Origin of the sequence: Promicromonospora alba, assembly GCF_042654905.1 — a bacterium.
Lineage (GTDB): Bacteria > Actinomycetota > Actinomycetes > Actinomycetales > Cellulomonadaceae > Promicromonospora > Promicromonospora alba.
In genome coordinates this window covers 488,224-603,566 of record NZ_JBHSFI010000005.1, presented here as the reverse complement: position 1 = coordinate 603,566, position 115,343 = coordinate 488,224, and the positions used below count along the sequence as shown (strand labels likewise).

The following is a 115,343-nucleotide window of genomic DNA, read 5'->3' as shown; positions in this document are numbered from 1 at the left end:
GGCGGCGTCGGCGACTGCGCGGGCTGCTGTCACCAGGGTGTTGCCCCCGACGGTGGCGGCCTGCCCGATGGCGGCGGGGACCTGTTGCAGGAAGATGATCGCGGCGATCCCGAGGGTGAACCCCTCGACCACCGGCCACGGGATGAAGGTGACCACCCGCCCGAGCCGCAGCAACCCGGCAGCCAGGACGATCAGCCCGCCGAGCATCGTGACCAGGGCGACAGAGGGCAGCCCGTACGCGGCGACGACGGGCGCCAGGACGACGGCCATCGCGCCGGTCGGGCCGGAGACCTGGAACCGGGAACCGCCGAACACGGCCGCGACCACACCCGCAAGGACAGCGGTCACCAGCCCGGCGGCCGGTCCGACACCGGAGCTGACACCGAACGCCAGAGCCAGTGGCAGTGCGACCACGCCCACGGTCAACCCGGCGAGCAGGTCGGCACCGATCGCCCGAGGGCGCAGGTCGTAGTCATCACGCCCGGGCAGCAGGTCGCGAACGTCCAGCCGGACCAGCACGTCACGGAGCGTCACGGCTTCGCCGTCCTCTCGACCGGGTCACTCTCAGCCAGGGCGGCCTCGAGCACGGACCGGACGCTCGCGCCGGGCAGCGTCGGCAGATGCTGCGCGACCGCGAGCCGTCCGGCATCCGCGTCGTGGCCGGCCAGGCGACGCAGCAAGAAGGCACGGGCGACGATGAGCAGGTCTGCGACCAAGGGCTCGGTCAGCCGGTACACCACGGCGTTGCCGGAGCGGGTCGAGTCCACGACCCCCGCGCGTTTCAGGACCGCCAGGTGCTGGGACAGTGCAGAGGGTTCAGCACCCGTCACGTCCAGCAGGCGAGAGACCGGGGCGGCCAGGTCCGGGTCGGCCGCGATCACCTCCAGCAGCCGGATTCGGACCGGATGGGCCAGAGCCTTGAACAGCTCTGCCTTGATCGCGTAAAGGGGCTGCGTATCCACCTCACGACTTTAGCATTCGCTAAAACCACTGGGGATCGTGAACGGGCTCCTCCGAGACATATCGACGTCGTGCCGAGCTCACAGCGCCGGCAACGGGGGGACGACCGCCACCGGGCAGGCGGCGTGCTGGATCATGGCCTGGCTGGTCGATCCCAGCAGGAGCCCACGGAATCCACCGCGTCCGCGCGATCCGACCACGACCAGCTGGGCGGTCCTGGTGTGCTCGAGAAGCACGTGGGCCGGGCCGTCGCGGACCACCACCTCTTCGACGGGAACGTCCGGGTGGTGTGCGCGGCCCTCGGCGAGCCACTGGCTCAACGCCTCCGACTCGTTCTGCTGGACCAGGTGCCAGTCCGTCGTGAGTTCCCAGACGGTCACGACAGGCAGGTCGCTCCACGCGTGCACGGCTGTCAGGGGCGCACCGCGGAGGGCTGCCGCCTCGAACGCGAAGTCGAGCGCGGCTCGGCTGTTCGGTGACCCGTCCACGCCGACCACTACCGGCCCGTCCTGCCGGGGCACGGTATCCGGATCGGCTCCGCGTACGACCACGACGGGGCAGTGCCCGTGGGTGGCGAGCGCCACGGCGATCGACCCGACGACGAGCCCGGCGAACCCACCGAGCCCGCGTGAGCCGAGCACCAGCAAACCGGCCGAGGCTGATCGGTCGATCAGCCGGCCGGCCGCCGAGCCACTGACCAGCTGGGTGCTGATGACGACGTCGGGCGCCACTTCCCGCGCCGCCGCGGAAGCCTCCCTGAGCCACAGGCCGCCCTGCTCGACGAGCGCGTCGTGGTACGGGACGAGCGATCCCACGTGCAGAGGTGCGACGGGGATCGGCGTCCACACGTGGACCAGCACCAACGCAGCGCCACGGCGGCCGGCTTCCCGGGCGGCCCAGAGCACCGCCTGCGTGGCCGAGGTCGAGCCGTCCACACCGACCACCACGGGGTCCTGCACTGTCTGGCTCATGGGGATCCTCTCCTCATCTCGGTCGGGGATCAGCGGTGCGCGTCGTGATGCGCGTGCACGACCACGACCGGGCACGGCGCCGAGCGGAGCAGGGCGTCGGGAACGCTGCGCAGCATGCGGCCGATCAGCGGCTGGTGCCGGCGGCCGCCCACCACGACCAGGTCGTCCGGGGTGAGCCCGTACCGCAGTACGGAGGCCGGGTCCCCGCGACGCATCACGATCGTGCAGGCGACCTGCGGGTACTTCTCCGACCACCGCGCCACCCGGTCGGCCAGGTCGGCCTTGGCTGCCTCGCGCCACGAAGCGGCGACGGGGTCCATCTCCGGGAGAGCCGCGGAGATCGCGTCGTTGTCCGTCACGTGCAGCACCTCCAGTGCGCAGTCACGTGCGGCTGCCTCGGCGAACGCGGCGCCCAGCACGTCTGGCTCGTCGTCGCGGTCCACGCCCACCCGGATCCGCCTCGGGTCGCCGGGGGCCGCGCCGGCCGGGACCACGGCGACGGCTCCTGGAGCGGTCGCCGCCAGTGCGGAGGAGGTCGAGCCGAGCACCATGCGGTCGAACTTCCCGAGGCCACGGCGTCCGACCACGACCAGACCGCAGGTCCTGGACCGCCGGCTCAGCTCGTAGGCCGCGTCGCCGGACATCACGACCACCTCGACGTCCTGCTCGCCCGGACGATGCTCCGCGAGCCAGGTGCGTGCCGCCTCAGCGGCCCTGTAGGCATGATCGCGCATCTCGCCGATCAGACCGCCGATGCCCGGGTCCTGGGTGATCGGCACGCCATAGGTCGCCACGACCGTCAGGCGGGCCTCGTGCAGATCGGCGGCGCGCGCTGCCCAGGCCAGGGCGGCCAGGCTCTCGGCCGACCCGTCGACCCCGACGACTATGCCGTCGTACCAGGTGATGCTCATGATCGTCCTCCTTCGTCTCTCCCAGGACACCAGGCGGCCGATCTCGTCCGGCAGAGACCGGGGACCCGCGGGAGCAGGACCAAGGTCCCAACCGGCTACCCCCGGTCCGGGCGCGCTACCGTGGCCCCGGGAGGCACACATGGGCTCAGCCGACACCCCACGCGACCGCACCGACCTGCTGCTGGAAGCGGTCGTCACGGTCAGTCGTGGCCTGGATCTGGAGACGGTGCTGCACCACATCGTCGAGACAGCCATCAAGCTCGTCGACGCGCGGTACGGCGCGCTGGGCGTGCTGGGTGACGACGGCAGGATCGCCAGGTTCCTGACCGTCGGGCTGTCCGACGAGCAGATCGCCGCGATCGGTCCCTACCCCACGGGGCACGGTGTGCTGGGCGAGCTGATCCGCCACCCCGTGCCGCTCCGCCTGCACGACCTGTCCGCCCATCCCGTCTCGGTCGGTTTCCCCGCGCACCACCCACCGATGCACACCTTCGCGGGGATGCCGCTGCAGGTGCACAGTGCGCCGTTCGGCAACCTCTATCTCACGGACAAGCGCGGCGGGGGAGACTTCACGGCCGAGGACGAGCGGGTGCTGGAAGCGCTCGCCTCGGCTGCGAGCGTGGCCATCGAGAACGCGCGCCTGTACGACGTCGCGCAGCTGCGCGAACGCTGGGCGCGCGCCAACGACCGGATCTCCCGCCAGGTCCTGGCCGGGTCGTCGCCCGACGAGGTCCTGAAGCTCATCGGCAGCCAGGCACGGGAGGTCGCCAACGCGGATCTCACGGCCGTCTCCCTGCCGGATCCGGACACCGGTCGTCTGCTGGTGCAGACGGCGTCCGGGCTGGGGGCGGAGGACCGGGTGGGTTCGGTCCTGTCGGCCGACGGGACGTTCGCCGCGCTCACGTTCCGCACCGGGGTGCCGATGGTCACCGACGACGCCACGAAGGACGAGCGCGCCGAGTTCGCGCTGGACCTGCCGGTCGAGCTCGGCCCGCTGGCGGTGTGGCCGCTCGGCGAGCACGGTCGCGTCCGTGGTGTCCTGGCTGCGGCACGCGTGCGGGGCAGCCAGCCGTTCTCGTCGGTGGTGGTGGAGGCGCTGAGTGCCTTCGCCGCGCAGGCCGCCGTCGCACTGGAGCTGGCAGAGGGGCGGGCGGACGCCGAACGGCTCGTCCTGCTCCGTGATCGCGAGCGGATCGCACGGGACCTGCACGACCTGGCGATCCAACGGCTGTACGCGACCGGACTCTCGCTGCAGCGAGTGGCGCGTACCGCGCCGGCGGAGGTGGCCGCGCAGCTGACGGCGGCGGTCGAGGAGGTCGACGAGACGATCGCCCTGGTACGGACCACGATCTACCGGTTGCAGCCGGGTGAGCGGTCCGGCGGTGCCGACGCCCGCCGGATCGGTCTGCGCTCACGCGTCATCACCGAGGTCGATGCCGCTGCGGTTCCGCTCGGGTTCGCGCCCCGGCTGCGCTTCGAGGGCGCGGTGGACACCATGGTGCCGTCGGACGTCGCCCACCACATCATCGCGGTCGTGCGCGAGGCGCTGTCGAACGTCGCCCGGCACGCGTCCGCTTCCCGGGTGGAGGTCCGGCTGGCTGTGGCTGACGACCTTGTGCTCGTGGTGAGCGACGACGGCACGGGCATCCCCTCGACGGCCGCACACAGCGGGCTACGCAACCTCGCGCAGCGTGCGGACGAGCTCGGCGGATCACTCCTCATCGAACCCGCGGACCCGAGCGCTGACCGGGCTGGGACACGTCTGGTGTGGCGCGTGCCGATGCCCACCGACGACTCCCTGGAGACCTGACTCGAGCGTCTTCTCCGGCGCCGTCAGGGCCGTCCGGCTCAGTGTTGTCGGCGATCGTCCTGTTCGAGGCGGTCGGCGAGGACGGCGGCTTGTGCCCGCCGTTCGAGGCCGAGCTTGGCGAAGATGCTGGAGACGTAGTTCTTGACGGTCTTCTCGGCGAGGAACAGCTCGGCGCCGATCTGCCGGTTGGTCAGGCCGTGCCCGATCAGGCCGAGGATGCGGCGCTCCTGGTCGGTCAGGCCGGAGAGCGGGTCGGGCTCGTGGTGGGCGCCCTCGCGGATACGTTCCATGACGCGGGCCGCGGCGCGTGGGTCGAGCATGGACCCGCCCGAGGCGACGGTCAGCACGGCCTGGACGAGGTCGGTGCCGCGGACCTGTTTGAGGACGTAGCCGGCGGCTCCGGCGAGGATCGCGTCGTAGAGGGCCTCGTCGTCGGAGAACGAGGTGAGCATGAGGCAGGCCAGGTCCGGCATACGGGAGCGCAGCTCGCGGCAGACGGTGACGCCGTCGCCGTCGGGCAGCCGCACGTCCAGCACCACGACGTCAGGGGCGAGGGCGGGGATGCGGGCGAGCGCCTCGCGGGCGGTACCCGCTTCACCGATGACGCGCACTCCTGGCTCTGACTCCAGCAGGTCCGCGACGCCGCGGCGCACCACTTCGTGATCATCGACGAGGAATACGCGTACGTCCATGTGACCTACGGTAACGGTGGGCCCGGCCGTGGCGGTGCCCGTCCCGGGGACTACCGGGACGGGCACCGCGGAGACGGGCACTGTGAGGTGCTGTGTCATCGCAGGACGGGGAACCGCTTGACGAGCGGCAGCCGGGCCCACTGCTTGCCGAGGCCGATCGTGTCACCGGCCAGGAAGGCGGCGAGCCCGATCAGCAGGACCGCGTCGACCAGGTGGTAGTCCACGAAGGGGTTGTTCTCCAGCGGCAGCGAGGCCATCCACATCAGGAGCATGAGCAGTGCACCGGCGCCGGCTGCGATCCGCATCCCGATGCCGAGTGCCAGGGCGAGCCCGATGCCGAGCAGGCCGAGCATGAACAGCCAGTCGATGACGGCGTTGCCGGCCAGGGAGCCGAAGAACCCGGCGAACGGGCCCTCGACACCGCCGAGGTAGCCCTCGGTCGGGGAGCCGCCGTTGATCCAGGCGCGCTCGGTGGGCGTGCCCAGGCCCCAGCCGAACAGCTTGTCGCCGAACGCCCAGAGGAACTCGACGGCGAGGAGCAGCCGGACGCCCGCGAAGCTGTACCGGGCGACCGCTGTGCTCGTGACGGTCGTGGCGGATGTGGTGGCGCGCTCACGCGCTACCGGCCCGTGCGCCAACGGTGCGGAGTGGTGGCTGATGGAGCTCATGATCTTCCTCCTGGGGGTGCGCCGGAACGGTTCCGGCTGCCTATGACCACGGTCCCGCGAACCATGTGGACGGGTGCAGGGTCACCTGGCTCCTGTCGGTAGGACCTTGGTCCCGCGCCGGGACGGGCCGATGGCCCTGGGCGGCGGCTACCAGGTGGAGTCGCCGCGGATGACGGCGTCGGACCCGCCGTCGACGAAGATGACCTGGCCGCACAGGTGCGAGTTCTTCTCGCTGACGAGCCAGGTCAGGAGGTGCGCGGGGACCTCGGGCCGCATGAAGCCGTTCAGCGGCATGGGTACCAGGGCGGACATGGCCGCGCGCTGGATCTCCGTACCGATCATGCTCGCGACCATGGGAGTCTCGACGACTCCCGGCGCGATGGCGTTGAGCGGGATCCCCGCGCCCGCCCACTCCTTCCCGGAAGCCGCGCGGCGCAGCCACCGGCACAGGGCCGCCTTGCTGCTGGCATAGATCAGGTCGTTCTGCCGCGCCTCCACGAGCTTGGCGGCGCGCTCCAGCGCGCCGGCCTCGTCGCCGGCCAGGCACAGGTCCACCAGCTCCGCGTCCGACGGCATGAGGCTGGCCATCGATGCCGTGGCGACCGCGCGCGGGGCTCGTGAGGCGGCGAGCAAGGGCCGCAGTCCCTCCAGCGTCGCGACCGTGCCGAAGAAGTTGACCGCGACGTCGTCCGGGGTCTGGTGTGCCACTCCCGCGTTGGCGACGACGCCGTCGATGTGGTGGCGGCGTGCCCGCAGCTCCGCGACCATCGAGGCCCGGCCGTCCTGGGTGCGGAGGTCGGCCTCGATCTCGGCGTCGTGGAGGTCCACGCCGATGGCCCGGTCGCCGCGCTGCTCGAGCAGCCGCAAGGTCGCGCGGCCGATTCCTGAGGCCGAGCCGGTGACGACGATGGTGCGCATGATGGGTCCTCCGTGTCGTGCGTCGTGCCGATCCCGGCAGCTCGCCGGGGCGTTCTTCACGCTAGGCAGCCAGTTCCGGCACCGTCCTGTGCCGTCGGTCCCGATGCCTCGGGCCGTTGGTCCCTGGTGTGTGCGCACACACGCGCGCGACGCTGGGAGCACGCTCGCCCTCCCACGACGGGAGGGGAACCGATCGACAGGAGCACTGCCATGACCCACACCTGGAAAGTCGCCATCCGCCTGTTCGACGCGGACGACGTCGAGCGGGACGGCACTCTCACCGCCGCGCACGCCGTGCTGACCACGTCGAGCGGGACGTCGCTCGAAGGCCATGGACGCGCCCGGCGCAACCCGGACGACCCGCAGGTCCGCGAGATCGGCGAGGAGCTGGCCGCCGCGCGTGCCTTGCGGGACCTGGCAGACCGGCTGCTGCGGGCGACGTCGGACGACATCGCGCAGATCGAGCACCGCCCGGTCCGGCTGCACCTGTGACCTCAGGTACGTCGTCCCGGCCCAGCCGCCCGTCGTCCGTCTCGGCGCCGGCCGCCGATGATCCGTCCGATCCGTCGCTGCGGGAGGCGGCTGACGTCGCTCGCGAGCTCGGCGTCGATCCCGTCGTCGGGCTGGACGACGCCGAGGCCGCGCGCCGGCTGGCCACCGACGGGCCGAACGAGCTGCGGTCCAGGCCGCCCGTGCCGCTCTGGCGCAAGGTCCTCGAGCAGTTCCGCGACCCGTTGGTGGCCCTGCTGCTGGTCGCCGTGGCCATCTCGGTCACCGTCTGGTGGGTCGAGGGTGCCGACGGCGTGCCGGTCGACGCGGTGGTGATCGCCGCCATCGTCGTGCTCAACGCGGTGCTCGGCCTGGTCCAGGAGAGCAAGGCGGCGAACGCCGTCGCGGCGCTCCGGTCCATGACGGAGGCGAGCTCCACCGTGCTCCGGGACGGTCGCCAGGTCACCGTGCGGTCGGCCGAGCTGGTCCGCGGGGACGTGCTCGTGCTGACCGAGGGCGACGCCGTCGGCGCCGACGCGCGCCTGCTGAGCGCGACGGCCCTGCGGGTCCAGGAGGCGTCGCTGACCGGCGAGTCGGAGGCGGTCCTGAAGGACGCGGCGGTCCTGCCGGCCGCCGCGCCGCTGGGCGACCGGTTCGACATGGTCTACAAGGGCACCGCCGTCGCCCAGGGTGTGGGCCGGGCCGTCGTGGTGGCCACCGGCATGGGCACGCAGATGGGCGCGATCGCGAGGCTGCTCGACGCCACCGAGGAGGAGGTCACGCCGCTGCAGCGGGAGATCTCGCGGGTGAGCAAGGTGCTCGGCCTCACGGTGATCGGCATCGCCGTCGTGGTGATGGTCCTCGCGGCAGTGGTCAACGACGTCCGCACGGCGGAAGATCTCGTCACCGTCCTCCTGCTCGGCGTCTCGCTCGCCGTGGCCGCCGTGCCCGAAGGCCTGCCGGCGATCCTGTCGGTGGTCCTGGCCGTGGGTGTACAGACCATGGCGCGCCGGAACGCCGTCGTGAAGAAGCTGCACTCCGCGGAGACGCTGGGCTCGGCGTCGGTCATCGCGTCGGACAAGACCGGCACCCTGACCAAGAACGAGATGACCATCCAGCGGGTCGTCACCGCCTCCGGCGAGGTCGCACTCACCGGCGTGGGCTACCGGCCCGACGGCGAGGTGCGCGCGGGGCCGGACGGCGACGGGGGACCGCTCACGAACGAGCCGCTGCTCCGGGAGGTGGCCATGGTGCTGGGCGGCGGCTCGCTCGCCAACGACGCCCAGCTCGTCGAGGACGACGGCGAGTGGGCCGTGCAGGGCGACCCCACCGAGGCGGCCTTCCTCGTCGCCGCGCACAAGCTCGCCGGCACGGTCGATCGCGTCGCCGAGTTCGAGCGCCGTGGGGAGGTCCCCTTCACCTCCGAGCGCAAGCTGATGTCCGCGCTCGTGGACCCACCGGGCGACGGCGCCTGGGCGCTGGTCACCAAGGGCGCGCCGGACGTGCTGCTCGGGCGCTGCACCGCCGTGCAGGTGGGCGAGGGGACCGTGCCGCTCGACGACGACCGGCGCGGAGCGGCGCTCGACGCGGTCGAGCGGCTGTCGGACCGGGCGTACCGCACTCTCGGCGTCGCCTATCGCCGGGTCGCGGAGGGCCTCGGGTCCGAGGGCCTGGAGGAGCACGAGTCCGACCTGGTCTACCTCGGGGTGGTGGGCATCATCGACCCGCCACGGCCCGAGGTCACGGCCGCGGTGGCCGAGGCCCACCGAGCCGGCATCCGCGTCATCATGATCACCGGTGACCACCCGGTCACGGCGACCCGGATCGCGACCGACCTGGGCATCGTGGAGCCTGGCGCGCGAGCCGTCACCGGCACGGAGCTGGACGGTCTGGACGGACCGGACCTGCGAGAGGCCACGCGCACCGTGTCGGTGTACGCCCGTGTGGCCCCGCAGAACAAGCTGCAGATCGTCGATGCGCTCCAGGCCGACGGGCACGTGGTCGCCATGACCGGTGACGGCGTCAACGACGCCCCCGCCCTCAAGACCGCCGACATCGGCGTCGCCATGGGCATCACCGGCACGGAGGTGACCAAGGAGTCGGCCAAGATGATCCTCGGTGACGACAACTTCGCCACCATCGTCGCCGCCGTGCGCCAGGGCCGGGTCATCTTCGACAACATCAAGAAGTTCCTGCGCTACCTGCTCTCCTCGAACATGGGCGAGGTATTCACGGTGCTGCTCGGCGTGCTGTTCGCCGGGGTGGTCGGACTCGAGGGCGCCGCCGGCGGCGAGGCCGTGGTCGTGCCGCTGCTGGCCACGCAGATCCTCTGGATCAACCTCGTCACGGACTCGGGTCCGGCGCTCGCGATGGGCGTGGACCCGGAGACCGACGACGTCATGGCCCGGTCACCGCGGGGCATGCACGAGCGGATCATCGACGCGCGCATGTGGACCGGCGTCCTGAGCATCGGTCTTGTCATGGGCGTCGCCACCCTGCTGACCATCGACATCTTCCTGCCCGGCGGCCTCGTCGAGGGCACCGACTCGCTCGCCGTGGCGCGCACCGCCGGGTTCACCACCCTCGTCCTGGCCCAGCTGTTCAACGTGTTCAACTCCCGGTCGGAGACGACCAGCGCCTTCCACCGGATGTTCGCGGGCCGCTGGCTCTGGGGCGCGATCGGGCTGGGCGTGCTGCTCCAGGTCGCCGTCGTCCAGGTGCCGTTCCTCCAGGTCGCCTTCGGCACCGCGAGCCTCGACCTCGCGCACTGGGGTGTCGCGGTCGCGATGGCGTCCTCGGTGCTCTGGTTCGACGAGCTCCGCAAGCTGCTGTGGCGGGCGCGGCACCCCGGTGCGGTCGCCTAGGTGCGCCGGGCGACGCCTACGCGAGGGACAGGAAGAGCTTCTCGAGCTTCTGCAGGTCGGCCGTGCCGTTCTCCTCGTCGGTGAGGCACTGCTTCAGTCCCGACGAGATGACGGCGAACCCTGCCCGGTCGAGGGCCTTCGAGACGGCGGAGAGCTGGGTCACGACGTCCGCGCAGTCCGCTCCGTCGTCCACCATGCGTATCACTGCGGCGAGCTGGCCCTGGGCGCGCTTGAGCCGGTTGGAGACCTTCCGCATCTCGTTCGGATCGAGTTCCACGATCAGCCCTCTCGGCGTCCGAAGATCCGGGACAGGAACGAGCCCTTGGCGGGCTCCTCGGCGTGTCCCTCGCACTGGTCACGGCGCGGCACGCCGGCCATCACCTGGTCGACGTGCTGGCCGCAGCCGGCCCACGTCGTCCTGCCGCACTTCTCGCATGTCACAGCTCTGCACACGGTGATCTCCCTCGCTCGGTTGTTCCAGAGAATACCCCCTGGGGTATTGTCGGTGTCAAAGCCAAGGAGGACCACATGAAGATCGTCATCGTCGGGGGAGTCGCCGCGGGCATGTCGGCGGCCACCCGGCTACGCCGCCTGGCCGAGGACGCGGAGATCGTCGTCCTGGAGGCGGGTGAGCACGTCTCGTACGCCAACTGCGGGCTGCCGTACTACGCGGGCGGAGTCATCCAGGACCGCGAGGCGCTGCTGCTGCAGACGCCGGAGTCCCTCGCGGCGCGGTTCCGCCTCGACGTGCGCATCCGCAGCCAGGTGACGGGTGTCGACGCCGCAGCGCACACCGTGACCGTGCGTGACGTCGGAACGGGCGACGAGTACGTCGAGACCTACGACCACCTCGTGCTGAGCCCTGGCGCCCGACCGGTCGTACCGCCGGTTCCCGGCATCGAGCGTGCGCTCGTGCTGCGTGACGTCGCCGACGCCGACCGGCTCGTGGCCGCGGTGGACGGCGCGCGCACGGCCGTGGTCATCGGTGGCGGCTTCGTCGGCCTGGAGGTCGTGGAGAACCTCGTCCGCATCGGTCTGACCGTCACCCTCGTGGAGCTCGGCGACCAGGTGCTCCCGCTGCTGGACCCGGAGCTGGCCGTGCGCGTACGCGACGAGCTCGAGGCGCACGGCGTCGACGTCCGCACGTCCACGCAGGTCTCCGCGCTCACGCCCGACACGGCGGTCCTTGCGGACACCGCGGGGACCGACGTCGGCAAGGTGTCCGCAGACCTGGTCGTGGCCGCGGTCGGTGTCCGGCCCGACACGGAGCTGGCGACCCTGGCCGGTGCCGCCCTGGGCCCGCGCGGCGGCATCCTGGTGGACGAGGACCTGCGCACCTCGGTCCCGGACGTCTTCGCGGTCGGTGATGCCGCGGTGAAGCGCGACGCGTTCGCCGTTCAGGGTGAACCCGAGCCGTTCGCGCTCATCCCGCTCGCGAACCTCGCCAACCGGCACGGTCGGCACGTCGCGGACGTGATCCTCGGCCGGACCGGCATGCGACCGTCGATCGGCACCGCCGTGGTGGGCGTGTTCGGCCTGACGGCCGCCGCGGTAGGGCGCAACGAGAAGCGGCTGCGGGCCGAGGGCCGCCCCTACCGGGCGATCCACACCCACCCGAACCAGCACGCGGGCTACTACCCGGGCGCGATGCCGCTTGCGCTCAAGCTCCTGGTCGACCCGGAGACCGACCAGATCCTCGGCGCCCAGGGGGTCGGCCACGACGGGGTCGACAAGCGCATCGACGTGATCGCGACTGCCGTCGTCGGAGGCCTGACCGCCTCCGATCTCGCGGATCTCGAGCTCGCCTACGCACCCGCCTACGGGTCCGCCAAGGATCCGGTCAACATGCTCGGCTACGTCGCGGACAACCTCCGCGCAGGCGACACCCGCAGTGTCCAGTGGCACGAGCTCGACGAGCTCGTGCGCCGCGGTGCGACGCTCGTGGACGTGCGGACCCCCGCCGAGCACGCGCGCGGCACCGTCGAGACCGGCATCGAGACCGGCATCGAGACCGGCATCGGGACCGCGAGCGACAGTGCACGCCACCGGGCGCGCAACATCCCGCTCGACGAGCTCCGTGCCCGCGCGCGCACCGAGATCCCGACCGGAGCACCGGTCGTCGTGCACTGCCAGGTCGGGCAGCGCGGACACACTGCCGCCCGGCTGCTCACCCAGCTCGGCTACGACGTGCGCAACCTGGACGGCGGCTACGTCACCTGGCTGGACGCCGTCCGAGCGAAGGCGGCACCAGCGCGCGACGATGACGAGGTACCGCACGAGCCAAGCACCACCATGAGGAGCACACGATGAGCTATGGCATCACCACCCGTGTCCGACGACCTTTCGAGGACACCGTCCGAGCGGTCCGCGAGGCGCTCGCCGAGCAAGGTTTCGGCATCCTGACCGAGATCGACATGGCAGCGACCATGAGGAAGAAGCTCGATGTCGAGATCAGGGCCCAGGTCATCCTGGGCGCCTGCAACCCGCCCCTGGCGTACCGCGCCCTCCAGGCCGAGGAGTCCGTGGGACTGCTCCTGCCGTGCAACGTGGTCGTGCGGGACGAGGGCGACGGCACGACGACCGTCGAGGCCCTCGATCCGCAGATCATGGTCCGCGTCACCGGCAACCCGGCCCTGTCCGGGGTCGCGGACGAAGCGGGGGAGCGTCTACGAGCGGTCGTCGACGTGATCACGGAGGGCTGATCTCGCGACGGGACGCCGACAGCGACCTTCGGCCCGCGCCCGGGGGACCAATGCCCCTGCACGTCCCGACGGCGCCCCCGAAGACTGGGAGCATGACAGAGCGCATCGTGATCCTGGGTGGAGGTACCGGCGGCACGCTGTCGGCGAACCGGCTGCGGCGCAGGCTCGGCGACGACGTCGAGATCACCGTCGTCGACCGCGACGACGACCACGTCTACCAGCCTGGCCTGCTGTTCGTGCCCTTCCAGCAGGCCGGTCCGGGTGGCCTCGTCCGATCGCGTCCACGCCAGCTGCACGCCGGCATCGGCTACCACCGGGCCGGCGTCCGGCGGGTCGACGTCGACCGTGACCGGGTGCAGCTGGACGACGGCGAGACGCTGCCCTACGACGTGCTGGTGATCGCCACCGGCGCCCGGCTGCTGCCCGAGGAGACCGAAGGTCTGACGGGTCCGGGCTGGGGACAGTCGGTGCACACCTTCTACGACTACGCCGGCGCCACCGCGCTCGCCGGCGCGCTGTCCCGCTTCGAGGGCGGCCGGCTGGTGGTCAACGTGGTGGACCTGCCGATCAAGTGCCCCGTCGCCCCGCTGGAGTTCTGTTTCATCGCCGACTGGTACTTCCGGGTCCGCGGCATCCGCGACAAGGTCTCGTTGACGTACGTGACCCCGCTGGACGCGGCGTTCACGAAGCCGGTCGCGGCGCGGGCCCTGGCCGGCCTGCTGGCCGAGAAGGGCGTCGAGCTGGTGACCGAGTTCAACACCGGCACCGTGTACGGCGCGGACGGCGATCCGGGCCGTCGTCTGGTGTCGTTCGACGGGCGCGAGGTCCCCTTCGACCTGGCGGTCGTCGTGCCGCTGCACGGTGGGGCGGCCTACGTCGACGCCTCGCCAGGCCTGGGCGACGAGCTCGGCTTCGTCCCTACCGACCCGCACACCCTGCAGTCCACGGTGCGGCCGAACATCTTCGTCATCGGCGATGCCACGGCGCTCCCCGCGTCCAAGGCCGGTTCGGTGACCCACTTCGAGGGCGAGACGCTCGTGCGGAACGTCGCCCGGTTCCTCGCCGGCCAGGAGCCCCTGGCCGAGTTCGACGGGCACGCCAACTGCTTTGTCGAGACGGGCTTCGGCAAGGCGCTGCTCATCGACTTCAACTACGACACCGAGCCGCTGCCGGGTCACTACCCGGCAGCCGTGGGGCTGCCCCTGCTGAAGGAGTCGCGGCTCAACCATCTCGGCAAGCTGATGTTCGCCTGGCTGTACTGGCACAGCCTGCTGCCCGGGAGGGACATCCCCGGAGTCGGCTCCGCCATGCCGCTGACGGGCAAGCGCGATGCCGTGACCACCGGCTGACCAGCCTGAACCGGTCGGACGACGACGAGAAGGAGGAGACGCGACATGCCGAACGTGACCTACGCGGGCACCCAGGTGTCCGTGAACGACGAGGGATTCTTCACCGACCCCGGGCAGTGGCGCGAGGACATGACGCCGGAGATCGCTCGTGAGGCGGACATCGACCCGCTGACCGAGCAGCACCTGCGCGTCGTCAAGCACGTGCGCCACGAGTACGAGGAGAAGGGCTCCGGCCCGACCGTCCGCGCACTGGGCAAGAGCTCCGGCGTCAGCGTCAAGGAGCTCTACGAGCTCTTCCCCAAGGGTCCGGCCAAGCTGGCGGCGAGGATCGCCGGCATCCCGAAGCCCCGCGGCTGCATCTGAGAACCACGAGAACCGATCAGAAGGACGGTGTGCCATGGCAGGCGACGGCAAGATCGAGAAGGTCTCGATCATCATCTCCAAGGGCTCGCTCGAGGGCATCTACCCGGGGCTGATCATGGCCAACGGAGCTCGCGCCGAAGGAATGGAGGCGAACCTGTTCTTCACGTTCTTCGGTCTCGACGCAATCCACAGGGACCGGTACGAACACATCAAGCTGGCCACGGTGGGCAACCCTGGTCTCCACCTGCCGACCTGGTTGGGCAGCGTGCCCGGCGTCTCTGCTGCGATGACCCGGTACATGGCGCGGAAGATGGACAGGCTCGACATCCCGCCGATCGCCGAGTTCGTCGAGATGATCGCCGACACCGGCGCGGGACTGTACGCCTGCCAGGCCTCGGTCGACCTGTTCGGATTCGCCAGGGACGACTTCATCGGCCAGGTCAAGGACGTCATCACCGTCGGGGAGTTCTACGACCTCGCGGCCGGCGGCCAGATCGTCTTCACGTGACCCGATCTCAACGGAGGAAACCGCCATGCGTGCCCTGATCGTCTACGAGTCCATGTTCGGGAACACCCGGGCTGTCGCGCGAGCCATCGCGGAAGGGATCGAGGCGTCGATGCATGCCGACATCCTCGAGGTGGGCGCGGCGCACGACAGCGTGCCCCAGGACGTCACCCTGCTGGTCGTCGGCGGGCCGACGCATGCGTTCAGCATGTCCTGGCCGTCGACCCGGCGGGACGCCGCCGGTCGAGCACCCTCCGTCATCTCACGCGAGCGTGGGATCCGCGAGTGGCTCGGGGCGCTTCCGGGTGTGATGGCCGGGTCCAGGACCGAGGCCACCACATTCGACACACGGACGACGTCACACCTCACCGGTTCTGCCGCACGAGCGGCCAGCCGCCGGCTCGACCGGCTCGGCTACCCCCTCGTCGCCGCTCCCGTGAGCTTCCGGGTCGCCAGTCTCACCGGTCCCCTCGCGGGCGGGGAGCTCAATCGAGCTCGAACCTGGGGCGGGGCACTGGGCTCGGAGGTAGCGGCCCGCCGGGCCAGCAACATCTCCTGAGCCTCGGTACGTCGTGGCGCGGCCGTCCGGTACCTGCCACGACGCGCTGCCGACGTGGCTACCCGGGATCGTGGGCGGCCACCCCTGGAACGGACCGGCGAGGCGTGTGCTTCGGCATCGAGCTGTACCCCAGCCGCATGAGCATCTGCGGTGCCCCGTCGAGCGACAGGACGTGGCGCAGGTCATGGCGAGTCGTCGGGTTCTCCAGGACCGTGGTCGCGAACGACGCGTGGACGAAGTAGGTGGTGGCGACCAGCAGAACATGCTGCAACGCCTGGCCCGCCGTCACCCAGTCCCGGGGGGAGTCACCGGCGGTCGAGAGAACCGCCAACGTCGACCGTTGCTCGAACTGCACGCTGCCGGTGCTGGCGTGGAACCGCCGCACCGGAGCCCGGTCGTCGCTCGCGCCCGGACCGAGCAGGTCCTGCGGGATGCCGTCGTCACGGCCAGGATCGGTGGTGGTCCACGCCTCCTCCTCCGCGCGCGCCGCGGGGTCCTCGGCGGCGAGTGCCTCCGCTCTGCGGACCAGCCCGAGCACGTCCTCGCGTACCGGCTCCGAGGGCTGGATCAGCCGCAGCTCCGCTCCCTCGTCCCGAGCCGCCTGCAGGATGGACATCAGCACGTCCGTGAACAGCGGCTGGTCGTCGAACGGGACCCGTGACGTCGTACGCCGCTCGATTGCTACGGACAGCTCGAGCTCGTCAGTGTTCGGGACCGGGCCCGGTTCGAGCTCGATCTCGGCCACCAGGAGCTCGTCGTCCGGGACCGGCAGGACCTTGACGACGGCCGTCAGCGAGTCCCGCCGAGCGGCCGTCCTCGCATTGAACAGGAATGCCCCGCAGCTGATCAGCATCTCCCTGCCGTGCGGATCGGAGTGCCGCAGCTGACGCGCGGCGTCCGCGCGCAGAAGCACGGTGTTGCCCGTGACGTCCACCTGCCACGGCTGGGTGTTGTAGACGCTCGGGGCCCTCGCCGCTGCCCTCAAGATCCGTTCGACCCGCGAGTCGACGATGCTCATGATGTCTCTCCCTTCAGCTGACCGTCCGGATCGCACCGGCCCGGGCTGCCCTTCCCGCAGGATCGCGTTGGGGCTCAGCGGGCGATGTACCCGCCGTCGACATAGAGCTCGGCGCCGGTGACGAAGGACGCGTCGTCGCCGGCGAGATATGCCGCGGCGGCCGCGACCTCCTCCGGCCGGCCCAGGCGGCCCATCGGGGTCAGATCGACCATGGCGGTCTCGAACGCGGTGCCCCTGGCCGCGTCGAGGATCGGTGTGTCGATGAACCCGGGGTGGATCGAGTTGACCCGGACCCCGGCTCGTGCCCAGGCAAGCGCCACGTTCTTGGTGAGAGTACGTACCGCGCCCTTCGCGGCGTGGTACGCCGGCGAGGTGCCCAGCCCACCGCTGGTGCCGAAGATCGAGCTGATGTTGATCACCGAACCGTGACCCGACGCCTTGAGGTGTTCCGCGGCGGCCTTCGTCCCGAGGAACACGCCGGTCTGGTCCACCGAGATCGTGCGTTCGTACTGGTCCAGGGTCGTGTCCTCGATGGTGCCGAGGTCACCGATGCCGGCGTTGTTCACCAGCACGTCCAGCCCGCCGAACTCGGACACCGCACGTTCCACAGCGGTGGTCCACGCACTCTCGTCGGCCACGTCGTGGTGCATGAAGATCGCTCGGCCGCCCTTCTCGACGATCTCGTCGGCGACCTTCTGACCCTCGTCGTCCTGGATGTCGGTGACCAGCACCGCAGCGCCCTCCGCGGCGAGCCGTAGCGCGATCGCGCGACCGATGCCGCTGGCACCACCGGTGACCAGAGCAGTTCTGTCGTTCAGGCGATTCATGACCGATCACTCCCTTGGGCCGCTCGACCGCGGTTGCGGCCGGCAACCTCAGTCTTCGTCGTGCGGTTCACGCGAGGCAGGGCCGAACGTCCCGCCGCCCGGGGTCGGACGGCCCTGATGCGCCCGGGCCTGGGCGAGGAAGGTGGACTCAACAGGCACAGGAGGTAACAGCGATGCGTGCACTCGTGGTCTATGAGTCCATGTTCGGCAACACGGAAGAGATCGCGCGGGCGATCGGACAGGGGATCGGGGCGTCGATGCGCGCCGACGTCGTCGAGGTGGGTGCGGCGCCCGACACGGTGCCGGCCGACGTCACACTGCTGGTCGTCGGCGGACCCACCCATGCCTTCAGCATGTCCTGGCCCACGACCCGGCGCGACGCCGCCCAGCGGGCCACGACCCTCGTCTCCCGCGACCGCGGCATCCGCGAGTGGCTCGGCGGCCTTCCGGCCGCGCCGGCGGACACGGCGGCGACGGCGTTCGACACCCGGGTGACCTCGCGGGTCACCGGTTCCGCCGCGCGTGCGGCGAGCCACCGGCTGGACCGGCTGGGCTACCGCCTCACCGCAGCCTTCACCAGCTTCCGGGTCGCGGACGTCGCGGGTCCTCTCGTCGACGGCGAGGTCGATCGCGCTCGAGACTGGGGGAGGGCACTGGGCGCCGAGGTCGCGGCGCGCCGGCCCAGCAGACCGATCTCCTGACCTCGCCGGCGAAGGGAGACGACATGGCTGCGCCGCGCCCCGCCGTGCTGGACCTCAGGGTCATCGACGCCGTGGTGCTCGACACGGACGGCGTCATCACCGATACCGCCCGCACGCATGCCGCCGCCTGGAAGCGTGCGTTCGATGAGCTCCTGCGGGAACGTGGCCGTCGAACCGGCACCGACCTGCCACCGTTCGACATCGGCTCCGACTACCCGCGCTTCGTCGACGGCCGGTCACGCGAGGACGGCGCTCGCGGCTTCCTCGCGTCACGCGGGATCGTGCTGCCGGAGCAGGCCGCCGACGGCACCGAGTCGCTCGAGTCGCTCCTTGAGCGGAAGAACCGATACTTCCTCGACGAGGTCCGCCGCGGAGTCCATGCGTTCCCCTCCACCGTGGCCCTCCTGCGCGCGCTGCGGGACCGTGGCTGCGGGATCGCGGCTGTCTCGGCCAGCCGCAACTGTGGGCCGGTGCTGCGCGCCGCTGGTGTGGACGTCCTGGTCGACGTGCGGGTGGACGGCCTCGACGCAGCTCGGCTCGGGCTCCCCGGCAAGCCGGAACCGGCTCTGTTCCTCGAAGCCGCGCGGCGCCTGACGGTAGCCCCGCGCCGGTGTGCGCTGGTCGAGGACGCCCTGGTCGGGATCGAGGCCGGCCACCGGGGCGGTTTCGGGCTGGTGATCGGGGTGGACCGGCACCACCGGATCGGCGACGACATGGCGGACAGGGGAGCGGACTTCGTGGTCGCCGACCTCGCCGACCTCACCGTGATCGGGAGGCACGATGGAGCACGCAACCCTGTCGTATGAGGGCTTCGACCCGGGGGCAGAAGGCCTGAGGGAGGCCTTGTGCACCCTGGGGAACGGCTACGTCGCGACCCGTGGCGCCGCACCGGAGTCGCATGCCGACGGCGTCCACTACCCGGGCACCTACTTTGCCGGCTGCTACGACCGTCTGACGTCGACCGTTGCCGGGCGCACCGTCGAGAACGAGGATCTCGTCAACGCGCCGAACTGGCTGCCGCTGACCTTCTGCACGCCAGGACAGGACTGGCTGGGTCTCACTGCGGAACAGGTCCTGGACCACCGGCAGGATCTCGACACCCGGCGCGGGTTGATGACAAGGCGGACCCGGTTCCGTGACCCGCTCGGCCGCGTGCTCGCGGTCACCCAGCGGCGGCTGGTGTCGATGCACGACCCCCACGTGGCCGCCCTGGAGACGACGTTCGTGGCGGAGAACTGGTCAGGAACCCTCGAGGTGCGTGCGAGCCTCGACGGGCGGGTGACCAACGCCGGGGTCGTGCGCTACCGAGACCTGGACGGCGCACACCTCGTCCCCGTGGCGGAGGGCTACGACAAGGACGAGGGAGTGGCCTGGCTGCAGGTCCGCACCGCCACGTCGCAGATCCGGATCGCACAGGCGATGACGGTGGCGGTCACGGCCCCGTCGGTGACCGCCGCGTACGAGCACGACGTCGGTGAGCCGGCCGTGCGGCTGTGGCCCGACCTGGCCGAGGGCGTGCCCCTGACGGTCGAGAAGCGGGTGGCGATGTACACGTCGCAGGACCGGGCGATCTCGGAGCCCCTCGACGCAGCGCGCCGGCACGCGGCACTCATCCCGCCCTTCGAGGAGCTCCTGGCGGACCACGTCCGCGCCTGGGACAGGCTGTGGCAGGAGAGTGCCGTCGTCGTCGTCCCGGGTGAGGCGCAGCAGGCGCTGCACCTGCACGTCTTCCACCTGCTGCAGGTCCTGTCCGAGCACACGGCGCAGCTCGACGTCGGCATGCCCGCCCGTGGACTGCACGGCGAGGCGTACCGAGGGCACGTCTTCTGGGACGAGCTGTTCGTGTTCCCGTTCCTGCTGCTCCGCCTGCCGCACGTCGCGCGGTCGCTGCTCATGTACCGGTGGCGGCGTCTGCCGCAGGCACGCCGCGCGGCGTCCGACGCCGGGTACCGGGGTGCCATGTATCCCTGGCAGAGCGGGAGCGACGGCCGGGAGGAGACGCAGCGGATGCACCTGAACCCTGCGTCGGGCCGGTGGCTCGAGGACCACACGGATCTGCAGCGGCACGTGGGGATCGCCGTGGCGCACAACGTCTGGCAGTACTACGAGGCCACCGAGGACCTGCGGTTCATGCGCGAGCAAGGCATCGAGATGCTCGTGGAGATCGCCCGGTTCTGGTGCAGCCTGTCGACCTACGACGCCGGGTCGGACCGGTACGACGTCCGCGGCGTCGTGGGGCCGGACGAGTACCACGACCGCTACCCGGACGCCGACCGGCCCGGGATCGACAACAACGCCTACACGAACGTCATGGTCACCCGGGCACTGAGGCACGCACTGGACGCGCTCGCGCTGCTGCCCGTGCCGGAGCGGGAAGCACTGCGCCGGCGGCTCCAGCTGGACGAACGCGAGACGGACCTGTTCGACCACGTCAGCAGGCGGATGCGCGTCGTGTTCCACGCCGACGGTGTGATCAGCCAGTTCGAGGGTTACGACGAGCTCGCGGAGCTGGACTGGCCGGCCTACCGGTCGCACTACGGCGACATCCGGCGGCTCGACCGGATCCTCGAGGCGGAGGACGACTCCGCCAACCGCTATCAGGTGTCCAAGCAGGCGGACGTCCTGATGCTGGTGTTCCTGCTCGGCGAGAACGGCCTGCGCGAGGCGCTGGGATCGCTCGGGTACGAGCTCGACCATGCCGCGCTCAACCGCACGGTGGACTACTACCTGGCCCGCACCAGCCACGGGTCGACGCTGAGCGCGGTCGTGCACGCCTGGGTCCTCGCCAGCCGGGACCGCAAGGCCTCGTGGCGGTTCTTCCGCGAGGCGCTCGACAGCGACATCGCAGACGTCCAGGGAGGGACGACCGCCGAAGGGATACACCTCGGCGCGATGGCCGGCACCGTCGACCTGGTCCAACGCTGCTACACCGGCCTGACTCTCACCGGGGGCGTGCTCCGGCTGGACCCGCGGCTGCCCGCGGAGCTCGACGCCCTGGAGCTCCGGCTCCGTTACAGGGACCACTGGGGCGTCACTGTGCGGTGCGACCACGACGGCGCACGTATCGGTCTGTCCCGGTCGCGGCAGCGGCCGATCACCGTCGCGCTCGACGGCGGGGAACGTGCGCTGGCGCCGGGGGAGACCTGGGCGGTGCGCTGGAGCGATCTCGATGAGCACGACGCAGCGGAGGAAACATGACCATGCGGGTATTCCGCGGCTTGCGGCTGTATCCAGGGATCACGGGCGCGATCGTGGCGCTGGTGGCGGTGCTCCTGCTCCGCGCGGCAGGCGAAGGCGGCGTCGCGCGATGGGTCGCCACCGCGTACGTCGGCGCGTTCATCGTGTGGACGCTCGTCGGGATGGTGCGCGACGTGCTTCGCGGGCACGTCGGGCTCGACGTCCTCGCGGTCGTGGCGATGGTCGCGACCCTGGCCGTCAGGGAGTACGTCGCAGCGCTGATCATCGTGCTGATGCTCTCGGGCGGCAGAGCGCTCGAGGACTTCGCCGGGCGGCGTGCCAAGCGTGACCTGACGGCCCTGCTCGATCGCTCGCCCCGAGTCGCGCACGTGCTGCGGCCCCCGGGCGCATCCCGGGCCGAAGAGCTGGAGGACATAGCCGTCGACGACGTCGCCATCGGGTACGTGCTGCTCGTGCGGCCCGGCGAGATCGTGCCGGTCGACGGCGTCCTGCTCGGTGACGGCGGGACGTTCGACGAGTCCTCGCTGACCGGGGAGAGCCTGCCGGTTACCCGCGGGGTCGGCGAGGAGGCGCTGTCGGGCGCCGTGAACGGGACACGGGCGGTGCGGATCCGGGCCGTACGCCGCAGTGCGGACAGCCAGTACCAGCAGATCGTCGCGCTCGTGCGGGCCGCCGAGGAGTCACGGGCGCCGGTCGTCCGGCTCGCCGATCGTTTCGCGGTCCCGTTCACTGCCGTCGCGCTCGTCCTGGCGGGCGCGGCGTGGACGATCTCCGGGGACCCGACCCGCTTCGCCGAGGTGCTCGTGCTGGCGACCCCGTGCCCGCTCCTCATCGCGGCACCGGTCGCCTTTCTCGGCGGGCTCTCGCGTGCGGCCAGGAGCGGGGTGATCATCAAGAGCGGCACCGTCATCGAGCAGCTGGCACGCCTGCGGTCCGCCGCTTTCGACAAGACAGGAACCCTGACGCAGGGCCGTCCGGACCTCGTCGCCGTCCGGCCCGCCGCCGGGTTCGCCGACGACGAGCTGCTGCGGCTCGCGGCCTCGGCCGAGCAGTACTCGTCGCACGTGTTCGCCGGGAGCATCCGCCGAGCAGCCACCGAGCGTGGCCTCGACCTGCTGACCGCCACCGATGCGGCCGAGGTCGCGACGAACGGTGTGACCGCCGTCGTCGAGGGCCGGACCGTCGTCGTCGGCAAGCCCGCCTACGTCGCGTCGATCGCGCCGGACACGTCCCAGGTAGCCCTTGGCCCCGGCGAGGCCGCGGCCTACGTCGCCGTCGACGGACGGTTCGCGGGCGCTGTCGTCCTCGCAGACGACGCGCGTCCCGAGTCGCCCGCGGTCGTCTCCTGGTTGCGGGAGAACGGCATCGAGCACATCACGATGCTGACCGGGGACGCCCGGCCGACGGCGGAGTCGATCGCCCGGGAGGTCGGGATCGACGACGTCCACGCGGAACTCCTTCCTCCCGAGAAGGTGCGGCTCGCCGCCGAGCTGCGCCCGCGGCCGGTGATGATGGTCGGCGACGGGGTGAACGACGCCCCGGTGCTGGCGGCGTCCGACGTCGGCGTCGCCATGGGCGCGAAGGGCGCGACCGCGGCGGGGGAGGCCGCGGGTGTGGTGCTCCTCGTCGACTCGCTCGCCAAGGTCGTCGACGCCGTCTCGATCGGCCGGCACACGCTGCGGGTTGCGCTCACGGCCATCTGGATCGGCATCGGGCTGAGCGTCGGTCTCATGCTGGTGGCCATGACCGGAGCGATCCCCGCTGTGGCCGGCGCCCTGGTCCAGGAGCTCGTCGACCTGGCGACGATCCTGTACGCCCTCCGTGCGCTGGGCGGCCCGCCCAGCGGGCTCGCCGTTGGAGACGTTCGGGCACCTTCGGCGGGTGCTCGTCTCGACCGGTCGCTCCGCCGGTGAGGTACTGCTTGCGTCCCAGGGAGCTCGCGGACCGCCGCCGCACGGGCCGAAGGTCCCGTGAACCGAAGACCCTCGACCCTGCAAGGTGCATGGCCGCACCCGACAGGCTGAGCGCGAGCGACTCAGGAACAGCACCACTCGAACAGCACCGAGAGCACAGGAGAAGGAGATCGTCATGGGAACAACCTGGCAACCTGCCCCGATCGTCGTGGCTGTCGACGGCAGTGAACGCAGCGCCGGTGCCGTCCGGTACGCGGTTCGTGAGGCCCGCGCCCGGAAGCGCACCGTCCGGCTGGTGCATGTCGCCCCGACCCTTCTTCCGGAGGGTGGTCTCTGGCCTGCGGCGGGGCGTGACGTCGAAGACCTGCGGACCTCAGGAGAACGGATCCTGGAGCGAGCTGTGGCGGAGGCGCGCTCGGCTGCGCCCGACATCAGATTCGAGTCGTTGCTCGGCCGGGACCAGCGCGTGGCGGAGCTTGCCGCGGCGGCGGCGACAGGTGAACTCATGGTGCTCGGCAGGGAGACCCGCAGGGGAGCGGAACGACTGCTCGCGGGAACGACGACCGCTGGAGTGGTTGCCCGTGCGGCAGTTCCCGTGGTGGTCGTTCCGGCGGACTGGCGGGAGAGCGAGCACGGACGGATCGTCGTCGGGATCAAGTCGGCAGTGCCTGACGGCGAGCTCCTGGCTCGCGCGTTCTCGATGGCGTCCGCGCGGCACGCCGCCCTGCGCCTCGTGCATGTCGTCGTGATCCCCGAGCTAGCGGCAGAGATCGGCGTCGCCGACGCCTACGCGGACGAGTCCCTCAGTTCCGGCAGACGGATGCTGGAGAGCGCTGCTCACGAGTGGCGGGACGCCTTTCCGGACGTGACGGTGGAGATGACAGCGGTCGAGGGCCGCCCGGCCGACGCCCTCGTCGACGCCTCGGCCGACGCGGACCTCCTGATGCTCGCCCGGCCGCACCGCGACCTGCGGCACCCGGTGCGCCTGGGACGGACGCCGCGCGCCGTGCTCGGTGTCTCGGACACGCCGGTCGAGGTGGTTCCGTTGAAGCGTGAACCGGCCACGGCACCGCTCGTGCTCGAGAGCGAGGGCGAGATCCTGAAGAGCTGACGCGATCGACGCCAGCACTACAGACGTCGGCAACCGCCGATGCAGGCATCAGCGGTTGCCAGGATTCCGGGTGCGCGTCAGCCGCCGAGCGCGGAGAACGCCTCGTACACCATGAACGCAGGCCAGAAGATGCCCTGCAGGATGGCCCAGACGAACTCCCAGAAGCCGTCGGCCTGCTGCCAGAAATAGACCCAGGCACCGAAGATGCCGAGCCCGTAGATCGCGCCGCCGCCCGCGGCAGCACCCGTGTTCCGGTCTCCCATCACGTCACCTCCTCTGCCGGGTCGTGTCCGCAGGATGCGGTCGTGGTCCGGTCGTGTTCAGGACGTGTAACCGCTGGGTGTACTCGTTCTCGTCGATGTCGCCCTGGGCGAACCGCTGGGCCAGCACCTGCCGCGCGGACGTGCCTGCTTCCGGCGTCCCAGGCGAGCTGTCGGGGCCTCTGAGGTAGTGGGCCGCGGTCACCACACCGGCGACGATCAGCCCCCACAGCAGCAGCCCGCCGACGACCATGAAGACGACCATGAGCAGGGCGCCCCACATGCCCGTCCCGTAGCTTCCGTACATCATCGTTCTCTCCTTCCGCTCGAATCCGGTCCGGTCAGCCGACCGGATGACGGTGCGCGTGCACGACCAGGACGGGGCACGGCGCGCCACGGACCACGGAGTCGGGCACGCTGCGCAGCAGGCGCCCGGCGACCGCCGAGTGGCTGCGTCCGCCGACCACCAGGAGGTCGTTCCGCACCAGGCCGTGGAGCAGGGTGGCGATCGGGTCGCCGCGACGGATCACCACGGTGTACGTGACAGTCGGGTACTTGTCCGACCACCGCGCCAGCCGGTCAGCAAGGTCGACCGCTGCGGCCTCGTGCCACGACGCGGCCACGGGATCCATGTCGAGCAGGGCCGACGAGATCGGGTCGGTCCCCGTCACGTGCAGCACCTCGAGCGGGCGCCCGCGCGCGTCCGCCTCCGCGAACGCCGTACCCAGGACGTCCGGCTCGTCGACCGGGCCCACTCCGACCCGGATCTTCCGGGGTTCGTCGGTCGCTGCGCCGGCAGGCACCACCGCGATCGTCCCGGGTGCACCGGCCGCCAGCGCCGAGGAGACGGACCCGAGCAGCGCGCGGTCGAACGCGCGCAGCCCGCGGCGCCCCACCACGACCAGGTCGTCGGCGGTCGACTGTGCGGCCAGCACGCGGGCCGCACTACCCGGCAGCGCACGTATCTCGATGTCCCGACCACCGGGACGCCATCCGTGGAGCCGCTCCCGGGCGGCACGGGCCGCGTGGTGCGCCAGCTCGCGCGCCTCCTCGACGAGACCTGCCGCAGCCGGCTCGGCGTCGACCTCCACGGGGTGCGCCGCAACCACGGCGAGACGGGCCCCGTGCAGGTCTGCGGTAACGGTCGCCCAGCTCAGCGCCGCCAGGCTCTCGTCCGAGCCGTCGACTCCTACGACGACGCTCCGGTACCAGGTGTTGTTCATGATCGTCCTCCTCTGCTCACTACCAGGACACCAACTGGCTCGTCCCGGCGGCAGAGACGAGCGGCCCGCACGAGCGGGACCAACGTCCCCCGATCGCGAGGACCGAGACACGTGCCCTCCCGGCGGAGGGTCACGCGCTCGGGCGCACCAGCTCTTCGGCCATCGCGCGTGCGAACACGGCACCGGGCACGTTCGCCGCGTCGAAGTGGACGCTGCAGGAGAGCCGGCCCGCGTACGAGACCGCCGCCACGCCCAGCCGGACGTTCGCGGCGAGCACCGCAACCGGCCAGATCGCAGTGACAGGGGCGCCCGCGAGGCGCAACGTGCGGGCCGGACCCGGCACGTTGGTGACGAACCCGCCGACGAGGTGCTGCCGCCGTGCGACGCGGTCCATGAGGCGCGCTCCGACGGGACCGCGCATGAGCTCGAGCGTGCCCTGCTCCCGCGCCTGCACTTTCTCCGCTCGGGTCTGCTCCGCGATCAGCCGAAGGCGATCGCCCGGCGCGGGCACGTCGAGCGGCAGCCGCACGAGCATGACACCGACCTGGTTGCCCGACGTGCCACGCCGGCGCAGCGCGACCGGCACGGAGACGGGCAGCCGCGCCGGGATGCGTTCACCGGCGGCGGGCAGAGCAGCCCGGTAGCCCGAGGCGACAGCCGCGAGCAGCGCGTCGTTGACGGTGGCGCCGAACGGCCGCACACGCGCCTCGAGCGCTGCGAGGTCCACGTCCACGAAGGCGACGCCGCGGCACCGGTTGCGCTCGCCGAGCAGCACCGTGGACCCCAGCTCGCGGCTCGTGAGCGTCTTCCGGATGCGACGAGAGCCGTGGTCGAGTCTGCGGAGGAGGCGCCGCAGATCACGTCGTGGTCGTGGCTGCGTGCTCGGCCGGGACCGTGGAACCGTGGCCTCCCACGCAGAGGCCGTCCCTCGTTCGGAGGGATCGAACAGCTCCTGCGCGATCGCCACCGCGGCCATTCCATCCGCGACCGCGTGGTGGATGCGGAGCACGAACCCCGTCAGTCCGGGGCTCGCGCCCGGGACGACCAAGAGCTCCCAGAGCGGACGATCGAGCGGTAGTGGCGCGCTCATCAGCTCGGCGCACAGCCGTTCGAGGCCCGACAGGCCATCGACCGGAGCGACGAGCCGAACGTGCTCGCCCAGGTCGGGTGACCTCTCGTCCCAGCGGTGCCTGCGACCGGCGACGACGGGATATCTGCGGAGGGGCGGCAGCTCGGTGACCCGTGTGCCGAGCGCGGAGCGCAGCGCCGCGAGGTCAGGGGTGGTGCCGGGACCGACGAACCCACCCGCGCCGAGGAGACCCGCGACGAGGAAGACGTTGACCTGGCCGGCGTGGTCGAGCACGAGGTTCGCCTCGTCGACCGCGGCGAGCCGCTGCCTTGCTGGGCGCATGTCAGTCACCCGGCTCTCGGCCGGATTCCCGGCCGACCCGGTGAGTCGCGCCCGGAAGGAAGAGCGAACCTGCGACGCCGGCGGTGAGCGACGCGAAGGTGACGGCCATCAGCACCCCCGCTGTCACGTAGAGGGCAGCGACCACGACGATCGGGCTCTGCTCATCGATGAACGGAGACGGTGCGAAGGTCCAGAGGATCGCGACGAGCCATGCCCCCGCGTTCACCGGCACCCAGCGGAACGTGCCCGGTCGCGCGAGCACCAGCCATTGTGCGACGGGGATGCTGGCGAGCAGCACGATCCCGCCGACCGCGAGCGCGATCAGCGCGACCGGTTCGCCGAGGTCCATGCCAAGGGTGCTCGGCATCATCCCGAGCGCCCAGGCGAGTGCCGCCGCGAGTGCCGTGGCGCCGATCCACCGCCATGCGACGGGGCGACCCGCGGGCATGCCGAGGTACTGCCCCGACGCGAGTGCCGCACCCTCCAGTGCGCCACCGACCATCGCGAGCGCCAACCGGCCCGGACCATCGATCCCGGCGACGAGGCCGAGGACCGCCAGGGACGTCGCGATCGCGAAGCCGATGCCCTCACCCACGGAGACCGCCAGGATCCACCGGCGCCGATCGAGTCGATCCGGTCGGCGTCGGTCCACGCCACGGCGGGCGGCTCGTTCGTTCGGTGGGCGCATGGTCGCTCCTCAGGCTTCGATCGCCGTCCAGCGCTCCGCGTGTTCCCGGATACCGCGGAGCATCCGTTGCGACATGAGGAAGCTCACCATCTCGACCGGTTCAGCGAGCATGGGCGCCCAGCCGGCCAGGTACGCGTACCGCTCACGGACGATGAGCCGGGTGATGCCCGGGGTGTCGTCGGTGAGGACGAAGGCCCACGTGAAGTCGTAGGGGGCAGGGGTGTTCGTGCCGCCCCCGGCGACCGCGCCACGCAGCACGAGGTGGTACCCCTCCTTCAGGGCGACCACCCTCAGCGCTGCGGAAGGGGCGAGCTTGACCTCGTCGCCGACCGCGCGGATGCGGAGCTCGGGCACGATGACGTCTGACGTGTGGATGTCACAGCCGGCGAGGTTCTCGAGCCAGTCGTACGTGTAGAAGCCGCCGCGGTTCTGGCCGAGCTGGGCGATCCATCGCCACACGTGCGGGCTCGGGGCGTTGATCGTGATCGCTCGAGTGGCCTGCAGGTCAGGCGCGGGAAGCCAGGCGTCACCGGGCAGCAGCATGGCAAGCTCCCCGTCGCTTGCGCCCCAGCGCAGGGATGCCCGGCGCGCGGCCCATGTGGCCGCGACCGCAGCTACCGCAGCGCCGACGATGACGCCCCGGTACCGGTTCTTGTTCACGACCGTTCTCCTCTGCTCGTCACCAGGACACCAACCGGTCGCCCCTGGGTGGCAGAGGCGATCGTCCGGCCGATGCGGGGCCTTGGTCTGTCCCATCCGGGACGAAGGTCAGGTGAAGCGAGGACCACCTACCCTGCCGGGCCCGCGGAGCGGGTGATGTCCTGGTCAGGAGCACGAGTCGGTCCCCGCCGGGACGGCGGTTCCGGACCCGGCGGGTCGGGCCGACGCCCGAGTGAGCAAGAACCGAGGAGACGAGAAATGGATGTCGTCGACGCACGGATCGAGAGGATCCTGAAGGCAGCCGGAGATGCCCCGAGTGTCTTGAACACCCAGCCCTGGCAGGTGGCGGTCACGGGTTCCAGCCTGACCCTTCGTGCCGACCCGTCGCGACGGCTGCGGCACAACGACCCCCAGGGCCGTGAGATGTTCATCAGCTGCGGGGCGTTCCTGTTCAACGCCAGAGCTGCAGCCCGTCGTGAGTCGCTGACCGCGGTCGTCACGGTGCTGCCCGATCCGGAGGACGAGCTGCTCGTCGCCGAGCTCGTGTTCGAGCCGGGTGGCGACCCGAGTGCGGCCGAGCTCGAGCTGTCCCTGGCGATCGAGCACCGTGCCACCTCCCGCACGCCCTTCGACGACCGGCCCCTTCCCGGGGACGTCCTGGTCGTCATCCAGCGGGCTGCTCACGCAGAAGGGGCGAGCCTGCGCACGATCCAGCCCTCGGACCCCTCGCGCGCCGAGGTGCTCGGCCTCATGCGGAGGGCGGAGGCTATCGCGGCAGAGGACATGGCCGGCCGCGGTGAAGAGGCGGCGTGGACGACCGGCTGGCCGGGGCGTGACGACGGCGTACCCGCACATCTCCTGGGGCGTGCGCCGAGCAACCCCGACGCGCCTGTGCGCCGATTCCCCGCCAGCGTGGGCCGCGAACAGTTCGAGCGGGACTCGACACTGGCGGTCCTGAGCACATCCGGCGACTCACCCAGGGAGTGGATCGCGGCCGGCCAGGCGCTGGAGCACGCGCTGCTGGCTGCCACCACCCACTTCGTCCACGCGTCGTTCGCGACCACCGTCCTGGAGAACCCCACGACGCGTCACGACCTGCGCAAGGCCTTGTCCCTCGGCGGCTATCCGCAGATGCTCATGCGGCTCGGGAACAGCCCGAGGCCGACGAGCGCACCCCGCCGGGCCAGCGTGCTCCGAGACGTCGTGCCTCGTCGCGCCGAGTAGCCGGCGTACCAGGCAGCCGTCAGCCCCGCGGTCCTCACCGCGGGGCTGACGGCCGTGACGGTCACTTCTCGTCGCGCACTGCGTCGTCGAGCCTGACGAGCGCGGCGGCCAGGCGAGCGATCGGGACGCGGTAGGGCGAGCAGGACACGTAGTCGAGGCCGAGTCCGTCGAACGCGGCGATCGACGCGGGGTCGCCGCCGTGCTCGCCGCAGACGCCGGTCTCGAGGTCGGGCCTGGTGCGCAGCCCGCGTTCGACGCCGATCCGGACGAGCTCGCCGACACCTTCGACGTCGAGGGACGCGAACGGGTCGGCCGACACGATGCCCGCCTCGAGGTAGGCGGCGAGGAAGGACTCCTCGGCGTCGTCGCGAGAGATCCCGATCGCCGTCTGGGTCAGGTCGTTGGTGCCGAACGAGAAGAAGTCGGCGTGCTCGGCGATCCGGTCCGCGGTGAGGGCGGCTCGCGGCAGCTCGATCATCGTGCCGACCCGGTAGTCGAGCTCCGGCTCCCCGGCGCGGTCCAGCTCGTCGTCCGCGGTGGCCACGACGATCTCGCGCGCACTGCGCAGCTCCTCGGCGAACCCGACGAGCGGCACCATGATCTCCACGCGCGGGTCCAGGCCGCGCTCGCGCACGGCGAGCGCCGCGCGGATGATCGCGCGGGTCTGCATGACGGCGATCTCGGGGTACAGCAGTGACAGGCGCACGCCGCGGGTGCCCAGCATGGGATTCGTCTCGGACAGGCGCGTGATGCGGGCGAGGAGCGCTCGCGCGCTCTCCAGCTCCCCGGGCGTGCCGTCTGTCTCCAGCCGCTGCACCAGCAGGGACTGCTCGACCAGGTCGGGGAGGAACTCGTGCAGCGGCGGGTCGATGAGCCGGACCGCTACCGGCAGGCCGGTCATCGCGGTGAAGATGTCCTCGAAGTCGGCCTGCTGCATGGGCAGCAGCTCGTCCAGGGCGGCCTGCCGGGACGCGGTGGAGTCCGCCATGATCATGCGCCGCACCACGGGCAGGCGGTCAGTGGCCATGAACATGTGCTCGGTGCGGCACAGGCCCACGCCCTCGGCTCCCAGCTCGCGGGCCTTCGCGGCGTCCTCGCCGGTGTCGGCGTTGGCGCGCACGCCCAGGCGGCGCACGTCGTCGGCCCAGCCCAGCACGGCCTGGAAGTCGTCGGTGATCTGCGGCGGCATGAGCGGGAGCGCGCCGGCGTAGACGAGGCCCGTGGTGCCGTCCACCGTGATCGTGTCCGCGTCGGTCAGGACGGTGTCGCCGATCGTCAGCGTGCGGGCGTCGGCGTCGATACGCAGGTCGCCGACGCCGGCCACGCACGGCTTGCCCATGCCGCGTGCGACCACCGCGGCGTGCGACGTCATGCCGCCGTGCGCGGTGAGCACGCCCTGGGCCGCCGCGACGCCGTGGATGTCGTCCGGCGTCGTCTCCCAGCGCACGAGCACCACGTGCTCACCGGCTCCGCCCCGCTCTGCCGCGGTGTCGGCGTCGAACACGATCGTGCCCACCGCCGCGCCCGGGGACGCGTTGAGGCCGTGCGTGAGGGGGGCCGGGGCCCGGGCGGTGTCGAGCGTGGGGTGCAGGAGCTGGTCCAGCTGGGCCGGGTCGATCCGGCGCAGCGCGGTCTCCTTGTCGATCGCGCCCTCCGCGACGAGGTCGCGCGCCACCTTCAGGGCCGCTGCGGCGGTGCGCTTGCCGGTGCGTACCTGCAGCAGGTATAGCGTGCCGTCCTCGACGGTGAACTCGATGTCCTGCATGTCCTTGTAGTGGTGCTCCAGCAGGTCCATCGCGGCCATGAGCCGCGCGTACGCGTCGGGCAGCACGGACTCCAGCTCCGGCAGAGGACGCGGCGTCCGGATGCCCGCGACCACGTCCTCGCCCTGTGCGTCGAGGAGGAACTCCCCGTACCGCTCCTTGGCGCCCGTGGCCGGGTTACGCGTGAAGCACACGCCTGTCGCGGATGAGTCGCCCTTGTTGCCGAACACCATCTGCATGACGTTCACGGCGGTGCCCAGGTCGTCCGGGATGTCGTTCAGCCTGCGGTACACCTGCGCGCGCGGGCTGTTCCACGACCCGAACACGGCGTCCACCGACCGGCGGAGCTGCTCGCGCGGGTCGGTCGGCAGGTCGTGGCCGGTGCTCCGGCGGGCCACGCTCCGGAACGTCGCCACCAGCTCCCGCAGGTCGTCCGCCGTCAGGTCGGTGTCCTGCGCGACTCCCCGGCGCTCCTTGAGCGCTGTCAGCTCGTCCTCGAAGACCTGCCCCGGCACGCCCTCGACGACCTCGCCGTACATCTGTACGAACCTACGGTAGCAGTCCCAGGCGAACCGGGGATCGCCCGACTCGGCCGCCAGTGAGTCGGCCGCCTCGTCCGAGATGCCGAGGTTGAGGATCGTGTCCATCATCCCCGGCATCGAGCGCACGGCGCCCGACCGCACCGACACCAGCAGCGGCCGCTCGGCCGCGCCCAGCGTGCGGCCCGTGCGCCGTTCCAGGGCGTCCAGGTGCGCCTGGATCTCGTCCCACAGCTCCTCGGGCCAGGTGCCGCCGTTCCTCATCGTGGCGACGCACGCGGAGGTGGTCACCGTGAAGCCGTCCGGGACGGGCACGCCGATGCGCGTCATCTCGGCGACGCCCGCACCCTTGCCGCCGAGCAGCGCACTCATCCCGGCGTTCCCCTCCGACAGGTCGTAGACGTACCGCTCGCCCGCCGGTTCTATCGGTGTGGTCGGGGTGAGGGCTCCGGTTCGGCTGTCCGCTTGCGTGGTCATTGCGCCTCCATCGGTCTGCGCGCGCGATCGCGTGCTCGTGCGATGACTCCACGGTCGTGCCGGCGGTTGGCCGGAGCGACCACGTGGCCAGCCTCCCCGGCCCGCGGACGGTCGCACCAGGGACGAACGGCCCGGAACCCCAGGACGAAGTCCCCGAAGACGACGGCAGGGGCGCAGGTCCCGAGGTTCGCACCGAAGGTCCCGTCGAAGCGTGACGGTCGACCCTGTCGGGTTCGGGGCCGTGACCACAGGCTGGAGGGGCACAGAGCGAATCGCGTCGGGAGTGACGATGGAGACGGTCGGGACAGCTATGTCGGACGTCGAGGCACGTGCGGGTCTGTCGTCGTCCGATGCGGCCCATCGCCTCCTTGAGCTGGGGCCGAACCTGGTACCGAAGGCTCGGCCACGGTCCCCGGTGCGGCTCCTGCTCGGGCAGTTGCTCCACTTCTTCGCGCTTCTGCTGTGGGCCGCGGCGGTCCTCGCATGGATCGCCGACATGCCCGAGCTCGCGGTCGCCATCGCGGTGGTGGTCGTCGTCAACGGGGTATTCGCGTTCCTACAGGAGTACCGGGCCGACAAGGCCGGCCAGAAGCTCCTCGAGCTCATGCCGGCCCTGGCGACCGTCCTGCGCGACGGGCACCGCCGGCAGATCCCGGTGGCGGACGTCGTCGTCGGGGATCTGCTTCTCCTGGAGGCCGGCGACGGCGTCGCAGCAGACGGCAGTGTGGTCTCGGTGACCGGCCTCGCGCTCGACGAGTCCGCTCTGACCGGCGAGAGCAGCACGACCCATCTATCGCCGGGCGACGACGTCCACGCGGGGACCTATGTCGTCGAGGGCGAGGCAACCGTCGAGGCCACCGCGACAGGACCGGCGACAGAGCTGGCCCACATCATGGCCCTCACCCGGACCGCGAGCCGTTCCGCGAGCCCGCTCGCGATCCGGCTTCGTCGCGTCGTGCGCATGATCGCCGGGATCGCCGTCGCCGTCGGCGCCACGTTCTTCGTCCTCGCCCTCGTGCTCGGTATGCCGGTGTCGGACGGGTTCCTCTTCGCCGTCGGCATCATGGTCGCGCTGGTCCCGGAGGGCCTGCTGCCGACCGTGACCCTCTCGCTGGCCCGGGGGGCGCAGCGGATGGCGGCCCGCAACGCGCTCGTGCGCCGCCTCGACTCGGTGGAGACCATGGGCTCCACGACGTTCATCTGCACCGACAAGACCGGCACGCTCACCCGCAACGAGATGTCCGCCGTCGAGGTATGGACGCCCCGGGGGACGGCGTCGGTCGTCGGGCACGGGTACGCACCCACTGCTCGCATCGATGCCGAGAACGGTGTGGCTCCGGCCCTCCGCAACGTCGCACTGGCGGCTGTGCGGTGCTCGACCGGGCGGATGGTCCGCAGTGGTGAGCTGTGGACGGCGCACGGGGACCCGATGGAGGTCGCCCTGCACGTCCTGGCCTTGCGGGCAGGCATCGACGTATCCGCCGAGGAGACGGCGCGACCGTTGCTGCGGCGACTGCCGTTCGACTCACGCCGCCGTCGTATGTCGGTCGTCGCAGGAGACCAGGTCTACGTCAAGGGCGCACCGGACTCGGTCCTCGCACTCACCTCCGCGGGCGACTACGCCGTCCGTGCCGTCGCCGAGATGGCGGCGAAGGGCCTGCGGGTCCTGGCTGTCGCGCGCCGCGCGGCCGCCGTGGCAGACCGGGACGCCTCGATGCCCGATGTGGAGAGGGACCTGGAGCTGCTCGGTCTCGTCGGCCTGGAGGACCCGCCGCGCGACGACGTCCACGCCGCTGTGGCCGCGTGCCGCACCGCGGGCATCAGGCTCGCCATGGTCACCGGCGACCATATCGGTACGGCGACGGCGATCGCCCAGGAGGTCGGGCTGCTGCGGGACGGGCCGGTCCTCGAAGGTTCCGACCTTCCGGCGGACGACGCCGCGCTCGGTGAGCTGGTCGACCGGGACGGCGTGGTCATCGCCCGGGTCACGCCCGAGGACAAGCTGCGGATCGCGCGCGCCCTCCACGCTCGGGGACACGTGGTCGCCATGACCGGCGACGGGGTCAACGACGGCCCGGCCCTGCGCGAGGCCGACATCGGCATCGCCATGGGGCGCAGCGGCTCCGACGTCGCCCGCGAGGCCGCGGACGTCGTGCTCCTGGACGACAACTTCGCGACCATCGTCGCCGCGATCGAGCTGGGCCGCGCGACGTTCGCCAACATCCGCCGGTTCCTGACCTATCACCTGACCGACAACGTCGCCGAGCTCACGCCGTTCCTCTTCTGGGCACTCAGCGGCGGAGAGATCCCACTGGCCCTGACCGTGCTGCAGATCCTCGCCCTCGACATCGGAACCGACCTGTTGCCTGCCCTCGCGCTCGGTGCGGAGCCACCCAGCCGTACGACGATGCGGCAGCGGCCGTCGACCGGCGCACTGATCGACCGTGGCGTGCTGGGGCGGGTCTTCGGCGTTCTCGGCCCGGCCGAGGCAGCCGTCGAGATGGCGGCGTTCTTCGTGGTCCTCGGGCTGGCCGGCTGGACGCTCGGCGCAGAACCCTCCGCGCAGACGCTGGCAGCGGCGTCCGGCGCCGCCTTTGCTGCCGTCGTGCTGGGTCAGCTCGGCAACGCCTTCGCCTGCCGGAGCGAGACCCGCTGGGCCGGCGCGCTCCGCATGACTGGCAACCCGATGCTGCTTCTGGGCGGTCGCCGTCGAGATCGTGCTGCTGGTCGTGTTCCTGTCGCCCCCGCTGGCAGGCCTGCTCGGTGGCAGCTCCCCGCCCCTGGCGGGCTGGGCCCTCGTGCTCGCCGCACCGGTCGTCGTCGTGCTGGCGGACGCTGCCGCCAAGGCCGTCCGAGCTCGCGGCGGCAGTGGGGCAGTGCCCTCGGTCTCCGATCGAGGCTGACACCCACAACAGACGGAGATGCGTTGTCATGTCGAGTCCTACGAGCTCGCCGAAGCCCGTCGAGCCGGGGATACCCGATTCAGCTCGGTGGTTCCTCCGGGCGGGATGGCTGTTGCTTGCCCTGCTCCCGGTCACCCTGACCGCCGCGATGTTCCTGTGGAGCGGATCGCTGGCAGCGCAAGGATGGTATCTGCACGCTGACCTGGACATGCCCTTCGGGGTCGCGCTCCGTGCCGGCGTACCCGCACTCGCGGTGCTCGTCGTTCCGCCCGCCGTAGCGGCCTGGTGCGGATGCAGGGCCGAGCGGCTCGGAGACCCGGCGGGTCGGGACCTGCGTGTCATCGCGATCGTCGTGACGGCCGTGTCCATCGCCCTCAACCTGGCCCCGCTCCTGGTGGTCTGGGGCCTGCACCCCTGAACCCGTGGACCCTGCGGTTCCCGCGGGCCCCGGGCAGGACCAGAGGCACGGAGCGCTCAGGACCTTCTCTGCGGCACGGGGGACCTTCGTCCCTGCCCCGCGCGGGCCGCGCGGAGAGATGTTGGAGCTACCGCCGCACCCGGCGGTCGCCAGTCCAGCATCACCGCCCGAACGGAGCTGTCATGAGAGCCGCAGTCGTCACCGACTTCACCGCCCCGCTGGAGATCCAGGAGATCCCCGTCCCGGAGCCGGGCCCGGACGAGGTCCTGGTCCGGATCGAGGCGAGCGGGCTGTGCCACACCGACATCCACGCCGCCCACGGCGACTGGCCGGTCAAGCCGACCCCGCCGTTCGTCCCTGGGCACGAGGGCGTCGGCCGCATCGAGAAGCTCGGCTCCGGTGTGACGAGCCGCTCCGTCGGCGAGCGTGTGGCGATCGCCTGGCTCGGCAGCGCGTGCGGCGAGTGCCGTTACTGCGTCGCCGGCTGGGAGACCCTGTGCGAGCAGCAGCAGAACTCCGGCTACTCCGTCAACGGCGCGTTCGCCGAGTACGCCGTGGTCCGGGCAGACTTCGCCGTGCCCGTCCCCGACGGTGTGTCCTCCGCGGACGCCGCTCCGCTGAGCTGCGCCGGTGTGACCACCTACAAGGCGATCAAGGTCGCCCGGGTGTCGCCCGCGGAGACGGTGGTCGTGTTCGGCATCGGCGGGCTGGGCCACCTCGCGCTGCAGTACGCGCGCATCGCCGGCGCTTTCGTGATCGCGGTCGACGTCGAGGACCACAAGCTGGAGCTGGCCACCCGCCTCGGTGCGGACCACGTGGTCAACGCCGCCCGGGAGGACCCGGTCGAGGCCATCCAGCGGCTCGGCGGCGCGGACGTCGCGGTGGCGCTGGCCGCGTCGTCGGCCTCGTTCGACCAGGCCTTCCACTCGCTGCGCCGGGGTGGCCGGCTGGTCTGCGTGGCGCTGCCCGCCGAGGGCAGGATCCAGCTGCCGATCTTCGACACGGTGCTCAAGGGCATCTCGGTGATCGGCTCGATCGTCGGCACCCGCAACGACCTCGCCGACGTGTTCGCGCTGCACGCGGCCGGACGTACCGAGGTCGTGGCGGTTGAGCGCAAGCTCGAGGAGGTCAACGAGTCCTTCGCGGACGTGCTGGCCGGCCGGGTGCCCGCCCGCATCGTCTTCGGCTTCTGAGCCCGACTATCACGCAGGAGCGAACCATGACCACCGTCCATGACGCGCCGGCCGTCCCCGCGCCGGGTACCGAACCGAGCTCCGCATGGGCGGGATTCGTCGGCGGACCCTGGCAGGAGGAGGTGGACGTGCGCGACTTCATCCAGCGCAACTACACGCCGTACGAGGGCGACTCGAGCTTCCTCGCCGGACCGACCGCCCGCACCACGCACGTGTGGGACACCGTGAGCGCCCTGTTCCCGGAGGAGCGCGCCAAGGGCGTGTACGACGTCGACCCGCACACCCCGGCGGCCATCACCGCCCACGCGCCGGGCTACATCGACCGCTCCGCCGAGCTGATCGTCGGTCTGCAGACCGACGCGCCGCTGAGGCGCGCGATCATGCCGAACGGCGGCTGGCGGCTGGTCGAGACCTCGCTGTCCACCTACGGCTACGACGTGGACGAGTCCGTCAGGGAGACGTTCACCAAGTACCGCAAGACCCACAACGAGGGCGTCTTCGACGCGTACTCCCCGGATGTCCGTGCCGCCCGCAGGAGCCACATCATCACCGGCCTGCCGGACGCCTACGGCCGGGGCCGGATCATCGGCGACTACCGCCGGGTGGCCCTGTACGGCGTCGACGCCCTGATCGACGCCAAGAAGGCGGACAAGCTGAGCCTGGACACACAGCCGTTCACCGAGAAGGTCGTTCGCGAGCGGGAGGAGCACGCCGAGCAGCTCCGGGCGCTGGACGAGCTCAAGGAGATGGCCGCCTCGTACGGCTACGACATCTCCGGACCGGCCAGGACGGCCCGGGAGGCCGTGCAGTGGCTCTACTTCGCGTACCTGGGCGCGGTCAAGGAGCAGAACGGCGCCGCGATGTCGCTGGGCCGCACCTCGACCTTCCTGGACGTGTACTTCCAGCGGGACCTGGCGGCTGGCCGCATCACGGAGGAGCAGGTCCAGGAGCTCGTCGACGACCTCGTCATCAAGCTGCGGATCGTGCGCTTCCTGCGCACCCCGGAGTACGACACGCTGTTCTCGGGCGACCCCACCTGGGTCACCGAGACCGTGGGTGGCATGGGCGACGACGGACGGACCCTGGTCACGAGGACCTCGTTCCGCTACCTGCAGACCCTGTACGACCTGGGCCCGGCCCCCGAGCCCAACCTCACCGTGTTCTGGAGCCAGGAACTGCCCCGCGGGTTCAAGGACTTCTGCGCCCGCGTCTCGATCGACACCAGCGCGCTGCAGTACGAGTCCGACCGGCAGATCCGGACCGCCTGGGGAGACGACGCGGCCATCGCGTGCTGCGTGTCCCCGATGGCGGTCGGCAAGCAGATGCAGTTCTTCGGCGCTCGCGTGAACCTGGCCAAGACCCTGCTGTACGCGATCAACGGCGGGCGTGACGAGGTCAGCGGCGAACAGGTCTCGCCGGCCTTCCCGCCGGTCCCCGCCGGCCGCCCGCTGGAGTACGAGGACGTCCGCCGCCGTCTCGACACGACGATGGACTGGCTCGCAGCGACCTACGTGGAGGCGCTGAACGTCATCCACTACATGCACGACAAGTACGCGTACGAGCGTCTGGAGATGGCGCTGCACGACCGCGACGTGCTGCGCACCATGGCCTGCGGCATCGCCGGGCTGTCGGTGACGGCGGACTCGCTGAGCGCGATCCGGTACGCCCGTGTCACGCCGGTGTTCGACGAGCGCGGCGTCGTGGTCGACTACGAGGTCGACGGGTCGTTCCCGACCTACGGGAACGACGACGACCGGGCCGACGCCATCGCCGTCGAGCTCGTCGAGTCCTTCATGGACAAGATCCGCCGCCGGAACACGTACCGGGACGCGCTGCCCACCCAGTCGGTCCTGACGATCACGTCGAACGTCGTCTACGGCAAGGCCACGGGCAACACGCCTGACGGGCGGCGGGCGGGGGAGCCGTTCTCACCGGGCGCCAACCCGATGAACGGGAGGGACACGCACGGCATGCTCGCCTCGGCGCTGTCGGTGGCCAAGCTGCCGTACGACCAGGCGCAGGACGGGATCTCGCTGACCAACACGGTGGTTCCGGCCGGTCTGGGCCGCACGCGCGAGGAGCAGGTCGCCAACCTGGCGGGCCTGCTGGACGCCTCGGTCGGCCTGGACGGCTATCACATGAACGTCAACGTGCTGAACCGCGAGACGCTCGAGGACGCCATGGAGCACCCCGAGAACTACCCGCAGCTGACGATCCGGGTCTCCGGGTACGCCGTCAACTTCGTCCGGCTGACACGCGAGCAGCAGCTCGACGTGCTCAGCAGGACCTTCCACGGGTCACTCTGATGACCCTCCAGGCGCCGGCGCCAGTCACCGCCACCCTGCGCTCGCAGCGGCTGGCGGCGATGCGGTCCGGCGAGCTCGGTTCCGTGCACTCCTGGGAGCTGGTCACCGCGGTGGACGGGCCAGGCGCGCGGCTCACGGTGTTCCTGTCGGGCTGCCCGCTGCGCTGCCTGTACTGCCACAACCCGGACATGCTCGAGCTGAAGGACGGCGAGCCGGTCGTGGCCGAGCAGATCCTCGCGCGGGTGCGCCGCTACCTTCCGGTGTTCCGGGCCACGGGCGGCGGTCTGACCCTGTCCGGCGGCGAGGTACTGATGCAGCCGGCCTTCGCGGCCCGCCTGCTGCGCGGGGCCAAGGAGCTCGGCGTCCACACGGCGCTGGACACCTCCGGGTTCCTGGGGGCAGATCTCACGGACGGGATGCTTGCCGACACCGATCTGGTCCTGCTCGACGTGAAGTCCGGTGACCCGGACACGTACCGCCGGGTCACCGGTGGGGAGCTGGCGCCGACGCTCGCGTTCGGGCGGCGCCTCGCCAGGGCGGGTCTGGCCGGGGGCCACGCTCCCGAGGTCTGGGTCAGGTTCGTCCTGGTCCCTGACCTGACCGACGACGCGGACAACGTCGAGCGGGTCGCGGCCTACGTGGCGGAGCTGAACGAGATCAGGCCCGGCACCGTCACCCGGGTCGAGGTGCTGCCCTTCCACCAGATGGGCCGCTACAAGTGGGCAGCGCTCGGGCGCACCTACGAGCTCGAGGCGACCCGGCCGCCGTCGGCCGAGCTGACCGAGCGGGTGCGGGACCAGTTCCGGGCGCACGGCCTGACGACGTACTGACGGCCAGCGTCAGTTCTTCAGGATCGTGCCCGAACGTGTGAGCACGAGCGGTGCCGGGGTCGGTGCACCGGTCAGCGGAACGACCTCGACCGGGACGTCCGAGGCCCCGAGGACTGCCCGGGGCACCGGCCCGAGGCGGGCCAGGTGCCGCAAGTCCCGCTGGTGCCGGGCGATCATCAGGAGGTCCGCGCCGGTCGCGGCGTCGATCAGGATGCGCGCCGGCTGCCCGTGGGCGAACGACGTCTCCACCGCGACGCCGGGAAAGACGTCGGACCAGTCGCGCACGAGCGTTTCCAGCGACCTGACCTCGGACCCGTGCCGGTCGCCCGGGCGGACGTCGACCCGGGCGACGGCGGCGGGATCCGCGGTGTCACACACGTGCACGATCTCCAGGGCGGCACCCCGTGCGAAGGCCTCCGCGAACGCACGCGCGAGCAGCCCTCCGGCGTTCGCGCACGACTTGACCCCGACGACAATCCGGTGGTGGTGCCGTGCTCGCCAGTCGGCGGGAACCACCACCAGGGCGGCCACCGTGCGCGCGGCGACTTCCGTGATCACAGCGCTGACGCCGGGCCGTTCCGGGCTCCACGGTGTCGTCTGTCCCAGGACCAGGAGGTCGCCGGCTCCGGCGGCCGCGACCAGTTCGTCCGCGAGTGGGCCGCGCCTGAAACGCCAGTGGAACTCGACGTCGGGCGCGGCGACGCACGCCTCCGTCATGTACGGGTCCATGATCTGGCCCGTGTCGTCGCGGTCCAGGACATGGGCCATCCGCACACCGGTGCCCCGGGCGCGGGCCTCGTCAATGGCGAACCGGAGCGCTCCCAAACCTTGTCCCCTCCCGTCGACGGCGACGACGACGACAGGAGCCGATCTCTGCGTGGTACCCATGACGAACCGTCCTCTGACTCGAAGTTTCCTTCGAGACTGCCCGCATGCGAGCCGTCGTCGCCAGGGCTGAGGGTCACGGATCGACGGGACCTTCCCCGTAGTGCCGTGGGACCTTCGTCCCTTTCCCGCGCTGAGCCTTCGGAGCACTGTTGGAGCGCCTGCCATCAGCCGGCACGGAGCCCGCACGTTACGCGCAACCAGGAGCAGATGCGATGACGACAATCACTGTCCCCGACTCCACGGCCACGACGTGGCGCGCCACGGGCGTCGCCGAGCTGGAGCCCGCCGAGCTGGAGCGCATCGATGCGTGGTGGCGGGCGGCGAACTTTCTCTCGGTCGGGCAGATCTACCTGCTCGATAACCCGCTCCTGCGCGAGCCGCTCGTCCCGGAGCATGTGAAGCCGCGGCTGCTGGGGCACTGGGGCACCACGCCGGGGCTGAACTTTCTGTACGCGCACCTGAACCGGGCGATCAAGGAGCGGCAGCAGCAGACCGTGTATGTGACGGGTCCCGGGCACGGCGGTCCTGGCCTGGTCGCCTCGGCCTACCTGGACGGCACGTACTCCGAGGTGTACAGCGACATCACGCAGGACACCGAGGGTGTCAAGCGCCTGTTCCGGCAGTTCTCCTTCCCGGGTGGCATCCCCAGCCATGTCGCGCCGGAGACCCCTGGCTCGATCCACGAGGGCGGCGAGCTCGGTTACGCGCTCAGCCACGCCTACGGTGCGGCGTTCGACAACCCGGATCTTCTGGTCGCGGCGGTGGTGGGCGACGGCGAGGCGGAGACCGGTCCGCTGGCCACGTCCTGGCACTCGAACAAGTTCGTCAACCCCGCGCAGGACGGCGTCGTGCTGCCGATCCTGCACCTCAACGGCTACAAGATCGCCAACCCGACCGTCCTGGCGCGTATCCCGGAGGACGAGCTGCGCGATCTCATGGTCGGGTACGGGCACAAGCCGTACTTCTTCACCGTAGAAGACGGCTCGCAGGAGGCGCCCGCCGAGTTCCACGCACGGTTCGCCACCCTGCTGGACGAGGTGCTCGACGAGATCGCCGCGATCAAGGCGCGCGCCGCGCAGGGTGACCTGAGCCGTCCGGCCTGGCCGATGATCGTGTTCCGCACCCCCAAGGGGTGGAGCGGCCCGGCCGAGATCGACGGCAAGAAGACGACCGGTTCGTGGCGCGCGCACCAGGTGCCGCTCGCGAACGCCCGCGACACCGAGGAACACTTGAAGGTCCTTGAACAGTGGCTGCGGTCCTACCGCCCGGAAGAGCTGTTCGACGACGACGGTCGGGTGCTGCCCGAGATCGCCGCACTGGCGCCGCAGGGCGAGCTGCGGATGAGCGCGACCCCGCACGCCAACGGCGGCCTGCTCCTGAAGGACCTCCGGCTGCCCGACTTCCGCAAGTACGCGGTGGAGGTGCCGGTGCCCGGCGGGTCGGCGTCCGAGGCGCCGCGCGTGCTGGGCGAGTGGCTCACCGACGTGATCCGGCTCAACCCGCACAACTTCCGTATCTTCGGGCCGGACGAGGTCGCGTCGAACCGACTGCAGGCCGTGTACGACACGACCGACAAGCAGTGGAACGCGCAGTACATCGGCCCGGAGGTGGACGACCACATGGCCCGCGCGGGCCGCGTCATGGAGATGCTGAGCGAGCACCAGGTGCAGGGCTGGCTGGAGGGCTACCTCCTGACCGGCCGGCACGGGCTGCTGACGAGCTACGAGGCGTTCATCCACATCATCGACTCGATGTTCAACCAGCACGCCAAATGGCTCAAGGTCACCAACGACATCCCGTGGCGGCGGCCGATCGCGTCCCTGAACTACCTGCTGTCCAGCCACGTGTGGCGGCAGGACCACAACGGGTTCAGCCACCAGGACCCCGGGTTCATCGACCACGTCGTGAACAAGAAGGCCGAGATCGTCCGGGTCTACCTACCCCCGGACGCCAACACGCTCCTGTCCACGTACGACCACTGCCTGCGCAGCCGCCAGTACGTGAACGTCGTGGTCGCGGGCAAGCAGCCGGCGCCGAACTTCCTCACCATGGAGTCCGCGATCGAGCACTGCACGCGCGGCCTGGGCATCTGGGAGTGGGCAGGCACGGAGGTACCGGGCGAGAAGCCGGACGTGGTGCTCGCGGCGGCGGGCGACGTGCCGACCTTGGAGGTGCTGGCCGCGGCCGACATCCTGCGCCGCGAGCTGCCCGACCTGAAGGTCCGCGTCGTGAACGTCGTGGACCTGATGCGCCTGCAGGACGCGTCCGAGCACCCGCACGGCCTGAAGGACTCCGAGTTCGACGGCCTGTTCACGAGCGACCGGCCGGTCATCTTCGCGTACCACGGGTACCCGTGGCTCATCCACCGCCTCACCTACCGCCGCGCGGGCCACCCGAACATCCACGTGCGGGGGTACAAGGAGGAGGGCACCACGACCACGCCGTTCGACATGGTCATGCTCAACGATCTGGACCGCTACCACCTTGTGATCGATGTCATCGACCGGGTTGCGTCGCTCGGCAGCGCCCAGGCCGGGCTGCGGCAGCGCATGCAGGACGCGCGACTTCGTGCGCGTGCCTGGACCCGGGAGCACGGCGACGACATCCCCGAGGTGCGCGACTGGGTCTGGCCCGACGCCCAGGACCTGGCCGACGGCGACCAGGTTGACGCTACGCTCGGCACCGGCGGGGACAACGAGTAGAGGGACCGAACGCGGAGCGGCCTGCCCGTCGGCTGACCAGTAGCTGCTGCACCTACGCAGTACGCCACTCGACCCCGACAGAAACCCGACAGATTCAGCCGTCACTGACCGTCACTTTGGTGTCTCGGGAGTTCGTCCTGCGACATGGTTCGCAGAGCGGCCCGGCCGCGGCACGACCGAAGGTGGTGACTCTTCAAGTTCCTCGCGACGGCGACGTACCGACCCGTACCATCGGGTAGGGCTCGAGGAGGTTGTCCTTGTGAGGAGCGACGATTTCGACCGCTGAGTTCCGGGTCCTCGGACCGCTGGAAGCCATCATCGAGGGCACCTCTGTCCCGCTCGGCGGGCCGCGGCCGCGTGCCCTCCTAGGCGTACTCCTCGCCAACGCCGGAAGACCCGTCTCCACCGACCGCCTGATCGACCAGCTGTGGGGCGAACGGCCACCGGCGACCGTGCGTACCTCCCTGCAGGTCCACGTCTCCGGCCTGCGCAAGGTCCTGGGGGATCGCCTGGTGACCGCACCGAGCGGCTACCTTCTGGACGCCGAACCCACCGAGGTCGACGCGCTCACGTTCGAAACGCTGGTCTCTGCCGCCCGATCTGCCCGGACCGATCACCCGGCACGCGCCGCCGCCGACCTCGCGACCGCACTCGACCTGTGGCGCGGTGAGCCGTATGCAGGCGTTCCGGACGGGCCGGAGGTGCTGGCCGCCCGCACCCGACTGGCCGAGCTCCGCCTCGTGGCGCTGGAGGATCGGCTCGACGCCGACCTCGCCATCGGCAGGCACGCGCACCTGATCTCCGAGCTGTCCGGGCTGGTCGCCGAGCATCCGACGCGGCAACGCCTGGCGAGCCTGCACCTGCTCGCGCTGTACCGCTGCGGCCGGGTCACCGAAGCCCTGGAGAGCTTTCGGCGGCTGGAAGCCAGACTGGCATGCGAGTTCGGCGTCGAACCCGGCAGCGAGCTTGCCGCACTCGCCCGGGCGATCGAGCGCCGTGACCCCACCCTCGACCCGCCGTCCTCGATACCGGTCTCGGCCAGCCGCTTCATCGGGCGGCGCCACGAGCTGGAGCACCTGGCCGACCGGCTCAGCCATACCCGGCTGCTCACCTTGACCGGCCCCGGTGGCGCAGGCAAGACGCGGTTGGCGTTCGAGCTGGCCCGCGACACCGAAGCAGACCACCGCGACGGCGTGCGTGTCGTCGAGCTGGCGACGTCCGCCCCTGGCAGCCCGGTCGCCGAGCGGGTCGCGGCCGCGTTCGGCATCCGCCCTCGCACCAGCGAGCCGATCAGCCAGGTGCTGGTCGCGCAGCTCCGCAGCAGCCGGGCGCTGATCGTGCTGGACAACTGCGAGCACCTGGCCGACGACTGTGCCCGGCTGGCCGCCGACCTGCTCGCGGGCTGCCAGGGCCTGCGCATCCTGGCGACCAGCCGCGAGCCGCTCGGCGTACCCGGTGAACAGGTCTGGCCGGTATCCGGACTGTCTCGCACCGAGGCGATCCGGCTGCTGGCCGTACGCGGCGCGGAGGCGCGCCGCGGGTTCACCATCGACGGCGGCAACGTCGGCGCTGCCGCCGAGCTGTGCCGACGGCTGTCGGGCTTGCCGCTGGCGATCGAGCTGGCCGCCGCCCAGCTGCGCGCGTTGTCGCTCGCAGAGATCGGCGACGGTCTCGGGCTGTCCGACGCCCGCTCGCGCACGGCACCGGACCGGCACCGGACCATGCGCGCGACGATCGACTGGAGCTACCAACTGCTCACGCCCGACGAGCAGGCAATGCTCCGCGGGCTCTCGGTGTTCGCGGGCGGGTTCGGGAGGGACGCCGCCGAGGCGGTCACCGGGCGGTCGCACGACGTCCTGGTCCGGCTGGTGGACCAGTCGTTGATGAGCGTCGAGCTGTTGGCGGACGGCGCCCGCTACCGGATGCTCGACCTGGTCCAGCGGTACGCCGCCGAACGGCTGGAGCGATACGAGCCGGACGAGTCACTACGGCTGCGACAGCGGCACGCCGCTTGGTATGCCGCGCAGGCCGAGACCGCCAACCGCGAACGGTTCGACCCGACCTGGCTGCCCCGGCTCACGCGGGAGATTCCCGACCTCCGTGCCGCCGTCGGCTGGTGCCTCGGCGAGGGCGACGACGTCGAGCGCGCGCTGCGGATCGCCGCGTCGCTGTGGTGGTTCTGGGGTGATCACGGTCTGGCCGTCGAGGCATGGGACTGGCTCCGGCGCGGGCTGACGGCGGCCGACTCGCTGCCCGGTCGACTGCGGGCCGAGACCTACCGAGCGGCGTCGGCACTGGCCCGGGCCAACGGGGACGATCCCGCTGCACGGCGGCTCGGTGAGCAGGCGTTGCGGGTCTGCCGGGAGCTGCCCGACCCGCTCGGAGTCGTGAGCGCGTTGAACGGGCTGGCGTTCACAGCGCTCGCCCAGGCCGACAACGAGGCGGCGCTCGAGTACGCCCAGGAGTGCCGGCAGCGGACCGAGGCGATGGGTGACGCGCTCCGCACGGCGTCGGCGTTCAACCCGCTTGGGATGGCGTTGCGTGGGCTGGGCCGGCCCGACGAGGCAAGGGCCGCCTTCAGCTCGGCCCGCGAAAGGTCCGAGGCGCTCGGGTACACCACGGGTGAGGCGTTCGCGCTGAGCAACCTTGCCGGCATGGCCCGGACGGAGGGCGACCTCGCCGGGTCGCGCGCGCTGTACCTGAGAAGCCTGCGGCTGTACCGCGGGGCCGAGCTGGAGACCGGGCAGCTGGACGCGCTGGACGGTCTTGCCGGGCTGGTGCTCGCCGAGGGCAGGGCGGACGAGGCCCTACGGCTGTTGACGATCACCGATCGCGAACGGGAGCGGCTGGACGCTCGGCCGTTCTCCGTCGACCGCGAAGCCGACCGGGAGGCGACCCGCTCCGGTGCACACGCGGCCCTCGGCGAGCGTGCGGGTGCGGTCACCGCGTCGGCTTCTGTGCTACCCCTCGGCGCTGCGGTCGACGAGCTGCTCTGACCGGCCTTTAGTCGACCTTTAGCGCAGTCATCCAGCGTTGTGCGCATGAACCAACTGCACAACACGACATGGGGGATCGCGGGCCGGCGGCTCGTGATCGTGCTGGCGGCGGCCGTGCTGGCAACAGCAGGCTGTGCGGCGACGGACTCCGGCGTTGGGGGTGAGCAGCAGGCTGGATCGGTGGCCGAGCCGACTGCCGACGCCGGGGAGCGCCCGCCCGAGGGTGAGCCGGGGGAGTCCGAGGAACGTGCGCCGGCGGACTCCGGCGGCGGCACTTTCTGCGTGAAGCTCGAAGAGAGCGGTGACGCGTTCTCGATGGAGTCCCTTGACGGGGATCCTGGCGAGATCGACGAGCTCGTGAACTCGATGCGTGAGCTTGCGGCCGTGGCGCCGGGTGAGATCAAGGCGCCGATGGACACGGCCGTTGATTTCTACGAGAAGGTGGCCGACGTCTACGTGACGAAGGACGAAGACGCCATCGCCGAGATCCAGGGCGAAGCGGAGGCGATGGTTCTGGCCGCCGAGGAGGTCGGCGACTGGGTCGCCACGAACTGCCCGGACCTGGACGTCGATCTCGCGACCGGAGGCGGTTCCGGTGAGTGAGCCCGTGATTCACAGCAGACAGGGGTGGAAGTCAATGAAGGCTCGCGGCATCACCGTCATGTGCACGGTCGGGCTCTTGCTCACCGCGTGCGGCAGTGCACCCGACGCCAGTCAGCCCAGCGTCGACGATCCGGTCTTCCAGTACGGTCTCGGCCCGGTGCGCGACCCCAACACCATCTACCAGGACGATGTCGTGCTCATCGACGACGGCCCGCAGGCGATCAAGGCGGTCAGCGACGACGGCTTGGTCTGGACGATGGACGGCAATGCCAAGGGAGTCGACGAGGTACGGCCCGGCAAGATCATGTTCGCCACCAACAACGCGGTAGGGCGGGTGGTCGAGGTCGAGCCGGCCGGTGACGACGTGGCCGTGACCCTCGCTCCGGCAGACATCACCAGCGTCGTCAAGGAGGGCGAGCTCGACATCGACCGGCCGTTGAACCTTGACGACTTCGTCTTCCAGGAGATTCCCGGGCTCACCAGGCTCGTCGACGCCGGCGACTCGCAGCCGTCCGGCGAGCCTGCCGAGTCCGAGGCGCAAGGGGAGCCGGCGGTCGTCGAACCAGGAGGTCTCAGGATCGTTGGCGCGTCGCAGCTCGGCCAGCCCGCACGGCCCAAAGCCACGCCCATGCCGTTGCCCAAGTCCGGGGATGCCTACAAGGTGTCCGCCGGCGACCTCGAGGCCGAGATCAGCCGCGACACGGAGTCGATCACACTCAAGATGGCGTACGCGGCCGCCGGCAAGGGGGGCGGTGGCAAGCTGAAGGGCGGTGCCACCATCAAGCTGCTGGTCGACAACCCGAGGTTCAACGGCAGGATGAGCGTGCGTGACGGTCAGGTGGACAGCTCGTCGGCCTCGATCCGCGGGCTCAAGGCCATCGACGTCAAGGTCGACGTGGGAACCAGCGGAACGTCGGTGGACAACGAGAAGCAGCGTGTCGAGCTTCCCATCAAGCTGCTCAGCGCTCCCTTTGCGACGCCTGTGGGGCCGATGGTCGCCAAATGGGAGTTCAAGTTCATCATCACGCCTGGGTTCACCCAGAAGGGCACCACGGTGCAGACATCGGCGACCTATCCGCTGCGCGGCCACCTCGGATTCGAGAACGGCAAGCTGCAGAAGCCGACTCTCGACAAGTCTCGCAGCCTGGTCGAGAACCTGTTCGGCCCGACCATCGGCGTGACAGGACTCACGGTGGCCGTCGAGACCAAGGTATCGGTCGGGTACGGCGTCCCACTGGCGTCGGCAGGTCCCTACGCGAAGCTGCAGTTCGCGGCAGGTGTCACCGTCGGCTCGTCGGCAGGCATCGCCGGACAGTGCAAGGAGACGACTGTCGTCGTCACCGGCGGAATCGGCTTCGGGCTCGACATATCCGAGAAGCTGGCGGACGGCTTGACAAAGGTCCTCGGCGACCGCTTCAAGAAGGTGTTCGACGCGGAGAACAAGATCAGCTCTAACTACAAAGAGGTCAAGATCCACAACTGGAGCGACGCCGAGCCCAATTCCAAGATGTGCAAGACCTAGTACCAGCGCCGTCCGGTGAGTGGGGGAGCACCCAACAGCTGGTGGAGGTGCGGCCTCACATGCCGAGCGTGAGCTTCGACGGACACACCATGGAGGGCAGAGGAGATGAAGAGACCATCGCGACGTTCGATCCAGGCCGTAGCAGACGGCGTGGTCACGGTGGCCGGGTTGCTGGTCAGTGGCTGCGGTGCAGCCGGTACGACGTCGACCGGTCGAGGCGACCAGAGCGACGCCGGTGAGGTGGCGAACGACGCACCGGGCGGCTGCGAACCTCAGCAGGTGGTGTCGCTGTGCCAGACCTATGAGCTGTCCGGGGCAATGACTGCGAAGGACACGGTCGTCGCCATCCCCACGACCGGAAGCCTCACCGACGCCACCGAGGAGTTCAGCTGCACCAAGCTCGCGGGCAACGCCGACGGGTTCGCCTTCGCCCCGCTGGACGGCGAACCCGCCAGGATCGGCGGCGAGGACCTGCCGGTGTACTTCGCCGCCGAGGGGTATGCCGGTCCCGGCGAGTACGAGCTCGGCCCGGGATCGAGTATCGGCCCGTTCGTGCCGGGGCTGGGCAGCCGCCCGACGATCGAGGTCGCGGCCGACGGATCCGGGAAGATCACGGTCGACAGCTTCACGTCACCGACTCCCGGTGAAGAGCTCACCGGCACCATCAGCTGGACGTGCGTCGATCCCAGCAGCTAGACAGCGTGATCCAGGGGCCTGGATTTCAGCTGGTGCAGGGCCTCAGCCGGATGGGAGCGTACCGCTACGGCGCGACGCGGGGCAGCGCCGGCAACCGACGTGGAAGGGCAGCACATGATCGACCTTGACAGGCTGGACGCCTCGGCGCGGGAGCGATCGTTCAGCGGGATCGTGACGGTCGACGTCGGCGATCGCAGAGTTCTGGAGCGCTCCTACGGGCTCGCGCATCGTGCTCTGGCGGTGCCGAACAGCCCGACCACGCGGTTCGCGATGGCGAGCGGCAGCAAGAGCTTCACTGCCCTCGCGATCATGCAGCAGGTCGTGTCCGGGACGCTGCGCCTGCAGGACCCGGTGCGCCGGTTCCTCGGTGACGATCTCCCGTTGATCGACGACGACGTCACGATCGAGCAGCTGCTCACCCACACGTCAGGGATCGGCGACTACCTCGACGAGGACAACGACTGGGACCCCGCCGACTACGTCCTCCCCGTCCCGGTGCACACACTCGAGACCGCCGAGTCGTTCCTCCCGATCCTGGACGGCTTCCCGAGCAAGCATGCGCCTGGTGCGCGGTTCACCTACTGCAACGGCGGCTACATCATCCTGGCGATCGTGCTCGAGCGGATCACCGGACGGCAGTTCCAGGACGTCGTGGACACCGACGTGATCCGGCCCGCCGGGCTGACCAGCACGGCATACCTGCGATCGGACGAGCTGCCCGGGGACGCCGCCCTGGGCTACCTGTACCCAGACGGTGATCGCAGCAACGTGCTGCACCTGCCGGTGCGCGGCAACGGTGACGGCGGCGCCTACACGAGCGCCGCTGACATGCACCAGCTCTGGCGAGCGCTGCACGCCGGTGCGATCGTGCCCCCGGACATGGTGACCGAGATGACGCGCCCGCGATCATCCGTGCCGGACGAGGGCCTGCGGTACGGCATCGGCTTCTGGCTCCACCCGGACGATCCCGCGATCGTGATGGGCGGCTTCGACGCAGGCGTCGCCTTCCGCTCGACGCACGACCCGGCGACCGGTACGACCGTGACCGTGCTGAGCAACTGCACCTTCGGGTCGGGTGCCATCGTCGCGCTGCTCCAGAACTCCTGGCCAGACGTGCTGACGATCGCGTGACAGCCGTGCCGCGGCCGGTGACCTGACAGCGCCCGCTGCGGCGGGCCAGGACGTCGGTGGTTGGTGGTGGCTGGTCAGACGATGCGGGCTCACCGGGCATCACCCGGCGCGGTCGTGTGCAGCGAGCCTTGGCGTGCGGAGCAGGCCGAGGACCTCAGCCTTCGCCAGCGCCTCCTTGCGGTGCGAGACCCGGAGCTTCTGGTAGATCCTGCGGATCTGGGTGCGCACCGTGGTCACCGAGACGCCGAACTGAGTGGCAGCCTTCTCAGCGGTCTGGCCGGCGCTCAGTGCGCGGAGCACCTCGCGCTCACGGGGGGTGAGGTGCACCAGAGGGACCGATGGTGGCGCGTTGTACCGGGCGTTGACGGTCGTCTCATGCAGCGGGTTGGCCACGCGTGCCAGTCGGGCGAGCTCGTCGATGTCGGAACCTTGCAGGGCCAGGAACGGTGAGACGTGAGCCCGGCCCGCGCGCAGACTGATCGCCGATGAGAACGCGGCCCGGGCCCGCTCATCCTGTCCCGTCCGCAGAGAGGTGGCGGCCTGGACCAGGTGGAGCCCGATCTGATCATTGAGAGGCAGCTCGTTGTGCTGGATCGCCTCTGCGGCCAGCCTCATCGCCTCGTGATGTTCTCCGGCCAGCAGGTGCGCCCAGGCGGCATACAGCGTGAGCGAGTGGAACTCGGCATGCTGGTCGGACAGATGAAGGACGCGGGTACCGGCCCCTGCCCGCAGGAGCAGCTTCGCCTCGGCGCGCAGCACCAGCTCTCCCGCCATGGTCGTCGGGTCAGGGCTGAGCGCTCCGTGCCGCTGGCGAGCGGCGTCGAGCGCACGAAGGCCCCGGTGCGGGTCGCCGAAGTACGCCTCGTAGCTCGCGTTGGCGAAGGCAACGAAGGGCCACAGCTCCACGCGCCGCGTCGCGGGCCCGATCCGGCCCAGGAGATCTGCCGCTGTATCCGGATCGCCCTCGTCGATCGCGATGAGCGTGCGGGCCGTCGCCGCGCCGGTGCCGCACTGGTGCTCGATCCAGTCGGGTAGCGGGGCCGAGCGCTCGAACGTCTCGAGCCAGCTGCGGGCGAGGTCGAGATGGCCTCGCCAGGCGGCAAGAAGCGAGAGGTTCGCCGCTGCGCTCGCTCCGGCGTAGTGGGCGTACGGTGGTTCGCCCGCCTCGGCGTGGGCGCGAGTGAACAGCAGTGTTGCCTGGTCGAGCGAACCCGCCAGCATTGCCGTGAGACCGCGTTCGACGGAGAGCCAACCGGGGCGGGTGGCCGCTGGGGTCGTCGTCCATGGCGGTACGGGCTGTGCGGTGCCGAGTGTGACGTGTGCATCGGTCCACGCGCCGATGCGCTCGGACCCGTGGTAGTCGCCGCGCAAGCGCCCCGATATGACGGCGGCGGTACCGGCCGCGAGGAGGTCACCGGACCGGTTGAACGAACCGAGCCGCATGCCGTAACGCTGTCCGACCACTACGTAGAACTGCAGCGTCCGGTGCAGCTGACGATCGTCACCCGCTGCGTGGCTCGCACGCAGGTAGGCGAGGAGAGCGGCGTGCAGCAGTCGAGGGCGGCTCTCGAACACCTCCGCGGGGATCTCTTCGACCATCCGCAGCACCTCAGGGCCGAATCTGGTCGGTAGGTCATACCAATGGGCGTCGAAGAGAGCCTCGACCCGGTCTATATCACCGGAAAGCAGCCCTGAGCGGACCATTCCGTCATTCAGCGAGTCCGGTTCATTGGATGAATTGGGCACTCTCGGATCATGCCTTTCCAACGTTGTTACCGCACAGCCGGTGAGGGTGAAATTTGCCTCAAAACTGATGACAGCGTTGATGATCTTTGCCGTTTCATCGCTTGGTGGTGGGCATATCGGCGTCTCATGGGAAGCGCAAGGGGCACGCGAGGGGCGCGTGCGGGAAAGAAGGGAAGCTCATGCACAGTCCGTCAGAGGGTCACCGAATGGGCAGTAGGAGAAACAAGCACCACTTCGAGCGGAGGCCGGGGGCAAGGGGCATCGGGCCTCGACTGCGGACCCGACTGATCGGTGGTGCGGTGGCCGTCATGACGGCTGGCGCCGGACTCGTCGTGGCGGCGCCGCAGCCCGCGTTCGCAGACACCGTCTACGAGATCACCGGCGAGTGGGAGGAAAACACGCCGTCCGTCGTGGCGTCGGGCGACGTGGTCACCGGCATCTGGCGCGTGAACGTCAACGACGACGCCGCCGCACCCTCGAACGAGCCGGTGGACGACGTCACGTTCAGCGTCGTGATCGACAACGGCGTGTTCGGCGAGCTGCCTGATGTCTGTCTCACCGACGGTGTCGACCCGGTCTCGGCGATCTCGGAGGACGGCGCGACCCTCACGTGCAACCTCGGCACCAAGGACCAGGGCACCGCGGCCGTGATCCAGACGCCGATCGAGGCGGACGGGCCGACCGGGGGCCAGCTCACGGCGTCGGGCACGATCGCGGGGCAGACCGTCGAGCTGAGCCCGATCGACGTCGAGAACCCGTTCGGCATGGACATTCGCTGGGGCACCGGTACGTCGTTCTTCACGCGAGGAGCCGACTACTTCGAGATGGACCTCCAGTGGACCCTGAGCAAGGCCAAGGGGAGCGACCCGGGTCCACAGACTGTCACCTACGACCTGACGATCGCCTCGGAGCAGGGGAGCGCCATCCAGGTCGCGCCGCAGCAGTGCGCGCCGTTCACGGCGCTGGCCGCCGACGGCCACCCGTGGTCCGGTGGCGATCGGCCCGCGAACCAGCTGACCTCGTTCGTGGACAGCTGTGAGATCGTCCAGACCGGCGCCAACACCTTCCGGCTCACCCTGACCGGGATCGACTACGAGCCGGCGAACCCGCCGACGCTGGACTCCGCCGGCAACCGGCTGCCGACCGACGAGGTCGCCCTGGCCAGCGGATCGATCTGGATCCGGGCGGTGACCGACGCCGCCGGCTCGGTGCAGCTCACGTCCGACGCGCCCACCTACACCTCGGCGACAGGGGCGACCGCTCAGGACGATCCCGCGAACAACACCGAGTCGAAGGCGTGGACCACACCCGGCCTCTACTCGTCGGGCTGGGGCCGGGGCTGGACCGGCAGCGGCGGCACTACCTGGGACAACACCTACAACGTGTCGGCCGGGACCCAGGTCCGGCAGTACATGCATACGCTCTACCAGCTACGCAGCGGCCGGGCCGACGACCTTCCGGTCGGCATGTGCGCTCCCCTGGACACCAGGTACGTGACGTTCGACGCGTTCGAGCACCAGGTCCCCGTGGGCGGGGTGCCAGGCTCCGTCGTCGAGTACTACACCGGGAACGACGCACATCTGGACCCGACGAGCGCGGGCTACGACCCCTACAACTTCGACTGCGGCGTCGTTGACGGGTGGAGCACGACACCACCGGCCGATCCGTCCCAGGTGAAGGCGGTTCGATACACCATGACGCAGGGCCAGGCCGAGGTCGTGGCGGAGGAGAACATCGTTCCCCACGTCGTCGTGACCATCAAGCCGGACACCCCGGCCGGCACGGATGTGTGGAGCTTCATGACCGTCCAGTACGACACTCCTGAGTGGTCCGCCCGCGACTTCTGCAACACGCCGATCCCCGGCGGCCGTTACCCCTGCACCACGGGGTACGCCGACGTCCTGCACGTCCTGACCGCGAGCCCGGCCATCAGCAAGTCGGTCGACCGCAGCGTCGTCACCCCGGGTGTGCCCGCGACGTACACGCTGACGTACTCCGCCAACGGCGCCGGTGCGATCCCGGCCACCATGGACGACTTCGAGATCGTCGACACCCTGCCGGTGGGGATCACCTACGTCGCCGGTTCCGCATTGCCGGAACCGGCCGTGACGACCAACGGCGCGGGGCAACAGGTTCTGACCTGGACCCTGGACGGGGTGGCGACCAACACCGATCACCCGCTCACCTACCAGGCCGTCGCCGACGCCACGACGACCCCGGGTCAGACCCTGACCAACGAGGCGGTCGCATCCCTCGGTGGGACGAGCACGGCACCGGCCAGGGCGCAGGTCACCGTCAGCACGAACGGCTACACGACGATCGGCAAGGCCGCTGACACGCCGTACATCCCGAACCTCGCGGGCGACGGCGTCGGTGCGGGCTCGTGGACGGTGACGCTGCGGTCGTTCGACCCGCTGCCGCAGTCGTTCACGGACACGATCGACATCCTGCCGTTCAACGGTGACGAGCGCGGCACCGAATTCGCCGGCGACTACTTGCTGACCGGCGTGGGTGCCGTCGAGGGCGGCACCGTCTACTACACGACGGCGGACCCGGCCTCGCTCAGCGACGACCCGGGCGACGAGTCCAACGGTGCCGCGGGCGACATCGCCGGGAACACGGTGGACTGGACCACGACGTTCAGCCCGGACGCGACGGCGGTGCGGGTGATCGGGCCGGAGCTGGCGCCGGGTGCGACACAGGCGTTCACCGTCGAGATCGAGACGGACGGCGTCGAGGGTGGGGACACGCTGGTCAACCGCGCCCAGGCGCGCGACGGCCACACCGAGCTCGTGATGCGCACGTCGGCGCCGATCGAGGTCGCGAGCTATTACTCGGCGTCGCTGAAGAAGTACGTGCAGGACGCCGAGGGCACGTGGCGCGACGCGAACACCGTGGAGGACTACCCGAGCTACCGGCCGGGGGACACGGTGCCGTACCGGATCGTCGTCGAGAACACCGGGCAGGGCACACTGACCAACCTCGTGATCACGGACGACCTGTTCCCCGAGGGTTCGTTCACGGTCGACGAGCTGGCCCCCGGCGACAGCGAGACGCACGAGTTCGAGATCGTCCTGGAGGAGGGCGGCCCGGGCACGGTGGTGAACACGGCGTGCGGCACCGCGGACGTCCCCGAGGACTCCGACGTACCGCCGACGATCAACTGCGACCCGGCGGGGATGGAGGTGGACGGAGACCCGACCCACACCAAGGAGCTGGTCTCGGCCACCCCGATCGGCGACGGCCGGTGGGAGGTGGTGTACGGGATCGACGTGAGCAACACCTCGACCGTGCCGACGTCCTACGCGCTGGACGACGAGCTGCACTTCGCCGAGGAGGCAACCATCGTCTCCGCCGAGGTGACGTCCTCGCCGGACGGGGTGACGCCGGCCGAGCCCGCCTGGGACGGTCAGAAGAACGTGACCGTCGCCTCCGAGGTGCCGCTGGCCGGCAACGAGGACGATGACTACGAGCCGCACCGGTACGAGCTGACCGTGATCGCCGACGTCCCGCTGCAGGTGCCCGGTGCGGGCACGGCGGACGACCCGACCGTATGCGGTTCGGAGGGAGATGACTCCGACACGGCGTTCAACAACACGTCAGCGATGACCGACTCGGCCGGTCAGGTCGAGAACGACCAGGCGTGCGCGCCGATCCCGTCGATCGACATCACCAAGTCCGTGGTCGGCGACCCGGCGGCCGGCAAGGACGGGAGCTGGACGGTCACGTACGAGATCAAGGCCACCAACAGCGGTGACGCCGACGGCACGTACACGCTCACCGACCGCCTGCGGTTCGGTGCCGGCATCGACGTCACGTCCGCGGAGGTGACGGCGACGCCCAAGGGTGTGACCGCTGCGAAGACATGGACCGGTCAGGGCACCGAGGGCGACGACGCGAACGTGGTCGCCACCGACGTGGAGCTGCGAGCGGGAGCCACCCACACGTACCGGGTCAAGGTCCAGGCCACCGTCGACGGCGACGCAGCTGACGAGTCCACGTTCACGTGCCCCGAGCCCGGTTCCGGCAAGCCGGGCGGGTTCGCGAACACTGCCGGCATCGGTCACAACGACCTGGCCGACAGCGCGGACGCGTGTGCCACTCCGAAGGAGCCCGGCAAGCCCGGTGACCCCGGCACACCGAACGAGCCCGGCAAGCCCGGCATGCCTGGCGGGCCCGGCGTGCCAGGCGGGCCTGGTACGCCGAGCGACTCGCCGCCCCTCGCGATGACGGGCGCCAACATCGGGTGGATCGCCGGGGGAGCAGCACTGCTGATCCTGCTCGGTGCCGCCGCGATGGTCATCTCGCGTCACCGCCGCGCCGTCGGCTGACGTCATGACACCAAAGGCCCCGCCCACGGACATCCTGTCCGTGGGCGGGGCCTTCGGTCGCCGCCCCCACGCCGTCGCCAAAAACTGCCAAACGCATACGGTCTCTTGACCGTCCATGATGTCGGCTTCTATGGTCGGACCGGTCGGACGTGCCAAATCCTTTTGGCTTCACCGTGGCAAAGGAGCCCACAACGATGGCTGACGCGAGTTCTTTCCCGTCGAGCGAGATGTCCCGCAGAGCATTCCTCTTCGCCAGCTCGGCCGTGGCGGCCGCGGGATACGCCACCCTCCCTTCGACGCACGCGTACGCCGCGTCGGAGTCACCAGCGACAGCAACCGCCGAGCCGCCGCCCACCCGCGACCACCGGACGCTGCTCGGGGTTCTCTGAGCCCACTCTTCCAGCCACCTCAGACAACGAGACGGGACAGCCATGCCTTCGACGATCTATGACGTGACAACGTGGACCATTCCGGGAAGCCCGGCGACGACCGCGGAAACTGACATCGGCGCGATCATCAACAGCATCATCGCCGACATCAAGGCCGCTCAGCCGGCACAGGGATCCAAGCCGGGCGCCGTGATCTACATCCCACCGGGCGACTACTCGCTGAAGACGCGCATCCTGATCGACATCAGCTACCTGCAGATCAAGGGCTCCGGGCACGGATTCACCTCGTCCAGCATCCGGTACAACTCCGGGAACACGTCCTCCTGGCACGAGATCTGGCCCGGCGGGAGCCGCATCCGGGTCGAGAACACCGACGGGAACGCCGAAGCGATCCTCATCCACAGGGATGGACTTCCCCGGCAGAGCTCGATCGAGCTGGTGGACTTCTGCCTGGACGGCGTGTCGTTCACCCCCGACCAGAACAGCTACCGCAACGGGAAGATCGGGATCCGATCGACCACACCCACCGACTCCCTCCGGATCGTCGGCATGGGGATGGTGTACCTCGAACGGGCCATCGTGGTCGTGGAGGCTGATGCGCTCCACATCACGAACAACTTCCTCTGCGAGTGCGGCAGCTGCGTGGAGCTCGTCGGCTCGGGCCAGGCGAGCATGGTCAACGACAACCTGATCGGCGCCGGTCCGGCGGGCTTCTCGATCTTCGCCGAGGACCACTTCGGGCTGATCATCTCGGGCAACAACATCTTTCCTCGCGGAAAGAGCTCGGTGCACCTCAAGAACGCCACGAACAACATGGTCTCCGCGAACCGCCTGCATGCCTTCTACTCCGGCATGATCACGATGGAGGGGGCCTGCCACAACAACCTCGTCTCGGCGAACCACTTCCTGCGCAACAGGGAGTCGTTCCCGGCGTTCCAGAACACTCCACACCCCCAGGACGACCTGTTCGGCCTGGTCCACGTCCGGGGCAGCGGGAACACGATCGTCTCGAACCACTTCTCGTTCGATGTCCCCAGCAACGCCATCACCCCTGCGGGCGCCAAGCCGACCATCGTGCTGGTGAGGTCCGGCGACAACAACTACGTCGCCACGAACCATCACGCCGCGAACGTGGCGGTGAACGCCGTCTTCCTCGATGGAAGCACGACCAACACCAAGGTCCTCGACTGCGGATCCGCGTCCGAGTTCCAGGCTGCGAACGGCGCGACGTTCGGATTCCGCGCGACGCCGTAGCCCCGCACGACCGCACCTCCATCCGCGCCCGACAACGACGTCAGTACGGAGGCAAGATGTCTGTTCGACACGCCCGCAGACCGCCCACGATCGCAGCGCTGGCTCTCGCGCTCAGCCTCACCTTCGCCGGGACCGCGCTCCTCGCCCCGGAACCGACGGCAACAGCCGGGGAGCCGGCCGACTATCCGGAGTCGCCCTACGCGATCACCGACTACAGCGAACCCTTCCGTGGACAGTTCCACTTCAGTCCGCAGAACGGCTTCATGAACGACATCAACGCGCCGCTCTACTACCGAGGCGTCTACCACCTCTTCTTCCAGCACAACCCCCACGGTCTCGCCTGGGACACGGTGCACTGGGGTCACGCGACGAGCACAGACCTCCTCCACTGGGAGCAGCAGCCGATCGCACTCGAACCAGGAGTCCATCCGGGCAATCTCTGGTCCGGCGCGGGCTGGGTCGACGTCGACAACGTCACCGGGCTCAAGACGGGAAGCGACGATCCGATCCTCCTGTTCACGAACACGGAGGGCGTCAGCATCGCGTACTCGACGGACGGCGCGAAGACCTTCCAGATGTACAACAACGGCGCCAAGGTCATCAACAACCCGGTGGAGAGCCGCGACCCGAAGGTCCAGTGGGATCCAGCCCACAATCGCTGGGTGATGGTCACGTTCCAGGCCGGCGCCGGCGCCGTGTTCTACACGTCGACCAACCTGCTCGACTGGACCCACCGCGGAATCTATTCGGCGAGCTGGTTCTCCGAGTGCCCGGATCTCTACAAGCTCCCCGTCGACGGCAGCTCGTCCGACGAGAAGTGGGTTCTCCAGGATGCCAGCGGCGAGTACGTGATCGGATCTCTCGACGCGTCAGGCATGTTCGTCTCGGACTGGACGAGCCCGCAGCGGATGGAGTGGGGCATCTCAGGGGCCGCCTTCGCGCCCTCCACCTGGTACGCGCCGCTGACCTTCAACCAGCTCCCCGGCGGGAGGGTCGTGCAGATGGGGTGGCAGCCGAGCAATGCCGGCGTCACGTGGACCGGCAACGCATCGTTCCCTGTCGATCTCGCACTCAAGACGTATCCCGAGGGCATCCGGATCACGCGTACCCCGATACCCGAGATCTCGACGATCCGCGCCACGACCCGAACGTGGGGGCCGCGCACCGTCACTACCGACCCCGCGAGCGATCCGTTCATCGGCGAGCTCGCGGACACCTACGAGATCAACGCGGTCTTCGACATCGGGAACACGACCGCCTCCGAGCTCGGATTCCGGCTGCACGTGCGCCCCGATGGTTCGAGCGATCGGACCGTCTCCTACTCGGTCGGCGGACAGCGGCTCTACGGGCAGTCGATGCCTCCGATCTCAGGCCTGGTGACGATCCGGCTTCTCGTCGACCGGGGGCAGCTCGAGGTCTTCGGGAACGACGGCAAGACCGTCGTGAGCGACAACGTCTCGTTCGACTCGTCCGCAGGGAGCCAAGGAATCCAGCTCTACGCGTCTGGGGGCTCGGCGTCGCTGGTCTCGCTCAGCTTTTCGCGCATCGCGTCCACCTGGACGCCTGCTCCCGCGGGGAGAGCGCCCGACAACGCCATCGCGTCGACCGCCCGGCAGGACAAGTGCGTGGACCGCGACGTGGCCTCGGGGCGAGTACAGCTCTGGGACTGCCTCGGGAACACGCAACAGTCCTGGGAGCTGGACGATCAGGACCGGCTCACCACCGGGGGAGTCTGCGCCGAGGTTCCGCCAGGGCAGACCGCCAACTTCACTCTGGTCAACGTGGCGCCGTGCACCGGAGCGACCAACCAGCGATGGCGGCAGGGCAACTTCGGCTCGCTCGTCAACCTCGCGTCCGGACGTTGTCTGGACCTCCCGGAGGCCAACTTCAGCAACGGCCGTCAGCTGCAGATCTATGACTGCGTCGGCACGCGGAACCAGAGCTGGGTCGGCCCGGCCTACGCCGCGTCGAGGCCGCTCTGGACCGGGTCGGCCTGAGCGGCCGCGTCAGACGCCGGCCGGGTCGGAGCCGGCCCGGCCGGCGTCGCGCTACGAGCCGATCGTGGGTGTGGCCCGCACCGCGTTGACACGCCTGTCCGCGACGACCTGTGCCTCGGTCCCGGAGTCGAGGACCGTGTTCCGAGCTGATTCGGGATCGACCATGACCGTCGTGACGACAAGGCCGTCCGAGGCATCGGTCGCGAGCAGGGCATCCACCTGCGCCGCGAAACAGGAGTCGCTCGTCGCGGCATGCACGTCCAGGGCGACGACGTGGTTGCTGGCGACGTAGTTGCCGGATCCCACTGCCACCCGGATGATGACCGGCGTCGAGCCGACCGGCCGGATGCCCTGCGCATCGACGATCTCCGAGAAGTGGTTGCCGATGACGGAGTTGTTGCTGCCGCTGACGCGAAGAAGCCCGTAGGTGTCTTCCCGTCCGTTGTCGATCCCCAGGAAAGGCGTCCAGGGCTCGTGGTCCCGCAAGAAGTGATTGGCGGACACGAGGTTCTCCGAGCTCGTCGACTCAAGGACAACCATCCCCGGGTAGAACGAGTGCAGACGGTTGTTGCTGATGCTCGAGCGGGTGACTCCGCTGAGGTGAACACTGCTCGCTCCGCGGGGAAAGACGTTGTTCGCGGTGATCAGCAGCCCGCCATGGTTTTCGGCGTAGATCGAGTGCCCCTTGAAACCGGCTCCGATCAGGTTGTCGGTGATCTTGGATGCTTGCCCCCACCCGCGCAGCTCGACGCAGCTGCCGCACTCGGCGATGAAGTTGTCGTGGATCGAGAGCGCGTCCGCGTTGTGCATCACAAGAGCGTGCTCGAGATACACGAACCCCATGCCGTTGACGCGGAACGAGTCGTTGGCGCTCGCGACGTGGATGCCCGTCTTGCCGTTGACGTAGGTGTTCTCCGGTTGCAGGTCCGAGCCGTCGGGCTCGAAGTGCAGTCCGTCGATAAGGAAGTTCGCGAACTCGAGCGAGCTGATACGTGGGCTTCCATCGCGCTCGACGTAGAAGGCGGCGCCCCTGGACTCGTCCACTCCTGCGCCAGGGGCCAGATCGACGAGAACGCGGCTGCCTCCGGGCCACAGCTCGTGCAGGTCCGGCCACTCGTCCTCGGGGACGTTGAACCGGATGCTCGAGGACGTGAAGCCGTGCCCGGCCCCTTCGATCCGGAGGAAGCTGATGTCGATCACGACCTGCGTGCGCAGGCGGTAGTCACCCGGCGGGATGTAGATGACGGCGCCGGGCCTGCCGCCGTCGGCCGTGACTGCCTGCCGTTGCTTGACGTCCGCGATGATGCTGTTGATGACCTGGCCGATGTCCCAGGCCGGATCCCCGACGGGCCACGTCGTCACGTCGTAGTGGTTAGGACCTGGCAAGAGCGCTGCCCTCCAGGATCGTGAGGCGTCCGTCGATCCACGCGACGGGCTGTGGGTCGGTGATCTCTCCCACCCAGCCGCCGTGTCCGTCGTCGTTGCGGAAGGCGAGGAACTGCCAGCGCCCGGCCCGGTCCTCCACCAGCCGCCCGACGTACAGGTGCTCGTCGGTGACCCGGTACGACTCCTCGGTCCTGAACGGCCCGGCGAGCGTGTCCGTCGGGAACGCCCAGATGCCGCCGACCGGATCGTCCCCGCGCCGTGCGCGCGAGAGCTCCGGTCCGAGGCAGGAGAACAGGCCGACCGGCCGGCCGTCGACGTTCACCGTCTGCACGACCTCGATGTGACCGAAGCCCGCACCGGGTCGAGAGAGCGGCGGCTGAACGGTCCACGCCGTCAGGTCGGGCGACGTGGCGTGACCGATCACCCCTCGGTCGTCGGCGTCGCCGTGGTTCGCACGCGCGGTGATCAACATGTGCCAGGTCTCACCGTCGCGGAAGACCCATGGATCACGCCACGCCTGATCTGGCCACTGCCGGGTCTCGGCTGTCTCGTACCACTGCGGGTCCGGTACGAGAACCTGCCGTCCGGGCTCACGATGCCAGGTGAAGAGATCGGCCGAGACCACGGAGCTGATGCGCTGACTCAAGCCTCCTTCAGCTCGGCTGACCGCCGTGTAGAACATGCGCCACATCCCGTCGTCCTGGTGCACCACGGACCCGGTCCAGGTCGCGAGGTCGTCGAACGCCGGCGAGTCGTCGGGAAGGACTGCGTCCGCGTGCTCGGTCCAGCTCGACAGATCCGTCGACGTCGCATGCCCGATGGTCGCCCGCCAGTGTCGCCGGTCGGGATCGACGAGAGCGCGTGATGCCTTGAGGAAGAAGAGGTGATAGCGGTCGCCGTCGTCGGCTGTCCAGAAGTCCCAGACCCAGGAAGAGGCAAGTCGAAGCATCGTGCACCTTTCAGTCGGCGTGTGGCGCGGCGACTGAACCTCGAATGACGAGTGGGCAGTCGAGAAGCGTGGGTTCGTCGGCGAGCAGCTTGCGGTCGGCCTCGCCGTGGAGGAGACGTACGAGGGTTTCGACCGCCCAGGCGCCCATCTCGTAGTGCGGCAGGGCGACCGTGGTCAGTCCGGGGAAGAGGTTCGCCGCGATCAGTTCCTGGTTGTCGAACCCGACGATCGAGAGGTCGTCCGGAATTCCGAGGCCGAGCTCTGTCGCCGCCCGGTAGGCGCCCATCGCCATCCGGTCGTTGTAGCAGAACAGGGCTGTCGGGCGGTCGCTCCGGCCCAGAATCTCCCGGGCCAGCTCGTAGCCCGGAAGCGTCTCCGACGGCCCCGACAGGACGAGCGAAGCGTCGTAGGGAATCTTGTGCTTCTCCAGCACGCTTCGATATCCCTCGAGCCGGCCATGGGTGGCCGGCACGTCGTCATCGTTGTTCAGAAAGCCGATCCGGGTATGCCCGGCTTCGACGAGATGCGTGACTGCGGCGATCGCGCCACCCACCTCGTCCGGAACGGCGGCGGGGACGATCCCCGCCCTGTCGGTCGAGTCGATGAGGACGGTGGGGAGTCCTTGCAGATTCGGCGGCAGGGACACCATCCGGTGGTACATCGTGGCGTACAGGACGGCGTCGACCTGCCGGTCGATGAGCGCCTGGACGTCGTCCTTGTGGGCATTGGGGCCGGACTCCCGATCCGTGTTGATGATGACCAGGGTCAGGTCATGCTCCCGTGCCGCATTCTGAGCGCCGAGAATGATCCGGCCCGCATGCGGCGTGGTCGCGATCTCCTCGCTGAGCAGGCCGATGAGCCCGGAGCGGTTCGTGCGCAGCGCCTGCGCCGCACGGTTCGGTCCGTATCCGAGAGCCTTGGCGGCTTCACGCACGCGTACCCGCGTCTCTTCGGCGACCCGCGTGTGAGGAGTGTCGTTGAGGACGTGCGAGACCGTCGTCACCGATACGCCGGCCAGCTTGGCGACATCCCGGATTCCTGTGCCTTTCACGGCCATAGTTCTTCCTCCTCCGTCGCAAGGGATTGGTTAATGCGCCGAGTGTCTATATGCATTCTCGTGTTTCTCATAGGTCGCGAATTATCCCTTGACCGCGCCGAGGGTGAGCCCTGCGACGATGTGCCGCTGGAGGAAGAGCGTCAGCAGGATGACGGGGATCGAGTAGACCGCTGCGAGGGCCGTCATCCCGCCCCAGTCCAGCCCGAACTGGCTCTGGAAGTTCGCGATCACGACAGGAGTCGTCTGGGCACGCACGGAGGTCAGCAGGAGTGCGAACAGGAACTCGTTCCAGGAGGCCAGGAAGGCGAAGATCGCCGTCACCGCGAGCCCTCCGGACACGAGAGGCAGGACGACACGCACCATCGCCTGCGGACGGCTGCAGCCGTCGATCTGCGCGGCTTCGCCAAGCTCGTCCGGTACCGCCTCGAAGAAGCTCGCCATCAGCCAGATCGACAACGGGAGCGAGATGGTGGTGTGCGCCAGCGCGAGCCCGAAAGAGGTGTCCGTCACCCCGAGGCTGCGCATGATCTCGACGAGCGGCGCACCGACCGCGATCGTGGGGACCATGCGCGTGACAAGTGCGGCGACGACGAATACCCGACCGCTCGGTGTGCGGAACCGCGTGATCGCATAGGCGGCGGGCACGGCGAGAACGAGCGAGAGCGCAGTCGAGATGACCGCTGTCACCACGCTGTTGATCAGCGCGGCCGGCACACCCTCACGAGCGAGCGCGGATACGTAGTTCTCCAGAGTCAATACCTCGGGGAACACGCTCGGCGGCACTGCGATCGCATCGAGCGGCGTCTTGAAGGACGTGAGAAGAAGATAGACGAACGGAAAGCCGTAGAGGATGATCGCGGCCGCAAGAAGAAGCCAGAGGACGATGCGGCTGCGTCCGCGGGTTTCAAGTGGATTCATCGTGCACTGCTTCCTGGACGCCAGATGAGGGTGATTGCGGCGATGGCGACTGCCAGCATCACGACGAGGTAGACGGTGCCCATCGCACTGGCGAGACCCGGATCGCCGAATCTGGTCATGGTCCGGTAGATCAGAAGGCTCAGCGTCGTCGTGCTTCCCTGCGGCCCTCCATCGGTCTGGATGAGGATGATGTCGAAGGCCCGAGCCGCATCGATGCCGCGCACGATGAGGGCGACCGCGATGACCGGTCGCAGCAGCGGGATGATGATGCTGAACAGGATGCGCGGGTACTTGGCGCCGTCGATCCGGGCAGCCTCGATCACGTCTCCTGGGATGTTCTGGAGACCGGCGAAGAGCACGAGGGTGATGAACGAGGTCGTGAGCCAGATGTCCGGGATCGCGACCGAGAACAGCGCGATGCCGGGGTCGCTCAGCCACTGGACCTGATCCGGCCTTGAGAGGATGCCCGCCTCGAAGAGCAGCTGATTGACGATCCCGAAGTTGTCGATGAGAAGGAAGCGCCACAGGAGGCCCGCCACGACGGGGGCGATCATGAGCGGATACATGAACACCGTGCGGAACACGGCCGAGCGCTGGCCGAGCGCGGTGAACAGCAGAGCGATGGCGAGTCCGAGGACGAACTCCATGCCGACGACGACGAGCGTGTACGCCACCGTTCGAACCGACGCCGACCGGAAGGCGTCCGAGGCGAAGGCCTCCGCGTAGTTCGCGAGCCCGACGAATGTCCTCGGTGCGCCGGCGAACGGAGAGATCTCGAAGAAGCTGTCGTAGATGAATCGCGCGAGCGGCCACAGTACGAACGCCGCGAGAAACAACACTGCCGGTGTCATGAGCAGCAGGGCGAACCGGCGATCGCCTAGTTCCTTGCGGCCTGTTCGCGGGCGGCCCGAGGCCAGAACGGTGTGCGCCGTCCCGGCCCCGGCGTGGCGGGAAGAGGTGTCCACGGGTGATGTCTCCTGAGCTCTGGATCGCCTACTCGACGATCGCTTCGATCTGACCCTTGGCCTCTTCGAGGAGCTTGCTGGTGTCCGCGCCGGGCTCGACCGCCTTCTGCAGCATCGGCACGAGCGCCGAGTCGACGATCTCCTGCCAGTTCTCGGTTGCCGGACGAGGCAGCGACCGGGGCGACTCGAGCGTGGCGACCAGCGCTGGATAGTTCTCGTATCCGGCCGTTCCCGCTTTGCTCTCGAAGGCGCTCTTGCGAGCGACGAGGCCCAGCGACGTGTCGGCGGAGAGGTCGTTGTGCTCGTAGGCGAACTGGATGAAGTCCTTCGCCGCCTCCGGGTTCTTGCCGGTGGACGGCGCCGAGAGATACCAGGCGCCCGGGACGCCGGCCACGCCGCCCGGTCCGCCGATCATGGGCGCCACGCCGATGTCGTCCTTGACGGGCGAGTCGTCAGGGGTCTGCCGGTAGGCATGCCCCCAGAACCGCATCATCGCGAGCTGCCCCTGGTAGAAGAGATTCTGTGATCCCGCCCAGTCCAGCTGAGCAGCCCCGGAGGGGGCGTACGGAAGCAGACTGACGTAGTAGTCGAGGGCAGCCTTGTGCGCTTCGTCGTCGATGGTGATCTCGTTGGTCTCGGCATCGAGGACCATGTGCTCCTCGCCGGCCTGGGACACGGTGGCCAGCCACTCGGTCTCCACCGCAGCCTTGACGTCGGTGCCGTAGAGATCGGTCTCGCCGTCGTCGTCGGTGTCGCGCGTGAAGAACTCGGCGGCATCCTTGTACTGCTCCCACGTGGTGGGGGGAGCGAGCGGATACCCGTACTCCGCCTCGAAGTCGGCCTTGTTCTTCTGGTCCTCGAAGAGATCGGTGCGGTAGAAGAGGATCTCGGAGTTGGTCCATACCGGCATCCCGACGAAGTGGCCGTCCACCTGGGCCTCGGTCACGAGACCACCGAACAGGTCCGACTGCACGTCGTCGGTGACGATGTCGTCGATCGGTGCGAGTCCCGGTGCGAAGGCCGTCAGCCAGATGGCGTCGAGCGCGGCGACGTCGAACGACGGCTCTCCCGCCTTCAGCTCCGACGACACCCGGTCGTAGAGGCCGGCGTACGGGAGCTCGACGAGCTTGACCTCTGTGCCCGTCTCCTCCCGGTAGAGGTCGGCCACAGGCTGAAGCTCGGCCTTGCCACCTCCTTCGACCACGACGGTCAGCGTCTTGCTGCCTGCGGTCTGCTCGGCTGTGCTCCCTCCGCCGACGCCGCAGCCGCTCAGCACGAGGACTGTGGCGCCGACTGCTGCGGCGGCAGCGGGGGCGCGCCGGGCGCGGCCCTCTGCGTGCATACGAAACTTCATCTCCGGACTCCACTCGTCATTGAGGTTGCGGTGCAGACTCTCGGTCGCCAAAACGTATTGGCAAATCGTCTTGGCATGAGACTAGCGGGGCGGTCCGCATCGTGCAACGTTCGGATCTCTGGCTGCTGGCGGACGGCGGGAATTGGGTCCGCGATCGCCAGGTCGCGGGCCCGGCTGATCGCGGAAGTCATCCCTGGGCGTAGGGTGCCGAGCGGGATATGGCGCATCAGCGCAGGAAGGTTCGGGTCGAACGGGATGGCGCCCGGCTTGGCCCGGCTCGGTTGGGGACCTGTCATTCTTCAGCGGGAAGTTGGCGTCGCCTGTTGGTCGTCAACCAAGGGGCCTAGGTTCGGTGGTCACGGGCTGCGGGTGAACCCTGACCGCAGGTGGCGAGAAGGCAGGGCCTGGCTGCTGGGACTGCCGCCGCCAGGTTCCCGAGGGGGCATAGTCATGCAGGCCTGGACGAGACGGATGTGGTCTGCGGGCGGTCGTCGAACCGCAGGCGGTCTCCCGTCAGGCTTCGAGCGCTCTCCGGATGAACTCGTCCCGGGTCGCTATGGAGGCCTGCGAGACGGCCGCGTGTGTCGCCATGTCGGAGCCGTGGAACGCGCCGCCCCACATGTGCAGGTCGACGCTGACTCCCGCCTGGGAGAGCCGGGTCGCGTAGTCGACGGCCTCGTCACGGAACACCTCGACCGAGCCGGTGTCGATGTAGGTGCGCGGCAGGCCGGTGAGGTCCTGGGCGCGCGCCGGAGCGGCGTACTGCGAGACGTCCAGGCCACCGCGCCGCTGACCGAGCAGGCTGGTCCAGCCGAACAGGTTGGCGTTGCGGTCCCAGACGCCCTCGCCGTCGAGCATCTGGCTGCTGTGCGTCACGAAGCGGTCGTCGAGCATCGGGCAGAGGAGTACCTGGTGGCTGAGCGCCGGGAACCCGCGGTCGCGGGCCAGGAGCGCGGTCCCTGCGGCGAGGCCACCACCGGCACTGCCGCCGAGGAGGATCAGCCGGTCCGGGTCGATACCGAGCTCGACCGCGTGCTTTCCGGTCCAGACCAGCCCGGCGTAGCAGTCCTCGACGGGTGCGGGGTCGGGGTGTTCCGGTGCGAGGCGGTACTCGACGGACACCGCGACGGCGTTGCCCTCGGCGACGTACGGCAGGAGCAGTTCCATCCCGGTCCTGCGGTCGCCGCTGATCATGCCGCCGCCGTGGATGTTGAAGATGCCGGCCACGGCCCCTTGTACGCCGGTCGGGCGGAGGATGAGCAGCGTGATCTCCGGTTCGCCGTCGGGTCCAGGGACCTGGCGCTCTTCGACGTGGACACGGCCACCCGCTGTCAGGTCCGATGAGCAGGCTGATCCTGCTCCCCATCCTTGACGCTCCCCGCCGGACCCGGCACCCGCAGATGGCGGGAGATCAGAGGACTGGACCCGCCATATGGCTGGCTACCAGGTAGGGCTCGCCAAGGCTGAGCTTCCGCTCGGCTGGGTCATCCAGCACCCAGGCATCCGCGCCTGCGATGAAAATCTGCAGGATCCGAGCACCGGACTGTGCCAAGTGTCTGTCCAGACATCCCGACGAGGTTTCAACACAGCCGAAGGCGCGTGAGAGTGCTCGGGTGCAGATAAAGCTGAAGGTCAACATCGCGAGACGGTAGACGTGGTCCGTGGCGCAGCAGGGAAGCATCTGGCCCGAGCGACGATCCTGCCGTCACGACGTCAGCGAGCCGTCGTACCTGGTTGTCCCTAGGATCGAGCGGTGCTCGGATCCTTCGCCCTCGCCCTCGTCTTCGCTGGCGCCGGTCTCGTGCTCGCCCGTCGCGATCCTCGGCGGCTCCTGCCGGGGGTGCTGCTCGGCCTCGCGGCGACGTCGCTCGTGGCCTGGCTGGTAGGGGGTGTGCTCGAGCTCGGCGCCGCGCTCGCGGGGCTCGATGACGGGACAAGGAACCTGGCCGGCGGTCTGCTCATGCTTGCCGTGCCGCTCGTGGCGGGTGTCGCGCTGGGCGTCGCGCTCGTGATCAACGGCATGACGATGCGACGCCGCGAACGCCGGTCTCTCGCGAACGCGCTCTCGCTGCTGGTAGGTGTCGCCATGCTCGGTGTGCTCGCGGTCGGCGTGCTTGCGATATGGACGGGCTGGCTGCAGCTGGCAGTCGTGCTCCTGCTCCTGATCGCGCCGGTCGCCTACCTCGGGTCGGCGTTCGCCGCGTACCTCGGCTGGTCGCTCGTCTATGCCCGGCTCGCGCGTCGAGCAGCCACGCCGGCCGCCGTCGTGGTTCTCGGCTCCGGGCTTGTCGGAGGGCGGGTGCCACCGCTGCTTGCTCAGCGTGTCGCGCTCGGCGTCGAGGTCCAGGGCAAGCAGCACACGCCGGTACTCGTGCTCTCGGGCGGCCAGGGCGCCGACGAGCCGCGCAGCGAAGGGGAGGCGATGGCCGAGTACGCGCGCGAGCTCGGTGCTCCTTCCGAGCGCATGCTCGTCGAGAGCGCGTCGAGGACGACCGAGGCGAACCTCGCGCTCTCACGGACGCTGCTCGCCGAGTCCGGTGTCGAGGGACCGCTGCTGGCTGTCAGCAACGACTATCACGCGTTCCGTGCGGCCACGTTGCTCCGCAGGCTCGGCATCGACGGGCATGCCATCGGTGCACGCACCGCGCGCTATTACCTGCCGAGCGCGTTGCTGCGCGAGTTCATAGCGTTGCTGCGTGATCACCGTGTGCTCAACGCGACGGCGCTCGGCATCCTCATGCTGCCGGTCGTGGCGTTCGTCGCCTTCTCGCTCGTCCGGCTCCTGAGCAGTATCTGACGTCACCGGTTCCTGGCCGAGCCTGGCCGGGTGCTATCACCGGAGAAGTCTGTGGCGATCGCTCGACTGCTTTCGTCTCAGGTGGCTTTGTCGGGTGACAGCAGCCGGAGTCAGGCCGTCAGGGACAGCACGTCGGGGCCGATCACCGGGACGCTGCCCTGTCCGCTCCAGGAGCCGCAGGCTGTCGTGAGTGGGCGTGCCGGGCTCAGCGGTCCAGGCCCACGGTGCGCGGCTCGGCCCATACCGCTACGGCGGCGCGGAAGCTCTGCATGATGGGCGCCCGGCGGCGCAGGTCCGAGCCGGGTTCCCGGCCGGCCGCCGGTGCGAGGTTCCGCACGAGGAAGACAGCCGCACCAGCCGTGAGCACTGCGACGGCCGTCAGGTGGGCGGCCACCGGAAGCCCCACCGTGCTCGCGGCCAGCCCCAGCAGGCCACCGATCGCGATGCCCAGGCTGTAGGACCCGTGCAGGCCCGGCACGACCACTCTGCCGAGCGCGGTCTCGACGTCGACGCCCTCGACGTTCTGGCCGATCTCGCCCGATCCCATCCCGTACCCGAAGGACGCGAGCCCGACGGCGACGAGCCAGCCGAGCCCGGTTCCCGAACCGACCGCGACGGTCGCGCCACCGGCGACGATCGCGACCATGCCCCACAGCACGACGAACCGCGCGCCGCGCTGGGCCACCAGCGTGCCGGCAGCGGCGATGCCGACCATCGAGCCGGCGGACAGCCCGGCGATGACCAGGCCCATCTCGGCAGTGCTCGCATCGATCGCGTCCCGGATCGCGGGTGTGCGCGAGACCCAGGACGCCATGGACAGGCCCGTGACGAAGAACGCGATGAACAACGCGGTCCGACGCCGTTCCGCGGTCGGGCGCACGGTCACCGGGCCTCCTCCGCCGGAACCTCGGCGCGAGAGATCGCCGTGGGTTCGATCAGGCGGTACACGGCGCTGCGGACCCGGTCGACGTCGAACGGCTCGGTCGAGATGTGGCTGTGCAGCACCAGGCCCTCCTGCAGGGCGTCGATGACCGGTGCCGCCTCCGCGGGGAAGTGCCTGCGCAGCGAGGCACGGGACCGTTCCATCCAGGACTGGATGAGCACCCGGTAGCGCTCGTCGCGTACCGCCAGCGCGTACAGCTCCGCCGACAGCACCATGTCCCGTCCGTACCCGGCGCCCTGGGTGACGATGAGCTGGACGACCCGCTCGCGGGGGTCCTCGCCGTCGAGCGGCTCCGCCATGATCTGGTCGAAACGCCCGTGCATCTGGTCCGCCAGCCGCTCGAACGCTGCCAGCAGCATGTCGTCACGGGTCGGGAAGTGATAGGTCATCGACCCCATCGGCACGTCGGCGCCCTCCGCCACCGACCGGTAGGTCGCCCCGGCGGAACCGTCCCGGGCGATCAGGTCCAGCACCGCGTCCAGGATCCGCTCCCGCCGGCCGGGGTCGGTCCGCCGGGGCCGGTTCACAGGACGGCCGCGAGCTGTTCCAGCGCGGCGAGCGGGTCGGGACCGGCGGGTATGAACACGTTCGACGTCACTCCCGCCGCGGCCAGGCCGTCGATCCGCGCACGGACCTGGTCAGGCGTACCGGCGAGCGCGAGCTGCTGCACCCACGGCGCGGGCAGTCGTTCGACGAACTCGTGCCGCGTGGCGCAGTCCGCACGCAGCGCCGCGAACTCCGCCGCGAACGGCAGCGGAGCCAGGTGCGGAGCCCAGTCCGGTTCCCCGATCCACTCGAGGCCCGGCCGTGCGGTGGCGATGGCGACGTCCGGGTCCTGGTCGACGGCGGCAAGGTTGTACGCGACGACGCGGTGCGCGCCCTGGGCCGCGATCTGCTCACGCGCCGCGACCGCGTACTCGGGCGTGACCGGCTCCGCCAGCACCGTGCCGTCCGCCACCTGCCCCGACGCCGCGAGCGACCGCGGCCCACGAACACCGAGCAGGAGCGGCGGCACGGTCTCGGGCAGCGACGACTGCTCCAGCCGGACGCCCTCCACGCGCGAACCCGCGACCGTGCCGTCCAGGGTGTCTCCACCAAGGAGGGCACGCAGCCCCTCCGTGTACTCGCTCAGGAACGTCAGCGGACGCTCCGGCCAGCACCCGGCCTGCCGCATCCAGCCCGGCATGCCGTGCCCGATCCCGACCACCGCCCGCCCGGGGAAGAGCTGAGCGAGCGTCGCGATCTCCATCGCCGCGAAGGCGATGTTGCGCGACGCCGCGGGCAGGATCCCAATACCCACGTCGATGCGTTCGGTGGCGGCCAGCACCGCCGCGGCCTGCGTGAAACCACCACGGAAGCCGAGGTCCTCCACGACCCACAGCTCGTCGAACCCGATGCGCTCGGCCGCTCGGGCGTAGTCCAGTACCTGGTGCGCGGGAAGGTCGCGCGGCAGCATCACGCCGATGCTCGATGTCGAAGTCATGGGGCATAACTATCAGAACGCTCGTATATGGACAAGGCTCCACCCACCCAGGGCCGCGGCGGGGAATAGCTCCCCACCGCGCCCCCAGGGCACCCTGTGTCAGACGCACCGTCCCGCCCGCGCGAGGATGTCGGCGGCCGCCGGGTCGGCCTTGATCGCCTCGTCGAAGCTCTCCTTGGGCAGCACCGTGTTCCCGGCCACCGTCACCGTCTTGGGCGGGTCGTCGTAGCCGTCGGGCAGGACGTCCCAGAAGTTGCCGACGAAGGCGACGTTCTCCAGCGGCGGGCCCACCTGCAGCACGATCGGCGTGTCGGCCCGGCACACGATGTTCCCGACGACAGTGATCCACGCGGCGCCGTAGTCGGCGTAGAGCCCGAAGTTGTACGACGTCAGGACATCGCGGATCACGTTGCCCCGGACCACCGCCCCGCCGGCGAACGACGAGCCCTGCGGCGCGGACAGGTAGATCCCGCCGCCGTCCATCAGCGCGCTCATGCTCCGTTCGACGAGGTTCCCGATCACCTGGGTGCCCCTGGCCCGCTCGCCGCCGGTGATCACTATGCCGTTGTGCGGTATGTCGCGGATCTCGTTGTGCGCCACGGCCGTCTCTTCGGAGGCGATGACCAGGATGGCGGGCGAACCGCGGTACTCGCTGCCGATGTGATGGACGAGGTTGTCCTCGACGGTCACGCGGGTGGAGCCGTCGACGGCGATCCCGCTGCCCGAGATCTCGTCGAAGACGTTCCCCCGGACCGAGACGGCGGTACTGCCGTCGATCGCCAGTCCGCCGGCGCCGAGGCGAGTGAAGTGGTTGCCCTCCAGGACCATCCGGCTGACCGAGTCGAGGACGACGTTCGCCGGTAGCTGGGTCGGCGTCGCCGGAACGTGGACGTAGCCGACGTCGGCACCCATGTCGATCTTCTGGAACCCGCCCCGCTCGTGACGGGCGTTGCCGTGATAGTGCAGGTAACCACCGGAGCGGGTGGGGCCCGACCAGTGCGCGTCGGCGAAGGTGAGGCCGCGCAGCGCGATGTCGTGCACGCCCTGCCCGCTGACGATCGTCTCGAGCACCGGCACGATCACGGTGGTCCTGCCGATCTCCTCGCCGGGGCGCGGCCGGTAGTGGAGGACGTGTCCGCCCGCCTCGGAGCGGTCGACGGCGAAGGTGCCCGGCTCGCCGAGGAAGGCCACGTTGTTCTCGAGCACGGCCGGTGCGGCGAGGCCGTCCCAGGTCCCGTCGCCCTCCGTGCCGTACCACTTCGCGTCGTAGAGGGCCTTGGCGTTGTCGAAGGCGGGCTGGGCCATGGTGATGGTGGTCGAGGAGCCGTCTCCGGAGATCCCGGCGACCGCCAGGCGAGCCTCTGCCCACGGATAGACGCCCGGGTAGACGAGCTCCAGTCCTGACGGATCCGGCCACGACTGTGGCTCCACGCTGTCTGTGACGTAACCAGTGTGTGTTTTCGTCACGTTTCCGGGAAGTCCGGTGCGGGCCGCCCGGGCCGCTGAGCGGCCGTCGACAGAGAGCCGCCGTGGCTCCAGCTCGCCGATCGGAGCCGTCCAGACGCCGTCGGCACCGGCGGACCAGCCGTTGACCTCGCGGCCGCCGCTGAGCACGACCTTCTCCTGGTCGGCCGTTCCGTAGCCGTGTGCCTGGTAGGCCACCCGGAGGCCGTTCGTCCCGGAGTCGGCCTGCGCGTCGTCGAGTGCGAGCGGTTCTTCGAGGTGGTAGACACCGGCTCGGAAGGTGACGACGATGTCGCCGGCCATCTCGGCGGTGAGAGCGCGGACGGCTCCCTGCGCCGCGTGCGGGGTGGCGAACGGCCGATCGAAGGTTCCCGGCCAGTCGTCCTGGCCGTCGGGGGACACGTAGAACCTGTTTTCGGGCATGATGAAGCGACTCCCACGAGTTGATTTATGGAATATACTGAGGTTTATCAGTTAAACAGGATCGTGTGACGAGCGTCAAGGGAGTTGTGGTGGCTGAAGACGACGTGCAGCCGGATCCGGAACGTGCGATCGAGCTCTTGTGGGGCGCGCGCGAACCGGCCCGGCCGGGGTTGAGCCTCGGCCGGATCGTCGCGGCGGCGATCGAGGTCGCGGACGCCGACGGGCTGGGGGCGCTGTCCATGCGCAAGGTCGCCGAACGGTTCGGCACGACGACGATGTCGCTCTACCGCTACGTTCCCGGCAAAGCCGAGCTGGTGGAGCTCATGCGGGACGCCGTCTACGGGGAGGTGCCCCTGGAGCCCGCGGACGGGCTGGGCTGGCGTGCGGGCCTCGAGCGCTGGGCGCGCCGGGCGTGGGTGATCCACCAGCGGCATCCTTGGCTGGTTCACAGCGCGGGAAGCCGCCGTCTGCCCGGTCCGAACATCATGGCCGGGTACGACCACGCGCTCGATGTCGCGTCACGCGGCGGTCTGGCGCCGGCTCAGGTGATCGCGGTAGTGAATCTCGTGGGCGGGTTCGTCGAGTCGGTCGCTCGCCAGGCGGGGGAGACCGCGGAGCTTCAGCGCCGCACCGGGATCTCCCACGAGCGCTGGTGGAGCGAACGCGAGTCCCTGTTCGAGCGGATGGACGCCTATCCGGCCCTGGGAAGGCTGTGGGAGAGCGGCGGTATGGACGAGCCGATCGACCCGTTCGAGTTCGGGCTGCAGCGCACGCTCGACGGTGTCCAGGCGCTCGTCGAGAGCCAGGGGAGTGAGGTAAAGCGTGACGAAAATAGCGCCGCGAAGTGCGTGATGTGCGGGAAGCCGTTGGGCGAGGCAGGGCGGGGGCGGCCACGGGACTACTGCTCGAGAGCCTGTCAGCAGCGTGCCTATCGTCGGCGCCAGTCGGCCGGCTGACCCGCGATCTGCAGGAGGGACCACACGACACGGATCGAGAGTGTGCTGGGCGACTGAGAATGGCTGGGGGATAGGCTCGCTCGGCCGCAGCACCCATCTGCTCGAAGGAGAGAACGGTATGCACCTGGCCGCCGCCGCGGGCGTCGCACGGAGCCGGTTCCAGGCGTGGACCGCACCGCTCGCGCCGTCCGAGGCGATCACCGCCACCAACGGGCGCCTGGTCGCAGGGCCGAGGTACCTCAGCAGGGACGGCCGTCCGGTGATCCCCGTCTCCGGTGAGCTCCACTTCTCCCGGGTGCCCCGCTCCGACTGGGACCGCAGGCTCCGGCTCATGCGCGCGGGCGGCGTGACGGCGGTCTCGACCTACGTCATCTGGATCCATCACGAGGCGCAGCGGGGCGAGGCGTCGTTCGACGGCGGCCTCGACGTCGCCGCGTTCATCGACACGGCTCAGGCCGCGGGGCTGGACGTCGTCCTGCGCATCGGCCCCTGGGCCCACGGCGAGGTCCGCAACGGCGGGCTGCCCGACTGGCTGCAGCGCCTCGACGTCCGGCACCGCACCGACGATCCCCGCTATCTCGACGTCGTCCGCACGTGGTTCGGCGCGCTCGGCGCTCACCTGGCGGGTCGCGTCCGACCGGGCGGGCCCGTGGTCGCGGTGCAGATCGAGAACGAGCTCTACGACCAGCCCGGACACATCAGGACCCTGATCGGTCTGGCCCGCGAGGCCGGGATCGAGGCACCGATCTGGACGGCGACCGCCTGGGGCGGCGCCGAGCTGCCGGACGAGGTGATCCCGCTGTACGGCGGGTACGGCGACGGGTTCTGGGTGCCGTCCGACCACCCGTGGGACGCCAGCTTCCGGGCGCACTACTTCTTCGGCCACGTCTGGGACGATCCCGGTATCGGGTCCGACCAGCGCGAGGACGCCGGCACACCGGCTCCGGCGACGTCGTCCGGGCACCGCGGCCCCGCGGCGACCTGCGAGCTCGGGGGCGGCATGGCGGCGTCCTACCACCGACGGCCCGTGCTCCAGCCCGCGGACGTCGCGGCGATCGCCCACACCAAGATCGGCAACGGCTCCGTCTGGCAGGGCTACTACATGTACGCCGGCGGCAGCAACGTCTGGCGTGGCCCCGGCCTGCAGGAATCCCTCGCCACCGGGTACCCCAACGATCTCCCGGTGTTCGACTACGACTTCCACGCGCCGATCGGTGCGGCGGGTTCGAGGTCGCCGTCGTTCGACCTGCTGCGCGACCAGCACGCGTTCCTCGCCGCCTTCGGTGACCGCGTCGCGACGATGTCGGCGTCGATGCCCGAGACGCTGCCCGCGGACCTGGACGACGCGAGCACGCTGCGGTGGGCGCTGCGCAGCGACGGGACCAGCGGGTTCGTCGTGATCGGGCAGCACCAGCCGTACGTCGAGATGCGGGACGCCGAGCCGACCCGGTTCGCCGTCGAGCTCACGGACCGTGTCGTCGAGCTCCCCACCGCGCCGGTGACGATCCCAGCGGGCACGATGGCGCGCTGGCCCGTGGGCTTGCGCCTCGCGGGCGCGCCGGAGATCGAGTGGGCGACCGCTTCGGCGGTCACGATCCTTGATGGGGGCGACGGCGGCGGCGGCCGGCCGACCCTCGTGCTCCGTGCCGAACGAGGCATCGACCCGGCGCTCGCGTTCGCCGATCCCGGGGTGGAGGTCGTCGCGCGGACGGGAGCGGTCGCTCTCGTCGACGGAGCCTGGGTGGTGACGGCGGACGACAGCGCGCTGCTGGAGGTTCGCGCCGGCGGGACGGCGCTCGACGTCCTCGTTCTCGGGCCGGACCGGGCGGCACGGACCTGGGTGCTCGACCGCGGCGGCCGTCGCACGTTGCTGATCGCGGACGACGATCTCTGGACCGCGGCGGACGGTTCGCTCGCCGCGCGGACGACCGGCGCGACGGCGGGTGTGGTCGAGCGCTGGGAACCGGCGTCAGGCCAGTTCGTGCGGTTCGCCGGCCCGGGCGCGGAGCCGCGTTCGGGTGCGTGCGCCGTCGTCGCGGAACGTGCGCCCGGCGAGGTGCCCGCGAGCTATGGCGGCACGAGCACGCGCGGCGCGGCCCCGAGCCACGACCTCGTGCGCCGGACGGGCGCCGTCTGGACCGTCGAGCTGCCTGAGTGGACGGCGGAACCGGGCGTGGACGCCGTCATCGATCTGGAATGGGCGGGCGACGTGGCGCTGCTCGAGGTCGACGGGACGGTCGTCGCCGACAGGTTCTGGGACGGCACGCCGTGGCGGCTCGACCTGGGGACGCTCGGCAGCCTGCCGGCCGAGCTGCGCCTCGTCGTGCTGCCACTGCATTCGGACAACCCCGTCTGGCTGCCGGCGGCGGCCGAGGCACGACGGCGCGAGTCCGACGGGCAGCTCGCGGCGCTCGACTCGATCGCCGTCACCGAGCGCATCACCTGGACGGCCGCAAGGGAGTAGAGGGGGATCAAGAGGCCGTGGATGCCGCCGGTTGACGCGGCTTGGATGGCTGCATGACCGTTTCGAAGAGTGTCTCGTCCGTGCCCGAGCGAGCCGTCAATCTCGCTGCGGCCCGGGACCGCCACGGCGACCGAGTCGACAGCATGCTGCGGGCGTTGCAGGTGGGCGACCCGCTCGCCGACGCCGTCGTCGTCGAGCTCGACGAGCTCGGCCGTTCGGCCCGCGCCGCGCTACAGCGGGGCCTCGCCGAGGGCCGGGCGAGCGTGCCGGACGCCCCGCCGGCCGTCGACGCGCTGCTCGCCCACGCCGAGACCGTGCCCGGCTGGGTCGCGGCCGAGCTGCTGGACGAGGGCGACCTGACCTCGCTCGCCGTGCCGCCGCACTGGCGCGGCCTCGCCTTCGCCGGCGGCTCGCTGGCTCACACGTACCGCTCGCCGTCGATCGCGCGACTGCTCGTGGGTACGGGCCGGCTCACCGCGACGGCGCCACGTCGTCTGGCCGAGACCGGACTGTGGAACGCCTCCGTCGTCCTGCCCGGCGGCCTGCGTCACGGCGCTCCTGGCTACGTGCAGACCGTGCAGGTCCGGCTGCTGCACGCCCGCGTGCGGGCCTCGGCCACGGCGCACGGCTGGGACACCGAGCGATGGGGCGTGCCCATCAATCAGGCCGACGTCGCGCGCACCTGGCTGGACTTCACCGTCGTGCCGTTCACGTTCCTCGAGGGCATCGGCTACCGGCTCACCGACCAGGAGCAGTCCCGCCTGTACCGCTACTGGTGGTACGTGGGGCACCTGCTGGGCCTGGACGAGGAGTTCTTCCTCGGCACGGAGAGCCACGAGCAGGCCGGCGAGCTCCTCGACCTGCTCGATTCGACGTCCGCCGCACCGGACGAGAACAGCAGCGCACTGGTCGGCGCGCTGTTCGAAGCGGCGACCACCAACCTCGCCGCTCTGCCGCAGTCGCCCATGGACGCCGCGGGCTGGCGCGACCTGCTCAACGCCCTGGCCGGCCGCTATCACGGCGAGGCGGCCGCGGGGCTCGGCATCGCGGAGTCGCCCGTCAACCCCGTGCTGCCGCTGCTCGCGGCGGGGGAGGCGAAGGCGCGTCGCTACCAGCTGCAGGTCCCCGGAGCGGTGCGGGAGTCGGTGGAGGATGGCGTCCGGGCGTTCCGCGGCCTCATCGCCGCCCTCGACGACGGCAGAGCCGCCTACCAGGACCACGTCGCGGCGACCTGAGCAAGCCATGACCTGAGCAAGCCATCAAGCATGAACCAGGAACGGCTCCGGACCACCCGATGGTCCGGAGCCGTTCCGCTGTCCGATGGGCCTACAGGCGGTCGATCAGCTTGTCGAGGGTGATGGGCACGTCGCGCACCCGGATCCCGGTGGCGTTGTAGACGGCGTTGCCGATCGCGGCCGCCGAGCCGACCGTGCCGATCTCTCCGAGGCCCCGGGCGCCGAGGCTCTGGGTGCCGACGTCCTCGCTGCCGTCGCCGAGTGGCCCGGTGAGGACGGGGTCGGGCCGGTCGAGCATGACCACGTCGATGTCGGGGACGTCGGCGTTCACGGGCACGAGGTAGTCGGCCAGCGTGCTGTTCGCGAGGCGTCCAGTGCGGAGCTCGAGGTGATTCTCCTCCAGGAGGGCGTGCCCGATGCCGAAGATGACGCCGCCGACGAGCTGGCTCCGGGCCGCCTTGGCGTTGATGACCCGGCCGACGTCGGCGACGGTGGTGAACCGGGTGACCCGGGTCTCGCCGGTGAACCGGTTGACGCGTACCTCGCAGAAGTGGGCACCGAAGCTGTGATGCACGTATCCGGGGACGGGCTGGCCGCCCGGCGCGGACTCCATGTAGATGCCCGGCGACCCGGTGACGGTCAGCAGGCGGCCGAAGGTCATCGAGTGGCCGAGGCCGTGCAGGATGCCGCGCTCGTAGCGGAGGTCCTCGACCGCCGCTCCGTGCCAGGGCGACCGCTCCGCGGTGACGGCGACCCGCTTGAGCTCGGCGATGACGTTCCGGGCGGCGTCCACGACCATCGGCACGGTGGCATGCGTGCCGCTGGAGCCGACCGCGGGCGCCCCCGGAGGCAGGACGGTGTCACCGATCTCCGGGGTGACCCGCTGCACCGGGATGCCCAGGGCGTCGGCGCCGGTGACCGCCACCATGGTCCACGAGCCGGTGCCGAGGTCCGACGTGGCGGTGGACACGACAGCGGTGTCGTCGTTGCGCAGCTGGACCCGGACGACGACCCCGAGCCGGCGGTGTGCCGGATAGATGGCTGTGGCCATGCCGACCCCGTACAGCCACTGTCCGTCGACGCGTGCGCGTGGCATGGCGCTGCGCGCGGACCAGCCGAACCTCTCCGCGCCGACGCGGTAGCACTCCTCCAGGTGCTTGCTCGACCAGGGCAGGCCCGTGGAGGGGCTGGTGGTGGCGTTGTTACGCAGCCGCAGCGTGACCGGGTCGACGCCGGTGGCGACGGCCAGCTCGTCCATCGCCGTCTCCAGGGCGAAGGACCCGGGGGCCTCGTTGGGTCCGCGCATCGCCCGGCTCCCGGGGATGTCGAGGACGGCCAGCTGCGCGTCGACGTGCAGGTTCGGCGTGCGGTAGAGCGCGTCCGACGTGGAGTGGGCCGGGGTCATGGTGAAGGCGATGGTGGTCGGCCGCTCGGCGACGCTCCGGTGGCTGACGGCGTTGAGCACTCCCTCCCGGGAGGCGCCCAGCCGGACGGTCTGCGTGAGGTGCGAACGGTGGCCGGTCAGCGTGAACATCTGCTCCCGGGTGAGGACCAGCCGGACCGGCCGGCCGAGCTCCTTGGCCGCCGCGGCGGCCAAGGGCGTGTCGCTCCACAGGACGACGCGCGCGCCGAACCCGCCGCCCACGTACTTCGTGATCAGCTGGACGTTCTGCGGCAGGACGCCCAGCCGCTGGGCCATCCCGAGCGCGTACGCCGCTGGGATCTGCGCGCCGGCATGGATGGTCAGCCGGTCCCCGTGCCAGACGGCGAGAACCGCATGCGGCTCCATCGCGGCCTGGTGCTGGATGTTCTGGTGGAAGTCGGCCTCCACCACGACGTCGCTGGCGGCGAGCGCTGCGTCGATGGAGCCGACGCCGGGAGCCAGGATGTTGAGGCTGCTCGGCGCACCGCTGATGGTGGGGCCGGCCGGCACGCGCGGCTCGTCCGCGATCGAGGTGCGTGGCGGCTGGGTGTCGTAGGTGGCGGTGACCAGCGCCGCGGCGTCGCGTGCCTGCTCGGGGGACTCGGCGACGATCATCGCGATGGCCTGGCCGTGAAAGTGGATCATGTCCGTGTTCAGCGGGAGGTAGTTCTCGGTGAAACCGGCGGCCTGGCCGGTGGCCAGGTACAGCGGCAGGCGGCGATCCGGCGCGGTGTACACGCGCAGCACCCCGGGCGAGGCGAGTGCGGCCGCCGTGTCGAACCCGGTGACCTTGCCTCGGGCGATGGTGCTGGTGACGAGGTGGGCGTGGGCGAGGTCGGTGGCGCGGTAGTCACCGGAGTACTCGGCCGCACCGGTGACCTTCAGCCTGCCGTCGACGCGGTCGGTCTCGCGTCCTACGGGGGAACGGGGCATCGTGACTCCTTCTAGCTGCTGTGGGTGAGCGGGCGCGGGAACGAGACGTCGCGGTGGATCGGCACCCCGGTGCTCAGCGGTACGCCGGTGCCGCCGTGCCGGTTCGCGACGATCTCCGCCGCGATCGACAGCGCGGTCTCCTGCGGGGTGCGGGCGCCGAGGTCGAGACCGACGGGCGAGTGCAAGCGGTCGAGCTCGTGATCGCTCAGGCCTGCCTCGCGGAGCCGCTCCAGGCGTTCGTCGTGGGTGCGGCGCGACCCCATGGCCCCGACGTACGCCACGGGCAGCCGCAGCGCGGCGGTGAGGAGTGGCAGGTCGAACTTGGGGTCATGGGTGAGCACGCACACGACGGTGCGCCGGTCGAGCAGCCCGGCCTCGGCCTGGGACCCGAGATAGCGGTGCGGCCACTCGACGACGACCTCCGCGTCCGGGAACCGCTCCGCGGTGGCGAACGTCGCCCGGGCGTCGCAGACGGTCACCCGGTATCCGAGGAACACGCCGAGCCGGGCCAGCGCGGCGGCGTGGTCGATGGCACCGAAGACGAGCACCCGCGGGGCGGGGGTGTTGCACTCCACCAGCAGCGTCATTGGCTCCCGGCAGTAGCTGTCGGCCACCCCGATCTCGACGGTACCGGTCCGCCCGGCATGCAGGAGCTCGGCCGCGTGGGTCGCGGCCACCCGGTCCAGAGGCCCCTCCCCGAGGGTCCCCATGACGGGTCGCCCCGGTCGCACGACGATCGCCGCGCCAAGGTGGGTGTCCGGGCCGCGCACGACCGTGGCCACGGCCACCGTACGGCCGGCGGCGGCGTCCGCCAACGCCTGCTCCAGCCATGGTTCGGCGGCCGGGTCATGGTGGCGCAGGAGCAGCTCGATCGTGCCGCCACAGGTCAGGCCGACGCCGATCGTGTCGGCGTCGCTGTAGCCGAACCGCAGGACCCGGGGCCGGTGGTTCCCGGCCAGCATCTCCTGGCACGCCTCGTGGACCGCGGCGTCGACGCAGCCGCCGGACACGTTGCCCAGCACCGCGCCCTCGGCGTCGACGACCAGGGACGAGCCGGGCTGCCGGGGTGCGCTGCCGTCCACGTCCGTGACGGTGGCGGTCACGAACGGGACTCCGCGGCGGGCCCGGTCGAGCAGCTCGGCGGCGAGCTCAAGCATGATCGCCGCCTGGACGGGGACCGTCGGACAGGGCGGTCATCAGGACTCCTGCAGCTCGGTCAGCGCCCGGACCAGGGTGCGGCGCAGCAGCGCGGGCTTGAACGCGTTGTGTTCGCGCGGCTCGGCGCCGTCCGCGGCACGGGTCACGGCGGCCTCGAACGTGGCGGAGGTGGCGGGCCGCCCGGTCAGGGCACGTTCGACGGCGGGCAGCCGCCAGGGCCTGGTCCCCACACCGCCGACGGCGATCCGGGCGTGCGCGATGGTGGTGCCGCGCAGCTGGAGCGCGACGGCGGCCGAGGTGAGCGCGAACTCGTAGGACTGCCGGTCGCGGATCTTCAGGTAGACCGAGTGCGCGGCCCAGGGGGAGCGGGGCACCGTGATGCCGGTGATGAGCTCGCCCCGCCGCAGCACGTTCTCGACCTCCGGCGTGGCGCCGGGCAGGGTGTAGAACGTGTCCAGCGGCACGGTACGGGTGCCCCGCGCCGAGGCCAGGTGCACCACGGTGCTCAGGGCCACCAGCGGGACGGCCAGGTCGCTGGGATGGGTCGCGATGCAGGCGTCGCTCGTGCCGAGGACGGCGTGGCCGCGGTTGATCCCTTCCAGCGCCGAGCACCCGCTGCCGGGCTCGCGCTTGTTGCACGGCGTCGTGACGTCACGGAAGTAGCCGCACCGGGTGCGCTGCAGCAGGTTGCCGCCGATGCTCGCCATGTTGCGCAGCTGGGCCGAGGCGCTCAGCTCCAGCGCCTGCGCGACCATCGGGTAGTGCTGCCGCACGGCGGGATCGGCGGCCACGTCGCTCATCCGCTCCAGCGCACCGATGTGCAGCCCCTTGCTGTCCAGGGTGATGCCGTCCAGCGGGAGCCCGTTGATGTCCACGACGCGTCCGGGGGTCATCACCTCGAGCTTCATCAGATCGACCAGGGTGGTACCGCCGGCCAGGAACGCCGTCTCCGGTCCGGCGCCCCGGACCGCCTCGCGCACCGAGCGCGCCTGGGCGAAGGTGTAGGGCCGCATCAGCGCATCACCTGCTGCGCGTCGCGGATCGCGTCGACGATGCGGGGATACGCGCTGCACCGGCAGATGTTGCCCGACATGCGCTCGCGGATCTCGTCGTCCGAGCGGGCCGGACCCTCGTCGTCGACCATCGCGACCGCGGACATGATCTGGCCGGGGGTGCAGAAGCCGCACTGCAGGCCGTCGTGGTCGATGAAGGCCTGCTGCATCGGGTGGAGCCGGTCGCCGTCGGCCAGGCCCTCGATGGTGGTGACCTTGTGCCCGGTCGTCGATGCTGCCAGGGTGAGGCAGGACAGCACCCGCCGCCCGTCGACGTGGACGGTGCAGGCGCCGCACTGGCCCCGGTCGCAGCCCTTCTTCGTGCCCTTGAGGTCCAGCCGCTCGCGGAGCGTGTCGAGCAGGGTGGCCCGTGGGTCGACCAGCACCGTGACCGGTGCGCCGTTGACGGCGGCCCGCACCAGCACCTGTGCCACGCCGTCCGCGGTGGCGGAGGCCGCCTCCGCCGCCTCGGCCTCGGCCGTCGCGTTCAGCAGAGGTGTCACGGCGGCGGCGACCAGACCACCGCCCAGGAAGCTCCGCCGGGACACACCCGAACGGCCGTGTCCCGCATCGTTGTCTGGATTCATCGAGTCTCTCCTGGCTGGTCGCGGCTTCGGGCAGGGAAGGACAGCGCCGGGACCATCCGCGTGGTCTCAGGGCTCGGTGCTGGTCCCAGGTTGGACACAGGGGCAAAGGACATCCAGGACCTGCCGATCCGAGGCTGAGGTCGCCCGGACTCCGTCACGGCTGGGCCATCCACGGATCGCAAGGTCCTGGATGCCGACGCCCCGCCGCGCGAGCCTTACCGGGTCACACCCACCCAGCGGAGGACCGGGGCACGCTCGACGTCCTCGCCCGGCGCCCACACCAGGAGAGTTCCCGACATGACACGCACACCAGGTGAGAACGGTCCCGTCGAGGTCGAGAAGAAGGGATTGTCCCGCCGTTCCTTCGTTCGACTGGTCGGGGTCGGTGTGGGCGTCGCGGTCGTCGGCGGCGGCACGGCTGCCGTGATGGCGAACCGGCCGGAGATGTCCTCGCGTCAGCAGGGTCTGCCGAGAATCCCCGAGTGGACGGCGGCTGACGTCCCCTCGCTGCAGGGGCTCTCGGCGCTCGTCACGGGCGGCAACGGCTATCCCGTGGAGGATCGGAGCGGCCTGGGCTTTCACAACGCCCTCGAGCTCGCCCGCGCCGGCGCGGAAGTGACGATCGCGTCCCGCAACCAGGAACGGGGCGCGGAAGCGGTCCGGCGCATCAGGGCCGACGTTCCCGGCGCTTCGATCCGCTTCGAGACGCTCGACCTTGCCGACCTCGCCTCCGTCGCTGGTTTCGCGGACCGTATGCGCGCTTCACGAACGAGTCTGGATCTTCTCGTCAACAACGCCGCTGACGGGGGGCAGCAAAGCCGCCAGTTGAGCGCCGACGGGTTCGAGCGGGTTCTGGCCACGAACACCATCGGTCACTTCGCGTTGACCGCCCGGCTGCTGCCTCTGCTGCGCGCGGCTGATGCGCCGCGGGTCGTCTGGGTCTCCAGCCTTCGCGCCGGCACCGCGGCGATCAACTTCGACGACCTGCAGGCGGAGCGCGAGTACGACTACGGGGCTGCCTACAGCAACTCCAAGCTCGCCAACCTCATGCTCGCCTTCGAGACGCAGAGGCGCAGCACGGCGGAACGCTGGGGGATCTCGTCCATCGCGGCCCACCCCGGCGTCGCCCGTACCAACCTGATCCCGGACGGCCCCGGCCCGGACAGCACGGAGGGGCGCAACCACCGGTACATGCCGTTCCTGTACCAGCCAGGCGCCCAAGGTGCCCTGCCGACCCTGTACGCCGCGACGTCGCCGCAGGCCGCGGCCGGCGCCTACTACGGCCCCGCCGGATTCATGGAGCTCAGCGGCCTGCCCGCCTGGGCCGGCATACCTGAGCAAGCCGAGGACCAGCAGGTCGCGGCCAGGCTGTGGACCACGCTCGAGCAGCTTGGCGGGGTCACGTTCGGGCGGGCGGGCTGATCTCGTGGAGACCTTTGTTCTGAATGACGGCAACCAGATCCCGAAGCTCGGCATCGGCATGAACCAGGTGCGTTCCGCCGACGTCGGGCCTGCGCTGGCCTGTGCGTTCGAGGTCGGCTACCGCTCGGTGGACACCGCTAACACCTACCTGAACGAGCGTGCCGTCGGCCAGGCCGTCCGGGCCAGCGGCTTGCCGCGGGAGGAGATCTACCTGACCACCAAGGTGTGGTCGACCGACTCCGGGTACGCGAGGATGTCGGCCGCGATCGACCGCACGCTCAAGCGGCTCGACACCGACTACCTGGACCTCTTGCTGATACACCAGCAGTACGGCGACTACAACGGTTCCTGGAAAGCGATGGAGGACGCCGTCGGAGCGGGCAAGGTGCGTTCGATCGGCATCAGCAACTTCAACCGCCGGAGACTGGTGGATCTCGTCAGCAGGGCGACCGTGCTGCCCGCCGTCGCCCAGATCGAACGTCATCCCTACTTCCAGCAGTGCGAGCAGAAGGAGTTCCTCGAGCAGTTCGGGACGGTAGTGGCGGGCTGGTTTCCGCTCGGACGCGGTGACCGGGAGCTGCTCGCGGAACCGCTCTTCGCCGAGCTGGGCCTGAATCACGGGAAGTCGCCCGCGCAGGTCGTCCTGCGGTGGCACCTCCAGGGCGACACGATCGTCATCCCGGGGTCCACGGACCCGGCCCACATCCGGTCGAACTTCGAGCTGTTCGACTTCACCCTGACCGCCCAGGAGATGGACCGGATCGCCGCCATCGACAAGAACAAGCGGTTCCACAACCTGCCCGAGCTCGTCGAGCGGATCATCTTCCAGAGCATGCGTATGGACTACGACAAGCACCAGCGCTGAGCCGTCACGCAGAAGCTCACCGTCCCGGGCTACGGGGCGGTGAGCTTCTGCGTGCGTTCGCTCCCCAGCAAGAGTGCTGGACCCGTCCGAGGCGTCAGGCCGGGATGGCCGTCCTGGTCAGCTGCTCCGAGACGGCCCAGACGCGTGCGGCCTCGTCGACACCGAGCAGCGGGGAGTACATCCGCTGCTCGGCCGGCGCACCGCTGGTGTTGCCGAACCCGCTGGGGCTGTACAGCACGCCGGGCTTGGCCTGGGGGTCGGTCGCCGCCATGAGCGCGGGCAGCGCCGCGGTCTCGACCGTGCCGGCGAGGATGCCGCGTGCCGAGAGCCAGCTGATCATCCGGCGACCGCCGGTCTCCTGCGCGCGCCCCAGCTCAGGGCGGGCGGCGAGCAGGTTGGTCGGTGCGACGCCGGGGTGGGAGAGATTGCTGGTGATGCCCCACCCGTGGGCCTTGCTGCGGCGCTCCAGCTCCAGGCCGAAGAGCCCGAAGGCGATCTTGGACTGGCGGTAGGCGCGCATCCCGTCGTAGCCACGTTCCCAGTTCAGGTCGTCCCAGTTGATGGCACCGCTGCGGGCGGCGACGCTGACCTGCGAGGTCACGCGTGCACCGCCCGCGCGCAGGAGCGGCATCAGGTGTGCGACGAGAGCGAAGTGGCCGAGGTGGTTGGTGCCGAGCTGCAGCTCGAACCCGTCGGTGGTCGTCTGGTGGTCGGGCGGGGTCATGACGCCGGCGTTGTTGATCAGGAGGTGGATCGGGTCGCCCTCGGCGCGCAAGGTGTCCCCGAGGGCGGCGACGGACGCGAGGGAGGACAGCTCGAGGCTGCGCAGCGAGACGTTCGCGCCGGGCACGGCCCGCTTGATCGTGGCGACCGCGGCCTCACCCTTGAGCGGGTTGCGGACGGGGATGATGACCTCGGCACCCGCCGCGGCAAGCCGCCGGGCCATGACCAGGCCCATGCCGTCGCTCGCCCCGGTGACGACGGCACGCTTGCCGGTCAGGTCGGGGATGGTGATGTCGATGGGTGTGCGGGACATGTGGTTCGCTCCTTGATGTAGTGCGGTTGTCCCCACACTCCTTGATCCCCGGCCCGTTATTCAGGGCCCGTCGATCCGCCCCTGGGGCCCGTCAGCTGTGGACCTGCGGGCGGGACCGGTCCGATGACGCGGGGACGTCGTGGCTCTCGGCGATGCCGCTGAGTACCTCGGCGGCGGCGAGCTCGTCCCGCGCGGCGAGCCGGTCGAAGCCGTCCACAGCCGGGTAGACGTAGCGGCCGAGCGTCGCGATGAGGAGCGCGCCGACCACGAGCACACCCATCAGGACCGGGATGACCGGGTCGTAGGAGCCGAGCTGGTCGTAGCCCAGCCCGAGGAGCAGCGGCCCGACGGCGCTGCCGAGGATGAACATGGCCTGGACCGGGCCGATGATCTGGCCGAAGTTGCGCATGCCGAGGTACCGGGTGATGAGCAGGGCGAGCAGGTCGCCCTCGATGCCGAACGCGACGCCGATGAACGCGACCGCGAGGGCCGCGGTGGAGAAGGGTGGTTCGAGGAAGAACATCCCGGCGATGGGGGCGAGTATGACGATCGGCCCGACGACCGAGCCGTGGACGCGGTCGATGACGATGCCGCCGACGACGCGGCCCACGAGCGACGCCAGGCCGAAGATGACGAGCAGCTGGCCCGCTTCGCCGCTGCTCAGGCCGCGGTCGGTCATCATCGGCACGAGATGGACCTGGAGCCCGATGATCACGACGCCGACCATGCCGAGGCCGAGCGCGATGCCCCAGAACTGGCGGGTGCGCAGCGCCTGGCCGAAGGTCAGGCCGGGGAGCTCCAGGCTGACGTCGCGGTCTCCGACGTGTGTCTCCTGGACGAGCCGTCCGCGTACGTGCCGCTCGGCGCGGCCTCTGACGAACAGGGTGATCATCGTGACGGACACCAGGCCGGCGATCAGCGCCATGTACCCGTAGGTCTGCCGCCAGCCGACGCTCTCGATGAGGGCTCCGGCCAGCACCGGGCCCAGCGCGGCGCCGAGGCCGATGATGCCCGTGACGATGCCGACGGCGAGCGCGCGGTTGTTGTCGAACCAGCTCACGACGACCCGGGTGGCGGGGATCGCGGTACCGCCCCCGAAGAACCCGACGAAGAAGCACGGGATGAAGTAGACGGCCTCGACCGGCGGGACCAGGCCGATGGCGGCCATCGAGGCGGCGAACAGCACGAAGCTGGGTACGAGGATGTACCGGGCGGCGTACCGGTCCACGAGCCGGCTGACGATGACCAGTCCGATGACCATGCCGACGGCCGCGACCGAGTACGCGCCGGTGACTGTCGTGCGGCTGAAGCCGGTCTCCTCGACGATCGGCAGGACGAACAGGCCGGTGGTGGCCAGGTACATCGGGGGGCCGACGGCGTTGGCCGTGCCGGCGCCGACGACCACCCACCAAGGGCTTCTGCGCCGGGCATCGGGCTGGGTGACAGAACTCATGTGGCTTCTCCTGCGGCTCGGCTCGTGGGGCTCGGGGTGCTCGGCTGCGTGGTCACGTGGCGGGGACGGAGGTCTTCGTCAGCTCCTCGGACACCTGCCAGACGCGCACGGCCTCGGTGAGGCTGCGCAGCGGCCGGTGCATCCGCTGCTCGGCCGGCGCGCCGCCGAGGGTGCCGGGGCCGCTGGGCCCGTACAGGGCGCCGGGCCTGGCGGCCGGGTCGGTCGCGGCCATGAGCGCGGGCAGCCCGGCGCTCTCGGCGGTGCCCAGCAGGATGCCGTGCTCCGAGAGCCAGCGGATCCGCCGGATGTGAGGGGTGTCCTCGCCGCGGCCCAGCTCCGGACGAGCGGCCAGGAGGCTGGTGGGGGCCACCCCGGGGTGGGAGAGGTTGCTGGTGATGCCCCAGCCGCCCGCCCTGCTGCGGCGTTCCAGCTCCAGGCCGAACAGCCCGAACGCGATCTTGGACTGGCGGTAGGCGTGCATGACGTTGTACGAACGCTCCCAGTTCAGGTCGGCCCAGTTGATGGTGCCGCTGGCCGAGGCGACGCTGACCTGTGAGGTCACCCGGGCCTGCCCCGCGCGCAGCAGGGGCAGCAGATGGGCGACGAGGGCGAAGTGGCCCAGGTGGTTGGTGCCGAGCTGCAGCTCGAACCCGTCGACCGTGGTCAGTCGCTGCGGCGGCCGCATCACGCCTGCGTTGTTGATCAGGAGATGGATCGGCTGTCCCTCCTCGCGCAGGGTGTCGCCCAGGGCCGCGACGGACGTCAGTGAGGCAAGGTCGAGGCTGCGCAGCGAGACCTTGGCGCCGGGGGCGGCCCGGTTGATCCTGGCGATCGCCGCCTCGCCCTTGGCCTTGTTGCGCACGGGCATGATGACCTCGGCCCCCGCGGCGGCCAGGCGGCCGGCGATGCCCAGGCCCATGCCGTCGCTGGCTCCGGTGACCAGCGCGCGCCTGCCGGTCAGGTCGGGGACGGTGATGTTGATCGGTGTACGTGGCATCGCTGTGCTCCTTGGGATCGTCGTGGACCGTGCGTCGGCCACGGCACTGATCCTTGGCGGACGACGCAGGCCTATCCAGGGCCTCCCGATCACAGGCTCGCGAGGCCGCGGCTCTGCTCGCAGCGGTGGGCCGGGCCGTAGAGGGGGATCGCCGGGCCGTGGCTACCGCGCGCCGCACGGGATACAAACGACGTAGTACTTCAAGAAAAAGGGGACCGTCATGATCGATCGCGCCGGGCTGGCGAGCTTCTTGCGCCATCGCCGCGAGGCACTGCAGCCGGAGGACGTCGGCATGCCGCGCGGGCAGCGCCGCAGGACCAGCGGGCTACGGCGCGAGGAGGTCGCCACGCTGTGCAACATGTCCGCCGACTACTACTCGCGGCTGGAGCGCGAGCGCGGACCTCAGCCGTCGCAGCAGATGCTCGCCTCGATCGCGCAGGGTCTGCACCTGTCGATCGACGAGCGCGACCACCTGTTCCGCCTGGCCGGCCACAACCCGCCGCCCCGGGGAAGCTCCAGCGAGCACATCAGCCCGGGGCTGCTGCGCATCCTCGACCGCCTGCAGGACACGCCCGCCGAGATCGTCACCGAGCTCGGCGAGACCCTGCGGCAGACGCCGATGGGCGTCGCCCTGACCGGCGACACGACCCGGTTCACCGGACCGGCCCGCAGCATGGGCTACCGGTGGTTCACCGACCCGGGCGCCCGGGACATCTACGCCCCGGAGGAGCACGCGTTCCTGACCCGGATGTACGCCGCCGGCCTGCGCGGTCTCGTCACCCTCCGCGGCCCCGGCTCCCGTGCCGCCTACCTGGCCGACCTGCTCCTGGACAGCAGCGACGAGTTCCGGAGGGTGTGGGACGAGCACGAGATCGGGATCCACCCCCATGAGGTCAAGCACTTCGTCCACCCCGAGGTCGGCGCCCTGGAGCTCAACTGCCAACGCCTGGTCGACCCGGAGCAGGCCCACTCCCTGATGGTCTACACCGCCGTCCCAGGCACCGAGAGCTACGAGAAGCTGCAGGTCCTCTCCGTCATCGGCGCCCAGACGCTGAGCTGAATCGCGATTCAAGACTGGTGCTGTCCGGACTCCACATCTCGGCGGTGGGCGGCGTCTTAAGGGGGTACGCACATCCCCACAACTGGAGGTCCACACGTGACCAGCACCCCCAGCACTTCCCGCACCGCCCGCTCCAAGACCTTCCGCCTCACCGCGATCGGCGTAGCGGCCACCGGCCTGTGCCTCGGCGGCGCCGGGATGGTCGCCACGGCCAACCCGGCCTCGGCCTTCGGCCAGGCGGTCGGCACCGCCGTGCACGCCGCAGGCGTCGACTGGTCCGACATGCCCGCCGGCTACACCCAGGCGCAGTACGAGGCCTTCTGGGGCGCCGAGTACAGCACCGGGGACCTCGCCGAGCTGCAGGAGCTCTGGTCGCTCGGGGAAACCGAGACCAAGTCCCGCGCCGGCCAGATGATCCTGGACGGCGAGACGCTCCCGTTCGAGCCCGGCACGCACACCACCCCCGAGCTCCCGGCGGACGAGCAGGCGGCGATCGCCGCGTTCTTCGAGGCCGGATACTCGTCCGAGGACGTCGAGACGCTCAACGAGCTGTGGGACACCGAGCACGTCGAGACCAAGGCGCGCGCCGGGCAGATGATCCTGGACGGCGAAGAGCTGCCCATCGGCCCCGCCACCAGCTGATCCTGTGCGCCCGGCACCGCTGACGACTCGCCAGGAGGCGACCATCAACACCCTCACGTCGCGTATCGGCTTCGAGATCGAGCTGCTCGCACCCGCCGGCTCCGACCGGCGGGCGCTCGCAGACGTCCTCGCGGCCCGGAGCGGCGGCCGGGTGCGCCGGTCGTTCCATACCGACAGCGAGCCGTCGCCGGTGCCGGGCGTCGGGGTGTTCCGGCACCTGTCGCCCGCGTTCGACGTGGTCGACGGCGCGGGCGCCCCGGTGGCGCGGCTCGTCGACGACATCACCATCGTGTCCGACCTGGCCGGGGCGACCACTCGTGGCCACCGCGGCTGGTACCGCGTGCTGTGCGACGAGCCGCGCCTGCTGCGCCTGATCGAGCGGCGCACGGACCCCTCCGCGGCGCTGCCCGACGTCCTGGCCCCCGTCGCCGAGCTGTTCGGCACCCGGGTCGAGCTGAAGGGCGGGGCGGCGCGGGTGAACGACGCGACGGGCGCCACGATCGCCGTCGCGATGCAGCTGCCCGCTGGGCGCGAGCGGCCCTGCGAGGTGGTCACCCCGCCGATCACCGAGGGCCACTGGCGGCATCTCGACGACCTGCTTGCTCCCGCGCGGGAGCTCGGGTTCACGGTTCCCGCGGAGGCCGCTGTACACCTGCACCTCGACGGCGCGGCCTTCCGGCGGACGGCGGCGTTCGCCAACCTGGTCCGCCTGTTCGGGCACTGGCGCGAACCGCTGTGGGAGGCACTGGGCACCAACGGGGCGTGCCGCCGGCTCGCGCCGCTGCCCGCCGAGCTGCTCCGGCTCGTGGAGCGGGACGGCCTGTCCTGGGCCGAGCTGGGTACCGCCGCGCGCGGGATCGGCCTGACGAAGTACGCCGACGTCAACCTCACGCAGCTCGTCGCCCCGCAGCCGGTCCGCGACACGGTGGAGGTGCGCATCCTGCCCGGTGCGCTGGACGCGTCGGACGTCGTCCCGCGGGCAGCGCTCGTCGAGCGCCTGATGCGGCGGTGCCTCGACGACGCCCCCATCCCGCGGCCCGACGGCGGAGCGGCGCACGATCCGGTGGGTGCCCTGCTCGAGCTGGCGTCGAGGGGTGCCGCTCGATGACGATCTGGGTGGAGTCCTCCGGACCGGCGAGCGCGCCCACTCCGCGGGTCGGCGCGCCGGTACCCGCGCGCGACGGTGACGACACCGGCTCGGCCGGAACGCTCGACGAGCTGGTGCGGACGCATCTGCCGGGCCTGATCCGCTACGCGACGGTGCTCGTCGGGGACCAGCACACCGCCGCCGACCTGGTCCAGGAGGTGCTGCTGCGGGCGCACCAGCGCTGGCGGCGGATCGCTCTGACGGAACGTCCGGACCTGTACCTGAGGCGCATGGTCACCAACGAGCACCTCTCGTGGCGGCGGCGCTGGCACGTCCGCATGATCCGGCCCACCGCCCACGAGACCCTGGTCGGTCACGCGGGTACCGGCGGGGACCCTGCGGAGCGCCTCGCCCAGGAGGACGCCATGTGGCACCGTCTCCAGCAGCTGCCGCCGCGCCAGCGCACGGTGCTCGTGCTGCGGTACTACGAAGGGCTGGCGGACGCCGAGATCGCGACGGTGCTCGGCACGTCGTCCGCCACCGTTCGTTCCCACGCCTCGCGTGCCCTGACCACGCTCCGGAAGACCGACCTGAACCACATGGAGACGCGATGACCAAGGACCGTCCCGCCGGTACGCCGGCGCCCGGACCCCGGCCGGAGGGCGGCGATCGGCACGACGACCTCACCGAGCTGGTCGCCGCCGCCCTGCGTTCGCGTGAGCCCGACGCCGCTGCCACCGCGGCCACCGCACAGCGCATCGCTGCCCGGATCGAGGCGGCCGACGACCGGGGCGCAGTCGTCACCCCGTTCGCCCGGCGCGCCGGCACCATCGCGGTCACCGGCGTCATCGCGTCGGCCCTCGGCGTGGTCGGCGCGGGCGCCGCAGCCGCGGCCAACCCCTTCTCCGGCTTCGCCGTGGCGGTCGACGGGGTCGCGCAGGCGGTGGGCGTCGAGTGGTCCGCCATGCCTGACGGTTACACACGCGAGCAGCACGACGCGTTCTGGGGCGCCGAGTACTCGGCGGGGGACCTGGAGGAGCTCTGCGAGCTGTGGAACGTCGACGCTCTGGAGGCCAAGGCCCGCGCCGGCCAGATGATCCTCGACGGCGAGACCGTCCCGGTGGCGCCGTCCGGTCCCGTCGAGGACGTGCCCTACCTGGAGCTGGACGCCCAGGAGGCCCTCCTGGAGGCCGGGATCACGTACGAGGACGCCGAGCAGCTCGCCGAGCTGTGGCAGATCGACCCGGTCGAGGCGAAGGTGCGCGCCGGGGACATGCTGCTCCGGGGCGAGGAGCTCCCGCTGCCCTGACCCGGCGGCGGTTCGCGAGCGGGGTCTCCAGGCCGACCGGAGGGATCACACCCTCCGGTCGGCCTGGGCCGTCCGAGCAGCTGCGGACGCGGCCTACGCCGGGACCGACGTCGAGATCTCGAAGTCGAAGTATGTGTCGGGGAAGGGCTCGTCCCGCAGGGTGTAGTGCCACCACTCGTTGTCGTAGCGCTCGAACCCGCTCTCCTCCATGACGGTGCAGAGCGTCTGCCGGTTCCCGGCCTCGAGCTCCGGCACGCCCGCGGCTCCATGGTGCGAGACCGGATCCATCAGATCGTGGTCACCGCCCATGCTCGCGAGCTCGCCGCTGTCGAGGTGAAAGAGCGTCAGGTCGACGGTGCTGCCCCGGGTGTGACCCGACCTGGCCGCGACGTAACCCCGCGAGAACATCTCGTCCCGGGCGATGTTCGGGTAGTGGCGCTGCTTGGTCCGGCCGTCCTCCGGCTCCCGTGACCACTGCAGGAAGCGGTCGACGGCACGCTGCGGTCGGTACCCGTCCCAGATCAGCAGCCCGAACCCGAGCGACCTGGCGTGCTCCTGCGCGCGCTCGAGAGCAGCGCAGAGAGCCTTGGTGCCCACTACCCGGTTCGCCAGATAGCCGTCGACGGGCTTTCCGGTGAAGTTGTCCCAGGTGGCGTACTTGGCATCCCAGCGGATGCCGGGGACGAGCTCGTCGATGAACGCGAACTCGCCGTTCATCGTGCTGCCCGTCACCGCGCTCCCTGCAGCGCCAGCGGCACCAGGCGGTCGATCACCTCGGAGAGCGGCAGCCCGGCCGCGGCCATCATCCGGGGGTAGCGGCTGTACGACGTCAGGCCGGGCAGGGTGTTGACCTCGTTGAGGATCACCTGTCCGTCGTCGGTCAGGAACGTGTCGACGCGGGCCAGGCCCTTGCACCCCAGGGCGCGGTAGATGGCCTTGGCGGTCTCCTGGACGAGCGTGCGCTCCTCGTCGGTGATGTCGGCGGGGACGATGAACGTCGAGTTCTCCGAGCCGGTCTCGGGCGACTTCTCCTGGTGGATCCGGAAGAACCCGTGCGAGAGGTCGACGCGGTCCACCTCACCGGTGAACAGGTCGGGGTCGTTGCCCAGGACGGCGCAGCCGACCTCGCGACCGACCACGGCGCCCTCGATCAGGATCTTCGAGTCGTACTGGCGCGCGTCTGCCAGCGCGGCCGCCAGCTCGTCCGGGCCGGTGACCTTGCTGACGCCGAACGAGGAGCCGGAACGGGCGGGCTTCACGAAGACCGGGTAGGTGAGCGCGTCGGCGTCGACGGCCTCGTCACCCTGCACGATCTTGAGGTCCGGCGTCCGGATACCCGCGGCCTGGACGACCGTGTAGGTGAGGGACTTGTCGATGCACACCACGGAGGCCTGGACGTCGCAGCCGACGTAGGGGATCCCGGCGAGCTCCAGCAGGCCCTGGACGGCGCCGTCCTCACCCAGCTGGCCGTGGAGCACGGGGAAGACCACGTCGAGCCGGATCGCCTCGTACCCACCCTCCTCGAGCACGAGCAGACCGTGGACGCTCCGGTCGGGCGATAGCGTGACCGGACGCGAGCCGGCGTCCTCCCAGCCCTCCCCGGGACCGTCGCAGAGCCGCCAGTCGCCCTTTGTCGTGATGCCGATCCAGAACGGCTCGTACTTCTCGGTGTCGAGGCTCTTCGCGACCTCCCGCGCGGACTTCACGGAGATCGGGTGCTCCTCGGAGAGGCCGCCGAAGAGGATTCCGACATTGAGCTTGGACATGCAGTTTCTCGCTCTCGTAGTTTCAGGCAGTCGAGCAGGTCAGATTGCTATGTGGTTCAAGCAGTTGATCAGGCTGTTCTCGACGGTGTCCGCCAGCGCGTGATCCGTGAAGTACGCCGTGTGCGGCGTGATGACGACGTTCGGCAGCCCGTGCAGCCGCGCGAGCGCTCCGTCGTCGAGGGGCTTGTGCCGGCGGTCCGCGTAGAAGACCCCCTCCTCGCCCTCGACGACGTCCAGCGCGGCGCCACCCAGGTGCCCGCTCTCCAGCGCCTCGAGCAGAGCCTCGGTGTGCAGGAGCGGCCCTCGGCCGGTGTTGATGACGTAGGCGCCGGGCTTCAGCTGTGCGATGCGCCGGCGATCGAGGAGGTGGTGCGTCGCCGCTGTCAGGGGGGTGTGCAGGGTGACGATGTCGCTCTCGCGGAACAGGTCGTCGAGGGGGACGTGGTCGTCCGAGGTCGCGGTGCGCGTGTCGTAGGCCAGGACGCGGCACCCGAAGCCGCGCAGGCGGTCGATGACCGCCGTGCCGATCCGCCCCGTCCCGACGACCCCGACGGTCAGGTCGCGCAGCTCCCGGCCGCGCGTCTCGCTCAGGCGGTAGTCGTGGGCCTCGACGCGGAGCAGCACGGACTTCATCTGGCGGACGGCCATCAGCATCAGCATCAGCGTGTAGTCGGCGACGCTGTCGGGGGAGTAGGCGACGTTGCCCACCGTGATCCCGACACTCTGCGCGTACGGCACGTCGATGTGGTTGTAGCCGACGCTCCTCGTGGAGATGTACTCGACACCGACCTGGCTCAGCGCGAGCAGCGTGGGATTGGTGATCTGCGTCTTGTGGCCGACGCTGACGCAGCGGGTACCGACGGCGAGGTCGGCGGTCTCTTCCGTCAGCGCGGCGTCGATGATCGTGGGTACGACGTCGAAGCGGGGCGCCATCGTCCGGAACAGGGCTGCCTCGTCTGCTCCGCAGCCGTAGACGGTGATGCCCGTCGTCGCGACGGTGGCCGAGCCGGACGGCCGGGATCGGGCGTCGGAGCTCATCGCCGGTGCGGGTCCGCTGGAGCTCATTCGACCAGTCAAGAGAGCGTCGTGTGGCCGGGGCGTATCGCTTTGTGCATACCCGGATGGTACCGGCCGTCCGGCTACCTGTGGACATCCCGCACCCTGTCCGGCTACCGTTCCGGCCATGACGTCGCACCTGACCAGCCAGGACTGGTGGCCCGCCGAATAGGCGAGCCGCGACGCATCCACACCCGTCCACGACCGCCTCGCCCCGAGGCGGTCGTTCGTGTTTTCCACGAGGCTGCGGACCGGGGCGGGGCACCCCGAACCGAGAGGCCCCGCATGTCCGACAGCCTTAGCCCCGCCACCAGCAACCACCCCCTTCTCAGCCGTGTCCTGGCCTCCGACGGAACGCTTCCGTTCGCGCTCCTGCGCCGCGAGGGCAGCCTCGAGGTCGAGGTGCTGGTCGGCGACGTCGTCGACGTCGACCTCCTGGGCGACATCCCGCTCGACGGTGCGCCGGTGCTCGCCGTCGTCCCGTTCCGCCAGGCGGTCGAGCGCGGCTTCACCGTGCACGACGACGGCGCCCCGCTGCGCTGCCTCGTCGTCCGCGAGTCGGAGCGGGTCTCCCTGGCCGACGCGATCGCCGTCCTCCCGTCCGAACCGGTCGCCGCCGAACCGCTCGGCTTCGACATCCCCGACGACGAGTACGCGGGCATCGTGCGCCGCGTCATCGACGACGAGATCGGTCAGGGGGCGGGCGCCAACTTCGTCGTGATGCGCCGCTTCGAGGCGCGAACGTCCTCCGCGCCCGTTCTCACGCTGACGTCGTGGTTCCGCGCGCTCCTCACGCACGAGGTCGGCTCGTACTGGACCTTCGCGGTGCATGCCCCGGCGTCCGACGGCGAGACGCTGTCCCTGGCGGGCGCCACGCCCGAGCGGCACCTGACCCTCCACGACGGCGTCGCCCGGATGAACCCGATCAGCGGAACCTACCGGCACCCCGCGACGGGCCCCACGCGCGACGGCGTCCTCGAGTTCCTGCGCGACACCAAGGAGAACGAGGAGCTCTTCATGGTGGTCGACGAGGAGATGAAGATGATGAGCGCGCTCTGCCCGGACGGCGGGCGCATCGTCGGCCCCTACCTCAAGCAGATGGCTCGCCTCAGCCACACCGAGTACCTGCTGGAGGGCCGGACCGACCTCGACCCCCGCGAGGCGCTGCGCCAGACGATGTTCGCGCCCACCGTCACCGGGTCGCCCATGGAGAACGCCTGCACGGTGATCACCCGCCACGAGTCGCGCCCGCGCGGCTACTACTCGGGATTCCTCGCCCTGTTCGAGCCCGAGGAGCCTGCTGTCGCCGAGCCCGGCTCCGCCGATCCTTCGGCGGACGGCTCCGCGAGCTATTCGCTCGACGCCCCGATCCTCATCCGCACCGCCTATCTGCACGACGACGGCCGCGTGTCCGTCCCGGCGGGAGCGACCCTCGTGCGCCACTCGGTCCCCGAGCACGAGGTCGCGGAGACGCGGGCCAAGGCGTCCGGCGTGCTGACGTCGCTCGGGCTCGTGCCGCGCGGTGCCGGGCCCGACGTCGCCGTCGACCTGAACGCGCAGCCCGGCGTCGCCGAGGCGCTGGCCGCCCGCAACAGCCAGCTCGCCGAGTTCTGGGTGCGCCCGCAGGACGCCGTCCGCACCGCGACGGCGACGGCCCTGACCGGCCCGAACGTCCTGATCGTCGACCACGAGGACCAGTTCACGACGATGCTCGCGCACCAGCTGCGCCACCTCGGCATGAACACCCGCATGGTCCGGTGGGACGCCGACTTCGACGTCCTCGCGGACGATCTCGTCGTGCTCGGGCCGGGGCCCGGCGACCCGCGCGATCAGGAGGACCCACGCATCGCCTCCATCGCGCGGCGTATCCACGAGCGGGTCGCCGCGGGACTGCCGCTGCTCGCTGTCTGCCTCAGCCACCAGGTCCTTGCGGGCCTCGCGGGCTTCCCTATCCGCGCGCTCCCCGCGCCACGCCAGGGCGTGCGGCTCGCCGCCGAGGTGTTCGGCAGCATGGCCGCCGTCGGCTACTACAACACCTTCGGCGCGCACGTCACCACCACCAGCGCCGCCGACGGCGGTCCGGTTCCCCGGCTCGCCCTGGAACCGTCCTTCGACGCGGACGGCGTGCTCACCGCGCTGCGCGGTCCGCGCGTCGCCTCGGTCCAGGGTCACCTGGAGTCGGTGCTCTCGTCCGACGGCCTCACGGTCCTCGACGCCCTCACCCGGCACGTCCTGGGTGTCCCGGCGGAGTCGACCGCGGCGCGCTGAGACCGGGGTCTCATGTGAGCGACCCCTGCACACTGCATGCGACACGCCGGTGACGCGATGCAGTGTGTAGGGGTCGCGAGCTGGTCGGTCAGTCTTCCGTCAGTCCGAGGCCCTTGGCCAGGCCGGACAGCGAACCGGACGGTGCCGACGGGCTGGGCGACGTCTCCGGCGGCGTCGCCGGTTGCTGGCTGGGTTCCGACGGGCTGGGTACTGGCGAGGGAGAGGCCGGGGGCTCCTGGCCGGGATCCGAGGGAACCGGCGTCGGCGACGGGATCGGTGACGGGACCGGTGAGGGGATCGGTGACGGAACCGGACCGGCCGGGGGCGTCGTCGGCTTCGGCGCCGGCTTGCTCGGCGTCGGCTTGGGCTTCGGCTCGCTCGGGCTCGGCTTGGGCTTGGGCTTCGCGGCGGGCTTGGCCGGCTTCTTCGTCGGTGGCTTGGCGCTCGGCTCGTCCTTCGGCTTCGTCGGTCGCTGACGGGCCTCGGAACCGGGGGACTCATCCTTCGGCCGGCGATCGGCCGCCGTCGCGGACCGCGAACCGGTGTTGTCGGAGGAGCTCGACGCGAAGGCCGGGCCCCACGTGTCGACGTCGGACGGGTCGACCGCACGGTCGGGAACCGGCCCGGCCGCGAAGAACTCGAAGTGCCACGGCTCGGGCTTCGCTCCGCCCAGCCGGGCCCACGACGGGTTGTCCCACCCGTAGTCGGGACCGTGCACCCGCAGCCAGGTGTACTCGGGGGATGCGCCGCTCGAGATCGGGTTGCTGAGATCCACCGCGAGGCCCCAGCCGTGGTTGGACGTGCCCGGTACGGCGGCCAGGTGCGGCTTCGAGCCGGCGAGGCTGATCTGCTCCACGTAGGAGCGGTACGAGTCGGTGATCGGGATCGGGTAGCCGAACTTCCGCTCGAACTTCTTGTTCAACGCCGTCAGCCGTTCCGCGGCGTCACAGCGCAGCATGTGCCCCGGCGCGAACTCCAGGTCGCAGAGCACCGCTGCCGGGATTCGGCCGTTGGCATAGCCGTGCGTCGAGTCGCCGAACACCGCGACCACGTCGTGCAGGTTCGAGCGCAGCGAGGAGCCCTGCCGCCCCGGACCGCCCGCGAGCAGCGGCGAGCCCTCGAACCGGTCCGTGTGCTGCACGTCGACGGAGGCGTCGGGCATCGACTGGTCCAGCATGCCCGCCAGCCGCACCGCCGCGACCGCCACCTCGTCATAGGTGACGAGGCCGGTCTCCGGGCCGACGCCGTGCGGCTCGCCCTCCGCGTCCCGCTCCCGCTCCGCATGTGAGTGGTCCTCCGGGGCGCGCACGTAGGACACAGCGACCGCCGACAGGACCTCCTGCCGTGCGGGTTCCTCGGCGTCCTGCGGGCCCTGGCCCTTCTTGGCGGCACGCGCGACGGGCGCGTCCTGGATGCGCAGGCCCCCGTTCTGCTCGTGGGACGACTGCTGCTGCGCGTGATAGGTCGTGTACAGCATCCCGAGCTCGGCGGCGGCCTGTGCGATCGTCGGGCTGAGGTCCGGACCCTGCTCTCGCGCCAGCTTCTCGACCCGGTCCAGGAGCACCACGATCTGCTCCACGCTCACGTCCGCGGGGACGGCCCGGACGACCGGCTCAGCCTTGAGCCCTGCGCGTTGCTCGGTGGAGTGCTCGGCGGAACGTTCGCCACCGCCGTCGGACGGCTGCCCGGGTGGAACATTCGCCGAAACGGTGAAAAGCAGACCTCCCGCAGTCACGGTGGCGACAATGCCGGCCCAGCCAGTGCGGAACAATCTTGAAGAAACCGGTTCGGATACGGGCATAGCGAACTTCTTCGCCTCGTCCTTCACGCGTCGCTCCCTCGGTTGGTGCGTTCATTCGTGGTGCGTGTTGCTCGGATCTGTCCACGGCGGTTAAAGGATCTCTTGGGGGCCGTTAAAGGAGTATCACGAGTTGGGTTGACGCACGAGGCGAAGCCCTGCGGCAGTCACCCTTCCGGTCGCGGAGACGTGGGCCAGCCGTAGGCTTCCTCTGGCATTGCCCATTGAAAGTCATGGGAGTTTCCTGAAAGGGAGCGAGCGTGGATCCAGAGGACGGGCCCCGGGCGGGCGGCTGGCCGGCAGGATCGTCGGGGCAGGCACCGGACCAGGGCGGTGGGGGGCCGGATCGCGTGGTTCATGGCCGGGACCGGGAGCTGAGACTCGTCGAGGCGTTCGTGACCGGTCTCGATCCCACGACCCTGGTCGTGAGCGGTCTCAGCGGTATCGGCAAGAGCACCACGGTGCTGGCGGCGCTGCACCGGATCGGCGCACAGGCTTCGGCGGTGCGGCTCGTGCGGTCGTGCTCGTCGCGTCCGTACGCCCAGGCGCTCTCCGGCCGGCTGCATCTCGACCTGTCGGCGCACTCGATGCCGGTGCCCGTCGGATCAGTGCCGCTCGGGTCGGTGCCGGGGCACGAGCTCGACGCGGCAGGCCTCCTGGACGCGGTGGGCTCCGCCGTCGGGCCGCAGAGTGCGGGGCCCCGGATCCTGTTCGTCGACGACCTGGACGTGCTCTCGGCCGGCCGGGCCGCCTGGTTGCAACAGCTGGGGGAGCTGGCCTACGAGCGCGGCTGGCGCATCCTGGCCGCCGCCCGGCACGTTCCGGTCGGCCCGCTGCCCGACGACGTCGAGGTGCTCGACCTCGGACCGCTCGGCGCCCGGTCGCTGCGTCTTCTCCTGGACGCCGCGCTGCGGACCCCCATGGCCGCCGACGTCGCGGAACGGCTGCACTGGTGGAGCTCGGGCAACCCGCGGATCGCCCTCGAGCTCGCCGACGCGCTGAGCCCCGGGCAGCGGAGCGGCGGCGCGCACTGGCCCGGGCCGGACGCCGTCGGGCCCGTGGCTCGGCGGACCTTCCAGGTACTGCTCGGCGGGCTCGACGTCACCGCGAGGTCCCGTCTCGCGAGCCATCCGGTCCTGGCGGCGGCCGGCGTGCTGGACCGCACGGTCGACGACTCCGCGCAGTGGAGCGTCGGGCTCGGCACCATCTCGGTTCCGCCAGGTCCCGGCGACGTGAACCGGCTGGCCGCGCGTTACCCGCTGCTCGCGCTGCTGTGCCGGGAACAGGCCCGCGAGTCGGCCGACGGCGGACCAGCCGACGGCAGGCCGGACGACGGCGAGCCGGCCGACGCCGGACCGGCCCCGGACGGCGACCGACCGACCTTCCCGGTCGCAGCCACGCTCGCCGAGGTGATCCTCAACGGGCTGCACCTCGACGCCGTCGAGGGACTCTCCGCAGGCGAGCGGGAACCGCGCGCGGCGGCCCGGGCGGTCGGCCTCACGCTGCTGAGCGGGGCGACGTGGGCGGACGACCGTGCCCGCTGGTGGACGCCCGCGACGGTCAGCCCGGAGTGGACGGATCACCTGTGGTGGAACGGCGCGACCGCCGTCGAACCCGCGCAGAGCGCCGCGGGGGAGCGCGCTGCCGCCGCGCTGATCCAGCTCGAGCGCACCGGCTGCCTGGCTGATCCCGCCGGCCTTCGTGCGGACCTCGATGTGATCGGGTCCACGCGACGCCTGGACTGGGTGGGCGTCTGCCTCCAGGTGCGGGCCCGGCTGCTGCTGGGCGACGCGGCCGGGGCGCGGCGGCTCCTGGACAGCGAGTCGGGCACGTCGTCCGGCAGGACCGTCGCGGAGGTCGTGGCGAGGCACCTCGCCGCCGCGAGGGTCGCGATGTTCGAGGGGTGCGCGGCCGACGTCCGGCTGTGCCTCGAGCGGGTGACCGACCTTCGCCCCAGCGTCGCGGACTGGCTCCCGGTCCGGGGGCTGCGTGCCGCCGCGGCGGCGATGCTCGACGGCAGGGCGCCGACCAGCTCGGTGCCGCTGTCGGCCGAGGCGTGGTCGACCAGGGCGCTCGGCGAGTTCGCCGTGGACCTCGGCGCGGCGCACCTCGCCGTCGGGCAGGCCGAACGGGCCGCCGAGCTCCTGGCCCTCGGGCTCGAACGTTGCCAGTGGCCCTACCGGGGCCGGGTCCAGGCTCGGGCCGACCTGGTCGAGGCGGTCCTCGCCTCGAGAGGTGTCCGTGACGAGGTGCCCCGGGCGGCGCTCGCCGACCCGCCGATCGAGCCCCAGGAACGGGCCGGCGCGGATACCGGGGCGGCCTACGCGCGACTGCGGGCCATGCTGGCGGCCGCAGGTACGCGGGCGGACTGCGTCGAGGACTGGCTGCCCGCCTCGCACCTGGTCTCGCCGTGGCAGCGGCTGCGGTCGCTCGTCGCCTACGGGCGGTACTGCTTGGCGCACGGGGACCGTGCGGCGTCCGAGCCCGCACTGACCGAAGGCCGGGTGCTCGCCCGGCTGGCCGGCACGCCCGGCTGGCGCAAGGCGATCGACGCGTGCCTCGCCGGCTTCGGCGCCTCGGACGGTCCCGGCTGGGCTCGGCTGAGCGGGAACGACCGCGAGTTCGTCCGGCTGGCGCTCCAGGGCGTGACCAACGCGCGGATCGCCGAGGCGGCATACGTCTCGGAGCGCACCGTCGCGAATCGCCTGCGCCAGATCTATGCCCTTTTGCGGGTACGGGACCGCAAGGAATTGATGGAGCTGGCCGAGATGGACCCGCCCGGCTGGCTCTCCGGCAACGGCTGAGGTATTTTTCACCCGCTCCTTTTCTGCCTCTTTCGTCCCTTGCTGGCTCAGTGACCGAAATTCCCCGTCCTTTGTGCTCCGGGTTGTCCTTGGTTGCATCGACGCACTTTCTACTGCGTGGTCGTGCGCTCGTGCATGATTGCCGTTCACGCGTGGCAGATCATTTCATTCCTGTGTCTTCTGAAGGCGGGCACGTACCGGACCTGGTGCGGGCCACAGCAATTCCGACGCCGTTGCAGCAGGCGCGAACGTGAGGAGTGATCTTCTTGATCTCGACGCATGTGCCGTTCATCCGAAGGCGAGATTCCCGAGGGCGAGCGCGAGGTGGCGCGACGTGGCGCAGAGGCCTCGCAGCAGTCGCCGCCTCAGCGCTCCTGATCACGGCGGTCGGCGCCCCCGCCGTCGCCGTGGACAACTACCCCGACGAGCCTTCAGAAGCGGAAGCCAGCGTGCTGGCGTCCGAGCTCATGCAGCAGGAGCTGCTGGGCGCGGCCACCTCCGACGCCGGATCGCTCAGCAACCCCGGCCCGAACACGGAGAACCTGAACGTCGACCTCCTCGGTTCCCAGGTGCTCGCGCTCGGCGACATCGAGCTCCCGGTGGACCAGTTCCTTGACTTCGGACAGATCGGCGCACTCGCCAGCACTAGCGAGGCATCCGGTCCCGTTGACGCGCACGCGGTGTCGGGCCTCCTGGGCGCCGACGGCGGCGTCACCCTGGACGGCGCGGAAGACTCCTTCGGCACCGCGTCCATCGACGTGCTGTCGCTGGCGAGGCTCGTCGGCGTGGACGGCATCACCGACGCGGTGGTCGACGAGCTGACGATCGAGCTGGGCGCCCTCGGTGCCGAGGTCATCGCCGAGGACGGCGTGATCCTCGACCCCGACGGCGGCGTGACCGGACCGGGGCAGTACCGCCTCGCCGACGGCACGCTGCGGCTGCACTCCCCGGTCGTCGAGGGCGCTGCCGACACCATCTACGACATCGGCGGCGCGATCGACACGCAGATCGAGACGCTGGTCAACGACACGCTCGACATCTCGGCGCTCACGGCGCTGCTGGCCGCGGTCCCGGGCATCCCGGAGCCGACGGTCACCGTCGACTCGGACATGCAGGAGACGCTGTTCCAGTCGGTCGTGGGGGAGCCGATCACGTCGGCGAACCAGCTCGTGACCCTCGACCTCTCCACCGGTGAGCTGCAGGTCCACCTGGAGCACCTGGTCGAGGGCAACGACCCGTGGGGTGGTGGCGACGACGTGGGTATGAACGGTCTCGCCCCCAACTACGAGCTCATCGACGACCAGACGTACCCGCAGATCGCCGAGGGCATCCACGAGATCATGCAGGAGGCCACGCGCATCCTGATCGGTGCGATCGAGGACTCCCTCAACGCGGTGACGATCGACATCGCGTTCTTCGACCAGTCGGCGCTCGGTACGCTCGACGTGTCCTGGTCGGTGCCCCTGGCCGACGCCGTGAACGGCGACTTCCCGCAGGTCGTCAACAACAGCACCGGCGTCCAGGCGGTGACCGGAGCCCTGCTGGCAACGACGATCAACGGCCTCGGCAACGCCGCCGCGCCGATCTTCGGGGCCGTCTACGACCTGATCATCAGCGACGCGGGCGACCAGATCTTCGAGCTGCTGATCAACGACATCAAGTCGGGCATCACCGGGACGATCGGTGCCGCGCTGTCGCCCGTGTTCGACATAGTGGTGCAGTTCGTCTCGCTGCAGATCAACCACCAGGAGACGGCTACCTGCACCACCGCCGACGGCACGGAGCTGCTCGGCCAGCTCGAGGTCTCCGCGCTCAGCCTCGGACTCGTCCAGGCGGCGGACGCCGGCCGGATCGGCCTCGGCAACGCCGGCGTGCGGATCGACGCCTGCGACCTGGCGGCCATCGCGCCGACGCTGGCTGTCGACCCGGGCGAGGTAGCCCCTGGCGGCACGACGACGGTGACCGGCGAGGGCTACACGCCGAACTCCACGGCCACGGTCCAGCTCACGGACGCCGACGGCAACCCCGTCGGTGACCCGATCACGGTGGACACGGACGAGAACGGCGCCTTCACGACGCCGCTCGTGGTGCCCGAGGACGCCGAGCCCGGCGACTACACGGTGGTCGGCACCGACGACACGACGGGTACGCCCGCCGAGGCGCCGCTGGTCGTGACCCCGCCGTCCGCCATCACTCCGGAGCTGAGCGTCGACCCGGCGGAGGTGGCTCCGGGCGACTGCACGGAGGTGTCCGGCTCCGGCTACACGCCCAGCTCGACGGTCACGGTGCAGCTCACGGACGCCGACGGCAACCCGGTGGGTGAGCCGGTCGTCGTCGACACGGACGAGAACGGTGCCTTCACCACGGAGCTCTGCGTCCCCGAGGACGCGGAACCGGGTGACTACACGGTGGTCGGCACCGACGACACGACGGGTACGCCTGCCGAGGCGCCGCTCGTGGTGACCGAGGCGCCGGCGATCGACCCGTCGATCACGGTCGACCCGGCGGAGGTCGTGCCGGGTGGCACGACGACGGTGACCGGCGAGGGCTACACGCCGAACTCCACGGCCACGGTCCAGCTGACGGACGCCGACGGCAACCCCGTCGGTGACCCGATAGTCGTCGACACCGACGAGAACGGTGAGTTCACGACGCCGCTCGTGGTGCCCGAGGACGCCGAGCCCGGCGACTACACGGTGGTCGGCACCGACGACACCACGGACACACCGGCCGAGGCGCCGCTGACCGTGATCACCGGAGCCGAGCAGTGCGAGTCGGCGCCGGAGCTCACGGTGACGCCGAGCTCTGTGCCGGCCGGCGAGACCGTGACGGTGGTAGGCACCGGCTTCCCCGCCGGCGTCGACGTCACGCTCCAGCTGACCGACGCCGAGGGTAACCCGGTGGGCGACCCGATGACGGTCACTCCCGACGAGGACTGTGGCTTCACCACCGAGTACACGGTTCCGGAAGGGACCGAGCCTGGTGACTACGAGGTCGTCGCCGAGCCCGAGGACGGCAGCGAGGGTGCCGAGGCGCCGCTCACGGTCGAGCCCGCGGACATCGCGCCGTCGCTCACGGTCGACCCGACCGAGGTCGTGCCGGGTGACTGCACGGAGGTGACGGGTGAGGGCTACACGCCTTCTTCGACGGTCACCGTCCAGCTGACGGATGCCGACGGTAACGCCGTGGGCGACCCGATCGTCGTCGACACCGACGAGAACGGTGCCTTCACGGTCGAGCTGTGCGTGCCCGAGGATGCCGAGCCCGGTGACTACACCGTGGTCGGTACCGACGACACCACCGGTACTCCGGCGGAGGCGCCGCTGACCGTGATCACAGGCGCCGAGCAGTGCGAGACGGCACCCGCGATCACGGTGGAGCCCAGCTCTGTGCCGGCGGGCGAGACCGTGACGGTGGTGGGCACCGGCTTCCCGGCCGGGGTCGACGTCACGGTGCAGCTGACCGACTCCGAGGGCAACCCGGTGGGCGATCCGGTCACCGTGACACCGGACGAGGACTGCTCGTTCACCACCGACTACACGGTTCCGGAGGGCACCGAACCCGGTGACTACGAGGTCGTGGCGGAGCCCGAGGACGGCAGCGAGGGTGCCGAGGCGCCCCTCACGGTCGAGCCCGCGGACATCGCACCGTCGCTCACGGTCGACCCGGCGGAGGTCGCGCCGGGCGGCACCACGACAGTGACGGGTGAGGGCTACACGCCCGACTCGACGGTCACCGTCCAGCTGACGGACTCCGACGGCAACCCCGTCGGTGACCCGATCACGGTGGACACGGACGAGAACGGTGGCTTCACGACGCCGCTCGTGGTGCCCGAGGATGCCGAGCCCGGCGACTACACGGTCGTCGGCACGGACGACACCACGGGTACTCCGGCCGAGGCGCCGCTGACCGTGATCACTGGTGCCGAGCAGTGCGAGTCGGCGCCTGAGCTCACGGTGGCGCCGAGCTCTGTGCCGGCAGGCACGGATGTCACAGTTGTCGGCACCGGCTTCCCGGCCGGTGTGGACGTGACGCTCCAGCTCACCGACGCCGAGGGCAACCCGGTGGGTGAGCCGGTCACGGTCACTCCGGACGAGGACTGCTCGTTCACGACCGACTACACGATCCCCGAGGGCACCGAACCTGGTGACTACGAGGTCGTGGCGGAGCCCGAGGACGGCAGCGAGGGCGCTTCGGCGCCGCTCACGGTCGAGCCCGCGGACATCGATCCGTCGATCACGGTGGCTCCGGCGGAGGTCGCGCCGGGTGGCACCACGACGGTGACCGGCGAGGGCTACACGCCCGACTCGACGGTGACGGTGCAGCTGACGGACTCCGACGGCAACCCCGTCGGTGACCCGATCACCGTCGACACCGACGAGAACGGCGGGTTCACGACGCCGCTCACGGTGCCGGAGGACGCCGACCTGGGCGACTACACGGTCGTCGGTACCGACGACACCACCGGCACTCCGGCGGAGGCGCCGCTGACCGTGATCTCGGGGGCCGAGCAGTGCGAGTCGGCACCGGAACTGACGGTGGCGCCGAGCTCGGCACCGGCCGGCGAGACCGTGACGGTCGTGGGCACCGGCTTCCCGGCCGGCGTCGACGTCACCATTCAGCTGACCGACTCCGAGGGCAACCCGGTGGGCGATCCGATCACGGTGACCCCGGACGAGGACTGCTCGTTCACCACCGACTACACGATCCCCGAGGGCACCGAACCTGGTGACTACGAGGTCGTGGCGGAGCCCGAGGACGGCAGCGAGGGTGCCGAGGCGCCGCTCACGGTCGAGCCTGGCTCTGACCCCGGTGAGGAGTGCACGGACCCGACCCTGGTCGCCGAGCCGACGACCGTCGAGCCGGGCGGCGAGGTGACCGTCACCGGGACGGGCTTCCCCGCGGGTGTCGAGGTCAGCGTCACGCTGACCGACGCATCGGGTGACCCCGTCGGTGACACCGTCACCGTGACCCCGGACGAGGACTGCGGGTTCACGGTCACCATCCAGATCCCGGACGATGCGGATCCCGGCGTGCACGTCATCGTCGCGGAGCCCGAGGACGGCAGCGACGGTGCCGAGGTGCCGATCACTGTGACGGGACCTGACTCCAGGACGCTGACTGCCTGGTTCGAGGAGGACTCGGTGAAGCCTGGTGCGAGCCAGACTCTCTACGCCTCGGGCTTCGAGCCGGGTGAGATGGTCGTCGGCGTGATCCGCTCGACGTCGGTCCGGCTGCAGGCCGCCGCCGCGGACGACACGGGCAAGGTCGAGTGGACCTTCATCGTCCCGGCCGGGCAGAAGGCGGGCTCGTACATCGGAACCGCCACCAGCCAGACGATCGGGGACTCCGCAGCTGCCTCGTTCAAGGTGGCGCTGACGTCCACCGGTGGTGGCAACGGTGACGGGAACGGTGACGGGAACGGCAACGGGTCGGGCAACGGCAACGGCAACGGCAACGGGTCGGGCGGTCTGGCCTCTACCGGTGCGGACGTCGCCACGCTGGTGACCATCTCGATGCTCCTGCTCGGAGCCGGTGCGGTACTGATCCGGCGTCGACGTGAGCTCGCGATGGCCGCGGCCACGGCCATGGGCAAGATGCCGGACAAGCAGTAGCAGGAAACCGCGGACGGCCGGTGATCCGGCCGGCGGGTGAGCCGGCCCGGCACGAGAACCTTCGTGCCGGGCCGGCTTGCGCCGCTTCGAGGGCGGACTCAGGTGCCGGTCGGCCGGCTACCGGGTCCGCTCCACCAGCTCCGGCTGCGTCACGGGAAACTTCACGCCGGTGAGGTCCTCGGACACGGACCACAGGCGCTGCTGGAGGGCCCGGTCATAGGACTGCGGGCTGGAGGCGACCACGTGTGGGTTCCCGCGGAGCTCGCCCCGTCCGTCCGGGCCGTAGTACTGCCCGCCGAGGACCGCCGGGTCGGTGGCGGCGCGCAGGCTGGGCAGTGCCCCTCCGGCCGCGCTCTGGCTGACCAGCGCGCCGATGACGGGCGCGATCAGGCGGAGGGCGGCGGGAATGTCGCGGACCAGCTCGGTGCTGGCGAGGCCGGGGTGCGCGGCGACGGAGACCGTGGTGCCCTGCGGCGCGAGGCGGCGCTGCAGCTCGTAGGTGAACAGCAGGTTCGCGAGCTTCGACTGCGCGTAGGCCGCGCTCCGGTCGTAGGACCGGTCCCACTGCAGGTCGTCGAAGTGGATCGCGGCGCCGCCGGTGCGGTGGGCGATGCTGCTGACGGTCACCACCCGGGAGCCCGGAACGGGCAGCAGCAGGTCGAGCAGCAGCCCGGTCAGCGCGAAGTGGCCGAGGTGGTTGGTGCCGAGCTGCAGCTCGAACCCGTCCCGCGTGGTCTGCTTGGGTGGGATCATCACGCCCGCGTTGTTGATCAGCAGATCTATCGAGGCGTGCTTCGTGTGCAGCTCTGCCGCCGCGTCGCGGACGGACTCCAGCGACGTCAGGTCCAGGGCCTGCACCGTGACGTCGCCGGACATGCGGGCCGCGGCCTGCTTGCCCTTCTCGACGTCGCGCACGGCCAGGACCACCCGCGCACCGTGCTCGGCGAGGGCCCGAGCGGTCTCGAAGCCCAGGCCCGTGTTGGCGCCGGTCACGACGGCTACCCGGCCCTGCTGGTCAGGGATGTTCTGCTCGGTCCACTTCTCGTTCACGGCAATGCTCCTTTTTACGAACCACCGGTCTCTTGTGACTTCGACCGTAAGAGACCTGTGGTCTGTTGTCAATAGACTGGCGGTCTGTAAACTGGCGGACATGACCTTCCAGCGAGCACGCAGCGAGGAGCAGCGAGAGATCCGGCGCCAGGCGATCCTCGACACGGCGCGGTCGATGCTCGACGAGATGCCGGCGGCCGAGGTGGGCCTCAACGAGCTGAGCCGGCGGGTCGGGCTGGCGAAGTCCAACGTGCTGCGCTACTTCGAGTCGCGTGAGGCGGTGCTGCTCGAGCTGCTGACCGACGCCCTGGAGGTGTGGATCGCCGAGGTGTCGGACGAACTCGCTGCCGGCGTCGATCTGCGGCTCTCGGCGGGGGAGCGTGGTGAGCAGCTGGCCGTGATCCTCAGCGGGTCGCTGGCGCGCCACACCGTGCTGTGCGATCTCGCCAACGCGCAGGCGGGTGTCCTGGAGCACAACGTGTCCGTCGACGTCGTCCTGCGCCACAAGCGGTCCGCCCTTGCGAACCTCGAGACCGTCGTCGAGCTGCTCCACCACCACCTGCCGGAGCTCGGCGACAACGCCAGAACGGTATGCATGACGGCGCTGCTCCTGGCCGGCGCGATGTCGACGTACTGCAGGCCGTCCGCCAGCACGCTCGCCGCCTACGCCGCCGACCCCTCGCTGACCAGGCTCCAGGTGGACCTGGGCTCTGGCCTGGAGAGTGCCGTGTCCCTGCTCGTCGCGGGTGCTCTGGCGCGGTCCGGAGTCCGCTGACACCGGGGCGGCAACGGCGACGGCCCGGCACGAGAACCTTCGTGCCGGGCCGGCTTGCGCCCTGCTAGCGGGCCGGTGAGTGCCGCAGCAGCGCTCCGAGCCAGGAGGCGGCGTGCGTCCGGGCCGAGGTCGCCGCGGCGAACCGCGCGGCGTGCGCGTGGATCTCGGATCGTTCGTAGACCTGACGGCCCAGCAGAAGGGCTGCCTCCTCGCGGTGGTGCCTGGCGCAGAAGGCCCGGACCTCGGCCGCCTCGAACAGGTCCCACGACGCCATCATGTTGGACGTGCGGCCCGCGCGGACGAAGGCGGCGGCGGGCGCCAGGTCGTCGAAGAACGCCCAGCGGTCGGAGAGGTCCACGGCCGCTCCGCGGCAGACCCGGAACGTGGCGGTCTCGATGGCTCCGGGCAGCGCGGGCTGGTCGACGACGGCCGTGTACTCGCCGTCTGCCGTCGTGTCGGGGTAAGCGGTGTGGGGGGAGTGCTCGCCGTACTGCCGGCAGATCGACGTCTCGATCCCCTCGAGCACGGAGCTGGTGGTGCTGGGTGGCATTTCGGTCCTTCACCTGGTCTTGCCCGGATCTGTTGGCGGGCATACGGGAAAGTATCCATGCAGAGGCATGGAATTCCGGTTGTCATTCACCCTGTGCGCGGAGCGATATGGGGGGTGCTTCGCCTGGGTGGTTCGGCGGCTGTGCTGTCGATCAGTGCGTGGCCCTGTGGGGCCATGCGGGCATTCTGCCAAATAATGGTCGAATTCGCCCGGCGTACGGGACGGATGGGCGTGGTTATATCTGACCGTGACGAGCGACATGACCGACGACGAGTCCGGCGCGACCTCTGCGTCCGCGTCGCCACCGCGGGACCTGATCCCCTTCCGGGCCGCGGTGCGCGCCTGGTTCGCGATCTCGTGGCAGACGTTCGGCGGCCCGGCCGGGCAGATCGCCGTCATGCAGCGCACCCTCGTGGACGAGAAGCGGTGGATCGGGCAGGGCCGGTTCCTGCACGCGCTCAACTACTGCATGCTCCTGCCCGGGCCCGAGGCGCAGCAGCTCGCCGTCTACACGGGCTGGCTGCTGAACGGCTGGCGCGGGGGCCTGGTCGCGGGCGGCCTGTTCGTGCTGCCGGGCATGATCGCGCTGCTGGTGCTGTCCGCGATCTACGTCGCCTTCGGCGAGACCACCGTCGTCTCGGCGGTGTTCGCCGGCCTCGCGCCGGCCGTCCTGGCCATCGTGGTCCAGGCGGTGCTCCGAGTGGGCAAGCGGGCCCTGAGGAGCCCCGCGCTCGTGGTCCTCGCCGTCGCGGCCTTCGTGGCGCTCACCTTCTTCGCGGTGCCGTTCCCCCTCGTCGTGCTCGGCGCCGGCGTGATCGGGTGGCTGGTGCACCGCTGCGCACCGGCCTGGATCGCCACCACACCGCGCAGCGACCAGGCCGACGGCCCCGCCCCGCTCATCCCCGACGACGCCCTGCACACCGAGAAGCCGTCCGGCCGCCGGGCCCTGCGGGTCCTCGTGCTGGGCCTCCTGGCGTGGTCGCTCCCGGTGCTCGCGGTCGCGCTGCTGACAGGGGTCGACAGCGTGTTCACCCAGCAGGGGCTGTTCTTCTCGGGCAGCGCCCTGGTGACGTTCGGCGGCGCCTACGCGGTGCTGGCCTACGTCGCGCAGCAGGCGGTACAGACCTACGCGTGGGTCACGCCCGGCGAGATGACGCGCGGGCTGGCGCTGGCCGAGACCACGCCCGGGCCGCTCATCATGGTCGTGCAGTTCGTCGCGTTCCTCGGCGCCTACCGCAACCCCGGTGACCTCGACCCGTGGGCGGCGGCCGTGCTGGGCGCGCTGCTGACCACCTGGGTCACCTTCGTGCCCTCGTTCCTCTTCATCTTCCTCGGCGCGCCCTACGTCGAGCGCCTCCGGGGCAACAAGACCCTGAGCTCCGCGCTGACGGCCATCACCGCGGCGGTCGTGGGCGTCATCGCCAACCTCGCCCTCTACTTCACCACGCACACGCTCTTCGCCACCTCGAACCCGTGGACCGCCGGTCCGCTGTCGTTCGACGTCCCCGACCTCACCACGATCCAGCCCGCCGCGCTGGGCATCGCCGTCGTCGCGGCGCTGCTGCTGTTCGTGGTGCGCTGGTCGGTGCTGCGAACGCTCGGCGTGTGCGCCCTGCTCGGTCTCGCGCTCGGCCTCGCCGGCCTGCTCTGACCGGCCCGCGCCCACCAACGCCCCCCGTCCGCGGCAACCAGCCCGGCAGGCCACCAGCCTGCCGGGCTGCGGCATTTGTCAAGACATCGCCGGTTGGGCGATAATGATTCTCAATATGAGTCACCACCTGATCAAACCCGTCCGCGAGCACGAGGACAGCGTCGACGGGCCGGAGCAGGTGGACCGCCCGATCCTGTCCCTGCGCGACGCCGAGGTGCGCACCGCCGACGGTACGAAGCTCCTCGCGATCGCCTCTCTCGATGTCCTTGCGGGGCAGCGCATCGCGGTCACCGGGCCGTCCGGGAGCGGCAAGTCGCTCCTGCTCAGCACCCTCACCGGGCGGTGGCCGACCGGCCTCCGCTTCACCGGGGAGCGCACCACGCGGATCGGGCGCATCGGCTTCGTCCCGCAGCGCGGCCTCGACGCCCTGCACCCGCTCATCCCGCTCGCCCGCCAGCTGCGGATGGTGACCGGGGCCGACCCCGCCCGGATCAGCACGGTGCTCGCCGCGGTAGGGCTCGACGACCCCGCGCTCCACCGGCGTCGTCCCACCGAGCTCTCGGGCGGCCAGGCGCAGCGCGCGAGCGTGGCGCTCGCGGCCTTGACCGACGCACCGCTGGTTCTCGCCGACGAGCCGACCAGCGCGCTCGACCACGAGTCCCGGGACCAGACGCTGCGCCTCCTGGAGGAGATCGTGAGCCTACGGCAGACGCTCGTCGTCGCCACCCATGACATCGCGGTGGTCCGGGCGCTCGGCGCCCGTCACCTCGCGGTGTCCGACGGCGTCGTGACGGAGCTGTCCCCAGCCGCCGGACCGGGCGCCGAATCAGGGAGCATCCAGTGACCGGCCAGCCCACCCCGCCGACGCTCACCATCGAGCGCGTGACCGCCGTCCACGGCCACGGCGCCCAGGCCCGCATGGTCCTCGCCCCGACGAGCCTCGGCGTCTACCCCGGCGAGTCCGTGGCGGTCGTCGGCAGGTCCGGCGCCGGCAAGTCGACCCTCGCCGACATCACCCTGGGTCTGCGGACCCCGGCCGGGGGCCGCGTCCTGGTCGGCGGCGACGAGTGGTGCACACCCACTGGCCGCCCGGCGCGGAGCGAACGCCGTCTGGTCCAGGGCGTCCCGCAGGACCCGCTCGCCGCCTTCGTGCCGCGCTGGACGCTCGGCCGGTCCATCGAGCAGGCCGTGCGCAGGCTCACGGGCGACCGCGACACCGAGTCCCGGGTGCACCGGGCCGCGCAGCTGGCCCGGCTCGACGTGGAGCTGCTCGGACGCCGCCCGTCGGAGGTCTCCGGCGGGCAGGCCCAGCGCGCCGCGATCGTCCGCGCGGTCGCGCCAGGCCCCGCAGTCCTCGTCGCCGACGAACCCACCAGCGCGCTCGACGCCGACACGGCGAGCGCCGTCTCGGCGGCGCTGCTCTCCATCACCCGGGAGCTGGGCATCGCGCTCCTCCTGGTCACCCACGACCCCGCGGTCGCAGAGCGCTGCACCCGCACGCTCACGATCACCGCTCCCGTCCCATGAACGGAACCATCCCGATGAACCCCCTGACGCGCCGCCCCATGCCTCGCCGGCTCCTCGCGCTCGTGACCATCCCGCTGTCGCTCTCCCTGCTCACCGCGTGCTTCGCCGCGCCGGCCCCGGCCGGCGGCGCGGGATCCGACGAGCGGATCTCCGTCGCGATGCTGCAGCCCCCGCGCTCCGGCCTCAGCCCGCTGAGCGACGACGCCTTCAAGCTCTCGCGCTGGGCCACCGCCGAGACGCTGGTCGTCCTCGACGAGGCGGGGGAGGCGCTGCCCGCGCTCGCCACCGAGTGGGAGCAGGTCGACGACACCACCTGGCGGTTCGCCGTCCGCCAGGGGGTGACGTTCCACAACGGCAACGAGCTCACGACCGACTCGGTGGTCAAC

At 70.6% G+C, this 115,343-nt stretch carries 94 protein-coding genes (2 of these 94 only partly in view); 49 read left to right on the top strand and 45 right to left on the bottom strand.

The window, feature by feature from the left end; translation table 11 throughout:
• The 4 genes from ACFO6V_RS17665 to ACFO6V_RS17650 all read right to left on the bottom strand — a co-directional run.
• Positions 1–534 carry the 5' end (the start) of a SulP family inorganic anion transporter gene (locus ACFO6V_RS17665; protein WP_377137446.1) on the bottom strand. 1,185 nt of this gene lie to the left of the window's left edge, so 534 of the gene's 1,719 nt are visible here — the first part of the coding sequence; the start codon lies at positions 532–534; its stop codon lies beyond the left edge, outside the window.
• Entirely contained in the window at positions 531–962 is a 432-nt protein-coding gene (locus ACFO6V_RS17660) for an ArsR/SmtB family transcription factor (protein ID WP_377137444.1), read from the bottom strand. The genes ACFO6V_RS17665 and ACFO6V_RS17660 overlap by 4 nt, the downstream gene beginning before the upstream one ends.
• 78 nt (positions 963–1,040) lie before the next feature.
• Positions 1,041–1,931: a universal stress protein gene (locus ACFO6V_RS17655; RefSeq protein WP_377137442.1), complete on the bottom strand. Its 891-nt coding sequence runs from the start codon at positions 1,929–1,931 to the stop codon at positions 1,041–1,043.
• A 29-nt stretch (positions 1,932–1,960) separates the two neighbouring features.
• Positions 1,961–2,842: a universal stress protein gene (locus tag ACFO6V_RS17650; protein WP_377137440.1), complete on the bottom strand. Its 882-nt coding sequence runs from the start codon at positions 2,840–2,842 to the stop codon at positions 1,961–1,963.
• Between the two features lie 139 nt (positions 2,843–2,981).
• Here ACFO6V_RS17650 and ACFO6V_RS17645 point away from each other — a divergent pair, with 139 nt between their 5' ends.
• Positions 2,982–4,652 carry a sensor histidine kinase gene (locus ACFO6V_RS17645; RefSeq protein ID WP_377137438.1) on the top strand — a complete coding sequence of 557 codons (1,671 nt, stop codon included), beginning with the start codon at positions 2,982–2,984 and terminating at the stop codon, positions 4,650–4,652.
• A 38-nt stretch (positions 4,653–4,690) separates the two neighbouring features.
• Here ACFO6V_RS17645 and ACFO6V_RS17640 read toward each other — a convergent pair whose 3' ends face one another.
• From ACFO6V_RS17640 to ACFO6V_RS17630, 3 genes are all read right to left on the bottom strand, one after another.
• Complete coding sequence (locus ACFO6V_RS17640; protein ID WP_377137436.1) at positions 4,691–5,344, bottom strand: response regulator transcription factor; 654 nt, start codon at positions 5,342–5,344, stop codon at positions 4,691–4,693.
• Between the two features lie 95 nt (positions 5,345–5,439).
• Positions 5,440–6,012 (bottom strand): hypothetical protein, encoded by a 573-nt coding sequence (locus tag ACFO6V_RS17635; protein ID WP_377137434.1) that lies wholly within the window; start codon positions 6,010–6,012, stop codon positions 5,440–5,442.
• A 147-nt stretch (positions 6,013–6,159) separates the two neighbouring features.
• The gene (locus ACFO6V_RS17630; protein ID WP_377137432.1) at positions 6,160–6,930 is read right to left on the bottom strand and encodes an SDR family oxidoreductase; all 771 of its coding nucleotides are present in this window, start codon (positions 6,928–6,930) and stop codon (positions 6,160–6,162) included.
• Positions 6,931–7,140: 210 nt separating this feature from the next.
• On the opposite strand from ACFO6V_RS17630, the gene ACFO6V_RS17625 reads away from it, so the two are divergent.
• Both ACFO6V_RS17625 and ACFO6V_RS17620 read left to right on the top strand, forming a co-directional pair.
• On the top strand, positions 7,141–7,422 hold the full coding sequence (locus tag ACFO6V_RS17625; protein ID WP_377137430.1) for a dsRBD fold-containing protein: 282 nt from the start codon (positions 7,141–7,143) through the stop codon (positions 7,420–7,422).
• Positions 7,419–10,283 (top strand): cation-translocating P-type ATPase, encoded by a 2,865-nt coding sequence (locus ACFO6V_RS17620; protein ID WP_377137428.1) that lies wholly within the window; start codon positions 7,419–7,421, stop codon positions 10,281–10,283. The genes ACFO6V_RS17625 and ACFO6V_RS17620 overlap by 4 nt, the downstream gene beginning before the upstream one ends.
• Positions 10,284–10,299: 16 nt before the next feature.
• On the opposite strand, the gene ACFO6V_RS17615 is transcribed toward ACFO6V_RS17620, so the two are convergent.
• Both ACFO6V_RS17615 and ACFO6V_RS17610 read right to left on the bottom strand, forming a co-directional pair.
• Positions 10,300–10,560, bottom strand: a complete 261-nt coding sequence (locus ACFO6V_RS17615; protein WP_377137426.1) for a metal-sensitive transcriptional regulator — start codon at positions 10,558–10,560, stop codon at positions 10,300–10,302.
• A 2-nt stretch (positions 10,561–10,562) separates the two neighbouring features.
• Entirely contained in the window at positions 10,563–10,736 is a 174-nt protein-coding gene (locus ACFO6V_RS17610) for a hypothetical protein (RefSeq protein WP_377137424.1), read from the bottom strand.
• Positions 10,737–10,811: 75 nt separating this feature from the next.
• Between ACFO6V_RS17610 and ACFO6V_RS17605 the strand changes: the two genes are divergently transcribed.
• The 6 genes from ACFO6V_RS17605 (at position 10,812) to ACFO6V_RS17580 (ending at position 15,761) form a co-directional block, all read left to right on the top strand.
• Positions 10,812–12,593, top strand: coding sequence for an FAD-dependent oxidoreductase (locus ACFO6V_RS17605; RefSeq protein ID WP_377137422.1), 1,782 nt, complete (start codon positions 10,812–10,814; stop codon positions 12,591–12,593).
• On the top strand, positions 12,590–12,985 hold the full coding sequence (locus ACFO6V_RS17600) for a DUF302 domain-containing protein (RefSeq protein WP_377137420.1): 396 nt from the start codon (positions 12,590–12,592) through the stop codon (positions 12,983–12,985). The genes ACFO6V_RS17605 and ACFO6V_RS17600 overlap by 4 nt, the downstream gene beginning before the upstream one ends.
• Positions 12,986–13,077: 92 nt before the next feature.
• Entirely contained in the window at positions 13,078–14,334 is a 1,257-nt protein-coding gene (gene sqr / locus ACFO6V_RS17595; RefSeq protein ID WP_377137418.1) for a type III sulfide quinone reductase, selenoprotein subtype, read from the top strand.
• Between the two features lie 45 nt (positions 14,335–14,379).
• Positions 14,380–14,697 carry a TusE/DsrC/DsvC family sulfur relay protein gene (locus ACFO6V_RS17590; RefSeq protein ID WP_377137416.1) on the top strand — a complete coding sequence of 106 codons (318 nt, stop codon included), beginning with the start codon at positions 14,380–14,382 and terminating at the stop codon, positions 14,695–14,697.
• A gap of 34 nt (positions 14,698–14,731) precedes the next feature.
• Positions 14,732–15,205: a DsrE/DsrF/DrsH-like family protein gene (locus ACFO6V_RS17585; RefSeq protein WP_377137414.1), complete on the top strand. Its 474-nt coding sequence runs from the start codon at positions 14,732–14,734 to the stop codon at positions 15,203–15,205.
• Between the two features lie 25 nt (positions 15,206–15,230).
• Positions 15,231–15,761, top strand: a complete 531-nt coding sequence (locus tag ACFO6V_RS17580; RefSeq protein WP_377137412.1) for a flavodoxin family protein — start codon at positions 15,231–15,233, stop codon at positions 15,759–15,761.
• Positions 15,762–15,819: 58 nt separating this feature from the next.
• Here the strand turns inward: ACFO6V_RS17580 and ACFO6V_RS17575 are convergent, their stop codons facing one another.
• Positions 15,820–16,779 carry an Acg family FMN-binding oxidoreductase gene (locus ACFO6V_RS17575; RefSeq protein ID WP_377137410.1) on the bottom strand — a complete coding sequence of 320 codons (960 nt, stop codon included), beginning with the start codon at positions 16,777–16,779 and terminating at the stop codon, positions 15,820–15,822.
• Positions 16,780–16,853: 74 nt separating this feature from the next.
• Positions 16,854–17,606, bottom strand: a complete 753-nt coding sequence (locus tag ACFO6V_RS17570; RefSeq protein ID WP_377137408.1) for an SDR family NAD(P)-dependent oxidoreductase — start codon at positions 17,604–17,606, stop codon at positions 16,854–16,856.
• Between the two features lie 173 nt (positions 17,607–17,779).
• On the opposite strand from ACFO6V_RS17570, the gene ACFO6V_RS17565 reads away from it, so the two are divergent.
• The 5 genes from ACFO6V_RS17565 to ACFO6V_RS17545 all read left to right on the top strand — a co-directional run bounded on the left by ACFO6V_RS17565 (position 17,780) and on the right by ACFO6V_RS17545 (position 24,529).
• Positions 17,780–18,307, top strand: a complete 528-nt coding sequence (locus ACFO6V_RS17565) for a flavodoxin family protein (protein WP_377137406.1) — start codon at positions 17,780–17,782, stop codon at positions 18,305–18,307.
• 23 nt (positions 18,308–18,330) lie between these two features.
• Complete coding sequence (locus ACFO6V_RS17560) at positions 18,331–19,113, top strand: HAD family hydrolase (protein ID WP_377137404.1); 783 nt, start codon at positions 18,331–18,333, stop codon at positions 19,111–19,113.
• Positions 19,088–21,505, top strand: a complete 2,418-nt coding sequence (locus ACFO6V_RS17555; RefSeq protein WP_377137402.1) for a glycoside hydrolase family 65 protein — start codon at positions 19,088–19,090, stop codon at positions 21,503–21,505. The genes ACFO6V_RS17560 and ACFO6V_RS17555 overlap by 26 nt, the downstream gene beginning before the upstream one ends.
• A gap of 2 nt (positions 21,506–21,507) precedes the next feature.
• Positions 21,508–23,418, top strand: coding sequence for a heavy metal translocating P-type ATPase (locus ACFO6V_RS17550; RefSeq protein WP_377138175.1), 1,911 nt, complete (start codon positions 21,508–21,510; stop codon positions 23,416–23,418).
• A 175-nt stretch (positions 23,419–23,593) separates the two neighbouring features.
• Positions 23,594–24,529, top strand: coding sequence for a universal stress protein (locus tag ACFO6V_RS17545; protein ID WP_377137400.1), 936 nt, complete (start codon positions 23,594–23,596; stop codon positions 24,527–24,529).
• 77 nt (positions 24,530–24,606) lie between these two features.
• On the opposite strand, the gene ACFO6V_RS17540 is transcribed toward ACFO6V_RS17545, so the two are convergent.
• The 6 genes from ACFO6V_RS17540 to ACFO6V_RS17515 all read right to left on the bottom strand — a co-directional run bounded on the left by ACFO6V_RS17540 (position 24,607) and on the right by ACFO6V_RS17515 (position 28,771).
• The gene (locus ACFO6V_RS17540; protein WP_377138172.1) at positions 24,607–24,792 is read right to left on the bottom strand and encodes a hypothetical protein; all 186 of its coding nucleotides are present in this window, start codon (positions 24,790–24,792) and stop codon (positions 24,607–24,609) included.
• 4 nt (positions 24,793–24,796) lie between these two features.
• Positions 24,797–25,099, bottom strand: coding sequence for an SHOCT domain-containing protein (locus ACFO6V_RS17535; protein ID WP_377137398.1), 303 nt, complete (start codon positions 25,097–25,099; stop codon positions 24,797–24,799).
• A gap of 31 nt (positions 25,100–25,130) precedes the next feature.
• Positions 25,131–26,012, bottom strand: coding sequence for a universal stress protein (locus tag ACFO6V_RS17530; RefSeq protein WP_377137396.1), 882 nt, complete (start codon positions 26,010–26,012; stop codon positions 25,131–25,133).
• 130 nt (positions 26,013–26,142) lie between these two features.
• The gene (locus tag ACFO6V_RS17525; RefSeq protein ID WP_377137394.1) at positions 26,143–27,423 is read right to left on the bottom strand and encodes a wax ester/triacylglycerol synthase domain-containing protein; all 1,281 of its coding nucleotides are present in this window, start codon (positions 27,421–27,423) and stop codon (positions 26,143–26,145) included.
• A 1-nt stretch (position 27,424) separates the two neighbouring features.
• Positions 27,425–28,111, bottom strand: coding sequence for a hypothetical protein (locus ACFO6V_RS17520; RefSeq protein ID WP_377137392.1), 687 nt, complete (start codon positions 28,109–28,111; stop codon positions 27,425–27,427).
• Positions 28,112–28,120: 9 nt separating this feature from the next.
• Positions 28,121–28,771 carry an SRPBCC family protein gene (locus ACFO6V_RS17515; RefSeq protein ID WP_377137390.1) on the bottom strand — a complete coding sequence of 217 codons (651 nt, stop codon included), beginning with the start codon at positions 28,769–28,771 and terminating at the stop codon, positions 28,121–28,123.
• Between the two features lie 258 nt (positions 28,772–29,029).
• Between ACFO6V_RS17515 and ACFO6V_RS17510 the strand changes: the two genes are divergently transcribed.
• Entirely contained in the window at positions 29,030–29,995 is a 966-nt protein-coding gene (locus tag ACFO6V_RS17510; protein ID WP_377137388.1) for an Acg family FMN-binding oxidoreductase, read from the top strand.
• Between the two features lie 61 nt (positions 29,996–30,056).
• Here ACFO6V_RS17510 and ppdK read toward each other — a convergent pair whose 3' ends face one another.
• Positions 30,057–32,774 carry a pyruvate, phosphate dikinase gene (gene ppdK, locus ACFO6V_RS17505; protein WP_377137386.1) on the bottom strand — a complete coding sequence of 906 codons (2,718 nt, stop codon included), beginning with the start codon at positions 32,772–32,774 and terminating at the stop codon, positions 30,057–30,059.
• Positions 32,775–33,063: 289 nt separating this feature from the next.
• Here ppdK and ACFO6V_RS17500 point away from each other — a divergent pair, with 289 nt between their 5' ends.
• From ACFO6V_RS17500 to pflA, 5 genes are all read left to right on the top strand, one after another.
• On the top strand, positions 33,064–35,817 hold the full coding sequence (locus tag ACFO6V_RS17500; protein ID WP_377137384.1) for a cation-translocating P-type ATPase: 2,754 nt from the start codon (positions 33,064–33,066) through the stop codon (positions 35,815–35,817).
• Between the two features lie 68 nt (positions 35,818–35,885).
• Positions 35,886–36,095 carry a hypothetical protein gene (locus ACFO6V_RS17495; protein WP_377137382.1) on the top strand — a complete coding sequence of 70 codons (210 nt, stop codon included), beginning with the start codon at positions 35,886–35,888 and terminating at the stop codon, positions 36,093–36,095.
• Positions 36,096–36,277: 182 nt separating this feature from the next.
• Complete coding sequence (gene adhP / locus ACFO6V_RS17490; RefSeq protein ID WP_377137380.1) at positions 36,278–37,288, top strand: alcohol dehydrogenase AdhP; 1,011 nt, start codon at positions 36,278–36,280, stop codon at positions 37,286–37,288.
• Between the two features lie 26 nt (positions 37,289–37,314).
• A complete protein-coding gene (gene pflB, locus ACFO6V_RS17485) occupies positions 37,315–39,594 on the top strand; it encodes a formate C-acetyltransferase (RefSeq protein ID WP_377137378.1) in 2,280 nt (759 codons plus the stop codon).
• Positions 39,594–40,424: a pyruvate formate-lyase-activating protein gene (gene pflA / locus ACFO6V_RS17480; RefSeq protein ID WP_377137376.1), complete on the top strand. Its 831-nt coding sequence runs from the start codon at positions 39,594–39,596 to the stop codon at positions 40,422–40,424. Before pflB ends, pflA begins: the two co-directional genes overlap by 1 nt.
• Before the next feature lie 9 nt (positions 40,425–40,433).
• Here pflA and ACFO6V_RS17475 read toward each other — a convergent pair whose 3' ends face one another.
• Positions 40,434–41,312 carry a universal stress protein gene (locus ACFO6V_RS17475; protein ID WP_377137374.1) on the bottom strand — a complete coding sequence of 293 codons (879 nt, stop codon included), beginning with the start codon at positions 41,310–41,312 and terminating at the stop codon, positions 40,434–40,436.
• 212 nt (positions 41,313–41,524) lie between these two features.
• Between ACFO6V_RS17475 and ACFO6V_RS17470 the strand changes: the two genes are divergently transcribed.
• The 6 genes from ACFO6V_RS17470 (at position 41,525) to ACFO6V_RS17445 (ending at position 50,962) form a co-directional block, all read left to right on the top strand.
• Positions 41,525–44,014 (top strand): phosphoketolase family protein, encoded by a 2,490-nt coding sequence (locus ACFO6V_RS17470; RefSeq protein ID WP_377137372.1) that lies wholly within the window; start codon positions 41,525–41,527, stop codon positions 44,012–44,014.
• A gap of 272 nt (positions 44,015–44,286) precedes the next feature.
• A complete protein-coding gene (locus tag ACFO6V_RS17465; protein ID WP_377138169.1) occupies positions 44,287–47,010 on the top strand; it encodes a BTAD domain-containing putative transcriptional regulator in 2,724 nt (907 codons plus the stop codon).
• A gap of 45 nt (positions 47,011–47,055) precedes the next feature.
• Positions 47,056–47,613: a hypothetical protein gene (locus tag ACFO6V_RS17460; protein ID WP_377137370.1), complete on the top strand. Its 558-nt coding sequence runs from the start codon at positions 47,056–47,058 to the stop codon at positions 47,611–47,613.
• Positions 47,606–49,135 (top strand): hypothetical protein, encoded by a 1,530-nt coding sequence (locus tag ACFO6V_RS17455; protein ID WP_377137368.1) that lies wholly within the window; start codon positions 47,606–47,608, stop codon positions 49,133–49,135. Before ACFO6V_RS17460 ends, ACFO6V_RS17455 begins: the two co-directional genes overlap by 8 nt.
• Positions 49,136–49,240: 105 nt before the next feature.
• Positions 49,241–49,831 carry a hypothetical protein gene (locus ACFO6V_RS17450; protein ID WP_377137367.1) on the top strand — a complete coding sequence of 197 codons (591 nt, stop codon included), beginning with the start codon at positions 49,241–49,243 and terminating at the stop codon, positions 49,829–49,831.
• Positions 49,832–49,945: 114 nt separating this feature from the next.
• Entirely contained in the window at positions 49,946–50,962 is a 1,017-nt protein-coding gene (locus ACFO6V_RS17445) for a serine hydrolase domain-containing protein (protein WP_377137365.1), read from the top strand.
• 99 nt (positions 50,963–51,061) lie between these two features.
• Here ACFO6V_RS17445 and ACFO6V_RS17440 read toward each other — a convergent pair whose 3' ends face one another.
• Positions 51,062–52,561, bottom strand: coding sequence for a helix-turn-helix transcriptional regulator (locus ACFO6V_RS17440; RefSeq protein ID WP_377137363.1), 1,500 nt, complete (start codon positions 52,559–52,561; stop codon positions 51,062–51,064).
• Positions 52,562–53,016: 455 nt separating this feature from the next.
• On the opposite strand from ACFO6V_RS17440, the gene ACFO6V_RS17435 reads away from it, so the two are divergent.
• From ACFO6V_RS17435 to ACFO6V_RS17420, 4 genes are all read left to right on the top strand, one after another.
• Positions 53,017–57,039, top strand: a complete 4,023-nt coding sequence (locus tag ACFO6V_RS17435) for a DUF7507 domain-containing protein (RefSeq protein WP_377137361.1) — start codon at positions 53,017–53,019, stop codon at positions 57,037–57,039.
• Positions 57,040–57,233: 194 nt separating this feature from the next.
• Positions 57,234–57,428 (top strand): hypothetical protein, encoded by a 195-nt coding sequence (locus ACFO6V_RS17430; RefSeq protein WP_377137359.1) that lies wholly within the window; start codon positions 57,234–57,236, stop codon positions 57,426–57,428.
• Between the two features lie 63 nt (positions 57,429–57,491).
• A complete protein-coding gene (locus tag ACFO6V_RS17425; protein ID WP_377137357.1) occupies positions 57,492–58,682 on the top strand; it encodes a NosD domain-containing protein in 1,191 nt (396 codons plus the stop codon).
• A gap of 56 nt (positions 58,683–58,738) precedes the next feature.
• Entirely contained in the window at positions 58,739–60,679 is a 1,941-nt protein-coding gene (locus ACFO6V_RS17420) for a ricin-type beta-trefoil lectin domain protein (protein ID WP_377137355.1), read from the top strand.
• A 51-nt stretch (positions 60,680–60,730) separates the two neighbouring features.
• On the opposite strand, the gene ACFO6V_RS17415 is transcribed toward ACFO6V_RS17420, so the two are convergent.
• The 8 genes from ACFO6V_RS17415 to ACFO6V_RS17380 all read right to left on the bottom strand — a co-directional run bounded on the left by ACFO6V_RS17415 (position 60,731) and on the right by ACFO6V_RS17380 (position 68,947).
• The gene (locus ACFO6V_RS17415) at positions 60,731–62,065 is read right to left on the bottom strand and encodes a right-handed parallel beta-helix repeat-containing protein (RefSeq protein WP_377137353.1); all 1,335 of its coding nucleotides are present in this window, start codon (positions 62,063–62,065) and stop codon (positions 60,731–60,733) included.
• On the bottom strand, positions 62,052–63,014 hold the full coding sequence (locus ACFO6V_RS17410) for a glycoside hydrolase family protein (RefSeq protein WP_377137351.1): 963 nt from the start codon (positions 63,012–63,014) through the stop codon (positions 62,052–62,054). The genes ACFO6V_RS17415 and ACFO6V_RS17410 overlap by 14 nt, the downstream gene beginning before the upstream one ends.
• 10 nt (positions 63,015–63,024) lie before the next feature.
• Positions 63,025–64,071 (bottom strand): LacI family DNA-binding transcriptional regulator, encoded by a 1,047-nt coding sequence (locus ACFO6V_RS17405; protein WP_377137349.1) that lies wholly within the window; start codon positions 64,069–64,071, stop codon positions 63,025–63,027.
• 81 nt (positions 64,072–64,152) lie between these two features.
• The gene (locus ACFO6V_RS17400) at positions 64,153–64,989 is read right to left on the bottom strand and encodes a carbohydrate ABC transporter permease (RefSeq protein ID WP_377137347.1); all 837 of its coding nucleotides are present in this window, start codon (positions 64,987–64,989) and stop codon (positions 64,153–64,155) included.
• Positions 64,986–65,840 carry a carbohydrate ABC transporter permease gene (locus ACFO6V_RS17395; RefSeq protein ID WP_377138167.1) on the bottom strand — a complete coding sequence of 285 codons (855 nt, stop codon included), beginning with the start codon at positions 65,838–65,840 and terminating at the stop codon, positions 64,986–64,988. Before ACFO6V_RS17395 ends, ACFO6V_RS17400 begins: the two co-directional genes overlap by 4 nt.
• 142 nt (positions 65,841–65,982) lie before the next feature.
• Complete coding sequence (locus tag ACFO6V_RS17390; RefSeq protein WP_377137345.1) at positions 65,983–67,308, bottom strand: ABC transporter substrate-binding protein; 1,326 nt, start codon at positions 67,306–67,308, stop codon at positions 65,983–65,985.
• Positions 67,309–67,821: 513 nt separating this feature from the next.
• Positions 67,822–68,565, bottom strand: a complete 744-nt coding sequence (locus ACFO6V_RS17385) for an alpha/beta hydrolase (RefSeq protein WP_377138165.1) — start codon at positions 68,563–68,565, stop codon at positions 67,822–67,824.
• Positions 68,566–68,719: 154 nt separating this feature from the next.
• Positions 68,720–68,947 carry a hypothetical protein gene (locus ACFO6V_RS17380; protein ID WP_377137343.1) on the bottom strand — a complete coding sequence of 76 codons (228 nt, stop codon included), beginning with the start codon at positions 68,945–68,947 and terminating at the stop codon, positions 68,720–68,722.
• Between the two features lie 114 nt (positions 68,948–69,061).
• Between ACFO6V_RS17380 and ACFO6V_RS17375 the strand changes: the two genes are divergently transcribed.
• The gene (locus tag ACFO6V_RS17375; RefSeq protein WP_377137341.1) at positions 69,062–70,105 is read left to right on the top strand and encodes a YdcF family protein; all 1,044 of its coding nucleotides are present in this window, start codon (positions 69,062–69,064) and stop codon (positions 70,103–70,105) included.
• A 205-nt stretch (positions 70,106–70,310) separates the two neighbouring features.
• Here the strand turns inward: ACFO6V_RS17375 and ACFO6V_RS17370 are convergent, their stop codons facing one another.
• The 4 genes from ACFO6V_RS17370 to ACFO6V_RS17355 form a co-directional block, all read right to left on the bottom strand.
• Positions 70,311–70,991 carry an MFS transporter gene (locus ACFO6V_RS17370; protein WP_377137339.1) on the bottom strand — a complete coding sequence of 227 codons (681 nt, stop codon included), beginning with the start codon at positions 70,989–70,991 and terminating at the stop codon, positions 70,311–70,313.
• A complete protein-coding gene (locus ACFO6V_RS17365; protein ID WP_377137337.1) occupies positions 70,988–71,575 on the bottom strand; it encodes a TetR/AcrR family transcriptional regulator in 588 nt (195 codons plus the stop codon). The genes ACFO6V_RS17370 and ACFO6V_RS17365 overlap by 4 nt, the downstream gene beginning before the upstream one ends.
• Positions 71,572–72,531, bottom strand: coding sequence for an LLM class flavin-dependent oxidoreductase (locus tag ACFO6V_RS17360; RefSeq protein ID WP_377137335.1), 960 nt, complete (start codon positions 72,529–72,531; stop codon positions 71,572–71,574). The genes ACFO6V_RS17365 and ACFO6V_RS17360 overlap by 4 nt, the downstream gene beginning before the upstream one ends.
• Before the next feature lie 99 nt (positions 72,532–72,630).
• Positions 72,631–74,418, bottom strand: a complete 1,788-nt coding sequence (locus ACFO6V_RS17355; protein WP_377137333.1) for a right-handed parallel beta-helix repeat-containing protein — start codon at positions 74,416–74,418, stop codon at positions 72,631–72,633.
• Positions 74,419–74,507: 89 nt separating this feature from the next.
• On the opposite strand from ACFO6V_RS17355, the gene ACFO6V_RS17350 reads away from it, so the two are divergent.
• The 3 genes from ACFO6V_RS17350 to ACFO6V_RS17340 all read left to right on the top strand — a co-directional run bounded on the left by ACFO6V_RS17350 (position 74,508) and on the right by ACFO6V_RS17340 (position 79,073).
• On the top strand, positions 74,508–75,374 hold the full coding sequence (locus ACFO6V_RS17350; protein ID WP_377137331.1) for a TetR/AcrR family transcriptional regulator: 867 nt from the start codon (positions 74,508–74,510) through the stop codon (positions 75,372–75,374).
• A gap of 118 nt (positions 75,375–75,492) precedes the next feature.
• Positions 75,493–77,838, top strand: a complete 2,346-nt coding sequence (locus tag ACFO6V_RS17345) for a beta-galactosidase (RefSeq protein ID WP_377137329.1) — start codon at positions 75,493–75,495, stop codon at positions 77,836–77,838.
• A gap of 53 nt (positions 77,839–77,891) precedes the next feature.
• On the top strand, positions 77,892–79,073 hold the full coding sequence (locus ACFO6V_RS17340) for an oxygenase MpaB family protein (protein WP_377137327.1): 1,182 nt from the start codon (positions 77,892–77,894) through the stop codon (positions 79,071–79,073).
• A 91-nt stretch (positions 79,074–79,164) separates the two neighbouring features.
• Here ACFO6V_RS17340 and ACFO6V_RS17335 read toward each other — a convergent pair whose 3' ends face one another.
• Genes ACFO6V_RS17335 through ACFO6V_RS17320 form a run of 4 tightly spaced genes read right to left on the bottom strand, consistent with a single transcriptional unit; the run spans position 79,165 to position 84,226 of the window.
• The gene (locus ACFO6V_RS17335; protein ID WP_377137325.1) at positions 79,165–81,429 is read right to left on the bottom strand and encodes a xanthine dehydrogenase family protein molybdopterin-binding subunit; all 2,265 of its coding nucleotides are present in this window, start codon (positions 81,427–81,429) and stop codon (positions 79,165–79,167) included.
• Positions 81,430–81,440: 11 nt separating this feature from the next.
• Positions 81,441–82,586: an XdhC family protein gene (locus ACFO6V_RS17330; protein ID WP_377137323.1), complete on the bottom strand. Its 1,146-nt coding sequence runs from the start codon at positions 82,584–82,586 to the stop codon at positions 81,441–81,443.
• A 39-nt stretch (positions 82,587–82,625) separates the two neighbouring features.
• Positions 82,626–83,600, bottom strand: a complete 975-nt coding sequence (locus ACFO6V_RS17325; RefSeq protein WP_377137321.1) for an FAD binding domain-containing protein — start codon at positions 83,598–83,600, stop codon at positions 82,626–82,628.
• A complete protein-coding gene (locus ACFO6V_RS17320; RefSeq protein WP_377137319.1) occupies positions 83,600–84,226 on the bottom strand; it encodes a (2Fe-2S)-binding protein in 627 nt (208 codons plus the stop codon). The genes ACFO6V_RS17325 and ACFO6V_RS17320 overlap by 1 nt, the downstream gene beginning before the upstream one ends.
• Positions 84,227–84,523: 297 nt before the next feature.
• On the opposite strand from ACFO6V_RS17320, the gene ACFO6V_RS17315 reads away from it, so the two are divergent.
• Together ACFO6V_RS17315 and ACFO6V_RS17310 are read left to right on the top strand one after the other, a co-directional pair.
• The gene (locus ACFO6V_RS17315) at positions 84,524–85,648 is read left to right on the top strand and encodes an SDR family oxidoreductase (protein ID WP_377137317.1); all 1,125 of its coding nucleotides are present in this window, start codon (positions 84,524–84,526) and stop codon (positions 85,646–85,648) included.
• Positions 85,649–85,652: 4 nt separating this feature from the next.
• Positions 85,653–86,513: an aldo/keto reductase gene (locus tag ACFO6V_RS17310; protein WP_377137315.1), complete on the top strand. Its 861-nt coding sequence runs from the start codon at positions 85,653–85,655 to the stop codon at positions 86,511–86,513.
• A gap of 94 nt (positions 86,514–86,607) precedes the next feature.
• On the opposite strand, the gene ACFO6V_RS17305 is transcribed toward ACFO6V_RS17310, so the two are convergent.
• The 3 genes from ACFO6V_RS17305 to ACFO6V_RS17295 form a co-directional block, all read right to left on the bottom strand.
• Positions 86,608–87,549 (bottom strand): SDR family oxidoreductase, encoded by a 942-nt coding sequence (locus tag ACFO6V_RS17305; RefSeq protein ID WP_377137313.1) that lies wholly within the window; start codon positions 87,547–87,549, stop codon positions 86,608–86,610.
• A 91-nt stretch (positions 87,550–87,640) separates the two neighbouring features.
• Positions 87,641–89,002 (bottom strand): MFS transporter, encoded by a 1,362-nt coding sequence (locus ACFO6V_RS17300; protein ID WP_377137311.1) that lies wholly within the window; start codon positions 89,000–89,002, stop codon positions 87,641–87,643.
• Between the two features lie 52 nt (positions 89,003–89,054).
• Positions 89,055–89,999 carry an SDR family oxidoreductase gene (locus tag ACFO6V_RS17295; RefSeq protein ID WP_377137309.1) on the bottom strand — a complete coding sequence of 315 codons (945 nt, stop codon included), beginning with the start codon at positions 89,997–89,999 and terminating at the stop codon, positions 89,055–89,057.
• Positions 90,000–90,219: 220 nt separating this feature from the next.
• Between ACFO6V_RS17295 and ACFO6V_RS17290 the strand changes: the two genes are divergently transcribed.
• From ACFO6V_RS17290 to ACFO6V_RS17270, 5 genes are all read left to right on the top strand, one after another.
• Positions 90,220–91,059, top strand: a complete 840-nt coding sequence (locus tag ACFO6V_RS17290; RefSeq protein ID WP_377137307.1) for a helix-turn-helix transcriptional regulator — start codon at positions 90,220–90,222, stop codon at positions 91,057–91,059.
• Between the two features lie 96 nt (positions 91,060–91,155).
• On the top strand, positions 91,156–91,701 hold the full coding sequence (locus ACFO6V_RS17285) for a hypothetical protein (protein WP_377137305.1): 546 nt from the start codon (positions 91,156–91,158) through the stop codon (positions 91,699–91,701).
• Between the two features lie 4 nt (positions 91,702–91,705).
• Positions 91,706–92,809: an amidoligase family protein gene (locus ACFO6V_RS17280; protein WP_377137303.1), complete on the top strand. Its 1,104-nt coding sequence runs from the start codon at positions 91,706–91,708 to the stop codon at positions 92,807–92,809.
• On the top strand, positions 92,806–93,402 hold the full coding sequence (locus ACFO6V_RS17275; RefSeq protein ID WP_377137301.1) for an RNA polymerase sigma factor: 597 nt from the start codon (positions 92,806–92,808) through the stop codon (positions 93,400–93,402). The genes ACFO6V_RS17280 and ACFO6V_RS17275 overlap by 4 nt, the downstream gene beginning before the upstream one ends.
• Positions 93,399–94,097, top strand: a complete 699-nt coding sequence (locus ACFO6V_RS17270; protein ID WP_377137299.1) for a hypothetical protein — start codon at positions 93,399–93,401, stop codon at positions 94,095–94,097. Before ACFO6V_RS17275 ends, ACFO6V_RS17270 begins: the two co-directional genes overlap by 4 nt.
• A 93-nt stretch (positions 94,098–94,190) precedes the next feature.
• On the opposite strand, the gene vanX is transcribed toward ACFO6V_RS17270, so the two are convergent.
• The 3 genes from vanX to ACFO6V_RS17255 are packed head-to-tail and all read right to left on the bottom strand — an operon-like array spanning position 94,191 to position 96,901.
• Entirely contained in the window at positions 94,191–94,814 is a 624-nt protein-coding gene (vanX, locus tag ACFO6V_RS17265; RefSeq protein WP_377138162.1) for a D-Ala-D-Ala dipeptidase VanX, read from the bottom strand.
• Positions 94,815–94,825: 11 nt separating this feature from the next.
• Complete coding sequence (gene vanA, locus ACFO6V_RS17260; RefSeq protein WP_357510590.1) at positions 94,826–95,863, bottom strand: D-alanine--(R)-lactate ligase; 1,038 nt, start codon at positions 95,861–95,863, stop codon at positions 94,826–94,828.
• Positions 95,864–95,902: 39 nt separating this feature from the next.
• On the bottom strand, positions 95,903–96,901 hold the full coding sequence (locus ACFO6V_RS17255) for a D-isomer specific 2-hydroxyacid dehydrogenase family protein (RefSeq protein ID WP_377138160.1): 999 nt from the start codon (positions 96,899–96,901) through the stop codon (positions 95,903–95,905).
• Between the two features lie 303 nt (positions 96,902–97,204).
• Here ACFO6V_RS17255 and ACFO6V_RS17250 point away from each other — a divergent pair, with 303 nt between their 5' ends.
• Complete coding sequence (locus tag ACFO6V_RS17250) at positions 97,205–99,187, top strand: chorismate-binding protein (RefSeq protein ID WP_377137297.1); 1,983 nt, start codon at positions 97,205–97,207, stop codon at positions 99,185–99,187.
• 88 nt (positions 99,188–99,275) lie between these two features.
• Here ACFO6V_RS17250 and ACFO6V_RS17245 read toward each other — a convergent pair whose 3' ends face one another.
• Positions 99,276–100,922: a M15 family metallopeptidase gene (locus ACFO6V_RS17245; RefSeq protein ID WP_377137295.1), complete on the bottom strand. Its 1,647-nt coding sequence runs from the start codon at positions 100,920–100,922 to the stop codon at positions 99,276–99,278.
• Positions 100,923–101,245: 323 nt separating this feature from the next.
• Here ACFO6V_RS17245 and ACFO6V_RS17240 point away from each other — a divergent pair, with 323 nt between their 5' ends.
• Together ACFO6V_RS17240 and ACFO6V_RS17235 are read left to right on the top strand one after the other, a co-directional pair.
• Complete coding sequence (locus tag ACFO6V_RS17240; protein WP_377137293.1) at positions 101,246–103,789, top strand: AAA family ATPase; 2,544 nt, start codon at positions 101,246–101,248, stop codon at positions 103,787–103,789.
• Between the two features lie 266 nt (positions 103,790–104,055).
• The gene (locus tag ACFO6V_RS17235) at positions 104,056–109,404 is read left to right on the top strand and encodes a choice-of-anchor G family protein (protein ID WP_377137291.1); all 5,349 of its coding nucleotides are present in this window, start codon (positions 104,056–104,058) and stop codon (positions 109,402–109,404) included.
• A 117-nt stretch (positions 109,405–109,521) separates the two neighbouring features.
• Here ACFO6V_RS17235 and ACFO6V_RS17230 read toward each other — a convergent pair whose 3' ends face one another.
• A complete protein-coding gene (locus ACFO6V_RS17230) occupies positions 109,522–110,454 on the bottom strand; it encodes an SDR family NAD(P)-dependent oxidoreductase (RefSeq protein WP_377137289.1) in 933 nt (310 codons plus the stop codon).
• Positions 110,455–110,554: 100 nt separating this feature from the next.
• Here ACFO6V_RS17230 and ACFO6V_RS17225 point away from each other — a divergent pair, with 100 nt between their 5' ends.
• Positions 110,555–111,229, top strand: a complete 675-nt coding sequence (locus tag ACFO6V_RS17225; RefSeq protein ID WP_377137287.1) for a TetR/AcrR family transcriptional regulator — start codon at positions 110,555–110,557, stop codon at positions 111,227–111,229.
• Positions 111,230–111,293: 64 nt separating this feature from the next.
• On the opposite strand, the gene ACFO6V_RS17220 is transcribed toward ACFO6V_RS17225, so the two are convergent.
• Complete coding sequence (locus ACFO6V_RS17220) at positions 111,294–111,779, bottom strand: hypothetical protein (protein WP_377137285.1); 486 nt, start codon at positions 111,777–111,779, stop codon at positions 111,294–111,296.
• Positions 111,780–112,026: 247 nt separating this feature from the next.
• On the opposite strand from ACFO6V_RS17220, the gene chrA reads away from it, so the two are divergent.
• From chrA to ACFO6V_RS17200, 4 genes are all read left to right on the top strand, one after another.
• On the top strand, positions 112,027–113,430 hold the full coding sequence (gene chrA / locus ACFO6V_RS17215; protein WP_377137283.1) for a chromate efflux transporter: 1,404 nt from the start codon (positions 112,027–112,029) through the stop codon (positions 113,428–113,430).
• A 115-nt stretch (positions 113,431–113,545) separates the two neighbouring features.
• On the top strand, positions 113,546–114,274 hold the full coding sequence (locus ACFO6V_RS17210) for an ATP-binding cassette domain-containing protein (protein ID WP_377137281.1): 729 nt from the start codon (positions 113,546–113,548) through the stop codon (positions 114,272–114,274).
• Positions 114,271–114,957: an ABC transporter ATP-binding protein gene (locus ACFO6V_RS17205; RefSeq protein ID WP_377137279.1), complete on the top strand. Its 687-nt coding sequence runs from the start codon at positions 114,271–114,273 to the stop codon at positions 114,955–114,957. The genes ACFO6V_RS17210 and ACFO6V_RS17205 overlap by 4 nt, the downstream gene beginning before the upstream one ends.
• Before the next feature lie 14 nt (positions 114,958–114,971).
• On the top strand, positions 114,972–115,343 hold the beginning of the coding sequence (locus ACFO6V_RS17200) for an ABC transporter substrate-binding protein (protein ID WP_377137277.1). 1,167 nt of this gene lie beyond the right edge of the window; the window shows 372 of its 1,539 coding nt (coding positions 1–372); the start codon lies at positions 114,972–114,974; its stop codon lies off the right edge, out of view.

What these genes read in the sequence shown, in the direction of transcription:
- ACFO6V_RS17345 (WP_377137329.1), top strand. Translation starts at nt 75,493, where the DNA reads ATGCACCTGGCCGCCGCCGCGGGCGTCGCACGGAGCCGGTTCCAGGCG.
- ACFO6V_RS17275 (WP_377137301.1), top strand. Translation starts at nt 92,806, where the DNA reads ATGACGATCTGGGTGGAGTCCTCCGGACCGGCGAGCGCGCCCACTCCG.
- ACFO6V_RS17225 (WP_377137287.1), top strand. Translation starts at nt 110,555, where the DNA reads ATGACCTTCCAGCGAGCACGCAGCGAGGAGCAGCGAGAGATCCGGCGC.
- pflB (WP_377137378.1), top strand. Translation starts at nt 37,315, where the DNA reads ATGACCACCGTCCATGACGCGCCGGCCGTCCCCGCGCCGGGTACCGAA.
- ACFO6V_RS17435 (WP_377137361.1), top strand. Translation starts at nt 53,017, where the DNA reads ATGACGGCTGGCGCCGGACTCGTCGTGGCGGCGCCGCAGCCCGCGTTC.
- ACFO6V_RS17250 (WP_377137297.1), top strand. Translation starts at nt 97,205, where the DNA reads ATGTCCGACAGCCTTAGCCCCGCCACCAGCAACCACCCCCTTCTCAGC.
- ACFO6V_RS17360 (WP_377137335.1), bottom strand. Translation starts at nt 72,531, where the DNA reads ATGACTTCGACATCGAGCATCGGCGTGATGCTGCCGCGCGACCTTCCC.
- ACFO6V_RS17555 (WP_377137402.1), top strand. Translation starts at nt 19,088, where the DNA reads ATGGAGCACGCAACCCTGTCGTATGAGGGCTTCGACCCGGGGGCAGAA.
- ACFO6V_RS17540 (WP_377138172.1), bottom strand. Translation starts at nt 24,792, where the DNA reads ATGGGAGACCGGAACACGGGTGCTGCCGCGGGCGGCGGCGCGATCTAC.
- ACFO6V_RS17640 (WP_377137436.1), bottom strand. Translation starts at nt 5,344, where the DNA reads ATGGACGTACGCGTATTCCTCGTCGATGATCACGAAGTGGTGCGCCGC.
- ACFO6V_RS17500 (WP_377137384.1), top strand. Translation starts at nt 33,064, where the DNA reads ATGGAGACGGTCGGGACAGCTATGTCGGACGTCGAGGCACGTGCGGGT.
- ACFO6V_RS17450 (WP_377137367.1), top strand. Translation starts at nt 49,241, where the DNA reads ATGAAGAGACCATCGCGACGTTCGATCCAGGCCGTAGCAGACGGCGTG.
- ACFO6V_RS17430 (WP_377137359.1), top strand. Translation starts at nt 57,234, where the DNA reads ATGGCTGACGCGAGTTCTTTCCCGTCGAGCGAGATGTCCCGCAGAGCA.
- ACFO6V_RS17580 (WP_377137412.1), top strand. Translation starts at nt 15,231, where the DNA reads ATGCGTGCCCTGATCGTCTACGAGTCCATGTTCGGGAACACCCGGGCT.
- ACFO6V_RS17565 (WP_377137406.1), top strand. Translation starts at nt 17,780, where the DNA reads ATGCGTGCACTCGTGGTCTATGAGTCCATGTTCGGCAACACGGAAGAG.
- ACFO6V_RS17460 (WP_377137370.1), top strand. Translation starts at nt 47,056, where the DNA reads ATGAACCAACTGCACAACACGACATGGGGGATCGCGGGCCGGCGGCTC.
- ACFO6V_RS17335 (WP_377137325.1), bottom strand. Translation starts at nt 81,429, where the DNA reads ATGCCCCGTTCCCCCGTAGGACGCGAGACCGACCGCGTCGACGGCAGG.
- ACFO6V_RS17400 (WP_377137347.1), bottom strand. Translation starts at nt 64,989, where the DNA reads ATGAATCCACTTGAAACCCGCGGACGCAGCCGCATCGTCCTCTGGCTT.
- ACFO6V_RS17330 (WP_377137323.1), bottom strand. Translation starts at nt 82,586, where the DNA reads ATGCTTGAGCTCGCCGCCGAGCTGCTCGACCGGGCCCGCCGCGGAGTC.
- vanA (WP_357510590.1), bottom strand. Translation starts at nt 95,863, where the DNA reads ATGTCCAAGCTCAATGTCGGAATCCTCTTCGGCGGCCTCTCCGAGGAG.
- ACFO6V_RS17410 (WP_377137351.1), bottom strand. Translation starts at nt 63,014, where the DNA reads ATGCTTCGACTTGCCTCTTCCTGGGTCTGGGACTTCTGGACAGCCGAC.
- ACFO6V_RS17405 (WP_377137349.1), bottom strand. Translation starts at nt 64,071, where the DNA reads ATGGCCGTGAAAGGCACAGGAATCCGGGATGTCGCCAAGCTGGCCGGC.
- ACFO6V_RS17635 (WP_377137434.1), bottom strand. Translation starts at nt 6,012, where the DNA reads ATGAGCTCCATCAGCCACCACTCCGCACCGTTGGCGCACGGGCCGGTA.
- ACFO6V_RS17315 (WP_377137317.1), top strand. Translation starts at nt 84,524, where the DNA reads ATGACACGCACACCAGGTGAGAACGGTCCCGTCGAGGTCGAGAAGAAG.
- ACFO6V_RS17575 (WP_377137410.1), bottom strand. Translation starts at nt 16,779, where the DNA reads ATGAGCATCGTCGACTCGCGGGTCGAACGGATCTTGAGGGCAGCGGCG.
- ACFO6V_RS17590 (WP_377137416.1), top strand. Translation starts at nt 14,380, where the DNA reads ATGCCGAACGTGACCTACGCGGGCACCCAGGTGTCCGTGAACGACGAG.
- ACFO6V_RS17340 (WP_377137327.1), top strand. Translation starts at nt 77,892, where the DNA reads ATGACCGTTTCGAAGAGTGTCTCGTCCGTGCCCGAGCGAGCCGTCAAT.
- ACFO6V_RS17535 (WP_377137398.1), bottom strand. Translation starts at nt 25,099, where the DNA reads ATGATGTACGGAAGCTACGGGACGGGCATGTGGGGCGCCCTGCTCATG.
- ACFO6V_RS17220 (WP_377137285.1), bottom strand. Translation starts at nt 111,779, where the DNA reads ATGCCACCCAGCACCACCAGCTCCGTGCTCGAGGGGATCGAGACGTCG.
- ACFO6V_RS17525 (WP_377137394.1), bottom strand. Translation starts at nt 27,423, where the DNA reads ATGCGCCCAGCAAGGCAGCGGCTCGCCGCGGTCGACGAGGCGAACCTC.
- ACFO6V_RS17320 (WP_377137319.1), bottom strand. Translation starts at nt 84,226, where the DNA reads ATGAATCCAGACAACGATGCGGGACACGGCCGTTCGGGTGTGTCCCGG.
- ACFO6V_RS17600 (WP_377137420.1), top strand. Translation starts at nt 12,590, where the DNA reads ATGAGCTATGGCATCACCACCCGTGTCCGACGACCTTTCGAGGACACC.
- ACFO6V_RS17270 (WP_377137299.1), top strand. Translation starts at nt 93,399, where the DNA reads ATGACCAAGGACCGTCCCGCCGGTACGCCGGCGCCCGGACCCCGGCCG.
- ACFO6V_RS17300 (WP_377137311.1), bottom strand. Translation starts at nt 89,002, where the DNA reads ATGAGTTCTGTCACCCAGCCCGATGCCCGGCGCAGAAGCCCTTGGTGG.
- pflA (WP_377137376.1), top strand. Translation starts at nt 39,594, where the DNA reads ATGACCCTCCAGGCGCCGGCGCCAGTCACCGCCACCCTGCGCTCGCAG.
- ACFO6V_RS17655 (WP_377137442.1), bottom strand. Translation starts at nt 1,931, where the DNA reads ATGAGCCAGACAGTGCAGGACCCCGTGGTGGTCGGTGTGGACGGCTCG.
- ACFO6V_RS17255 (WP_377138160.1), bottom strand. Translation starts at nt 96,901, where the DNA reads ATGAGCTCCGACGCCCGATCCCGGCCGTCCGGCTCGGCCACCGTCGCG.
- ACFO6V_RS17380 (WP_377137343.1), bottom strand. Translation starts at nt 68,947, where the DNA reads ATGTTGACCTTCAGCTTTATCTGCACCCGAGCACTCTCACGCGCCTTC.
- vanX (WP_377138162.1), bottom strand. Translation starts at nt 94,814, where the DNA reads ATGAACGGCGAGTTCGCGTTCATCGACGAGCTCGTCCCCGGCATCCGC.
- ACFO6V_RS17295 (WP_377137309.1), bottom strand. Translation starts at nt 89,999, where the DNA reads ATGCCACGTACACCGATCAACATCACCGTCCCCGACCTGACCGGCAGG.
- ACFO6V_RS17420 (WP_377137355.1), top strand. Translation starts at nt 58,739, where the DNA reads ATGTCTGTTCGACACGCCCGCAGACCGCCCACGATCGCAGCGCTGGCT.
- ACFO6V_RS17470 (WP_377137372.1), top strand. Translation starts at nt 41,525, where the DNA reads ATGACGACAATCACTGTCCCCGACTCCACGGCCACGACGTGGCGCGCC.
- ACFO6V_RS17545 (WP_377137400.1), top strand. Translation starts at nt 23,594, where the DNA reads ATGGGAACAACCTGGCAACCTGCCCCGATCGTCGTGGCTGTCGACGGC.
- ACFO6V_RS17210 (WP_377137281.1), top strand. Translation starts at nt 113,546, where the DNA reads ATGAGTCACCACCTGATCAAACCCGTCCGCGAGCACGAGGACAGCGTC.
- ACFO6V_RS17625 (WP_377137430.1), top strand. Translation starts at nt 7,141, where the DNA reads ATGACCCACACCTGGAAAGTCGCCATCCGCCTGTTCGACGCGGACGAC.
- ACFO6V_RS17355 (WP_377137333.1), bottom strand. Translation starts at nt 74,418, where the DNA reads ATGCCCGAAAACAGGTTCTACGTGTCCCCCGACGGCCAGGACGACTGG.
- ACFO6V_RS17645 (WP_377137438.1), top strand. Translation starts at nt 2,982, where the DNA reads ATGGGCTCAGCCGACACCCCACGCGACCGCACCGACCTGCTGCTGGAA.
- ACFO6V_RS17585 (WP_377137414.1), top strand. Translation starts at nt 14,732, where the DNA reads ATGGCAGGCGACGGCAAGATCGAGAAGGTCTCGATCATCATCTCCAAG.
- ACFO6V_RS17390 (WP_377137345.1), bottom strand. Translation starts at nt 67,308, where the DNA reads ATGAAGTTTCGTATGCACGCAGAGGGCCGCGCCCGGCGCGCCCCCGCT.
- ACFO6V_RS17630 (WP_377137432.1), bottom strand. Translation starts at nt 6,930, where the DNA reads ATGCGCACCATCGTCGTCACCGGCTCGGCCTCAGGAATCGGCCGCGCG.
- sqr (WP_377137418.1), top strand. Translation starts at nt 13,078, where the DNA reads ATGACAGAGCGCATCGTGATCCTGGGTGGAGGTACCGGCGGCACGCTG.
- ACFO6V_RS17440 (WP_377137363.1), bottom strand. Translation starts at nt 52,561, where the DNA reads ATGGTCGAAGAGATCCCCGCGGAGGTGTTCGAGAGCCGCCCTCGACTG.
- ACFO6V_RS17560 (WP_377137404.1), top strand. Translation starts at nt 18,331, where the DNA reads ATGGCTGCGCCGCGCCCCGCCGTGCTGGACCTCAGGGTCATCGACGCC.
- ACFO6V_RS17510 (WP_377137388.1), top strand. Translation starts at nt 29,030, where the DNA reads ATGGATGTCGTCGACGCACGGATCGAGAGGATCCTGAAGGCAGCCGGA.
- ACFO6V_RS17475 (WP_377137374.1), bottom strand. Translation starts at nt 41,312, where the DNA reads ATGGGTACCACGCAGAGATCGGCTCCTGTCGTCGTCGTCGCCGTCGAC.
- adhP (WP_377137380.1), top strand. Translation starts at nt 36,278, where the DNA reads ATGAGAGCCGCAGTCGTCACCGACTTCACCGCCCCGCTGGAGATCCAG.
- ACFO6V_RS17305 (WP_377137313.1), bottom strand. Translation starts at nt 87,549, where the DNA reads ATGTCCCGCACACCCATCGACATCACCATCCCCGACCTGACCGGCAAG.
- ACFO6V_RS17445 (WP_377137365.1), top strand. Translation starts at nt 49,946, where the DNA reads ATGATCGACCTTGACAGGCTGGACGCCTCGGCGCGGGAGCGATCGTTC.
- ACFO6V_RS17395 (WP_377138167.1), bottom strand. Translation starts at nt 65,840, where the DNA reads ATGACACCGGCAGTGTTGTTTCTCGCGGCGTTCGTACTGTGGCCGCTC.
- ACFO6V_RS17605 (WP_377137422.1), top strand. Translation starts at nt 10,812, where the DNA reads ATGAAGATCGTCATCGTCGGGGGAGTCGCCGCGGGCATGTCGGCGGCC.
- ACFO6V_RS17495 (WP_377137382.1), top strand. Translation starts at nt 35,886, where the DNA reads ATGCCCTTCGGGGTCGCGCTCCGTGCCGGCGTACCCGCACTCGCGGTG.
- ACFO6V_RS17325 (WP_377137321.1), bottom strand. Translation starts at nt 83,600, where the DNA reads ATGCGGCCCTACACCTTCGCCCAGGCGCGCTCGGTGCGCGAGGCGGTC.
- ACFO6V_RS17290 (WP_377137307.1), top strand. Translation starts at nt 90,220, where the DNA reads ATGATCGATCGCGCCGGGCTGGCGAGCTTCTTGCGCCATCGCCGCGAG.
- ACFO6V_RS17520 (WP_377137392.1), bottom strand. Translation starts at nt 28,111, where the DNA reads ATGCGCCCACCGAACGAACGAGCCGCCCGCCGTGGCGTGGACCGACGC.
- ACFO6V_RS17650 (WP_377137440.1), bottom strand. Translation starts at nt 2,842, where the DNA reads ATGAGCATCACCTGGTACGACGGCATAGTCGTCGGGGTCGACGGGTCG.
- ACFO6V_RS17530 (WP_377137396.1), bottom strand. Translation starts at nt 26,012, where the DNA reads ATGAACAACACCTGGTACCGGAGCGTCGTCGTAGGAGTCGACGGCTCG.
- ppdK (WP_377137386.1), bottom strand. Translation starts at nt 32,774, where the DNA reads ATGACCACGCAAGCGGACAGCCGAACCGGAGCCCTCACCCCGACCACA.
- ACFO6V_RS17570 (WP_377137408.1), bottom strand. Translation starts at nt 17,606, where the DNA reads ATGAATCGCCTGAACGACAGAACTGCTCTGGTCACCGGTGGTGCCAGC.
- ACFO6V_RS17550 (WP_377138175.1), top strand. Translation starts at nt 21,508, where the DNA reads ATGCGGGTATTCCGCGGCTTGCGGCTGTATCCAGGGATCACGGGCGCG.